Origin of the sequence: Pseudoalteromonas sp. SCSIO 43201, from assembly GCF_023716725.1 — a bacterium.
Taxonomy (GTDB): Bacteria; Pseudomonadota; Gammaproteobacteria; order Enterobacterales; family Alteromonadaceae; genus Pseudoalteromonas; species Pseudoalteromonas peptidolytica.
On sequence record NZ_CP072683.1, the window covers coordinates 3,039,885 to 3,155,227 of the forward strand.

90 protein-coding genes, 9 tRNA genes, 1 other RNA gene and 2 pseudogenes (2 of these 102 cut by a window edge) are annotated in these 115,343 nt (G+C 42.2%); 65 read left to right on the plus strand and 37 right to left on the minus strand.

Annotation, left to right across the window (positions count from 1 at the left end; genetic code table 11):
- The 3 genes from J8Z24_RS13090 to J8Z24_RS13100 all read right to left on the minus strand — a co-directional run.
- Window positions 1-2,706, minus strand: partial view of a hybrid sensor histidine kinase/response regulator gene (locus J8Z24_RS13090; RefSeq protein WP_176031987.1) — the 5' portion only. It extends 990 nt beyond the left edge of the window; 2,706 of the gene's 3,696 nt are visible here — the first part of the coding sequence; its start codon is at window positions 2,704-2,706; its stop codon lies off the left edge, out of view.
- A gap of 69 nt (window positions 2,707-2,775) precedes the next feature.
- Window positions 2,776-4,176: a PhoH family protein gene (locus J8Z24_RS13095; RefSeq protein ID WP_125251634.1), complete on the minus strand. Its 1,401-nt coding sequence runs from the start codon at window positions 4,174-4,176 to the stop codon at window positions 2,776-2,778.
- Window positions 4,177-4,331: 155 nt separating this feature from the next.
- Entirely contained in the window at window positions 4,332-4,472 is a 141-nt protein-coding gene (locus J8Z24_RS13100; RefSeq protein ID WP_167508290.1) for a hypothetical protein, read from the minus strand.
- Between J8Z24_RS13100 and rapA the strand changes: the two genes are divergently transcribed.
- The 5 genes from rapA to yacG all read left to right on the plus strand — a co-directional run bounded on the left by rapA (window position 4,471) and on the right by yacG (window position 10,547).
- Window positions 4,471-7,368: an RNA polymerase-associated protein RapA gene (rapA, locus tag J8Z24_RS13105; RefSeq protein WP_125251633.1), complete on the plus strand. Its 2,898-nt coding sequence runs from the start codon at window positions 4,471-4,473 to the stop codon at window positions 7,366-7,368. The two genes, J8Z24_RS13100 and rapA, sit on opposite strands and share 2 nt — an antisense overlap.
- Window positions 7,369-7,469: 101 nt before the next feature.
- Window positions 7,470-8,123 carry a bifunctional tRNA pseudouridine(32) synthase/23S rRNA pseudouridine(746) synthase RluA gene (rluA, locus tag J8Z24_RS13110; protein WP_176031988.1) on the plus strand — a complete coding sequence of 218 codons (654 nt, stop codon included), beginning with the start codon at window positions 7,470-7,472 and terminating at the stop codon, window positions 8,121-8,123.
- 174 nt (window positions 8,124-8,297) lie between these two features.
- A non-coding RNA gene (gene ssrS, locus J8Z24_RS13115) (6S RNA) lies at window positions 8,298-8,480 on the plus strand.
- 298 nt (window positions 8,481-8,778) lie between these two features.
- The gene (locus J8Z24_RS13120) at window positions 8,779-10,137 is read left to right on the plus strand and encodes an L-cystine transporter (RefSeq protein WP_176031989.1); all 1,359 of its coding nucleotides are present in this window, start codon (window positions 8,779-8,781) and stop codon (window positions 10,135-10,137) included.
- 167 nt (window positions 10,138-10,304) lie between these two features.
- Window positions 10,305-10,547 carry a DNA gyrase inhibitor YacG gene (yacG, locus tag J8Z24_RS13125; protein WP_125251631.1) on the plus strand — a complete coding sequence of 81 codons (243 nt, stop codon included), beginning with the start codon at window positions 10,305-10,307 and terminating at the stop codon, window positions 10,545-10,547.
- A 117-nt stretch (window positions 10,548-10,664) separates the two neighbouring features.
- On the opposite strand, the gene J8Z24_RS13130 is transcribed toward yacG, so the two are convergent.
- Together J8Z24_RS13130 and J8Z24_RS13135 are read right to left on the minus strand one after the other, a co-directional pair.
- Window positions 10,665-10,973 (minus strand): helix-turn-helix domain-containing protein, encoded by a 309-nt coding sequence (locus J8Z24_RS13130; RefSeq protein WP_128732380.1) that lies wholly within the window; start codon window positions 10,971-10,973, stop codon window positions 10,665-10,667.
- A gap of 361 nt (window positions 10,974-11,334) precedes the next feature.
- Entirely contained in the window at window positions 11,335-11,796 is a 462-nt protein-coding gene (locus J8Z24_RS13135; protein ID WP_176031990.1) for a Spy/CpxP family protein refolding chaperone, read from the minus strand.
- Between the two features lie 200 nt (window positions 11,797-11,996).
- Between J8Z24_RS13135 and J8Z24_RS13140 the strand changes: the two genes are divergently transcribed.
- From J8Z24_RS13140 to J8Z24_RS13150, 3 genes are read left to right on the plus strand one after another with little or no spacing between them, the layout of a single operon-like run.
- Entirely contained in the window at window positions 11,997-12,689 is a 693-nt protein-coding gene (locus tag J8Z24_RS13140) for a response regulator transcription factor (RefSeq protein ID WP_176031991.1), read from the plus strand.
- 3 nt (window positions 12,690-12,692) lie between these two features.
- Window positions 12,693-14,054, plus strand: coding sequence for an ATP-binding protein (locus J8Z24_RS13145; RefSeq protein ID WP_252094814.1), 1,362 nt, complete (start codon window positions 12,693-12,695; stop codon window positions 14,052-14,054).
- Between the two features lie 2 nt (window positions 14,055-14,056).
- The gene (locus J8Z24_RS13150; RefSeq protein WP_252094815.1) at window positions 14,057-15,019 is read left to right on the plus strand and encodes an alpha/beta fold hydrolase; all 963 of its coding nucleotides are present in this window, start codon (window positions 14,057-14,059) and stop codon (window positions 15,017-15,019) included.
- On the opposite strand, the gene J8Z24_RS13155 is transcribed toward J8Z24_RS13150, so the two are convergent.
- Window positions 14,971-15,870, minus strand: a complete 900-nt coding sequence (locus J8Z24_RS13155) for a cation diffusion facilitator family transporter (protein WP_128732376.1) — start codon at window positions 15,868-15,870, stop codon at window positions 14,971-14,973. The two genes, J8Z24_RS13150 and J8Z24_RS13155, sit on opposite strands and share 49 nt — an antisense overlap.
- A 289-nt stretch (window positions 15,871-16,159) precedes the next feature.
- Here J8Z24_RS13155 and trmL point away from each other — a divergent pair, with 289 nt between their 5' ends.
- Entirely contained in the window at window positions 16,160-16,624 is a 465-nt protein-coding gene (gene trmL / locus J8Z24_RS13160) for a tRNA (uridine(34)/cytosine(34)/5-carboxymethylaminomethyluridine(34)-2'-O)-methyltransferase TrmL (protein WP_125251625.1), read from the plus strand.
- Between the two features lie 141 nt (window positions 16,625-16,765).
- Here the strand turns inward: trmL and J8Z24_RS13165 are convergent, their stop codons facing one another.
- Both J8Z24_RS13165 and J8Z24_RS13170 read right to left on the minus strand, forming a co-directional pair.
- Window positions 16,766-17,359, minus strand: a complete 594-nt coding sequence (locus tag J8Z24_RS13165; protein WP_128732375.1) for a CBS domain-containing protein — start codon at window positions 17,357-17,359, stop codon at window positions 16,766-16,768.
- Between the two features lie 46 nt (window positions 17,360-17,405).
- Window positions 17,406-17,681 carry a hypothetical protein gene (locus J8Z24_RS13170; RefSeq protein WP_147391206.1) on the minus strand — a complete coding sequence of 92 codons (276 nt, stop codon included), beginning with the start codon at window positions 17,679-17,681 and terminating at the stop codon, window positions 17,406-17,408.
- Window positions 17,682-18,095: 414 nt separating this feature from the next.
- Here J8Z24_RS13170 and cysZ point away from each other — a divergent pair, with 414 nt between their 5' ends.
- Window positions 18,096-18,824, plus strand: a complete 729-nt coding sequence (gene cysZ / locus J8Z24_RS13175) for a sulfate transporter CysZ (RefSeq protein WP_128732852.1) — start codon at window positions 18,096-18,098, stop codon at window positions 18,822-18,824.
- Between the two features lie 773 nt (window positions 18,825-19,597).
- Here cysZ and J8Z24_RS13180 read toward each other — a convergent pair.
- The 6 genes from J8Z24_RS13180 to J8Z24_RS13205 form a co-directional block, all read right to left on the minus strand.
- A tRNA-Phe gene (locus tag J8Z24_RS13180) sits at window positions 19,598-19,673 on the minus strand.
- Between the two features lie 140 nt (window positions 19,674-19,813).
- Window positions 19,814-19,889: transfer RNA gene (locus tag J8Z24_RS13185), tRNA-Thr, on the minus strand.
- A 12-nt stretch (window positions 19,890-19,901) separates the two neighbouring features.
- Window positions 19,902-19,977 (minus strand) — tRNA-Phe (locus J8Z24_RS13190).
- 69 nt (window positions 19,978-20,046) lie between these two features.
- A tRNA-Thr gene (locus tag J8Z24_RS13195) sits at window positions 20,047-20,122 on the minus strand.
- Between the two features lie 64 nt (window positions 20,123-20,186).
- Window positions 20,187-20,262: transfer RNA gene (locus tag J8Z24_RS13200), tRNA-Phe, on the minus strand.
- A gap of 253 nt (window positions 20,263-20,515) precedes the next feature.
- Window positions 20,516-21,727, minus strand: coding sequence for a serine hydrolase domain-containing protein (locus J8Z24_RS13205; RefSeq protein ID WP_252094816.1), 1,212 nt, complete (start codon window positions 21,725-21,727; stop codon window positions 20,516-20,518).
- A gap of 265 nt (window positions 21,728-21,992) precedes the next feature.
- Here J8Z24_RS13205 and J8Z24_RS13210 point away from each other — a divergent pair, with 265 nt between their 5' ends.
- The 6 genes from J8Z24_RS13210 (at window position 21,993) to J8Z24_RS13235 (ending at window position 31,398) form a co-directional block, all read left to right on the plus strand.
- Window positions 21,993-24,857, plus strand: coding sequence for a hybrid sensor histidine kinase/response regulator (locus J8Z24_RS13210; protein ID WP_252094817.1), 2,865 nt, complete (start codon window positions 21,993-21,995; stop codon window positions 24,855-24,857).
- Window positions 24,858-25,358: 501 nt separating this feature from the next.
- Window positions 25,359-26,795, plus strand: a complete 1,437-nt coding sequence (locus J8Z24_RS13215; RefSeq protein ID WP_176031997.1) for a peptide MFS transporter — start codon at window positions 25,359-25,361, stop codon at window positions 26,793-26,795.
- 416 nt (window positions 26,796-27,211) lie between these two features.
- Window positions 27,212-28,258 carry a 4-hydroxyphenylpyruvate dioxygenase gene (gene hppD / locus J8Z24_RS13220; protein ID WP_125251618.1) on the plus strand — a complete coding sequence of 349 codons (1,047 nt, stop codon included), beginning with the start codon at window positions 27,212-27,214 and terminating at the stop codon, window positions 28,256-28,258.
- A gap of 132 nt (window positions 28,259-28,390) precedes the next feature.
- Complete coding sequence (fahA, locus tag J8Z24_RS13225) at window positions 28,391-29,704, plus strand: fumarylacetoacetase (protein WP_252094818.1); 1,314 nt, start codon at window positions 28,391-28,393, stop codon at window positions 29,702-29,704.
- A gap of 142 nt (window positions 29,705-29,846) precedes the next feature.
- Window positions 29,847-30,914: a M23 family metallopeptidase gene (locus J8Z24_RS13230; protein ID WP_128731038.1), complete on the plus strand. Its 1,068-nt coding sequence runs from the start codon at window positions 29,847-29,849 to the stop codon at window positions 30,912-30,914.
- Window positions 30,915-31,002: 88 nt separating this feature from the next.
- Window positions 31,003-31,398 (plus strand): bactofilin family protein, encoded by a 396-nt coding sequence (locus J8Z24_RS13235; RefSeq protein WP_176032000.1) that lies wholly within the window; start codon window positions 31,003-31,005, stop codon window positions 31,396-31,398.
- 56 nt (window positions 31,399-31,454) lie between these two features.
- Here the strand turns inward: J8Z24_RS13235 and J8Z24_RS13240 are convergent, their stop codons facing one another.
- Window positions 31,455-31,925 carry a hotdog fold domain-containing protein gene (locus J8Z24_RS13240; RefSeq protein WP_128731040.1) on the minus strand — a complete coding sequence of 157 codons (471 nt, stop codon included), beginning with the start codon at window positions 31,923-31,925 and terminating at the stop codon, window positions 31,455-31,457.
- A gap of 164 nt (window positions 31,926-32,089) precedes the next feature.
- On the opposite strand from J8Z24_RS13240, the gene J8Z24_RS13245 reads away from it, so the two are divergent.
- From J8Z24_RS13245 to efpL, 4 genes are all read left to right on the plus strand, one after another.
- Window positions 32,090-33,268 (plus strand): multidrug effflux MFS transporter, encoded by a 1,179-nt coding sequence (locus tag J8Z24_RS13245; protein WP_252094819.1) that lies wholly within the window; start codon window positions 32,090-32,092, stop codon window positions 33,266-33,268.
- 770 nt (window positions 33,269-34,038) lie between these two features.
- Entirely contained in the window at window positions 34,039-34,911 is an 873-nt protein-coding gene (yghU, locus tag J8Z24_RS13250; protein WP_252094820.1) for a glutathione-dependent disulfide-bond oxidoreductase, read from the plus strand.
- A 455-nt stretch (window positions 34,912-35,366) separates the two neighbouring features.
- Window positions 35,367-36,698, plus strand: coding sequence for a tetratricopeptide repeat protein (locus J8Z24_RS13255; protein WP_252094821.1), 1,332 nt, complete (start codon window positions 35,367-35,369; stop codon window positions 36,696-36,698).
- 83 nt (window positions 36,699-36,781) lie between these two features.
- Window positions 36,782-37,351, plus strand: a complete 570-nt coding sequence (gene efpL / locus J8Z24_RS13260; RefSeq protein ID WP_099641735.1) for an elongation factor P-like protein EfpL — start codon at window positions 36,782-36,784, stop codon at window positions 37,349-37,351.
- Between the two features lie 83 nt (window positions 37,352-37,434).
- Here efpL and J8Z24_RS13265 read toward each other — a convergent pair whose 3' ends face one another.
- From J8Z24_RS13265 to sixA, 5 genes are all read right to left on the minus strand, one after another.
- Complete coding sequence (locus J8Z24_RS13265) at window positions 37,435-38,280, minus strand: DNA ligase (protein ID WP_176032004.1); 846 nt, start codon at window positions 38,278-38,280, stop codon at window positions 37,435-37,437.
- A gap of 266 nt (window positions 38,281-38,546) precedes the next feature.
- A complete protein-coding gene (locus J8Z24_RS13270; RefSeq protein WP_176032005.1) occupies window positions 38,547-39,200 on the minus strand; it encodes an HAD family hydrolase in 654 nt (217 codons plus the stop codon).
- A gap of 22 nt (window positions 39,201-39,222) precedes the next feature.
- On the minus strand, window positions 39,223-39,522 hold the full coding sequence (locus J8Z24_RS13275; RefSeq protein WP_125251605.1) for a hypothetical protein: 300 nt from the start codon (window positions 39,520-39,522) through the stop codon (window positions 39,223-39,225).
- A gap of 84 nt (window positions 39,523-39,606) precedes the next feature.
- The gene (locus J8Z24_RS13280) at window positions 39,607-41,916 is read right to left on the minus strand and encodes a TonB-dependent receptor (protein ID WP_128731636.1); all 2,310 of its coding nucleotides are present in this window, start codon (window positions 41,914-41,916) and stop codon (window positions 39,607-39,609) included.
- A 544-nt stretch (window positions 41,917-42,460) separates the two neighbouring features.
- On the minus strand, window positions 42,461-42,922 hold the full coding sequence (gene sixA / locus J8Z24_RS13285) for a phosphohistidine phosphatase SixA (RefSeq protein WP_128731635.1): 462 nt from the start codon (window positions 42,920-42,922) through the stop codon (window positions 42,461-42,463).
- Window positions 42,923-43,265: 343 nt separating this feature from the next.
- Between sixA and J8Z24_RS13290 the strand changes: the two genes are divergently transcribed.
- Window positions 43,266-45,935 (plus strand): insulinase family protein, encoded by a 2,670-nt coding sequence (locus J8Z24_RS13290; RefSeq protein WP_252094822.1) that lies wholly within the window; start codon window positions 43,266-43,268, stop codon window positions 45,933-45,935.
- Between the two features lie 237 nt (window positions 45,936-46,172).
- Entirely contained in the window at window positions 46,173-48,410 is a 2,238-nt protein-coding gene (locus J8Z24_RS13295) for a putative bifunctional diguanylate cyclase/phosphodiesterase (protein ID WP_128731633.1), read from the plus strand.
- Window positions 48,411-48,634: 224 nt separating this feature from the next.
- On the opposite strand, the gene J8Z24_RS13300 is transcribed toward J8Z24_RS13295, so the two are convergent.
- Window positions 48,635-48,826: a hypothetical protein gene (locus tag J8Z24_RS13300; RefSeq protein WP_125251600.1), complete on the minus strand. Its 192-nt coding sequence runs from the start codon at window positions 48,824-48,826 to the stop codon at window positions 48,635-48,637.
- A gap of 604 nt (window positions 48,827-49,430) precedes the next feature.
- On the opposite strand from J8Z24_RS13300, the gene J8Z24_RS13305 reads away from it, so the two are divergent.
- Window positions 49,431-49,826 carry an MmcQ/YjbR family DNA-binding protein gene (locus J8Z24_RS13305; protein WP_125251599.1) on the plus strand — a complete coding sequence of 132 codons (396 nt, stop codon included), beginning with the start codon at window positions 49,431-49,433 and terminating at the stop codon, window positions 49,824-49,826.
- Between the two features lie 132 nt (window positions 49,827-49,958).
- Complete coding sequence (locus J8Z24_RS13310) at window positions 49,959-50,978, plus strand: 6-phosphofructokinase (RefSeq protein WP_252094823.1); 1,020 nt, start codon at window positions 49,959-49,961, stop codon at window positions 50,976-50,978.
- 237 nt (window positions 50,979-51,215) lie between these two features.
- On the opposite strand, the gene nhaD is transcribed toward J8Z24_RS13310, so the two are convergent.
- Window positions 51,216-52,664 carry a sodium:proton antiporter NhaD gene (gene nhaD / locus J8Z24_RS13315; RefSeq protein WP_147390813.1) on the minus strand — a complete coding sequence of 483 codons (1,449 nt, stop codon included), beginning with the start codon at window positions 52,662-52,664 and terminating at the stop codon, window positions 51,216-51,218.
- 141 nt (window positions 52,665-52,805) lie between these two features.
- Here nhaD and J8Z24_RS13320 point away from each other — a divergent pair, with 141 nt between their 5' ends.
- Window positions 52,806-53,492 carry a 2OG-Fe(II) oxygenase gene (locus tag J8Z24_RS13320; RefSeq protein WP_176032009.1) on the plus strand — a complete coding sequence of 229 codons (687 nt, stop codon included), beginning with the start codon at window positions 52,806-52,808 and terminating at the stop codon, window positions 53,490-53,492.
- 1 nt (window position 53,493) lies between these two features.
- On the opposite strand, the gene J8Z24_RS13325 is transcribed toward J8Z24_RS13320, so the two are convergent.
- The gene (locus tag J8Z24_RS13325) at window positions 53,494-54,429 is read right to left on the minus strand and encodes a polyprenyl-phosphate transporter (protein ID WP_176032010.1); all 936 of its coding nucleotides are present in this window, start codon (window positions 54,427-54,429) and stop codon (window positions 53,494-53,496) included.
- A 121-nt stretch (window positions 54,430-54,550) separates the two neighbouring features.
- On the opposite strand from J8Z24_RS13325, the gene J8Z24_RS13330 reads away from it, so the two are divergent.
- Entirely contained in the window at window positions 54,551-55,393 is an 843-nt protein-coding gene (locus tag J8Z24_RS13330; RefSeq protein WP_176032011.1) for a DUF3530 family protein, read from the plus strand.
- Here the strand turns inward: J8Z24_RS13330 and djlA are convergent.
- Genes djlA through J8Z24_RS13345 form a run of 3 tightly spaced genes read right to left on the minus strand, consistent with a single transcriptional unit; the run spans window position 55,390 to window position 57,920 of the window.
- Window positions 55,390-56,232 carry a co-chaperone DjlA gene (djlA, locus tag J8Z24_RS13335; RefSeq protein ID WP_176032012.1) on the minus strand — a complete coding sequence of 281 codons (843 nt, stop codon included), beginning with the start codon at window positions 56,230-56,232 and terminating at the stop codon, window positions 55,390-55,392. The genes J8Z24_RS13330 and djlA overlap by 4 nt on opposite strands.
- Window positions 56,222-56,914: an N-acetylmuramate alpha-1-phosphate uridylyltransferase MurU gene (murU, locus tag J8Z24_RS13340; protein ID WP_252094824.1), complete on the minus strand. Its 693-nt coding sequence runs from the start codon at window positions 56,912-56,914 to the stop codon at window positions 56,222-56,224. The genes djlA and murU overlap by 11 nt, the downstream gene beginning before the upstream one ends.
- 7 nt (window positions 56,915-56,921) lie before the next feature.
- Window positions 56,922-57,920 carry an aminoglycoside phosphotransferase family protein gene (locus tag J8Z24_RS13345; protein ID WP_252094825.1) on the minus strand — a complete coding sequence of 333 codons (999 nt, stop codon included), beginning with the start codon at window positions 57,918-57,920 and terminating at the stop codon, window positions 56,922-56,924.
- 112 nt (window positions 57,921-58,032) lie between these two features.
- Here J8Z24_RS13345 and lptD point away from each other — a divergent pair, with 112 nt between their 5' ends.
- The 7 genes from lptD (at window position 58,033) to J8Z24_RS13380 (ending at window position 67,358) form a co-directional block, all read left to right on the plus strand.
- Window positions 58,033-60,279 (plus strand): LPS assembly protein LptD, encoded by a 2,247-nt coding sequence (lptD, locus tag J8Z24_RS13350; protein ID WP_252094826.1) that lies wholly within the window; start codon window positions 58,033-58,035, stop codon window positions 60,277-60,279.
- A 15-nt stretch (window positions 60,280-60,294) separates the two neighbouring features.
- Window positions 60,295-61,587, plus strand: a complete 1,293-nt coding sequence (gene surA, locus J8Z24_RS13355; protein WP_128730366.1) for a peptidylprolyl isomerase SurA — start codon at window positions 60,295-60,297, stop codon at window positions 61,585-61,587.
- 5 nt (window positions 61,588-61,592) lie between these two features.
- A complete protein-coding gene (pdxA, locus tag J8Z24_RS13360; protein WP_252094827.1) occupies window positions 61,593-62,585 on the plus strand; it encodes a 4-hydroxythreonine-4-phosphate dehydrogenase PdxA in 993 nt (330 codons plus the stop codon).
- Window positions 62,582-63,388 (plus strand): 16S rRNA (adenine(1518)-N(6)/adenine(1519)-N(6))-dimethyltransferase RsmA, encoded by an 807-nt coding sequence (rsmA, locus tag J8Z24_RS13365; RefSeq protein ID WP_125251587.1) that lies wholly within the window; start codon window positions 62,582-62,584, stop codon window positions 63,386-63,388. Before pdxA ends, rsmA begins: the two co-directional genes overlap by 4 nt.
- Window positions 63,372-63,761, plus strand: a complete 390-nt coding sequence (apaG, locus tag J8Z24_RS13370) for a Co2+/Mg2+ efflux facilitator ApaG/CorD (protein WP_125251586.1) — start codon at window positions 63,372-63,374, stop codon at window positions 63,759-63,761. The genes rsmA and apaG overlap by 17 nt, the downstream gene beginning before the upstream one ends.
- A gap of 327 nt (window positions 63,762-64,088) precedes the next feature.
- Window positions 64,089-64,886 carry a symmetrical bis(5'-nucleosyl)-tetraphosphatase gene (locus J8Z24_RS13375; protein ID WP_252094828.1) on the plus strand — a complete coding sequence of 266 codons (798 nt, stop codon included), beginning with the start codon at window positions 64,089-64,091 and terminating at the stop codon, window positions 64,884-64,886.
- Between the two features lie 456 nt (window positions 64,887-65,342).
- Complete coding sequence (locus J8Z24_RS13380) at window positions 65,343-67,358, plus strand: methyl-accepting chemotaxis protein (RefSeq protein ID WP_125251584.1); 2,016 nt, start codon at window positions 65,343-65,345, stop codon at window positions 67,356-67,358.
- 250 nt (window positions 67,359-67,608) lie between these two features.
- On the opposite strand, the gene tkt is transcribed toward J8Z24_RS13380, so the two are convergent.
- On the minus strand, window positions 67,609-69,603 hold the full coding sequence (gene tkt, locus J8Z24_RS13385) for a transketolase (RefSeq protein WP_252094829.1): 1,995 nt from the start codon (window positions 69,601-69,603) through the stop codon (window positions 67,609-67,611).
- 259 nt (window positions 69,604-69,862) lie between these two features.
- Here tkt and metK point away from each other — a divergent pair, with 259 nt between their 5' ends.
- Complete coding sequence (gene metK, locus J8Z24_RS13390; protein ID WP_125251582.1) at window positions 69,863-71,014, plus strand: methionine adenosyltransferase; 1,152 nt, start codon at window positions 69,863-69,865, stop codon at window positions 71,012-71,014.
- 61 nt (window positions 71,015-71,075) lie between these two features.
- Here the strand turns inward: metK and J8Z24_RS13395 are convergent, their stop codons facing one another.
- Window positions 71,076-71,924, minus strand: a complete 849-nt coding sequence (locus J8Z24_RS13395) for an HDOD domain-containing protein (RefSeq protein WP_125251581.1) — start codon at window positions 71,922-71,924, stop codon at window positions 71,076-71,078.
- 144 nt (window positions 71,925-72,068) lie between these two features.
- Between J8Z24_RS13395 and J8Z24_RS13400 the strand changes: the two genes are divergently transcribed.
- The gene (locus J8Z24_RS13400) at window positions 72,069-72,722 is read left to right on the plus strand and encodes a hypothetical protein (protein WP_252094830.1); all 654 of its coding nucleotides are present in this window, start codon (window positions 72,069-72,071) and stop codon (window positions 72,720-72,722) included.
- 4 nt (window positions 72,723-72,726) lie between these two features.
- Here J8Z24_RS13400 and J8Z24_RS13405 read toward each other — a convergent pair whose 3' ends face one another.
- Together J8Z24_RS13405 and J8Z24_RS13410 are read right to left on the minus strand one after the other, a co-directional pair.
- Window positions 72,727-73,440 (minus strand): SIR2 family NAD-dependent protein deacylase, encoded by a 714-nt coding sequence (locus tag J8Z24_RS13405; RefSeq protein WP_252094831.1) that lies wholly within the window; start codon window positions 73,438-73,440, stop codon window positions 72,727-72,729.
- Between the two features lie 56 nt (window positions 73,441-73,496).
- Window positions 73,497-74,000 carry a winged helix-turn-helix domain-containing protein gene (locus J8Z24_RS13410; protein ID WP_252094832.1) on the minus strand — a complete coding sequence of 168 codons (504 nt, stop codon included), beginning with the start codon at window positions 73,998-74,000 and terminating at the stop codon, window positions 73,497-73,499.
- 261 nt (window positions 74,001-74,261) lie between these two features.
- On the opposite strand from J8Z24_RS13410, the gene J8Z24_RS13415 reads away from it, so the two are divergent.
- Together J8Z24_RS13415 and J8Z24_RS13420 are read left to right on the plus strand one after the other, a co-directional pair.
- On the plus strand, window positions 74,262-74,624 hold the full coding sequence (locus J8Z24_RS13415; RefSeq protein ID WP_252094833.1) for a hypothetical protein: 363 nt from the start codon (window positions 74,262-74,264) through the stop codon (window positions 74,622-74,624).
- A gap of 138 nt (window positions 74,625-74,762) precedes the next feature.
- On the plus strand, window positions 74,763-75,356 hold the full coding sequence (locus J8Z24_RS13420) for a porin family protein (RefSeq protein WP_252094834.1): 594 nt from the start codon (window positions 74,763-74,765) through the stop codon (window positions 75,354-75,356).
- Between the two features lie 69 nt (window positions 75,357-75,425).
- Here the strand turns inward: J8Z24_RS13420 and uvrB are convergent, their stop codons facing one another.
- Together uvrB and J8Z24_RS13430 are read right to left on the minus strand one after the other, a co-directional pair.
- Window positions 75,426-77,432, minus strand: coding sequence for an excinuclease ABC subunit UvrB (gene uvrB, locus J8Z24_RS13425; protein ID WP_252094835.1), 2,007 nt, complete (start codon window positions 77,430-77,432; stop codon window positions 75,426-75,428).
- Entirely contained in the window at window positions 77,432-78,808 is a 1,377-nt protein-coding gene (locus tag J8Z24_RS13430; RefSeq protein ID WP_128732452.1) for an MATE family efflux transporter, read from the minus strand. Before J8Z24_RS13430 ends, uvrB begins: the two co-directional genes overlap by 1 nt.
- A gap of 1,160 nt (window positions 78,809-79,968) precedes the next feature.
- Here J8Z24_RS13430 and J8Z24_RS13435 point away from each other — a divergent pair.
- The 21 genes and pseudogenes from J8Z24_RS13435 to J8Z24_RS13535 all read left to right on the plus strand — a co-directional run bounded on the left by J8Z24_RS13435 (window position 79,969) and on the right by J8Z24_RS13535 (window position 100,750).
- Window positions 79,969-80,045, plus strand: a tRNA-Asn gene (locus J8Z24_RS13435).
- Window positions 80,046-80,066: 21 nt separating this feature from the next.
- Window positions 80,067-80,143, plus strand: a tRNA-Asn gene (locus J8Z24_RS13440).
- A gap of 29 nt (window positions 80,144-80,172) precedes the next feature.
- Window positions 80,173-80,249: transfer RNA gene (locus tag J8Z24_RS13445), tRNA-Asn, on the plus strand.
- 23 nt (window positions 80,250-80,272) lie between these two features.
- A tRNA-Asn gene (locus J8Z24_RS13450) sits at window positions 80,273-80,349 on the plus strand.
- A gap of 187 nt (window positions 80,350-80,536) precedes the next feature.
- On the plus strand, window positions 80,537-82,480 hold the full coding sequence (locus J8Z24_RS13455; RefSeq protein WP_252094836.1) for an EAL domain-containing protein: 1,944 nt from the start codon (window positions 80,537-80,539) through the stop codon (window positions 82,478-82,480).
- Window positions 82,481-83,121: 641 nt separating this feature from the next.
- Entirely contained in the window at window positions 83,122-83,703 is a 582-nt protein-coding gene (rsxA, locus tag J8Z24_RS13460; RefSeq protein ID WP_128730139.1) for an electron transport complex subunit RsxA, read from the plus strand.
- Window positions 83,704-83,706: 3 nt separating this feature from the next.
- Window positions 83,707-84,261, plus strand: coding sequence for an electron transport complex subunit RsxB (gene rsxB / locus J8Z24_RS13465; protein WP_252094838.1), 555 nt, complete (start codon window positions 83,707-83,709; stop codon window positions 84,259-84,261).
- Between the two features lie 9 nt (window positions 84,262-84,270).
- Window positions 84,271-87,081 carry an electron transport complex subunit RsxC gene (rsxC, locus tag J8Z24_RS13470; RefSeq protein WP_252094839.1) on the plus strand — a complete coding sequence of 937 codons (2,811 nt, stop codon included), beginning with the start codon at window positions 84,271-84,273 and terminating at the stop codon, window positions 87,079-87,081.
- Window positions 87,078-88,139, plus strand: coding sequence for an electron transport complex subunit RsxD (gene rsxD / locus J8Z24_RS13475; RefSeq protein ID WP_252094840.1), 1,062 nt, complete (start codon window positions 87,078-87,080; stop codon window positions 88,137-88,139). Before rsxC ends, rsxD begins: the two co-directional genes overlap by 4 nt.
- The gene (rsxG, locus tag J8Z24_RS13480; RefSeq protein ID WP_125251568.1) at window positions 88,136-88,771 is read left to right on the plus strand and encodes an electron transport complex subunit RsxG; all 636 of its coding nucleotides are present in this window, start codon (window positions 88,136-88,138) and stop codon (window positions 88,769-88,771) included. The genes rsxD and rsxG overlap by 4 nt, the downstream gene beginning before the upstream one ends.
- Complete coding sequence (locus J8Z24_RS13485) at window positions 88,768-89,469, plus strand: electron transport complex subunit E (RefSeq protein WP_125251567.1); 702 nt, start codon at window positions 88,768-88,770, stop codon at window positions 89,467-89,469. The genes rsxG and J8Z24_RS13485 overlap by 4 nt, the downstream gene beginning before the upstream one ends.
- A gap of 71 nt (window positions 89,470-89,540) precedes the next feature.
- Complete coding sequence (gene nth, locus J8Z24_RS13490) at window positions 89,541-90,173, plus strand: endonuclease III (RefSeq protein ID WP_252094841.1); 633 nt, start codon at window positions 89,541-89,543, stop codon at window positions 90,171-90,173.
- Between the two features lie 242 nt (window positions 90,174-90,415).
- Window positions 90,416-91,354 carry a LysR family transcriptional regulator gene (locus J8Z24_RS13495; RefSeq protein WP_252094847.1) on the plus strand — a complete coding sequence of 313 codons (939 nt, stop codon included), beginning with the start codon at window positions 90,416-90,418 and terminating at the stop codon, window positions 91,352-91,354.
- Between the two features lie 124 nt (window positions 91,355-91,478).
- A complete protein-coding gene (locus J8Z24_RS13500) occupies window positions 91,479-93,431 on the plus strand; it encodes a TonB-dependent receptor domain-containing protein (RefSeq protein WP_252094849.1) in 1,953 nt (650 codons plus the stop codon).
- 26 nt (window positions 93,432-93,457) lie between these two features.
- The gene (locus J8Z24_RS13505; RefSeq protein WP_252094850.1) at window positions 93,458-94,477 is read left to right on the plus strand and encodes an MBL fold metallo-hydrolase; all 1,020 of its coding nucleotides are present in this window, start codon (window positions 93,458-93,460) and stop codon (window positions 94,475-94,477) included.
- Between the two features lie 45 nt (window positions 94,478-94,522).
- On the plus strand, window positions 94,523-95,440 hold the full coding sequence (locus tag J8Z24_RS13510; RefSeq protein ID WP_252094852.1) for a siderophore ABC transporter substrate-binding protein: 918 nt from the start codon (window positions 94,523-94,525) through the stop codon (window positions 95,438-95,440).
- 113 nt (window positions 95,441-95,553) lie between these two features.
- Window positions 95,554-96,513, plus strand: coding sequence for an ABC transporter permease (locus tag J8Z24_RS13515; protein ID WP_252094853.1), 960 nt, complete (start codon window positions 95,554-95,556; stop codon window positions 96,511-96,513).
- On the plus strand, window positions 96,506-97,456 hold the full coding sequence (locus J8Z24_RS13520; protein WP_252094854.1) for an iron chelate uptake ABC transporter family permease subunit: 951 nt from the start codon (window positions 96,506-96,508) through the stop codon (window positions 97,454-97,456). The genes J8Z24_RS13515 and J8Z24_RS13520 overlap by 8 nt, the downstream gene beginning before the upstream one ends.
- Window positions 97,457-97,470: 14 nt before the next feature.
- The gene (locus J8Z24_RS13525; RefSeq protein WP_252094855.1) at window positions 97,471-98,232 is read left to right on the plus strand and encodes an iron ABC transporter ATP-binding protein; all 762 of its coding nucleotides are present in this window, start codon (window positions 97,471-97,473) and stop codon (window positions 98,230-98,232) included.
- Between the two features lie 59 nt (window positions 98,233-98,291).
- Window positions 98,292-98,549: pseudogene (locus J8Z24_RS13530) on the plus strand (iron-sulfur binding domain-containing protein); the annotation flags it as partial.
- Window positions 98,550-98,846: 297 nt separating this feature from the next.
- Window positions 98,847-100,750 (plus strand): annotated as a pseudogene (locus J8Z24_RS13535) (aminotransferase class V-fold PLP-dependent enzyme).
- Between the two features lie 247 nt (window positions 100,751-100,997).
- Here J8Z24_RS13535 and J8Z24_RS13540 read toward each other — a convergent pair.
- Window positions 100,998-101,972, minus strand: a complete 975-nt coding sequence (locus tag J8Z24_RS13540; protein WP_252094856.1) for a hypothetical protein — start codon at window positions 101,970-101,972, stop codon at window positions 100,998-101,000.
- 420 nt (window positions 101,973-102,392) lie between these two features.
- Here J8Z24_RS13540 and J8Z24_RS13545 point away from each other — a divergent pair, with 420 nt between their 5' ends.
- The 3 genes from J8Z24_RS13545 to J8Z24_RS13555 all read left to right on the plus strand — a co-directional run bounded on the left by J8Z24_RS13545 (window position 102,393) and on the right by J8Z24_RS13555 (window position 104,754).
- Window positions 102,393-102,983 (plus strand): DUF2726 domain-containing protein, encoded by a 591-nt coding sequence (locus J8Z24_RS13545; protein WP_125251563.1) that lies wholly within the window; start codon window positions 102,393-102,395, stop codon window positions 102,981-102,983.
- Between the two features lie 107 nt (window positions 102,984-103,090).
- Complete coding sequence (gene mtnN / locus J8Z24_RS13550; RefSeq protein ID WP_125251562.1) at window positions 103,091-103,798, plus strand: 5'-methylthioadenosine/S-adenosylhomocysteine nucleosidase; 708 nt, start codon at window positions 103,091-103,093, stop codon at window positions 103,796-103,798.
- A complete protein-coding gene (locus J8Z24_RS13555) occupies window positions 103,798-104,754 on the plus strand; it encodes a cobalamin biosynthesis protein CobD/CbiB (protein WP_252094857.1) in 957 nt (318 codons plus the stop codon). The genes mtnN and J8Z24_RS13555 overlap by 1 nt, the downstream gene beginning before the upstream one ends.
- A gap of 69 nt (window positions 104,755-104,823) precedes the next feature.
- Here the strand turns inward: J8Z24_RS13555 and tyrS are convergent, their stop codons facing one another.
- Window positions 104,824-106,023 (minus strand): tyrosine--tRNA ligase, encoded by a 1,200-nt coding sequence (gene tyrS, locus J8Z24_RS13560; RefSeq protein ID WP_252094858.1) that lies wholly within the window; start codon window positions 106,021-106,023, stop codon window positions 104,824-104,826.
- Between the two features lie 151 nt (window positions 106,024-106,174).
- On the opposite strand from tyrS, the gene J8Z24_RS13565 reads away from it, so the two are divergent.
- On the plus strand, window positions 106,175-107,515 hold the full coding sequence (locus J8Z24_RS13565) for a peptidoglycan DD-metalloendopeptidase family protein (RefSeq protein WP_147390414.1): 1,341 nt from the start codon (window positions 106,175-106,177) through the stop codon (window positions 107,513-107,515).
- Between the two features lie 109 nt (window positions 107,516-107,624).
- Here J8Z24_RS13565 and J8Z24_RS13570 read toward each other — a convergent pair whose 3' ends face one another.
- A complete protein-coding gene (locus tag J8Z24_RS13570; protein ID WP_252094859.1) occupies window positions 107,625-108,938 on the minus strand; it encodes a M20 metallopeptidase family protein in 1,314 nt (437 codons plus the stop codon).
- Between the two features lie 127 nt (window positions 108,939-109,065).
- Between J8Z24_RS13570 and J8Z24_RS13575 the strand changes: the two genes are divergently transcribed.
- Window positions 109,066-110,277: a cyclic di-GMP phosphodiesterase gene (locus J8Z24_RS13575; protein WP_252094860.1), complete on the plus strand. Its 1,212-nt coding sequence runs from the start codon at window positions 109,066-109,068 to the stop codon at window positions 110,275-110,277.
- Between the two features lie 2 nt (window positions 110,278-110,279).
- Here J8Z24_RS13575 and J8Z24_RS13580 read toward each other — a convergent pair whose 3' ends face one another.
- Together J8Z24_RS13580 and J8Z24_RS13585 are read right to left on the minus strand one after the other, a co-directional pair.
- Window positions 110,280-111,257 carry a general secretion pathway protein GspB gene (locus J8Z24_RS13580; RefSeq protein ID WP_252094861.1) on the minus strand — a complete coding sequence of 326 codons (978 nt, stop codon included), beginning with the start codon at window positions 111,255-111,257 and terminating at the stop codon, window positions 110,280-110,282.
- Window positions 111,258-111,265: 8 nt separating this feature from the next.
- Window positions 111,266-112,180, minus strand: a complete 915-nt coding sequence (locus J8Z24_RS13585; RefSeq protein ID WP_125253242.1) for an ExeA family protein — start codon at window positions 112,178-112,180, stop codon at window positions 111,266-111,268.
- A 90-nt stretch (window positions 112,181-112,270) separates the two neighbouring features.
- Here J8Z24_RS13585 and J8Z24_RS13590 point away from each other — a divergent pair, with 90 nt between their 5' ends.
- The gene (locus J8Z24_RS13590) at window positions 112,271-113,371 is read left to right on the plus strand and encodes a tRNA nucleotidyltransferase/poly(A) polymerase-related protein (protein ID WP_252094862.1); all 1,101 of its coding nucleotides are present in this window, start codon (window positions 112,271-112,273) and stop codon (window positions 113,369-113,371) included.
- A 463-nt stretch (window positions 113,372-113,834) separates the two neighbouring features.
- Window positions 113,835-115,343 carry the 5' portion of a TonB-dependent receptor domain-containing protein gene (locus J8Z24_RS13595; protein ID WP_176033520.1) on the plus strand. Its footprint extends 1,419 nt past the window's final position, so only the first 1,509 of its 2,928 coding nucleotides appear in the window; its start codon is at window positions 113,835-113,837; the stop codon falls past the right edge of the window.

Sequence of the window (115,343 nt, forward strand, 5' to 3'; positions counted from 1 at the left end):
CAATTGCTCCTGTGTGTCAACAAGACAGTAAACGGCCTTATGGCTCTCGACAATGGGGCAAGCTCCTTTATCCACAACCAATTCAAAAAAGAAGCAACTACCTTGGTTGGGCGTCGAGTCAACGGTAATATTTCCTCCCAGTAATGCCACTTCTTGTTTTACGATCGCAAGTCCAAGACCAATCCCTTCATGTCGTCGAGTAAAGCTCTCGTCCCCTTGAGTAAAGGCGTCAAAGAGATGTTCCACTTGTTGTGCTTTAATCCCAACACCAGTATCCCACACTGCAAACTTTATTGTTTGCTTAGCCGTTGTATCCGCTGTGACATCAACTTTTAAGCCAATTTGGCCTTGATTGGTGTACTTAACTGCATTACTTAATAAGTTAACTAGTATTTGTTTGATCTTGTCTTCATCGCTATACAGATAGGGCCAAACTAAGGCGTCAATTTGCAACTCAAATGATAAGCCTTTTTGCACACACAAAGGCTTTATCAACGACTCTATGGCCGTAAATGCCTGACAAGCTTGAAAGGTCTCGTACTGGATAGTGCCTTGGTGACTCTCTACTTTTGCAAATTCCAAAATGCTATTGAGCATTGCCAATAGTTCGTTTGCAGCACCAGAAAGCTGTTGCAATTTTTTACTTTGCAGTCGTGTTAGCGACTCACTATTTATCATGTCCGCAAGACCTAAAATAGCATTGATTGGCGTTCTAATTTCATGGCTAATATTTGCGATAAAGCGGCTTTTAGCAAGTGTTGCACGTTCAGCGTCCTGCTTCGCAAGCAGCAGGCCTGTAATATTTTGAATATGAATAACATAGTATTTTGGGCGTTTGTCCTTATCCCAAACCAAAGAGATGCTAAGTTGAAGCCACCTGTGCTTACCTGCCTGCGAAACCGTGTGTTCTACTACTTTTTTTTGCTGCTTTAATAACCCAGCTAACACACTTTGAAGCGACTGCCAGTTTTGTTCATCAAACAACCGCTCCAGCTGCTTTTCTCCGGTGTTTTTATCTAAGGATAAAAAGCGCTTTGCAGCTTTGTTCATTTCCAGTATTTTGCCATCTATTGCTGATAAAATAACCCCATTGGGGGCAAACTCAGTTGCCGCTCTAAAGTTTTCTTCAGAATCTCTTAAAGCGTTGTAAGCTTCTTGAGCTGCTGTAATATCACGTGCAACGCCCAAGCACCCAATCAACTTTCCAGTGTCTGATTTAAGTGGTGTGATAGTTAAAAAGTAGGTATTTTTACCCAATACAAAGTTGGTAGACACTTGTTCTTGTGAGTGTTCCATTAATGCCTCTTGCTCAAGTAAAATAGTGAGGCCTGAGGTAACTTCTCGTTGAGTTTTCGCCACCAATAAAGACTTATCCACCCCCATAAACTCCTCAAACGCTCGGTTACAGCCAATGAAAGAGCCATCAATATTTTTGAAGTAAATGATGTCTGGTACCGAGTCTAATACGGCATTTAATAATGCAGCTTGGCGCTCCTTAGCTTCAAAACTCTGCTTTAGTGCTTGCTGCTTACGCTTTATTTCGTCATCAAGCTCTTGGTTATGCTGCTTTAGCGTATGCATTAAGCGCGATTTTTGCTCTACGACTTGTTTGATTTGAGCAAACCATGGTTGCCATTCTGAGGGAATAGGATAATTTAACGTCGTTTCAGGTGAGTGTTCCTGTAACGAGAGATAGTTGACAAAGTGCGTTAATGGCCGCACAAAAATCTGCCGACTAAGCCACACAATGGTGGTAAACGTAAATAATATAAAAAAGAGCAATAGCGCAAGCTCTAGCAATATTTCTCGTTGCAGGGGCGCGGCAAATTGTGCATAGCTTTCATGATAATTTAAGCTAATAGGTTCTTTAGCTGGCTCTGCAATAAAGTGTAATCCGTACTGCCAAGGCGCAGCAGACTTTGCAAGCCCGGCATGCTCATAGTCAAAACGCTCCCCCGCAATGATTTCATTACTTTGGTTTTTAAACTCCATGGTTCCATCCAAAGAGCCTATGTTTTGCAGCCAACGATCAATAATATGACTATCGTAAATCATTAAAATATGGGTATTGTCGACTGTCGAGAGCTTTTTACCAAGAGCGAACATTTGCCTATCAAAAAATTTAACTGGAGAGCCAACGACAATATTACCAAGGCTAAAGTCGGGCTGAAATTTACCGCGCACTAGCTGAGTAATAAAGTGGCTGCTCGTGGCCTCCCTACGTTTAATAAAGGCAAAGCCATCATCTTCGATATAAGCAACTGCATATAGCCCACCTTGCAGTGCCAAAGCTGCATCAAAAGCGGTATTAAGTGACAACACGGTCTGCCAACGCTTAGTTGCAAATAAGGCCTCGTTTACCTGCCCTCTGCCAACAATTTCGCCGCCGCTATTTGGCAGTGCATGATAATAATGCTCAGGGTGCTGTTCTATGTCTTCCAACCATTCTGGTGGTTTCTGAAAAGAGATTGGCTGCGCGAGATTAACTGCAATACTGTCTAACACAACATGTGCAGCATAAAACTCTTGTTTGAGCTGTTGAGAAACGTATTCATACTGACCAAAACGCACTTTATATTGGCGTTCGAGTTTAATTTGATACAGGTGGTAAGCTAAAATGAGTACCAACAAGATAGGAATAACCACTGCAACTAAAATTCCCTTTCGATAGCTTCTTAGTGGTAAAAATTCTTTAGTTGCATCCATTTACTGGCTCATTCCCGTTTGCACACATACGTATTCAAAAGAGTAACGAGCCAGCCGATTCAAGGCAAGTTATAAATTTTCTTCCGCAAAACTGGCTAAGCGACTCCTTACAACGCCATTTAAATTGATGGTAGCACTGCCTTCAAAGTCTTTAAATCGCTCCACAATATAAGTCAATCCAGATGTAACTGGGGTTAGATAATTACTGTCTATCTGTGCCAAGTTGCCGGTACAAATAAGCTTAGTGCCCTCGCCACAGCGAGTAATAATGGTTTTTAATTGCGAGGCGGTTAAGTTTTGGCTCTCATCCAAAATAACAACCGCATTTTGAATACTGCGGCCACGCATAAAGTTCACCGACTTAAATTGGATATTTGCTTTCTCCATGATGTAGTTTCGGCTCGTGACAGGGCTCTCATCATGTTTATGAAGCACCTCTAAAGTATCGGTGATGGCTGCAAGCCAAGGCGCCATTTTTTCTTCCTCGGTGCCGGGTAAAAATCCGATGCTCTCTGCGATTTCAGGTGTGTTACGCGTCACAATGACTTTGTCGTAAATACCTTTTTCAATAATCATCTCTAGTGCGCTCGCAAGCGCTAGTAATGTCTTACCGCAACCCGCAGGCCCTGTTAGTATCACCAGTTCAATATCAGTATCAAGTAACGCATCCAATGCCATACCTTGGTTTATATTCTTTGGTTTTACCCCCCATGCTTGACGGTGCATAAGGCGCTCAACACCAAGGTCTTTTAATCTGATGTGCTCATCATCATACCCCACCACTCGCGCTGCAAAATGATTTGTATCATCAATAAGATACTCGTTGCAAAACACATCAGGCACCAATGATTTTGGTACCTCATGGATAGTATAACGGCCATTTTGCTGCGTTTGACACTCCCCAACATCTTGCCAAAAATCGCCATCAACCTTTTTAAACCCACTGGTAAGTAATGCAATATCATCTATCAGCTGATCAGTGCGATAGTCTTCTACATATTTAAGCCCAGCCCCCTTCGCTTTTAGCCGCATGTTAATGTCTTTGGTAACCAATAAGACTTTTTTGTCACTATATTGCGTTTGTAAATGTACCGCACAGTTGATGATCCTATGGTCATTTTCATTACCAGGTAACCCTGATATAGAGTCAGGAAATAAATGATCATTAACAATTATCAACTTTCCAGAACTTGGCGTTCTGTGGTTTTCAAGTTTTAATGTTGGTAGCGCTACCCCCTCTAGCATTTGCTCTGGCGTTGCATCGCGCAGTACATCATCTAATCCGCGAATTGCAACTCTCGCATCTCTACTTACATCACTCTTTCTATCTTTGATGTGGTCAAGTTCTTCTAAAACTGTCATGGGAACGACAACGTCATGCTCTTGGAAAGAAAGGTAAGCGAGTGGTTCGTGGAGAAGTACGTTGGTGTCTAGTACGTATACTTTATGGTCTTTATCTTGTTTTACCATAGCGCATTCCTGTTGTTTACAGATTATTATGCTATACCCAATACACGGTGAGTGTGACAAATTATGCTTTGGGTATAGGTCAAGTTTAGTCTATTTGTCATAAAAGTCGCTTTTATGACAAAAGAAAATACAACTTGCGTTTTGTTAAAAAACAACTAGTTGGCTAATGGCATGCCAATTTCGTCCAGCTCCTTGTCAAGCTTGATTTGTAAAGCAGTGTACAGACTTTCATATTGAACAAATGGGCGTGAATAGGTAACATAGCCGCCTTTTTTCTGCATAGACGAGATAACCATGAATTTTTCCTTAGGTCAGCGCTGGATCAGCGATACGGAATCAGATTTAGGATTGGGCACGATAGTGGCACTTGAGGGGCGTCAAGTGACTATTTTATTTCCTGCTAGCGGAGAAAACCGTGTTTACTCAGTACAGGAAGCACCTGTAACTCGAGTGGTATTCAACCCAGGCGATGTGATCCGCCATGTTGAAGAGTGGGAACTGCGTGTTGACAGCGTGGAAGAGCAAAATGGACTATTTTGCTATCATGGTACTCGAGTTGACAATGAAGAAGAGACTTCATTTAAAGAGACCTTTCTTGATCACTTCCTTAAATTCAATAAACCTCAAGACCGTCTATTCGCAGGCCAGATCGATCGTTTTGACCGTTATACGCTACGTTATCAAACTTGGCAGCATCAGTTTGATAAAGAACAGTCTCATCTCAAAGGGTTGATAGGTCAGCGTGCAAGCCTTATTCCGCACCAGCTTTACATTGCCGATGAAGTCGGTAAGCGTTTTGCACCTCGCGTACTTCTGTCTGATGAAGTAGGCCTAGGTAAAACCATTGAAGCAGGTATGATTTTACACCAGCAAATCTTATCTGGCCGTGCCAACCGTGTGTTGATTGTAGTTCCTGAAAACTTGCAACATCAATGGTTAGTCGAGATGCTACGCCGCTTTAACCTGCACTTTTCTATTTTTGACGAAGAGCGTTGTAGTGAAGCGTATGCAGATGCACCGAATGTATTCGAAACAGAACAACTGGTACTGGTTAGTCTAGAATTTATTACCAAAAAGCGCCGCTGGTTTGAGCAAGCTACACTCGCCGATTGGGATCTACTGATTGTCGATGAAGCGCACCACCTGACAGTCACTAAGGAAAAGCCAAGCACTGAGTATCAACGTATTGCAGAACTTGCTCAAGACATTCCTGGATTGATCTTGCTAACTGCAACACCAGATCAGCTTGGCCACCGCAGTCACTTTGCGCGTTTGCAGCTGCTAGACCCTGACCGTTTCTATGATTACGACGTGTTTGTAGAAGAGGAAAGCCATTATAAAGAAGTTGCAGAAGCCGCGAACAACTTACTGCAAGATAAAAAGCTAGATGCAAAAGAAGAGCAAACACTTTGTACATTGCTAAAAGAAACCGATATTTCAGAGCTGCTAGCAAAGGCACAAAATGGCGATAGCGACGCCAAAGCTGAAATCTTGTCTATGCTATTAGACCGCCATGGTACTGGCCGTATTCTATTTAGAAATAGCCGTAGTGGCATTGATGGCTACCCAAGTCGTTTATTACATCAATACCCAGTACCTTTACCCAAGCAATACAAAACAGCCATGTCGGTAATGGGTAACATTGGCGGCATTCAAAGCCCTGAATTTAACGCGATGCGTGCATTATTCCCTGAAAAAATCTTCCAAGAATTTGAAGGTGAAGGAAGCGGCTGGGCACAGTTCGACCCCCGCGTTGAGTGGTTAATTGCTAAATTAAAAGAGCTAAAGCATGAAAAAGTACTCCTTATTTGTGCCAAAGCAGAAACCGCGATTAGCCTTGAGCAGGTGTTACGTGAACGTGAAGCCATTAAAGCGGCAGTATTCCACGAAGGCATGTCGATTATCGAGCGTGACCGTGCGGCGGCATTTTTTGCCGATGAATACGATAGTGCGCAAGTATTGCTCTGTTCAGAAATTGGCTCTGAAGGTCGAAACTTCCAGTTCTCACATCACTTAGTGCTATTTGATCTGCCGCTTAACCCTGACTTGCTTGAGCAACGTATTGGTCGCCTTGACCGTATTGGTCAAAAACATGATATCAATATTCATGTGCCTTACTTTGAAAACACCGCACAAGAAGTATTACTACGTTGGTATCACGAAGGCTTAGATGCGTTTGAAACCACCAGCACAACAGGACAAATGCTGTATAAATCTTTCTCTGATGATTTGCTGGCGCTAATTGCTGAACATAATTGTGACGAAGACGAGCTAGATCCATTATTAGAGCAAGCCGCAAAAGAAAATGCTCAGCTGCGCACAAAGATGGAGCAAGGCCGAGACCGTCTACTTGAGCTTCACTCTAGTGGTCAAGGTAAGACAGATAACATCGTTGCTGAAATCGAAGCGCTTGATAACGACGTAATCTTGCCTGCATTCATGATTAATGTGTTTGATACTTTTGGTGTTAATCAAGAGGACAAAGGCGAGAATACCATTATCCTGAAGCCTACTGAGCACATGCTAAACCCATCGTTTCCATGCTTAAAAGACGACGGGATCACGGTAACCTTTGATCGCGACACAGCATTATCGCAAGAAGATGCGCATTTTATTAGCTGGGATCACCCTATGGTCAGTGGCGTCATGGATATGATTTGCAACGACGACTTTGGCTGTGCATCCGTTGCGCTGTTGAAAAACAACAAGTTACCTGTAGGCACTTTCTTTGTTGAATTGATCTTTGTGGCTGAGTCTTCGGCACCTAAGTCACTGCAATTAGGTCGCTTTTTACCTCCCACGCCAATTCGCGTGCTAATGGACAAAGGCGGGAACGACTTAGCACAAAATGTTGCATTTGATGCTTTCAATCAGCAACTTTCTGCCGTTGGCAGACAAACAGGTAGTAAACTTGTAAATGCACTACAAAGCGCAATCCATCCACTTATCACACAAGCAAGTGATATCGCCCAAACTCAGCTTGAAAGTATTCAAGCCAGTGCGATGGATAAAATGCAAAAGCAACTCGGTGATGAGCAAGGTCGTCTGCAAGCACTAAAAGCCATCAATCCTAATATTCGCGATGAAGAGATAAAGGTTTTTGATAAACAAAGAGCGGAGCTGAGCACACACATTGAAAAAGCACAGCTCAAGTTAGACGCTATTCGTTTGATTGTGGTTGCGAACCAGTAACTCCCTAGCATGAAGAGAGCTGCGGCTCTCTTCATGCTACCGCTTAATAAGCAACTCATATATAATACCCGGCTTGGTTCTTGTTCGTACAGAGGCAGCTGGTGTTATTAAATTACGCTCCCCCCCTTTCTCCCTATCTTGACATTTTGTACCAAGATGAAGATATGTTAGTGATCAATAAGCCCAGTGGTTTACTTACTGTACCAGGCAAAGATCCAAAACACTGGGACAGCGCTATCGCCAGAGTAAATTTTGTTTACCCCACAGCAAGAATTGTACACCGCCTTGATATGGCAACATCGGGCGTATTATGCCTTGCCATGCACAAAGCAGCGCATCGACACCTGAGCATCCAATTTCAAGACCGCTTAACCCACAAATACTACATCGCTCGAGTTCATGGCAAATTACAGCAACAAACGGGCTCTGTTGATTTACCACTTGTGTGTGATTGGCCAAATCGCCCAAAACAAATGGTTTGCCATGAAACAGGAAAGCCTTCATTAACGCATTTTGAAGTCATCGAATATGAAGCGCAGGCCACCCGAGTTAAATTGACTCCCATCACTGGGCGCTCTCATCAACTCAGAGTCCATATGCTTTCACTTGGACATGTCATTCTTGGCGATCGACTATATGCCAAAGATGAAGCATTAGCAGCAGCGAAGCGGCTGCAATTACATGCACAGATGTTGCAAATTTCACATCCCACAACCAATGAGATGATGACCTTTACTGCCCCCACACCTTTTTAACTTAAGATGTAGATAAGGAATAAACTAATAATAATGGAGTAAATATTGAGCCGAAGTTAACGCCCAGATTAACGCTTGGTCAGTCACTAAGCAAACTGGGGAAAAACCATGCGGTTGACACAAAAATTGCAATACTATGGTTTCGTGATCGGCAGATGTTTTATATACTGTAGTTGTTCCCTAGCTCGTCGGACAGCTGATTAAGTCCCTGAGCCGATAAATTTCGTTTAGGATAGCAGTTTGTCTACTATTGAGCATGCTCGGCATGTACCGAGAAGCCTACGGTAGGCTGTTGCTCTCCGCCTTGAACCTCAGGGTTCAAGGGCTGACATTGGCATCCACGAAGCCGGGGAACAATCTCCTCTTTCTTTATTCAATTGCTTTTTATCTATACATTTGCAACAACAAACATCTCTTCAACCTCACTAACTTTTATCAAGTTCAACATTTAAAGCTCTGTGAATGTAAGTATCCTGAACTTGGGTTAAGTAATCTGAGCTTCGGTTAAGTAAGGATCTACAATTAGTATCTCCTAGAAAACTTTTACCTGTTTTGATAACCTTTTGTTCTATTCCATAGTGAAAGAATATTTTAGCAAAATCACTAAAACCGCTATAGTTTCGCGTTATTTTTTAATGTTTCGAAAGGTATCATGATGTCTTTTGCTGTTATCGCCGCATTGGTGGTGTTTGTTGCCATACTTTTCGGTCTTTATCGCTTTCAACAGCGCGCTGAAACGCTCTCTCGCACTGTATTACTCGGCTTAGTTGTCGGTAGTGTATTTGGGCTCGCACTACAATTTGTTTTCGCTAATGATCTCTCGACAAAACAAACAGTATTAGATTGGGTCGCTATTGTTGGCAGTGGCTATGTAAACTTGCTTAAAATGGTGATCATGCCTCTGGTATTAGTGTCTATGATTGCAGCAGTGGTCAAGCTCGACAATCAAGGCTCTCTCGGTAAGATTTCTTTTGTCACTATCGCTATATTAGTATTTACCACGGCGATTGCTGCCCTGATTGGTATTTTTATCACTCAAGCATTTGGGCTAAGTGCAGCGGGCTTGGTGGAAGGCGCGCGCGAAACTGCACGAATTGCTGTACTTGAACAAAGAGCAACAACAGTCGCTGATTTAACCATCCCACAAATGTTGCTCAGCTTTGTACCAACTAATCCATTTGCAGACTTAACAGGCGAACGTTCTACCTCTATTATCGCTGTGGTAATTTTTGGCGTATTAACTGGTATTGCCGCCCGTAGAGCCATCATGGAAGAGTCAAACTTAAGCAGCCCAATAAAGAATGCGGTTGAGGGCGCACAAGCCGTTGTACTTCGTCTTGTACGTATGATCATCGCCCTTACACCTTATGGTGTTGCAGGCTTGATGGCAAAAGTAATAGCAACATCAAGTATGGCCGATATAGTTAGTCTATTAGGCTTTATCATCGCGTCTTATGTGGCAATTTTACTGATGTTTGTTGTCCATGGCTTGTTAGTTACTTTGGTTGGAGAGAATCCAAAACAGTTTTTCCAAAAGATTTGGCCTGTTTTAACGTTTGCCTTCACCTCTCGTAGCTCTGCGGCAACCATTCCACTTAATGTTGAAGCGCAGATCCACAAGCTCAATGTACCTCCCGCCATCGCAAATTTATCCGCTTCATTTGGTGCGACAATCGGACAAAATGGTTGTGCTGGTATCTATCCAGCGATGTTGGCGGTCATGGTTGCGCCAACGGTTGGCGTTGACCCTTTTGCTATCGACTTCATCGTATCCTTAGTCGCAATGGTCGCAATTAGCTCATTTGGCATTGCAGGAGTTGGCGGTGGCGCCACCTTCGCAGCTCTAGTTGTGTTACCTGCTATGGGACTTCCCGTGACAATTGCTGCACTGCTAATTTCAATTGAGCCATTAATTGATATGGCAAGAACGGCACTCAATGTATCAGGCTCAATGACTGCAGGTACTGTAACAAGCAGACTATTGAAACAAAAAAATATGGATGAAGCGGCCTAATTAAATCTGTTCAGAGGTAGTGTTGTATCACTACTTCTGAACTAGGCTCTCTTAAACCCAGAGTTTTTAGTCGGTAAAACAAAGTACTAAGGCACTTAGTTCACAAACCCTCTAAATACCATTAGACTTACAGCATCAGAAAATGAAGTTATGAGTTGTAACACGTTATGCCGACGATAGTAAAATGCCCAACCTGCCAAAAAGATGTTGAGTGGGCTGATAAGAGTCAATTTCGCCCATTTTGCTCTAAGCGCTGTCAGCTTATTGATTTGGGTGACTGGTCAGATGAATCTAACAAGATTTCTTCCCCGATGAAAACCGGCGAACTTACTCAGCAAGATACACAAAGCTTAATTGAAGACATCGAAGCTGCTTTAGCAAAAAATGAAGACAGTTTTTTCAAAGAGTAGTAGAGGCCGTTATCGGCCTTTCATTACTTTTTATTTCCAAAAAATACCGCTTGTACAAGCGTTTTAGTAGGTTATTACAGCACTAAATAAGTAAAAAATACTGACGGCTAACAATCGTTAATTTGATTCTCTTTGTTCATTACTTTCTGTATCAGGCTCAATCTTTTTTGTACCTTGTTCATAGCTTTTTGCTATGTGCCCCGCTCCTTCCAAGATATCGCTTAGTTGAATGCGGCAGATTTCTGATAATTTTATCAATGTACCTAAACGAAATGAGCTGGTTCCATTTAGGTAATCATCTAACGTGGTTAGACCGATCCCAAGCTTTTGACTCACTGTTTTTTTAGTGTAGCCCTTACGCTTTTTAAGCTCTTTAAGCAACTCTCGGATCCTAAGTGTCACCTCATATTCTTCAGGTGTCTGCATGTTTTCCTCAGTGATACCTAGTAACCAGCAATCAACAGCGTGCGTAAAACGACTTTACTTATAGACAAAAGTTACCGGTAAGGTTGTGTGCGTAAATTAATAACCATTTCAATTAAACACTATTGCAAAGAGTTATCAGCAGACTTGCCATATGTACTCTTAATCGAAAAATATCACAACATCCACATGTTATCAACATGTAACTCTAGGCGATACTATTCGTGGGCTTTACGCACACACCAATATTTTAATGGTAATTAAGTAAACACTTTGGTGAGGTAGGTATTATTGTGGAAATAGAGATAAGATAAGCCCTTAGCAAAGACGACCAAGGGCGAGATATTTTAAGAAAAAGGATCATTTACTCGGCTTTATTTGCTCTTTTGTGCTTACGGTGTGATTTAAGCGTTTTGATTTTTTCACGTTGTGTTTCATTTAATACGTGAAAAACTTTGTGTCGAGTCTCCATTGCCAGTAATGCCCAAGCTTGTTTTTTGTCTTGACCCTTTTCAAGCAACAGCTGTGCCTGTACCTTGTCAAACACCTCTGCGTCCATTAATGCTTTCAACTCTTCACGATGTGATTTACGTACGTCTTTGCCTTTTTCTTTCAGTGCTCTTTTTGCCGCTTTGAAATCAGCATAGATGGTTGCTAATTGTGATTGCTGCGAATCGCTCAATTCCAACAATTTTTGGCCTTTATCTGATAGTAATAATCGTGCTGAATGCTCTAACTGCCGACCCATAGATCCCGCATCTGCATTGAAGCTAACTGCTGATAAGCTCAGTACTGTTGCTAATGCTAAAGTTGATAGTAATCTCATTATTTTGGCTCCTTGTTTGCCGTTGCTTTGTCACCTCCTAATCTAGCAATAGACAAGAAAAGGAACGTCAAATCAGGGTAAAGTTTTGTCAGTGCTTTGCAAAAAAACGCAAAGGCAATTTACATACCGCAATAAAGTAAGGTGTAATACATCATGGGATAGACACTGTAATTATCTTTTCAATCGCCGCCGGATAAAGTATGACCATAAGACATAGCATTTTACTTATAGATGATGACCAAGCACTTTGTGATCTTTTGCACGAGTATTTTAGTGCTGAAGGTTTTGAAGTCGACATGGAGCATACAGGTACTGAAGGGCTCCAGCGCGCGTTAAAGCAAAACTTTGACCTTATATTGTTAGATGTCATGCTCCCTGAGATGGATGGCTTTGAAGTGTTAAAATCGTTGCGTTTACAAAAAATGACGCCAATTATTATGCTCACCGCAAAAGGGGACGATTTTGATCGTATTTTTGGTCTTGAGTTGGGAGCAGATGATTATATACCCAAGCCATTTAATCACAGAGAGCTACTTGCACGGGTTAAAGCGATCACCCGCAGAGTGGATCATTATAAGCACCACAGCCCTCAAGACACCTTTACTATTCATCAGCTTAGCTTAGACATCGGCGCAAGGAGCGCCTCTGTGAGTGGAGAGTTCTTATCACTGACGGGAACTGAATATGAAGTGCTGCAATTATTGGTGAGATCTGCCGGTGAGGTTGTTGATAAACAAACTATATCTCGTCAAGTCTTAGGCAGGCCACTGGTGCCCTATGACCGCTCAATTGACATGCATGTATCCAACGTTAGGAAGAAAATAGCAGCTTTGAGCGACCATACTTATATCAAAACGATACGTGGTTCTGGTTATATATTTTTGAAGGCATAATGAATGAAGCGGTACTTATTAGTTAAGGTATTTGCATGGTTTTGGCTAACCATCATAGCTACCCTTCTACTTTTGCTTGGGATAAGCCTGTTACAGCCAGACGTTGTGGAAACTAAAAAGATCTCAAGGTCGATGCTGCATAATTTACAGCAATTAGAGCAAGTCTTAACCCAAGTCAGCCGACGCCCCAACTTTGAGTTAAGTAATATCGCAAAATTACGCAAAAGAAAGGCGAGAAATATCTACCTAAGTCACCGCGTTCGTGAAAAGAGTATTGCCGCAAATCCAAGGTTCAAAGCACTTGACCTCGATTTACTTAGCTTTACAGAAGATACCAAACCACTGGCCATTTACACACCTGAATATAAAGCATTCGGGCCGCTTGAAGTCACACTGAATAATGATAACTATCGCCTTTATTTGATATTTGAAAATCACACGCCAGGTGCAATTATTAAGCTTAGAGCATTGCCGCTGTGGGCTAAAATTGCGGTGGTATTAGGCGCGAGTTTATTGCTGTGTTTTTGGTTTACCAGAAACTTGCTTACACCAATTAAGGCACTGCAAATAAGCGCAGCCAAGCTATCTCAAGGTGACTTAAGCAGCCGTGCAAACATAGACAAAAAGCGTCAAGACGAACTTGGTCAACTAGGCCATGACTTCAACCTGATGGCTGATAAGTTAGAGTCTTTGGTCAATAATCAAAAGCGCCTGCTTGCAGATATTTCTCATGAGCTTCGCTCTCCGCTTACCCGCTTGCAAATGGCGACGGGATTGGCCGCAGGCCACGCAACGAAAGACAACCAAGGTTACTTTGAGCGCATAGAGCGTGAAGCACAATTAGTGGAGAACATGCTCGGTGATATTTTGCATTTGTCAAAACTAGAAGCCGACCAAATACCAATAGAAAAACAGCCGATCCCCCTCAATGAGCTACTCGACCCAATTATCGAAGATGCTCTGTTTGAGGCGCAACAATTAAGCAAGCAATTTTTCGCCAGCACAATACCTGAAGTAACGCTGAATGGCGATGCTATGCTGCTAAATCGCGCCTTTGAAAACATCATTCGTAACGCCATTAAATACGCAAATAGCACGATTAACCTCGATATTCAGAGTACCAACGAGCAGCTCCTTTGTATCATAAAAGATGATGGCAAGGGGGTGAGTGAAGATATGTTAGACAAGCTTTGTATCCCATTTTTTCGAGTTTCAGCTGCACGCACACCAGAGCATAATCAAAAAGGAGGGTTTGGTTTAGGGCTTGCCATTGCCCAACATGCACTAAAAGTGCATGATGCCCATATTGAATTTACTAACAATGTTGGCCTTCAGGTCAGCATTCGTATTCCGTTATATAGGTAGTCATGTTTTATAGCTGCAGCGAGCAATTAGAATCTCACCTTCCTGAAATAGATAAACACTGGCAACAGTGTCAACGAGGCTTTTTTGATACTCCTCACGGCAAGCTTTTTTATGTTTATCATATACCAAAAAGACCACGGTTTGCTTTGGTATTGGTTAATGGGCGTATTGAATCCGCGCATAAATATAGGGAGTTGTTATGGGAACTGGCACAAAATAATATCGCTGTATATACCTATGATCACCCAGGGCAAGGGTATTCTCCTCGCTTGTTAAAAAACAAACACATTGGCTACGTAAAACGATTTGATGATTACGCAGCGACTCTCCACTGTTTTATGCAGCAAGTTGTCAATCCACACAACACTCTGCCTCTGTTTATACTGGCGCATTCTATGGGAGGAGCGATCACCTGTAACTACTTAGCGCTGTATAACCCTAGCAATATTAAAGGCGTGTATTTATCAGCACCAATGCTTGGGATCAACACCGCTCCCTACCCTGCTTGGGTTGCTGAAGCCATTGCTGGATTGGCATGTCTAGTAGGACTAGGCAAACAATATGCTATTGGTCAGCAACAATACCAAAGTAAACCGTTTCAAGATAATGATCTGACAGATTGCCCTATACGTTACGCTTTATTTAGAGGGTTATACGATCAATATCCTGAACTACGACTTGGAGGAGTTAGCTTCGCCTGGCTTTATACTGCACTGCAAAAATGTCGAGCACTGACCAAAATCGAGCTAAATATTCCAGTCCACGTCGCTTGTGCAACTCACGATAGTATCGTCGACAACAAGGCACAGATCCGCTTTGCCGCGCACCATGATAAGGTGACACGTACCGAGTTTGCAGGAAAACATGAGCTGCTTTGCGAGCAAGACATAACTCGCAGAGCCGTGCTTAGAGATTTTTACGAATTTACAGGGGTATTACCGAGCGCAAGCGATACAGGGTCCTGATGGATAAGAATATCCATCTCACACTCAAACTCTTCTTTAATACTGGCTACCACTTCATCTGCAACATTATGTGCTCGCATCAACGGCATATCATCATCTAACTCTAAATGGAGCTGGATAAACTTTATTTTTCCGCCTTGCCTTGTACGTAAATCATGTACACCATAAACATCTTCATGGCTTGAAGCAATAAGCACAATTTGCGCCTTTTCATCGTCTGGTAACTCTTTATCCATCAAGTGCGCAGCGCTTTCTTTGGCAATGTCCCAGCTGTTGTAAAGTAAGTACATTGCAACAGCGATAGCAAAAATAGGATCCGCGTAGCCAATGCCATAAAAGTTCAGCAATACCGCGACCAATACAGCTAGGTTAAGTAAAATATCACCTTTATAGTGCAATGAATCGGCTTTAATTGCGATAGATTGAGTACGTTTGACAACTTGATACTGCACCGCAACAACTAACAACGTGCAGACAATAGCAAATAAACTCACCCATACCCCAAATAAAGAATGGGGAATTTGTGTAGGGTTAATGATCCGCTCTACACCATGAAATGCTAGTAAACTGGCCGACCCTGCAATAAATGCCGCTTGCCCGAGCCCAGCTAGCGCTTCAGCCTTACCGTGACCAAACCTATGATCATCATCAGCCGGTCGCAATGCGTAACTTAACACAAACAAGTTCATCAACGACGCACTAATATCAAGTAATGAGTCGGTTAAAGAGCCGAGCATTGCTGCGCTTCCAGAAGACAGCCAAGCCCAACACTTCGCTGCTATCATCACCCCTACAATAGCAATCGTGAATATACTGGAAAATCTCACCCAAAACTCGTAGCTACGACTCACATTTACCCCTTAGAAATACCCAACTGACTAACGAACCACCCACGAAAGTATGGCGATATACTTATATTACAGGGTAATGGTTTGAAATGAAAAACAGATTACGAATGTCAATTTTTTTGCAATAGTCTCATGTTCAGTTGCTGCACGCTCCTATCTGTGTTCATTACTTTGATAAGTTAAAGAGATGCAAAGCTCTATACTTGCTGTGCTTTTCTTTTACCCCGGTCACACGTGTAATTCTGATTGGAGATGGGCTATACTGCCGTGCAAATTTTTATTGAGGCTTATCATGTTAGACATCGTTTTATATCAACCCGAGATCCCACCTAATACTGGTAATATTATTCGTTTGTGTGCCAATACTGGATATTCGCTGCACTTAATTGAACCTTTGGGATTTGAATGGGATGATAAACGAGTAAGGCGTGCAGGCTTGGATTATCATGAATTTAGCGAAGTCGAGCGTCATCCCAATTTTGAGGCTTACCTTGCTAAACGTAACCCAAAAAGAGTATTTGCTTGCACAACAAAAGGTACTAAATATCATCACGAGGTGGCCTACGAAGAAGGTGACTGCTTGCTGTTTGGTCCTGAAACTCGCGGTCTACCAGAAGAGATAATTTTCTCATTACCAGAGCCACAACGCGTGCGTATTCCAATGCGCCCAGATAGCCGTAGTATGAACCTGTCCAATGCTGTCTCAGTATTTGTATATGAGTCTTGGCGACAACTTGACTTTAACGGTGCAAAATAACCAGCTCTATATCAAGCGCTCCTAGCATACCGCAACCTTATCCATTGCAAGCAGGAGCAGTAACAGTACAGTCATCCACGAAAAAGGCGCCTCGCGACGCCTTGCTAACTTTAATTTACATTAACTTTAGGGATTCAGTATTTAAATTTCGGCGTGGTGTAAAATAGTACCAACAATATCACTAAATTTATTCGCTGGTTTAATTGAATTTACCGCTCGTCCACAGGCTTTCAGCAAATCAATAAGATCAAAATAACCCACTGGGTAAAGCGTTGAGTCATCTATCACTAATAAGAACTCGTGACCTGCCTCTTCCATGGTTTTTAATACTTTGCCAACGACAGCCTGACTTGTTTGTTTAAGTGTAATTTGACGCAGCTCTGAAAGTGGGATCATGACATCATTTACAGTCAAATCTCGTCTAGTACAGCCACGTTTTTCGGCCATACTCAATACATAACGGCTGCCAAGCCTAGCGTTCGATATCATACCTACCAGCTTTTCTTGGCTATCAACAACGAAACTTGCTCTGCGGTGCGTTTTAGTCAACACTAGTGCGGCTTCATCAATACTACTATTTTCATCAATATGCTGCATTGGTGACAAATGCAAAGTGTGCATAAGACAATGCGCTGGAGCCTGTTCAAGATTATCAGTACCGCACGCAGGAAAATGATTTTCAGCAAGTTCATAGGCAAACACAGGCTGTGTTTTTATAACGGTGTTAGTGTTCATAGATCACCTCTATCTTTAAATTAATTAAGCACGGAAAAGGACTAAATTAATCTACAACAGGTGGTGCTCTTATTGATTCATATAAAGCATTGGAAAAACAATAGGTAAGCTTTGGGTGTTCAATAACAAAATCGCTAGTGGCGACTAAACTGCGGGGGGCAGAGACAGCACAAGTGTCAACGTCAGGATTTACGTTCGAGTTGTCTAAATCAACAATAATAGGCGTAACAGCCAGTGTAGAGTCACATTTAGCAGCATCGGCCGTTGACATAGTCAACAGACTCAACATACAAAATGTAATAACCCAACGAACTAATTGCATCACGCTCTCACTTCCACTGCCATAATCTGAGTGTATGGGCTGTTTCTTGCGTTTACAAGTATTATTTCTGATCTATTCACTAAACCACTAAATGTATTCAGGTTAATTTTTACACGCTAATATTGCCATAATATAGGCTGAGATAAATTGTTACTAATCTCCTGTTAGCCGCTCCAAGTTTAGCGCTATACTAGGGGCAACATTTTTGATATCTGTCTAAAATTAAAGCGTAAAGTCATACCTGTTGGCGTTATAAATAGTCTATTTTGGAATAAGCACCTTTACCGCTAACAAGCTTAAAATTTTATGATTTAGTGTTGTTAAATAAGGTATTCTTACGAAGTTAGCGCCCACTTTATCCTCTTAGTTTATTCAGGTATTCAGTCATATTGGTATCACAACACGAGGTGTAATGTGCAACTATCACGCGGTATCGAGTACTTTATTGCCGGCTTTTCTTTGATCACCCAAAAAGGGCTTAAACGCTTTGTGTTTATCCCTCTCACCATAAATGTATTGCTATTTGGTGCATCGCTATTTTTTCTTTACGACTGGCTGACTCAAGGGTTTGATTACCTGAATGGATTATTACCAGAGTGGCTAAGTTGGCTAGAGTGGTTAATGTGGCCCATAGCTATTTTAGTGATACTTTTTAGCTATAGTATGATTTTCACGGTTATAACCAACTTTATTGCCGCTCCCTTCAATGGACTGTTATCTGAAAAAGTGGAACTTCACCTTACCAACCAGAAAATCAATGATGACAAGCTCTTTGATATTGTAAAAGATGTACCACGGATGCTAGGACGAGAGTGGACAAAGCTGTGTTACTACCTGCCACGCGCCCTTGGCTTTTTTATATTGCTTTGGGTACTACCTATTGTCGGTCAAATTTTATGGGTTATGTTCACATGTTGGATGTACAGTGTTCAATATAATGACTACCCATTTGATAACCATAAAATTCACTTCAAAAGAATGAAGGACGATTTAAAAAGTAAGCAAGGGCTGTCTTACGGTTTTGGCTTTGCGGTGTTCGTGTTGACCTCAATTCCATTTGTGAATCTAATAGTAATGCCAGTGGCAGTTTGTGGGGCTACTAAACTTTGGGTAGAAAACTACCGACAGCAGTATCGTCACTAATAGTGAACATATCCTATTACACAGATTTGTTCGGGTAAGTAGCACTTCTGAAACAAGTCAACGGTAGCAGCATCGCTTTTCGCGCCCTGCTACTTGTTGAGTGCCTAATCTACGCTTGGTTTTCTACCAGCTGTTATCCCTCACTACTGCGTAAAATTTATTGACAATAGGCTAGAAAGAATAGCAATAGGCTTCCTATTTAACCCGAGGTTTGAATAAGGCGTGCTCCAACTCATTGTTGCTAAAGTACAACTTTGTTTTTTCCTTATCTAGCCAAAGAGTTTTAGGGAAAACACCGCTTCGCGTCTCGCTCCCACTAAGTCCTGTAGCAAGGCAAAGGTTTTGCTATTTATACCAATTTTCTGAATTAAGTGGTCTATTTTGAGGCGAGAAAATCTTGTCGATAACTCCGCTACCGCGTCCTGCTATCGCTAAGGTACCTACATCCATATAGGCAAGGCAAAAATTTTGCTATTTAGTTGTTCTAAATAAGAAATTTTTAACGCCGTTAGCGTCAGATTGACTCCTTCAAATTGCGCAAGTATTAAGTCAAATTGGTATTAGTTGTTCTAAATAAGAAACTTTTAACGTAGTTAGCGTCAGATTTACGCTTCCAACTTGAGTAAGTACTGAGGTTAATTGGTATTAATGTTTTACTACGCAACTAAAATAAAGTGATGTTTATCAGAACAACAAGGAGTCAATAAGCTAGATATGTCAATTTAGACTGTATAAAAGCAAAAAGCCTCGCTATTGCGAGGCTTTTTAAATGATGGTGCCCAGAGGCGGAATCGAACCACCGACACGAGGATTTTCAATCCTCTGCTCTACCGACTGAGCTATCTGGGCAAATCTTTTTAGTATCTTAATCCTTAAAGGGATTTTCAATACAACTCCAATTAGCTCTACCAAATGAGCTATCTGGGTAAATCTTGTATTTTCTAAATAACTTAGTTATCTAGAAAATATAGGCTAACGCCTAAATTAAATGGTGCCGACTATCCGAGTCGAACGGATGACCTACTGATTACAAGTCAGTTGCTCTACCAACTGAGCTAAGTCGGCACACTAAATTAGTGGTGCCCAGAGGCGGAATCGAACCACCGACACGAGGATTTTCAATCCTCTGCTCTACCGACTGAGCTATCTGGGCAAATCTTTTTTATCTAAAAAACTCAATCTACTAAGTTATCTAGAAATATAGGCTAGCGCCTAAATTAAATGGTGCCGACTATCCGAGTCGAACGGATGACCTACTGATTACAAGTCAGTTGCTCTACCAACTGAGCTAAGTCGGCACACTAATTCGTGTACCATGCAGTTTCTGCATGCACCACATTGCTAATGCAATGATTTTTAATTTGGTGCCCAGAGGCGGAATCGAACCACCGACACGAGGATTTTCAATCCTCTGCTCTACCGACTGAGCTATCTGGGCGTGCGGCGTATTAAACGGGTTTTGCGGTTCTAAGTCAACCCTTTTTTTAAATACATTTATCGTTTGCACAGTTTTCAGGCAAAGCGGTCAAAATACCGCATTTTCGATGAAAAAACACGCAAGGCAGGCTAATTTCCAGTTTTAAACGCTTTTATCTGACTATCCCTGTACATATAGCATGAAGGCTAGCCACCTTTATATAGCAGTAAGCTCCCCCTCAAGTAATAGTCACCACTGTGTTGTTCTGGTTCTTTTACTTGCCGCTATAATGTTGCTTTGCATCCAGCCGCTTCAGTAAGATATCAATTACCTTCTCCACGGCTAATTTAGCATTAACCGTGTCGCCATTTGTGACTGCAAGAATCGCAACATTTCTTTCAGGTAATACAAGGTTGTCTAAATAGAATGTCCCGGTAAAGCCGTTATGATGAAACCGACTGTCATTAGATGTAAGGATCCAACCTAATCCATATTCAGGCGTGACTGGCGTTAATAGTCGTGCATATGAACTGGCACTAATCAGATTATCATTACCCCTAGCACCGGCTAAATACGCCCCCAAGTAAATAGATAAGTCATGTAGTGTCGTATTGATTAACCCCGCAGGTCCAATCACTTTTGGTAAATCCACTCTATCTGTTGGCGTAATTGGGTGCCATTTACCTTCTCTCATTTGATGACCACTGGGCTGTCCATCTGGGTCATCATCACTAGCAGATCCAAAACCAACATCCGCCATCCCTAGTGGCTCGAATAGCTCTTGAGCAATAAGGCTTTCCCATGCTTGCCCGGTGACACGCTCTAACATATGGCCGGCAACAACATAACCGGCATTACTATATAGATAAGTCCCTTGCGGCACGGATCTTTGTGCATTTAATAGTTCGATAGTCCAATCATATCGTTGGCTCGTCATGTCTCTATTATCACGGTGCCACTTCCCCGAATACATAGACGCTAAATCCCGTTGCAACCCTGAAGTCATTGAAAGCAAGCTATTTAAGGTAACAGACTCAAGTTCTGGATTAATCTTACCTATGAGCTCTGGAAATATGTCGGCCACTTGACTATCAAACTCTATGACTCCTTGTTCAACAAGGCGTGCAGCCAATGTGGCAGTCATGGATTTGCTAAATGAACCGATAGACCACCTATCAAAGGCAGATACAGGGACTTGCCCAGTACTGCTTCGCACTCCAGTAACATCCAGTTCGATTAATTCGTCCCCAGAAATGATAAAACCTCCCAATGCAGGCATGCTAAACTCGGCACGGATCAGCTCTAACTGATGAAAGAGTTGATCATCTCCGGCAACACCATATGGGGAAGTAAAGCCGACGCTGGGCTCGGTGGGAGTTTTAAGAGTAATGATTGATTTATCATTGTTATTACAGGCGCTGAACAGCAACACACATAATATGGCACAGAACCACGCTGGTACCCGTCGAGATTGATGTGAAAACATTAAGATATCCTTATAAGCGGGGAAGTTAACCAATATTACTTTATAAAAACGTTACTTAATATTTAATATTTATTAAAAAGCCATGATAACCATACTAATAAAAGACCACAGCTTTACTTTCAACACCCTGATTATTTTGATATTTTCAATACTCTTTTCTTTACCTCGATTTTAGTCACTGGTTGAAAAACGAGAGGTAAAAAGCTGTCGAAGGTGTTACGATTGCAACAGATGATACGTATAAATAATTCTTGCGAGATAAAGCATGCCAAATAGCGCAAACACTAACGGACAAGTACTCTTTCTTTTTGTCGCAATTCTTATAGTTGGAATGTGTAGCGCCACTGGGGCCTATTTACTTCCCAAGCAAACAAAAGCGCCAACCACAGCGACGGCTAACCTTAAACAGCAATCAACGACCATCTCTGAACCTTTAGCAAAAGTAATTACTCAACATGGCTTTGATAATGCTAAACAAGTAGTACAGGCGCTACTTAGTGGGAATACCAACCTTGGGGCTTACCTTTATATCAATACAGGCATGGGGCAACCAAATTTGGTACTTCAACAAAGCCTTGGGGAGCCAATTAATGCGTTAAATCGTGAGGAGTTTTATAACAAAGGCGACATGCAAGTCTACCATATGCCACTACAGTTAGACGGGCAAAATGTTGGCGAGCTTATCCTTACCTATACGCCAACACCAAGTACAACAGCCGAAGAAAACTCGATACTCGCATACGCGCTACTATTTATGAGTTTACTGGCTGCTATCTTTATTTTTGTATTTACACAACGAAAGCTGTCTGCGACATCCAACAATGGCAGTCAAGCGCTCGTAGAAGAGATAGAGCAACTCACCGCAGATAAAAATTATAAAGCGACAGTCGGTACCTACTACCGCGGTGGATTGTCTGACATTGCTTCATCTATTAATACGCTATTAAAGCAAGTTCAAACTTCGATTGAGTCTGATCAGGCCACTCAACACGAATTGAAACAGTTACAAGAAAGCCTAGAGACAGAAGTCCAGGCGCGAACATTGGCACTGGAGAAAGCCATTTTAAATGCTGAGCGTGCCAGCGATGCGAAAACAACTTTCTTAGCAACCATGAGCCATGAGATCCGCACTCCGATGAATGGCGTCATTGGGACTATCGATCTACTGCGACAAACCGATCTCGACGGTGCGCAGCACCGCTTAACCACCATCATTCGAGATTCTGCATTTTCATTACTTGGTATTCTTGATGACATTCTTGATTTTTCAAAAATCGAGGCAGGTAAGTTAAGAATTGATAACAGTCCTTTTTCAGTTGCTGAAACCACAGAAGAGGTTGCTCGAGTGCTCTCCTCTGTTGCCAAAAAACGTAAGCTAGATTTACAACTAGTGATAGCACCTGATATTCCAACTAACTTGGTGGGTGACACGGTTCGTGTAAGGCAAGTTCTATACAATCTATGTAGTAATGCCATTAAATTTACAACGACCGATGAGTCAACTCAAGGGTATGTCAAAATCGCAGTTGAAGTTTCACAAAATACCTCTGAGCATTATACCTTACGCTTTACCGTAACCGACAACGGTAAAGGTATGACTAAAGCACAATTAAGGGAAATCTTTAACCCATTCATCCAAGCCGAAGGCTCAATTACAAGAGAATTTGGTGGAACCGGGCTTGGACTATCTATTTGTAAAAGTTTAATTGAGTTGATGCTTGGCAGTATTCAAGTTAATTCAGATATTGGCATGGGTAGTGAGTTCATCGTTGAGTTGCCATTTAGCGTTGACGGTAAAGTAAATTATGCAAATAAACAGCTTCTAAATGCCCGAAGCGTTGCTTTACTGACGCCAAACAAAGAAAGGCAGAATATCTTAAACCGCTATCTTTCGTTCATGGGAGCGAATGTAATGGTAATTGACGATTCAGAAATTCCAGACCACCAACATGAGGATAAGCTGATCTGGGTATTGGATGGTCTTGATGGTATGAATAGGGTTAATGAAGAATTAAGAAGTATTGTTTATTCATTAGAGAAAAACGCACAACAGGTTGTTGTTTTGAGCAAAATGGACGAAGCGGCGCTGAATCACAAGCACATCTTCTACCTCAATGCCTCGCCTTTATGTAAGTCGAGCTTCATGACGTCTATTCTTGTGGCCGCTGGACTTCATAAACCCAAAGAGATCAAACCTACACGCACAATCAATGATTTTTTAAGTGTTGATGAAGCAAGAGCCACAAATAAGCTCGTATTACTCGTTGAAGACAACGTATTAAACCAACAAGTGCTTACTGACCAATTGCACTTACTTGGGTATGGTGTAGAGGTGGCCGAAAATGGTGAGGAAGGACTTGAGCTTTGGAAAAAAGAACACTTCCCGATTGTTCTAACCGATCTACACATGCCAAAAATGTCAGGCTACGACATGGTGAAAAACATCAGAGATTATGTTGAGACTGCGCCCGAAAACCTTGATCAGCCTTACATAATTGCGGTGACTGCAAATGCCTTAAAAGGTGAACGGGAGCGCTGCGAAACTGCAGGAATGAATGACTACATCACCAAACCTGTGGAGTTAAATGTATTAGAAACCACTTTAAACAAATGTATTGAGCAGCTGCCTCAAGCAAAACAGCCGCAGCAGAGCACGGCATCCCCCGAAGTCGAAGGAGCGTCACATACTGCATCTATTGACCCACTTGCGGTTCAAAGTACTGGATCCGCTTTACCTGAAGTAGTTGATAGTCCAAGTGTTGACTCAGAACCTTTACCGACTCCAGCGATCAACATGGAGATGCTAAATAAGTATGTCAATCATGACGATGCCAAACGTAATCGTTTCTTTAGGATGTACTTAGAACAAAGTAGCCAATTGACCCGTGATATAAATGGCGCGGTTATCACTATGAACCAAGAAGAGATCATAGAAGCGTGTCATCAGTTAAAATCCATTTCAAAAACAATTGGTGCGCAAAGCGTCGCAGAAACCGCTACTGAGTTTGAAACTCTATGTAAAGAAAACACCTTAACTGGCGATCAGCTGATCCAAATGCGCGATAAATTAGAGCAAGATTTCTTGGCTGCAACTGAGTTTATCCAAGCATATTTAAGTCAAGAGGCATAACACTTTTGTTATAAGTAGCTGCTATCACATCAAATACCGTTTGCATCCACAATTGTGATGCTCACTCAAACTCACGGTAGATAGCAGCGCCTTTATATATCCGCACAAAACTAGCATCAAATGCTCTCTAATGATCTCTTCGTTGTAGTGCTGAACGCATTTTATTCGCTTTCTGCCTACAAATGCTTCCCCTATTAATTCTCTGTGAGTATACTGACGCGCTTTTTTAAATTAGTTAGTCGTTACATACAACAAACACTAATTAAAATAGGTACTGGCCACCCGTTCAAAAAAAGTACAGGCATGCCATGACAGTTTACCACCATGCTTAATCAGAGCATGCAGTATTGATTGTCGCGCATCGCTAATCTGCATTGAAAAGTGTTCTGTTTACTGCGTCTCGTTTTTTAACGTCGTATTTAAAGTAAGTTGCTCATTATTCAGTGTTGATTGAAATAACAATGGCCAGATACAACACATTGATTAAATTAGGAAGTACATATGAATTCAGTTCCGAAGGCCGGAGAATTTTTGGGTCACCCTAAAGGCCTCTTCTTATTATTTGGTACCGAAATGTGGGAGCGATTTGGCTACTACGGTATGCGTGCCATATTAGTTCTTTACCTTGTTGCTCAAGTACAAAATGGTGGGTTTGGTTGGAATAATGCCGATGCGCTTAGCCTATACGGTACTTTTACCATGGCAGTTTATCTTACTCCTCTATTTGGTGGTTGGCTTGCCGACAACGTACTAGGTCAGCGTAAAGCCATCATCATTGGTGGTATTCTAATGGCTGCTGGCCACTTCATTATGGGTATTCCACACAGTATTGTTGCAGGACAAGAAGTAAATGTGTTTTACCTTGGCTTGGCACTACTTTGTATAGGTAACGGCCTATTTAAACCTAATATTTCCACTATGGTTGGCGATCTATACCAAGAAGGTGACAAGCGTCGTGACGGTGCATTTACTATTTTCTATATGGGTATCAACTTAGGTGGTGCACTGGGTCCACTTGTTGCGGGCTATGTTGCTGCGGTAATTAACTGGCAGGCTGGCTTTATCGCCGCAGGTGTTGGTATGGTTATTTCAGTGGTTATGCAGCTGATCTTAAGCCAAAAATATTTAGGCGATATAGGTAAAATACCCTCAGCAAAGCTATCTCAGCAAATGTCTGATTCAGCCACAAAAGCACCATTAACAAAGCAAGAAAAAGACCGTATACGTGTAATTTTCACGATGAGTGTATTCTCTATTATCTTCTGGATGGGTTTTGAGCAAGCCGGTGGTCTGATGAACTTGTTCGCTAATGACTATACTAACCGCATGCTGATGGGCTTTGAGATCCCTGCTTCTTGGTTCCAATCTCTAAACTCTATTTTTATTATTATTTTCGCACCTTTAGTTGCAATGATATGGCTAAAACTGGATAAGAAAGAGCCAAACTCTCCGGTAAAGTTTGCCATTGGCCTCGTTTTCCTTGCGTTAGGCTTCTTGACTATGATGTTAGCACTGGCAACTGAAGGTGCAGAAGCAGGCGGCACACTGCAGATCAGCATGATCTGGTTGGTATTGTTCTACCTATTCCATACCTTAGGTGAGCTGTGTTTATCACCAATTGGCTTATCAATGGTAAGTAAACTTGCGCCACTACGTTTAGCGTCATTGCTCATGGGTATTTGGTTCCTATGTACAGCGGTTGCGAACAAGCTAGCTGGTCTTGTGGGCTCATTCATCGGTGAAGGCCAAGAAGCCATGAACAATGCAATGAGCATTTTCATTGGCTTAGGCGGTGTAGCTCTACTATCAGCAGTTCTCATGTATCTACTAAGCAATAAGCTCGTTGACTGGATGCACGGTGCAGAGAGCAATCATGAGCCGCACACTCAGGAGCACTATTTAGCTGAAGAGCTAGAAGTATCCGCTGAGAAGCAATAATATTTACCGTAAACCACGCTGTTCAGGCGTGGTTTACCCCCTCTCGCAGCATTAAGTGTAAAGATTTAAATACAGCCTTTCCTATTTCGCCTTTCCAATTAGTCTTATGTTCAGAACACTTCACCTCACACTCTTGATCTAGAAAAACAATAAAAGCCAGTAAAATCAAAATATAAGAAAAACCATACTTAACACCTCGTATTTTTCCTTTGGTATTTTCACTCAAAATTTAAACAAAAATAAGTTTGACTTCGTCTGTGTCGATTTTGTGTCTTTTGCATGGCAATTGTGCAACTAAATTTACAAAGTGCGCTATGGCTATTTACGCCCTTTAACTTCCCCTTTGCAGTAATTTGATTAATTATCCAGTCATAAATTCTAACAAGTCACCCAGTGCTTAATACGGGAGTAAAACAATGAGTGAAGTAAATAATCCACTAGGCCTAGTCGGCATCGAGTTCACAGAGTATGCAACACCAGACGCTGATTATATGGATAAGGTATTCACTGACTTTGGATTTTCAAAGCTAAAGAAATTTAAAGATAAAGATATCGTGTACTACAACCAACACGATATTCACTTCCTGTTGAATAACGAGCGTGAAGGCTTCTCAGCAGAGTTTGCAAAAAGCCATGGTCCTGCAATTTGCTCAATGGGCTGGCGTGTTGAAAACGCGCAAAAAGCGTTTGAAACTGCTGTAGAGCGTGGTGCAAAACCGGCGACTGATTCAACACACAAAGACTTACCATACCCTGCGATTTACGGTATTGGTGACAGCCTTATCTATTTCATTGAAAACTTTGGTGACAAAGGCTCAATCTACGAGCAAGACTTTGTAGACCTAGAAGAGCAAAGCATTGTTGCTGATAAGGGCTTTAAGCGCATCGACCACCTCACAAACAATGTTTATAAAGGGACGATGGAAACCTGGGCTAACTTCTATAAAGACGTATTTGGCTTTACCGAAGTCCGTTATTTTGATATCAAAGGTCAAAAAACCGCGCTACTTTCATATGCACTTAAGTCACCATGTGGCACCTTCTCTATTCCAATCAACGAAGGTAAAGACGACAACAATAACCAAATTGATGAGTACCTAGATGAGTACAATGGTCCAGGTGTACAGCATTTAGCGTTCTTAACTGACGATTTAGTTGGCTCATTAGATAAACTAGACAAGAGCACAATTGCAACTCTCGATATTGTTGATCATTACTACGACACTATCTTTGATCGTGTACCATGGGTTAAAGAAGACAAAGAAAAAATCAAGCAACACCAAATCTTAGTCGATAGCCAAAGCGAAGACTGCTATCTACTACAGATCTTTACTAAGAATCTGTTCGGCCCAATCTTCATCGAAATGATCCAACGTGTTGATGATGGTGGTTTTGGTGAAGGTAACTTCCAAGCGTTATTCGAGTCGATTGAACGTGACCAAGAACGCCGTGGCGTGATCTAAACACACCTATCAAATTAATTAAAAAGCAGCTAGCGATAGCTGCTTTTTGTGGTTTATCAAATTGCTATTACAACTTGAGTTTTTCATTTTTGACCATAACTCAAGTTGAAAGCCAAAATTAAAGGAAAGGCAATGTCTCAAATTAATGAAACACACGACATCCAGTTAAAGAGTTGGGTAGCTAGTGCAAATGCAACTGGAACTGATTTCCCCATTCAAAACTTACCTTTTGCAGTATTTCGTCGTAAGAATAGTAATGAAGAGTTTCGTGGCGGTGTTGCGATTGGCGATCAAGTACTAGATCTTGGCGCTGTTGTTGACGCTAACCTGCTTTCAGGTGATGCAGCACAGGCTGCAGAAGCGGCAAATGCCCCAGCATTAAACGAGTTTATGGGCATGGGTCAACAGTACTGGTCAGCATTAAGACTTGCGCTTTCTCGTGCATTACGTGAAGGCTCTGAGCTGCAATCAAGCCTTGAAGGCGCATTGGTTGCTCAAGATGACGTGGAATACGCTCTACCTTGCCACATTGGCGATTACACCGACTTTTATACCTCTATCTATCACGCAACGGCAGTAGGTAGCCTATTCCGTCCTGATAACCCACTGCTTCCGAACTATAAATGGGTACCAATCGGTTATCATGGCCGTTCTTCATCTATTGGTGTTTCAGGTCAAGCCTTCCCTCGCCCTAAAGGCCAAACCAAAGCACCTGACGCGGATACGCCATCTTTTGGTCCTTGTAAGCGCCTAGACTACGAGCTAGAGCTAGGTATTTACCTTGGTAAGGGTAATGAACTTGGCGACTCTATCGCAATTAAAGACGCTGAAGATCACGTTTTTGGTTTTTGTTTGTTCAATGACTGGTCTGCACGTGACTTGCAAGCCTGGGAATATCAACCATTAGGTCCATTCCTTGCGAAAAACTTTGCCTCAACTGTTTCTCCTTGGGTTGTAACCACAGAGGCTCTGGCACCATACCGTACTAACTGGCATCGTGATGAAAACGACCCACAGCCGCTGGAATACTTAGAGTCAACGCAAAACCGCGAGTCTGGTGCAATTGATATTCGTATGGATGTACTACTCGAGACTGAACAAATGCGTAGCGAAGGGGCTAAGCCAAGCAAATTGTCTGAATCCAGCTTTAAGCATAGTTACTGGACGGTTGCACAAATGGTTACTCACCACACGGTGAATGGCTGTAACTTTTTACCGGGCGATATGCTAGGTTCGGGTACGCAATCAGGCCCAGAGCACGAAGAGGCAGGCTCATTACTTGAACTATCACGTGGTGGTAAAGAAACCATCACTCTAGAAAATGGTGAAGAGCGTAAGTTCTTAGAAGATGGTGATAAAGTAATTATGCGCGGCTGGTGTGAAGCTGATGGCTATAATCGTATTGGCTTCGGCTCTGTTGAAGGCACCATACTTCCAGCCAAATAATCGCAATTAACCGTGAGTTAATCGCAAATTTATTTACTTTTAAATCAAAGGCATGATTATTTCATGCCTTTTTTTAGTTCTAAAAACTGGAAATTTGACTAAAAATTGTTAGAGTGTAGCGCTGAATTTAATTTGAGGTTGAATGTTGCAAGTACTCAAGCGCCTATATCTGAAGCTGTTTAAGCCCACTCAATTGATTGTCCGTCAAGACGCCAATGTAAAGATGATCGTACTACCATCTTGGCTTCAAGTATGTTTGTTGATGATTTTCGCTGCAATTGCACTGTGGTCTGTAAACGCCGCAATCCAACTTCATAACAACAATATTCAGCTCTCTCAAGGACAGCAAAATCTCACTCAGTTGCAAGCAAAGTGGCAGCATGAAAAGGCACAATTAGAGCAGACCATTACCCAGCAGCAAAACACTTTAGCGCAGTTATCACAGCAACATAATGTGCTCGAGTCGTTAATAGATGCAACCGAACTTGCGGCCAGCAATAGCAAGACAGATGAACACTCAACGGACAAAGAAGCATCACCAGACAATGACAATACTTTCGCACCTCAAGCTGCCAAATTACTGTTGCAACAACAAACCTTGAACCGCGCTCTTGGTCAAAAATACGCAACTGACATAGCACAAATAAAAGCTTCAATCGATAGTGTAGGTTTGCAACTTGCAGACTCTTCAGATGCGCAAGGTGGTCCCTACTTTCAAGCTGATTTAGCCTTAGTCGAAGCCAGCTTTATCAATACTATCGATTACTATACAAGCTATGCACAGTTATCCACCATGATAGGACAGTTGCCTGACACCCTCCCAGTTGAGCAAGAGAAGTATTACGTGTCCAGTGCATTTGGTTTTCGTAAAGATCCGATAACTGGGCGTCGTGCTTTTCATAAAGGTATTGATTTAGCTGGGTGGCATAAAACAGATATTGTTGCCCCTGCCGCAGGTGTTGTAAAAAGAGCTGGAAAAAACGGTGGTTATGGCAAGTTTATTGAAATTGAACATGCTAATGAGATCACAACTAGATATGGACACCTACATACCATCAAAGTAAAAAAAGGTCAGCAAGTAGACAAGGGTGACGTTATTGCTTTGATGGGAAGTACAGGAAGAAGTACCTCTACTCACTTGCACTATGAGGTGATCCAAGGTAAAAAACACTTAAACCCAATTAAAATCGCTCGCGCTTTCAATAAATAAACTGAAATTTAAATAAGTGATCAGCAAACTCACTACTTATTCAGGTTTCATCACATCTATTGTTTTGACGCTGCGACAGTGAGGACTCGTGTTTAACTCATTTAAAAGTCAGCCAAGTGGCATCCCAGCTATCATCACCCACACCACCCAAATTTCTGGCGATATTACCTGTGAAACAGAATTGCAACTAGATGGCTCCGTACAAGGTAACTTAAACGTCAACAAGCTCACCATAGGTTCAACCGGTCTCGTAACGGGCAACATTCACTCTTCAGATTTGACCATACATGGAAAAGTCGAGGGGGATATTCACGCCAAGCAAGTAACTCTGCGTCCAAGTGCACAAGTATTTGGCAATATCGAGCATGAAACACTGACAATTGAAGCTGGCGCGCATGTGGAAGGTAAGCTCACTCACCACAGCGAAAGAGCCAATAATGTGACATTAATTGACTCTTCAGCTACGCAAACCACCAATAATTAAACTGAGCTGGGGATAATGAATCTGAGCTGGGGATAATGAATCTGAGGCTTGGTTAATTAGGATTTCTTCGCACTGATATACATATTTATATCAGCGTGAAATACCTTTTCTCCAGAGTTACTGAACACTTCGACAGGCACAATTAACTCTTCTTTGTCTTCCCATGTCCGAGGGTATTCAATTTTGGCGATCGCATGCAGATCAGTTTCCGCTTTTGCCAAATATTGTACTGTCATCCCCTTTGGGATCCAACGATGTGACTTGTGATTGATTGTGGCATCGGTCATCACACCTGCGCACAACTCGGCAAGATTGCATTGCGCTATCGCATGTACCGTTCCAATGTGATTGTGGATGGCTTTTCGGTTCTTAATTGTCGCTTTACATATTCCAGGTTGTAACAGTGTTATTTTTGGTTTGATGGTGCCAAAGTAAGGTGCTTTACGACAAACAGCTTTGCTAAACATCCATTTGCCAAATGGCAACCAACTCATTCTTTTATAAATTTTTAGAAGTGGTGCAGACATAAGTAGAATCAAAATATTAATTTGCTTAAAATTAACACATCTGACCAGTTTATCAACTACCGAAAATGCACAAAGAATCAAATATCTTAAAAATTTGCTAAATCGGCGCTTTGTCCTGTCTTTTCAAATTTTCCGCAATACAATGGCGGCCAAAAGGAGACATCATGACCGCAACCAACTCAAAAGCCCTAATTTTTATTCTTGCTCTACTCGTGATTTTTTGCCCATTAGGTATCGACCTGTACCTCCCTGCTTTTGTTGATATGCAAGCTAGCCTTGAAGTATCTGAAAATAAGATCCAGCAAACTGTTAGTATTTATATGTTAGCGGTTGGTTTAGGACAACTCATCGCGGGTCCATTAGCAGACAAATATGGTCGTAAACCAATTTCACTTATTGGAATAAGCTTGTTTGCCATTGGTGCAGTCATGGCAAGCTCAGTATCAACGTGGTCATTAATGATGGTCGCACGTGTTTTGCAGGGCTTAGGCGCGTGCGCCACTTTCGTCAGCGCTTTTGCGATTGTCAGAGATAGCTTTGGTCATAAAGGTAGCGGCCAGATGATCACTTACTTAAATGGTATTGTGTGCTTTATCCCTGCCCTCGCGCCAATTCTTGGTGCATGGCTTACAGTTGAATTTGGCTGGCAAAGTAATTTTAGTTTTTTGGCTGGATTTGCTTTAGTTGGATTGTTGCTCATCATCTTGCTTTATAAAGAAACTCGTCCAGAGGACACGCATTACAGTGGTCATATTCTAGACCTAAGACGCTTTACACCTATGCTAAATAGCAGCACCTTTGTTTACAACGCAATGCTCACTATGCTTGGTATGGCCGCAATGCTGGTCTTCGTGATTTCAGCACCGGGCTGGATCATGGCAAAAATGGGGGGCAGTGTGTCTGACTTTACCTTTTGGTTTACTGGTAACGCAATATTTAGTATTGCTGCAAGCTTTATCGCCCCACACTTTATTAAACGTAACAGTCAGAAATCCCTCACTTTTGGATTAAGCATTTCTTGCACCAGTGGCGTTGTCCTATTGTTGTTACCACAAACTGACATTATGCATTTTGTATTACCAATGTACTTAGCATCTATCGGCTTTGCTTTTACCATAGGTGCTGCGGCTGGCAAAGCTCTATCAGGGTTTGCAAAGCAAGCAGGTACAGCTTCTGCTCTTATTGGCGTATTACAAATGAGTGGCGGGGGGTTACTCGCAACAATGAGTCAGCCTTTAGCACTAAAGGCACCAACTCAACTAGCAATGCACCTTCTACTCGCGTTGCCTTTCTTAGCGCTATTGGTAACTAAACACCGCCACCAGCTTCATAGCGCCACTTAATAGTAATTACTCAGTGGCGCCCCTGTGAGCTTATTAGGACGTTGATAGTTGAGAAGGTTATACCAATTATTTTGATTAAGTGTTCTATTTTCAAGCGAGAAAATTTTGTCGATAGCACCGCTACCGCGTCCTGTTAGCGTCAGATTTACTCCTTCAAATTGAGCAAATATTATGGCTAATTGGTATTATTACTTTCGGTTACAAGCCATGTAGACCTAAATTGGAGTGGTGTAGGTACGTCAAAAGCCGATATTTATCGCGATGGTAGTAAAATTGTCACAACTAGCAACGATAATAGCTACACAGACAGCATCAGTGTTAAAGGTAGCGGTATCATAGCTACTCAATATGTGAGCAAAGTAGTAAAACAACCTGCTCGACGACCCAAACTGTGGTGTTTTAACTCCCAACCAATTCGACAATGCCGATCATAGATCGGCATTTTTTTGTCTTTTAATCTTGTTATTTCTTTAAATTATACCAATTATCTTAGTTAAGTGGTCTATTTTGAGGCGAGAAAACCTTATCGATAGCTCCGCTACCGCGTCCTGCTATCGCTAAGGTACCTACATCCATATAGGCAAGGTAAAAATTTTGCTATTTAGTTGTTCTAAATAAGAAATTTGTAACGCGGTTAGCGTCAGATTTACTCCTTCAAATATTAAGTCAAATTGGTATTACTCAAGCATTTTACAAAAAGAGCTTGTTCATTTTCATTTCACTTCTAAGCTCTATAATCAATAAGGACAGTCACAGAAGGAGTTCATCAAATGAGTAAAACGGGTTATACCCCACCAAAGGTTTGGCAATGGCCATGGCAAAGTGGTGATGGCAGTAAATTTGCTAATATTAACCGCCCCACTGCAGGCGCGAGATTTGAAAAGTCCCTCCCGCAAGGTAAACATCCTCTACAGCTCTACTCTCTTGCCACACCAAATGGCGTAAAAGTGACAGTTTTACTTGAAGAATTACTTGCCGCAGGCGTAGAAGAAGCTGAATACGATGCTTTTTTAATTGATATAATGGAAGGCGAGCAGTTTAGCTCAGGATTCGTTGCACTTAACCCTAACTCTAAGATCCCAGCTTTACTCGATATCAGCACAGGTGAACCAACCAAGGTATTTGAGTCGGGCTCAATCTTGCTTTACTTAGCTGAAAAGTTCCAAAAATTCATACCTCAAGACGCAGCCAAAAGAACAGAATGCTTAAATTGGTTATTTTGGCAAATGGGAGCTGCCCCTTTACTTGGAGGTGGGTTTGGCCATTTTTATGCTTATGCGCCAGAACATTACGAATACCCGATTAACCGCTATACCATGGAGGTCAAGCGCCAACTAGACTTACTCAATCAGCACCTAGCGACTAGGCGGTATATCTGCGGTGATGAATATACCATAGCGGATATAGCAATTTGGCCGTGGTACGGTGTACTCGCTCAAGGCCACCTTTATGATGCCGCTGAATTTCTAGACGTCAATGGCTATGAGCACGTGATCCGCTGGGCAGGTGAAATCGCATCAAGAGAAGCTGTGAAGCGTGGAAAGATGGTCAACCGAACGTGGGGAGAGCCTCATGAACAACTGCATGAAAGGCATGACGCCAGCGACTTTGATACCAAAACCCAAGATAAGTTAACTCGGTAACCTTATCTTGGTTTAACAAGAGTTAGCTTTACCTTTCGGGTTTGATTAATCAGATTTAATCAAACCCGATTGTCTGTGTATCAAAAATGTTTCTTTTTCTACCTTTTCTTTGGGCAAACAAAGAAAAGGTAGTCGTAACCCATGGATGGGCGTCGAAACCAGTCAAAAGGACAACAAACCAACACCATAAGACTTCAAAGATTACTACCCCTTCTCTGCTTTTCGTTTCGGCTATATGTTAACAACTAGCGACCTTTGTCGATTGAGGTTATTTTGACCACAAAAAAACGTTGCGACAAAACAAAATCTTAACAATTCAATGATGTAGATTTCGCCAGAACCCTGTATTATTAAGTGGTAATAAGTTGGGAGCAGGCAGTCTGTATACCGACTCAGTAGATACCAAAATAAACAACTGTGCTTAATGGAACTTTTTGCGTGAATGGAATGATATTATGATCAAGAAAACCGCCATCATCATTGCGATATTAGCAGCTATCAGCGGCTGTAAATCGCTGGTTTATAAAGGCAATAAACTTTACGAAGCGGGAATGTACCGCCAAGCGGCGGAGTACTATTCACAAGCTCTAGCAGAAGATCCTGAAGATCTTGAAGCAAAGCAAGGTTTAACACTCGCGAGAGATAAGCTGATAGACAAAGGATTGATTGATGTTCGCATGCTACGTTTGGCGAATAATTATACTGCCGCAGCTACCAGACTAGAAGAAATTGTGAGAAATCAAGCAGAGTGGCAAATGAAGCCAAATGGTGCAATGGCAAATACCCAAAGAGAAGAACTTGATTACGCCAGGCAATGGCTACTTGACGAAGCCGGTTCATTGTCTAACACGCCCTACCCAGATAGGTTTAAGTTATTTGAACACAACCACCGTCATTTGATCAGTAACGCGCAATTAGCAAGCGCCATGAGCAGCTATTATGACACGCTAAGCACCCAAGCAAAAAAGAAGTGCAATACGCTCGCAAAGCAGGTCAGCGGACAGCGCTTCTATTTAAAAAGCTTCACTGAAAAGTACTGTTTAGCATGGCAAACCCCAAAACGTTTAACGGTAGATAAGCAAGACACCAGTCGTTATTTTGCAATGAATATACGTGAACGTATTGATATTGGTCTACGGTTTGGCAATTCCATTAAAGGGCAATATGGCGCTTTTATTTCTGACCTTAATGCGACTTTCAATAATAGCCTGTGGTTTTACAATCAAGGTGCTCAACAACTCTCGTTAACATTGTATGCTGACGCCGATTATTATCGTGTCAGTAATCAACATATTCAACGAAAACATTATCAGCAGGAAGTTGAGCGCACAGATCCTAATAATCCCGATAAAACCCACACCACCGAAGTCACTAGAGAGTTTGCATACCCAGTCACTGTCTATGATGAGAAATTTGACATTAATATTAGCTATGAAGCCAATTTAGCTAGTCGTTATATCAAAGGGAATGCCAGCGATAGCAAACAAAACAAAACTCGCTCACATCAGGCTGATTTTGAGCAGCTTGATATTACACCGCTATCTCCGGATTTTCTTAACCTTGCTCACATCACTGAAAAGACTTTAGATGGATTAATTGAGCAGTTTTCTCAAGATTTAACTTTAACTTGGAAGCAAAACTACTGTGGTCAAGCACTTGGTACCAATAAGGGTGAAAATATTTTACGATGCGCAAAATTAGAACCAAAACACGACTATATTAACCGCTGGTTTGATCAGCACTTTGGCGTAAAGTACGCGGACATGAAAACTTTATACGGTATTTAAGGTTTTCAGATCGCTTTGAACCTCGCCAAAATGTCGAAAAATGATTATATTGTGCCAACTTTATTTGTATTAGGAAGCAAGCTATGCCAAAGGCAAGTGAAATAAAAAAACATGCCGCGATCGAGTACAATGGTCGTGTAATGATTGTTCGTGATATTGAACGTTCAGTACCACAAGGTCGTGCTGGTGGAAGCCTGTACCGCATGCGTATGTACGATGTTGTAGATAACTCAAAAGTCGATGAAACCTTCAAAGCGGAAGAAATGCTAACTTTAGCCGACCTAAATCGCCGTCCTGCAATGCTATCGTACGTTGATGGTGACGAATACGTATTTATGGACGAAGAAGACTACACCCCTTACCACTTAAACAAAGACTCGATTGCAGAGCAACTGTTGTTTATTGATGAGTCAACCAAAGGTTTGTCTGTTGTTGTGGTGCAAGGGATGCCAGTTTCTATCGACTTACCTTCAAGTGTAGAGCTTGTAATTGAAGATACTTCTCCTTCAATCAAAGGTGCCTCTGCGAGTGCAAGAACAAAGCCCGCAACACTGACTACAGGTCTTGTTGTTCAGGTTCCTGAGCACATTTCTAGTGGTGACAAGATTAAGATCAATACTGCTGAGTCTAAATTTATGGGCCGCGCAGAATAAGCCAACTTCTTTGATAGCGAGCTACCCTCGCTATCTTCCCTACTATTTTCTACTATCTGTTATGCCACAAATGCCACCATATTTCATGGTGTTATAACTGGTCTCACTCTTAAAAAACGTGCAAAACGGGGCTTACCAAACTTTGTAAAGCCTTGATATCGATACGTCACTTGACTGCCTATTGGAGGCGGCGATGCCCTTTGCTCGTCACTAAAGCCTGACCCTATTCTAAATTCATTTCCATGAGCATCTCTCACTAACAAAGCCCCCATCATCCCTCGATATTTTCCCTTACCAGGTAGGTGTTTAATCACTATCGCCTCATCATCCAAGTGAGGTTTGTATTTCAATAGATTTTTCGTTCGCCCATCTTCATGTTTTGCTGTTTTCGAGTGTAATATAACCCCTTCACCACCGCGTTTTAACACGCCATGATAATAGTCATTAAGCATTTCAACAGAGGTAAACACATTTTGTTCAACTGGCTTAACATGTGCCACTTGAATAACGTTTATTAGCTTAACATAGCGCTCGTACCGCTTTTGAAATTCCTCTTTAGGATCTGGCGCATCAAACACATAATAGGTAACTTGACGCCAATGCTCCTCATTTGGAGCGTGTCGCCTAGCCACTGCACTGACAAATGCAAAGTTGTTATACCCTGCCCACAACTCACCATCTAACCAAACGCTCGGTAACTTTTGGGTAAACCACTTTGGCGCATTAATAGCATGACCACCACGAGTAAGTAGTTGATGACCATTCCAAATGGCTCGAACTCCATCAAACTTTTCACTTACCAGATATGCAGATATATCCTCATCACCTTGATATATCGAAGCAAGTTGGATTTTTTTATGGACTTCACTTCCATGTATATATTGAGAAAAACAAAGTAGGAAAAATAGTACGTACAGGTAACATCTCATAGCACATTCCTTTGCAGTGGATATTAAGTTAAGCTCACTTACTACAGTAAACACATAATTCTAGACGAAAAAGCTCAAAAGTAGCCCCTTATACCAATTAGCCGTGATTCTTACCCAATCTGAAGGAGCACACCTGACGCCAACTGGTACTTTACACCCTTAATTTACTTTATGGTGTTGGCATTTCTAATTTAAAGATTACATATAACTTGGCGTTTGTAAAACCGAGTCAGAGTAAATTTAGACTCACAACCTATTGAGCCGGTTTATTCGCTAGCACTGAGCCATTTAAATACCGCTTCTAAGTCGGTAAACAAATGATCAGCATGAATAAAATCTTGCTTACGTGAATGTACGTTTGGTACCACGACCGCAGTTACACCTGCTTCTTTGGCTGACGTAAGCCCAGTATAAGTGTCCTCGATTGCAACAGCCTGATGCGGCGCTATATTTAATGCACTAAGTGCCTTGTTATATGGCTCTGGGTGGGGCTTTGGCTGCGTAACATCATCTTTGCAAATTATCACTGAAAACAGCCCTAAGAGTTGATAGTGATCCAGCACAGGAAGTGCTTCGGCTTTGCTGCTTCCTGTCACAAGTGCAATAGGCACCCGTTTAGCGGTAAGTTCAAGTATTTGTTTCGCATAAGGCATCAACTTGGGGAAAACAGTTGCTGCCCGAGCCACAAATATACGATTTTTATGATCGCACAAAGCTTGAGGTGATGGCTGAAGTTCATGCCGTAATTTCAGCGTCTGAGCTGCTTTTAATGTTGGTACACCTGAGAACTCATCACAAAACTCCAACTCAGTATAATGAATATTGTCCTGAGCAAGTACTGTCATCCAACTTTGATAATGGAGTGCTTCTGAGTCAACCAGTGTGCCGTCAAAATCAAATAAAACTGCCTGATAGCGCATCACAACACTCCTAATAGATTATTTAGCTGTTTAGACCCGCAGGTGGCTCAGCAGTGGCTTCTTCGCCTGTTTCAACTTCTACTAAGGTATACCCACGTGGCTGTCGAATTACTTTTAGAATTGGTTTATCAAATGCTGACTTGAGTCGCTCTGCATCTGCTTGTAGCTCTTCTAATGTGCGCCCAAAAGGTGCTGCGCCTGTTTCAGACCAGTTCGTAACTTTACCGTTGAGATTATATTCTACCTCATGGATCTGATATAAAGCTGCCTCTTCTTTGGTCGCTTCACAATATATCACTCGATAGTTCCAAAAACCTGACATATCCACTCCTATCATAAAAATTTCATTAAAAAAGCCCGCTTAATGCGGGCTTTAGTTATTCTATTATAATCACTGTAGCATGAATTAGAAGAATTTCACTTTGAATTCAGCTCCAATGAAGCGCGCTTCATTCAGCATACCCGTGTTATTGTTAAAATCTACACCACCAATAACAACTTGCTCGTCAAATAAGTTACGAACAAACGCTGATACTTCGTATTCATTATCACCAGAGAACCACAGATAGCCTGTACGTAAACCAGTTTCAAATAGAGCTTCACCTTCAAACTCTACCGATTTGTACAAGAAGAAATCGATCTCGCTACGGTAAGACATATCACCATATACAAAGAACTCACCACCTTCTAACTCTTTCGTGTAGCGAAGGGTCGCGTTAGCAATCCACTCTGGTGCATGAGGTAAGCTGTTACCATCCAAAATAGCACGAGCTTCAGGGCCGTTCGCTCCATTTACCATATAAGTTGGATCAGTTACCGTACATTGTGCACAAACTGCAACAGCTAAACTATCATCCTCTAGCTCGGTATTATTGTAGCTCAAGTTAAAGGTAGCATTTAGTTCGTCAGTTAGTACCCACTCAGTATCCAACTCAAAGCCGTATCCTGTGGTTTTGTCAGTGTTGATAAGGCGGTTAAAGTTAGCGCCACCACCCACAGCGGTAAGCTGCTGGTCATCCATTTGATAGTAGAAAACCGTCGCGTTTACACGGCCTTGACCATCTAACACGTCAGATTTAATACCCGCTTCGATTGAATTAGTTGTTTCTGATTCAGCAACTGTTACTTCATCACCAAATAAGATACGACCCTGAACACTTGGTGCACGGAAGCCATTTGCAATGCGGCCAAATAAGTTAACGTCGTCAGTCAGTTTATATGTCGCACTTAAATCCCAACTCACATGACTATCACTTGGGTTGGCAGTATCGTCAAGTACGTCTGGTGAACCATTCCAAGGCGTTGGGTTTTTAGTACGCTTAGCGTAAAACTCTTTTTCATCATCAGAGTAACGTAGGCCAGCTGTTACTTTTAAATCATCCGAAACCGTGTAGTCGAATGAACCAAATATCGCCCATGCTGACGTGTCTTGATCTTGATAGGCGTAGCCATTTTGCGCGCCATACTGGCCTAAGCCTTGATCATACGCGAATGTATCAAAGCTGTAACTTTCAATAGTGAGATCTTCTTCATATAGGAAAAGACCAACTTGATAGTTATAGTCACCAGAGAAGTTACTTGATAAGCGAAGCTCTTGTGTATACTGATTATGATCTGGAATAACATCAGCAGTTTCAGAAGCAAACGGTATTAAGCCTGGCCCTTGGTATCCAACGAAATCAAGATTGGCACCATAGCCACCATCAACATCTGCACGAGAGTAGATTTCTGCACTTTCCCATGCTGTGATCGAAGTCACTGTGTGCTCCGGGAGATCCCACTCAAGTTTTAAACTTAGACCTTGTGTTTCAACTTGTTGTGTCGAACGAGATGCAGCATCATGATAAACAACGTCATTGTCGTAAAGCGGGTTAATATTATTTGAGCCTGCTTCGATTAAGTTAGCACGAAATGCAATTGGACGACCATCAAGGTCTCGGTAGTGGTAGTTTAGGAGGCCGGTGAAATCATCACCTTCATATAAAAACTGTAAACGTACCGCTTGCTCACTATATCCACCTAGGACGTCATTTTGTTCAAAGCCAGGTGCTTTAACATCGATATAATCTTCTTGCTCCTGCCATAATGCAGAAATACGAGTAGATAAGCGGTCAGTTACCGAGCCACCAACAGCACCTTCAAAGTCAACAGCACCACGGCTGCCATACGAAAGCGCTGCATAGCCATCAAATTCTTGGCTTGGTTTTACTGTATCAAACTTCACTAGACCCGCAGGTGTGTTACGACCAAACAAGGTACCTTGTGGGCCACGTAATACTTCGATACGAGCAATATCAAATACAGGGAAACCTTTTAAGATTGGGTTTTCTTGAACAACTTCATCGACAACCAAAGACACAGGTTGTGAAGCATTCAGATCGAAATCTGTATTTCCTAAACCACGGACATAAAATCGTGGGAAAGTACGGCCAAATGAAGATTCTACCGATAAGCTCGGGATCTTGGCGTTCATAAAGCGAATGTCCATACCCGCGGAGCTGTAAGCATTCAAATTATCTCCTTGCAGCGCAGATACTGACACAGGAACTTCCTGTGCATTTTCTACACGTTTACGAGCAGTAATTTGGATAACTTCTAATTGATTAGACTTGGCTTGCTCTTCTTCAGCAAGTGCAGAGAATGAAGTACCTGCCACAGCAGAGAACAACGTAGCATTAATAAGCGTAGCTAACGTGGATCTTTTCATTGCTTTCATGTTGGTTTTCGACCTTTTAGTGCACTCTTTGTTCAACGGTTTAAATTTGGGCGCCGTTTCACTTTGGCGTGAACGTTCAATTTTTCGCGATTCGAATAAGATAACGCGGACCTTGCAGTTGAGAGTGCGATACAACTTTGCAAGGCTGAACGAGACGGCGGTAATTATAGCAGGTAAATTTTACTTTGCTTGTTAAACCGGACTAAAAAATCAATTTTTTTGCAACTTTTAGCGATGTTAGCTGACAGTTTACAACATTTAGCAACAAAAAACCAAAAAATGAGGACATTTGTCCTTTTAAATTAAAGCAATGCTAGTTCTAAAAAAACAACTTTACCGATAACAGAACCATAACATAGCGGTCGAGACTATGCAGATTACTTGTACAATATAGTTTGCGCCCAAACAAAATATATTGACCAAACGGGTGCTTTGCAGTGCCAATACTACGACACTGCCGTTATGATAAGGTTCAATAAAAATTAAAAAGAGGACATTAGACCGATTATTGCTAACTTTTCTGCGTCAGTGACAAATCGCCTTGCTATGGCAACTGCATGGAAATGAATTCTGCTCGACCTGTTTCTTCGCTATACTCCAGCACAGCGACCGCTGCGGTAGAAAAGATAGGCATAGTGTCAGGACACAAACAGTCAACAAGGTAGCTGACTATCGGCATATGTGCGACCAACAGCCAAGTCTGATGTTCTGGGTGCATGGATATGAGTGTTTCGAGATAATCTGTAGCTGTGTTTGCAGAACCACTGGGAACAATATCTGCACAGGTTTCAACAAATTGCGGCGACTGGAAGGAAAATACCTGCTCGGCCGTTTGCTGGGCTCGTGTATATGGACTAACCAAGGCCGCATCAATCTTAAAGTGTTGTTCCAGCCATTGCCCCATGTCTTTTGCTTGTTTTAAACCTAGCTGTGTCAGCGCCCTACTGGCATCATCAGCCTGCATAGCTTGCGCTTCACCATGACGCATAATCAAGATAGTCTTCATACTATTTAGCACCTTTTCTGCACTACTCTACATTTATACGTATTAACACTTGCACCATACCCGTTTCAGTTTCGGCGTCTTTTAACACAAAGCATGCTCTTCTTTCGCTTTTGTGTTAGTTAATACAGCTAGGCCTGATGACTCTGTAAAATATATTTCTCTAGACCACTACTTAAACCTTGGTCTAAACAATGCCAACGTTAGGATGGCTAACATTATTTTCTTGAAACCAGTAGCTATCTAGCCAGTTTGTTCGCTATATTAAAACAAATGAAGGATTAACATGAAATGAAATTTGCATCACCTTCACCTTTCTTTTAACTAATTTATCGGCAGCAGCATATTGAAACTGAGTAATAATGATAGTCGGCAGTACCAATTCTTAACACTGGACAATGGTCTTAGAGTTTTGTTGATTAATGATGAGTCAACAGCCAAGAGTGCCGTATCGTTAACAGTTAATGTTGGCCATTTTGATGACCCAGAAGACCGTCAAGGTATGGCTCACTTTTTAGAGCATATGCTATTTCTCGGAACTATTGAGCACCCTGACTCGGGTGGCTTTTCTCAGTTTATTAGCCAATATGGCGGTCAGAGCAATGCCTGGACAGGAACCGAGCACTCTAGCTATTATTTCGATTGCGATGCGGAGCGATTAGAAGAAGCCTTAGAGCGCTTTAGTCAGTTTTTTGTGTCTCCTTTATTAAGTGAAGGTGATACAGAAAAGGAACGTGAAGCCATTGACGCTGAATTCAAAATGAAAATCAAAGACGATGGCCGCCGTATTTACCAGGTACATAAAGAAACCATCAATCCAGCCCACCCTTTCGCTAAGTTTTCAGTAGGTACCCGAGATACGCTAGCTGACCGAGGGGATAATATCGCATCCGAACTCAGGGCATTTTTTAATGCGCACTATCAAGCACAATGGATGACGCTTGTTATTGCTGCCCCTCAACCATTAGCAACCTTAAAACAATATAGCCTTCCTTTTGGTAATATTGTTGGCTCACAGGAGCAAAAACAAGCCATACAAGTACCAATGTACCGTCAGAGTGACTTACAACTCGAGTTACAAATAAAGCCGCGAAAGCACATGCAGAAGCTTATTGTGAGTTTTGCAATGCCAAACCCTGAAGATCTATACAAACACAAAAGCGTTAGCTTTCTGGCACACTTATTGGGTTACGAGGGAAAGGGATCGTTATATTCCATTTTAAAATCCCAAGGGTGGATCAACGCCTTGTCTGCGGGCGGTGGGATCACAGGTAGTAATTTTCGTGATTTCAACATCAGCTTTGCACTCACCGATGAGGGAATAGAGTACTATGAAGACATCGTTGAAATGCTGTTCGAGTATTTGGCATTAATCAAACAAAACACCGCTGCACTACCACGCCTTTACCAGGATAAAAGTACATTATTAGATATTGCATTCGATAACCAAGAAGTAGGACGCATGCTAGATTGGGTTAACTCAATTAGCGTTAACATGCATCATTACTCTGAAGCGGACTTCTTATACGGTGATTATCGTATGGACGGCTTCAGTCAAGCGCATCATGAAAAGCTACTCTCGTATTTGTGTCCAACAAACATGCGGTTAGTGCTGATCCACCCTGATGTTGAAGTCAGTCACAAGGCAAAGTGGTACAACACACCGTACAGCGTCACCACGATTGCGAAAGAATGGATTGAATCACTATATAATGTGCATATGCCATTGCCTCAAATGTCACTGCCTTCGATTAATCCATACCTCAGTGCTAAAAACCCACTTCATGCTGTGGAATACGAGCAAGACAAACCCGTTCGATTAGCCGACCAACCAGGATTTGAGTTTTGGTTTAAACAAGATACCACCTTTAGGGTTACAAAAGGACATTTCTATCTCGAAATAGACTCTGCACCGTCAGTGACCTGCCACAAGCATATGGCGCTTTCGAGACTATTTGCAGACCTTTTTATGGATGCCGTCGCTGAACGATTTTACAGTGCTGAACTCGCTGGGCTCAGTTATCACATCAACTCTCATCAAGGTGGGTTAACATTACACACTGCGGGGCTAACAGGTAATCAGATCACGTTAGTGCTTGAGTTAGTTGAAGCTTTGCTTCATCAACCTATCCATGCAGCCCGCTTTGCCGAGTACAAAAAGCAGCTTATTCGGCACTGGAAAAATCATAATAAAAACAAACCTGTGAGTGAACTCTTCAGCTGCCTTGGAGCACATTTAATGCCATGGAATCCAAGCCCTGAAGACCTAGCCATCGCTTTAAAAAGTGCAAGCTTCAATGAGTTTCAATTGTTTCGAAAGCAGTTTTTCTCTGCCATTCACGTAAAAGCGTTTATGCATGGCAACTGGCAACGTCGCCATGCAGAAAAACTAAAAACTTCTGTTCATGGGCTATTTTCCAATAGTGAAATTCTGGATGACTTAAAACGTCCGCTTAATGAGATTAACCGTGTTGAGGGTATACAAATTCAACGTGAAGGCAACGATCATGCCTTCATTGAATATTTTCAATCACAAACTAATTCCGTAGAAGAAAAAGTAACCTTGATGGCGATCAACAACTTACTAAATCAAGATTACTTTGAGCAATTAAGAACAAAAGAACAACTTGGTTACTTAGTTGGTGCAGGCTATGCCCCCTTTAATACCCGTGCAGGTGTGGCGTTTTATATTCAATCACCAAACTTCAATAGTGAGCACCTACTTACTAGACATAGCGCGTTTTTAAAAACGTTTGCTAAACAGCTGCGAGAGTGTGACGAAGCTAGCTGGCAACGTTCAAAAGAGAGCTTACTATTACAAATCTCTGAAAAAGATAAAAACCTACGATTAAGGGCACAGCGATTGTGGATCTCGATCACTAATGACTTCCACCAATTTGATATGCAATGCCGGTTAATTGCAGCTTTAGACAAATTGGAGCGCTCAGATGTGGTTGCTTATGTTGATAATATGCTCAAACCAGACTCTCCAAGGTTAGTTTTACAATGTAACTAGAGCTTTGTTGCCATACTTACTGTGACTTTTCTCATTTATTTGGTACCTCAAAGCGTACATTTTATGCAATAAAGTGTGCGCATTAATCCTCTATCGTAATGAATTTCATCCAAAGTTTTGTTTATCTAATGTTAAAAAGCAGAATCAACCTGAATTTTACCTTAATCAACGTTTTCTTTTTGACTACTACGCGGGCTTGATTTAGATTAGAGATCGCAATGATGAGTTACGCATTTTATGAGCAAACAAATAAAAACAATAATAATCAGTACAATACTATTCACTCTTACACCGTTTACTGCGGTCGCCAGTGACATTAGTGTATTGACGTATGCTCAACTTGCTTGGCTCATCCCTTTTATTCTTGCACTGCTCAGTATCCCTTATTTAGTCTGGTCTAATCATCAACTAAAAAAGTCCACCATTGAACTAAAACATACCGAACAACGATTTAAAAGTACCATAGAAGGTAGCGGTGATACTCTATGGGATTGGAATATCCAATCTGGTGAGATTGTTCGGATAAATGACAAATATGGGATGAACTCAGCAAAACCAGGTAACATCATTCCCAATCAGCATCGGATCCATCCTCAAGATCTGTTAATTGTTGAAAAGTTAATGAAGCAACATTTCGCAGAAAAAACCCCATTTTTTGAAGCCAGCTATCGTATTAAGGATGAGTTAGGACAATATCATTGGGTTTTAGATAGAGGTAAAATTATTGAAAAAGACACGAACCTAAATCCACTTAGAATGACAGGTACGGTTCGAGATATTGGCCACTTTAAGAGCACCGAAGAAAGGCTTAATTTATTCGCTAAGTGCGTTGAATCCCTTACGGATGCCATTGCAATATATGACAAAGACTATAACTTAGTTGATCTCAACCCAAGCTATCTAAAATTATTTGGGGGACAACGTGAGCACTATATCAATAAGCCTTTTAACTTACCTGGCTATGACAATAAATTTGTTACGCAAGTAAAATCGCAACTTAGTCAAACGGAACACTGGCAAGAAGAATTAAAGCTTCGAAACGCGGCTGATGTGCTACTTCCCATTGAAATTACCATAGATGAAATTAAAAATAATCATGGCCAAATTAGTAACTATGTGGTGGTGTATTCAGATTTAACAGAGCGCAAAAAAGCTGAATCACAGCTTCATAATTTATCTAACCGCGATCGCACCACAGGTTTACCCAACCGGAATCTATTTTTTACTAACCTACAAAAACTTTCACAGCAAGGCACGCACCACGCCCTTTTGGTTTTTGATTTAGACAACTTCAAAAAAATCAACGATTCTCTTGGACACCAGCTTGGTGATACCCTGCTTGCAAAACTCGCTATGCGCTTAAACAAACTAGCGCGTCAACAAGATACATTTTATCGCCTTGGCGGTGATGAGTTTGCTTTGGTCATATCTGGTACCAACGATATTCATACTATTACACGTACTGCTAAGCAGTTTTTAGCAGCGATTGCGACCCCGTTTAAAATTGCTAACCACGAGTTAGTTATCACCTCTTCTGTGGGTATTGTACTGTGCCCCGAGGATGGCAAGTCGCCAGAAAGCTTGTTGAAAAACGCAGATACCGCGATGTATCACGCCAAGCAAAAAGGTAATCATTATTTGTTCTTCAACGATTCTATGAACGAACAAGCGGTAAAACGCTTACAAATAGAAAACCTAATGCGCTACGGCCTAAAAGAAGATCACTTTGTCGTCTACTATCAACCGAAAATGAATATCAAAACAGGTGAGCTAGTTGGAATGGAAGCACTAGTACGCTTTATTACCCCAAAGAAAGGGGTTATCAGCCCCGGTGTATTTATCCCTATCGCGGAAGAAACAGGACAAATAATTGAGATTGGTGAAGTCGTTTTAGACAAAGCGTGCCAAGATGTGAAACGCTGGATTGATAAGGGGCTTTTCAACGGCAGAGTCGCGGTTAACTTATCAGCAAAACAGTTTAGCTTGCCAGATCTCACTACTCGCATCGATATTATCTTGCAAAAAAATCAACTTCCTTCTTATTTTTTGGAATTAGAAATCACAGAAGGTACGGTGATGGATGATCCAAAAGAAGCAATTTCAATAATGCGTTCATTAAGTGCAAGAGGCATACACCTGGCGATGGATGACTTTGGCACAGGCTATTCTTCACTGGCATATCTCAAACAATTTCCACTCAATACACTCAAAGTGGATAAGGCGTTTATTGACGACATGGGCAACGAACGCGGAAAAAATATGGTTGATTCTATTGTCACCATAGCCCACAACCTCGATTTACATGTTGTAGCCGAAGGCGTAGAAAATGAAGTGCAACTGAGTATTTTAGAAGAGCTAAACTGCCAAACAGTGCAAGGTTATTATTACTCAAAGCCGTTATCTAGTAGCGAGTTTGAGCAGTTTTTGAAGCAACATATTCCCAGCGACAAGCCCAACCTACAGCTTGTTCAGTAGTATCGCTTGCAGTTATACCACTGCGCTTACTCAAGCTTGCTATTTTGAGGCAAGAGAATCTTGTTGGTAACTTCGCTAACGCGTCCTGCTATCGCTAAGGTACCTACCCCCATGTAAGCTAGGCAAAAATTTTGCCATTTAGTTGTTCTAAATAAGAAATTTTTAACGCAGTTAGGCGTCAGATTTACTCCTTCAAATTAAGCAAGTATTAAGTCTAATTGGTATTACGCCTTCCACATCACTAGATTGGCACAGCGACGCATCCAAGCTCGACGGTAGTGCACTCGAAATAGTACCAAGGCAGCGGGTCCTGTAAATAATGCCAAGCCCAACCAGCGCTTAATTGGCATGCCCGTAGAGAGGGCTTGAAGATACACAGCAAACATACACAAGATTGAAATAACTACAAAAGCCACTGATACTCCTAAAGTTTTTATCCTACCAAAAAAATAGCCGGGCACATGATGTTGAAGAAACATGGCATTGTTATACCATTTACTAAAGCGGTCATGGAGTCTACACAACGTCCATTATTTGATCAACATGGAAATTATTGTTGCATATTTTTGTATTATTTAATTTAATAGCGGACTCTTTACAGGCATGGCGTTATTTAATGTCGCTGTGTCATAACTTTTCCTAGCAATAGGAAACAGTGACAAGTGGGAAATTTTTAACGCTCAAATAGCAATGATTTCCTAGCTTAGTCCACCTAGGTTATGGAGGAATACTTAGCACAACTTGTAAAGCCAGCTTGATCCTCAATTGGATTTTGAAAGTTAGCTTTTCTAATATTGTAGATGACTGAAATTGTAGTGCTTTTAAACACTGTACTTATTTTAATCGTCAACTGTGAGTGAAACCGATATAAAACTCTCAGTTATTCAATAATTGTCTGCGTTATAACGCCATGGTATAGACTTTCTGATAGTTTTTACTGATAGACGATTACAGTATTATCACAAGAGCTGCTAAACTTACCTTCATGTTGTATTAACTGTTACTTCAAGGACACGGGCTATGGATCAGAAAAGCGTACATGAATATTTGCAGGCCAAGCCTGCAACCTTTATCACCAAACCTTTTGCGCAAGATGTCGATGTGTATAAAGTTCAGCATAAGATGTTTGCCACTCTTACCGAAGGGAAAGAAGGGCAAGTAGACGAAAATGGTGAGCCTGTTTGGTGGTTGAATGTAAAATGCGACCCTGACGAAGCGTTATTGCTTCGAGACAAGTACTCGTCTGTTGTACCTGGTTATCATATGAATAAGCGCCTCTGGAATACGGTTATTTTAGACGGCACTATTCCAGAAGACGAAATAAAGAAAATGATCGATGATTCGTATCAAATTGTTGTCGATAACCTACCTACAGCACAACGTGAAGAACTTGCTAGCAAGATCTCACAGCAATAAAAAGAACGGCATTTGGTTACACTAAATGCCGTTTTTCCTTCCTGATCTCGCTTTTTTTAATATCGATCAACTTGCTAGCAACCCGCACTGATAGTATACATTCAGTAACCAAACTATCGTTCAAGTGATCTTATGACCAAAAGGATAGCAATTCTCACAAGTGGCGGTGACGCACCCGGAATGAACTCTGCAATCAGAGCAATAACCTTAACTTCCGCTAAGCTAGGACTGCAATGTGTTGGTTTTTTGCATGGCTATAATGGCCTTATCAATCAAGAATATATTGAACTCACACCAGATTGTGTGATTGACATTACACAGCGCGGGGGCACTTTGCTTAAAAGTGCACGCTGCGATGCCATGTTAGAAGATACAGGTGTTCAGCAAGCAGCAAATGCGCTTCGCAAACTCCATATAGATGCCCTTATCGTGATAGGTGGTGATGGCTCTTTTCGCGGCATTCATGCGTTATCGGCACACTGGCACGGCCAACTTATTGGGCTTCCTGGCACCATAGACAATGATTTAGCGGGGTGCGATCACACCATCGGTTTTTCTAGCGCAGTGAATACAGCAACTGTCGCAATTGATAAAATTCGTGATACCGCAAATGCGTTTGAACGTGTTTTTATTACTGAAGTAATGGGTCGCCATAGCGGTCATATCGCTTATAACGTAGGTATCGCCACCGGTGCTGAAGCCATACTTTCATTTGAAAACTACACCAAAAGCGACACCGCAAAATTAGTACAACAATTGCAGCGTGCCATTACTGAGCAGCAGCATAAACATGGTAGCTTTTTGATTATACTTGCTGAGAATTTATGGCCAGGTGGAGCCCATGCGCTAAGAGACGCACTTAATGAGCAAAGTAATATTAATTGTGCGTTATGCGTATTAGGACACATTCAGCGCGGTGGCGCCCCTTCAGCAGAGGATAGAATGTTAGCTACAGAGTTAGGCGTAGCAGCTGTTGAAACTGTGTACCAAGCAATACAGCATGACACCTTTCGAGCAGCCACGTTCATGCTAGGTAAAATCAATGGCGTATTAACATCTACCCCAATTTCGACAGTGTTAACACGACAGAAACCGGTTCCTGACTCTTGGGTAAAACGCTATCGAGATTTTTTAGCCGAAGCAGAGTCGTAAGGGGAGACTAGCTCCCCTTATACCAATTTTCTTAATTGAGTGGTCTATTTGAGGCGAGAAAATCGTGTCGATAACTCCGCTACCGCGTCCTGCCATCGCTAAGGTACCTACATCCATATAGGCAAGGCAAAAATTTTGCTATTTAGTTGTTCTAAATAAGAAATTTTTAACGCGGTTAGCGTCAGATCCACTCCTTCAAATTGAGCAAGTATTAAGTCAAATTGGTATTATTACTCACTAGCCAAAAACATCAAATGCTGACTTATTGAGCCACAGGTGACATAAAATACTTGCAATGTATCCAATTAAAATAACAGGCGCCCACTTTAAATGCCCCATGAAGGTATAATAGCCCCTAGCCTGCCCCATCAAAGCGACACCGGCAGCTGAGCCGATAGACAGTAAGCTTCCACCGACACCAGCTGTAAGCGTGATAAGTAGCCAGTGGCCATGTGACATCTCAGGTTGCATGGACAAAACTGCAAACATAACTGGAATATTATCGATAACTGCAGAGATCACCCCAAGTAGAACATTGGCATACGTCGCTGACCATTCACCATACAGCACTTCTGACATCAAACTAAGGTAGCCCAGAAAACCTAACCCCCCCACACACATAACGATGCCATAGAAAAACAGTAAGGTATCCCACTCTGCCCGAGAAACCTTGCTAAAAACGTCAAACGGAACAACACTACCGAGTTTTTCGAGACGCTCTTTGTCTCCTTCTCGCTGCGCCATCGCGCGTTTTCTTGCCAATGAACCTGGTAGTGTCATCCTTAAAAAGTAGCCAAAAAATTGCAGGTAACCTAATCCCATCATCATACCAAGCACAGGGGGTAGGTGTAATAAGCTATGAGCCAGTACGGCAGTTGCAACGGTTAATAAAAATAAGGTTAAGATCCTTAATGCACCACGCTTTAGTTCAACCCGCTCATAGACAGCACTCGGCTTTTTATCTGCCACAAAATAACTCATCACTAAAGCAGGAACGACGTAATTTACGAGTGAAGGAACAAACAGTACCAAAAATTCACTAAAGTGCACCATGCCTGCTTGCCATACCATGAGCGTGGTTATATCTCCAAAAGGGCTAAATGCGCCACCAGCATTGGCTGCAACTACAATGTTGATACAACTTAAGTTGATAAATTCTTTATCTCCTTCCGCTACTTTCATGACAACAGCGCACATCAACAGTGCCGTCGTTAGGTTGTCAGCAATAGGCGAGATAAAAAATGATAAAAACCCAGTGATCCAAAATAGGTTTTTATAACTAAAACCCTTTTGAATCATCCACGCGCGTAACGCATCAAAAAGACGCCGCTCCTCCAACGCATTAATATAAGTCATAGCAACGAGCAAAAAGAGCATTAGCTCAGCAAACTCAAGTAGATTATGTCGAAACGCATGCTCAGTCACGTCTGTCTGGCCTTGGTTTACATAGTATGCACCAATTAACAGCCAGATAACCCCCGCCGCAACCAACACAGGTTTAGACTTTCGCATATGGATTTTTTCTTCCAGCATGACCAAAGTGTAAGCCATGACAAAAATCACAATACAGACGAAACCCAAAGTAGAATTTGTGAGATCTAAGGAGCCTTGAGCAGCCAAGGATGGATACGGGATCAACAACATGACCCATGCGCAACAGAGTAAAAGTAATCCATTGATTTTCATTTTTTTGCCTATTGATGAGTGCAGAGGGATGGCATTTCAACCAAACTCACTTTAGCATAGGTAAAAAATAATCAGCATTGGACAGAAGTCTAAGGCATGCCATGAACACACTAAATGGCTATACATCAGCGGCAGGAATTTATGCTTCAACTTTCAACGCAACAACAACATAGATTACAGCAGGATTTGTGCGAGAAGGGATTTGCCCGAATTGAAAACATTCTCGAACAAACAGCAGCACAGCAATTACACCAATGCTTATCTGAGCTGGACTATCAACTGGCACTTTTCCACAATGGTGCAGCCAAATCAGTTAAAGACAGCGATATTTTAGCCTTGACGCCACAAGAACAACAGGCGCTACTTGAAGACATTCATCACTACGCGTCGCGCGGCGTAGGTTTTATGTATGGCCGTCACTCGGTCGATGCACATAGCCCTGAGTTACTGCAAAGTCTGTATAAAGATTTAAATAGCGAGGTGGTGCAATCCTGCTTTTCACATATCTCAGAACAACAAATCGTGCGTACCTCGGCTCAAGCAACTCGATTTATCGCAGGTCAGTACTTAACACGCCACAATGACGTTGTAGAGGCCGAAGGACGAGTATATGCCTACGTCCTCAGCTTAAGCAAAAATTGGCACCCCGACTGGGGTGGGCTACTACAGTTTTTTGAAGCAGATGGCACACCAACTCATAGTTACGCCCCCAAGTTTAATTCTTTGGTGGTGTTTGATGTCAACAAAATTCACTCAGTAACTTACGTTGCACCATTTGCAAAGTCTCCGCGCCTTTCTGTCACTGGGTGGTTTAGAACGATAGCCTGAGCTAATATTTTTCACTCAGTTTTTCAATTGCTAAAATCAGGGCAAGTCCGGCAATGGCAAGTAACACACAGGCCAAAGTATTTGGATCTTGCCCGTACAGCGTACTGTACTGCTGCGGCAAAATATTTGCTTGCGTCAAGGGCTTTTCAATACCGCTAGAATTAACATAAGTGGTCAGCACTTGCTTCCAAGGCCATAGTAAATTCAGTGATCCGAGTAAAAATCCTGCCAATACCGAAAATGTGACTTGTTGATAATGGCTTAATAACCAACTCAACAGCCTCGAAAATGACATCAACCCAACAACACATCCCAGTAAAAAAAGGCCAACGAGTGTTATTTCAAGTTGATTTACAGCACTCAGTACATGTCCATACATGCCCAGCAATAACAAGATAAAACTACCCGAAATTCCAGGTAAAATCATTGCACAAATGGCGATGGCACCGGAAATAAAAAACATCCAGTGAGATGCTTGCGCTTCCGCTGGCGACAATGACGTAATGACAAAAGCAACCACAGCGCCAGTTACACAGGCCGCAATATTTTTACCGTTCCAGCTCGAGACCTGTTTGGCTACGTAAATAAAAGAAGCGACAATAAGGCCAAAGAAAAATGACCATACCAGTATTTGGTGGTGCGCAAGCAAGTAAGTAATAACTTTAGCCAAAGATGCAGCACTGATAAGTAGCCCTGAAAACACCGCGACTAAAAAGCTACCATCGATATATTGCCATGTAGTTTTTATACCTTCACGGCGCAACAACCCTAATGCTTGCAAATTAACACTTTTTATTGCATTTAAAAAACGCGCATAGATACCAGTGATAAAGGCAATAGTACCACCTGATACTCCGGGTACAACATCAGCAGCACCCATCCCAGCCCCTTTTAAAAACATAAAGAGATAGTCTCGTTTGCTATCTTTGTATTGCACGCATACTCTCCATTTATTTTCTCTATGTGGCAGTTTACCTTAAAACCATAAATAAAGGCGACTGCTAAAGCTTTTGCCAAGTAGGCCGATACTAAACCATGGAAAATCATGTACACGTATTATGCTAAGCAGAGCACTTTTTACATTATTAATTTCAATATCAGTAAGTTGCTTCGCAGCCGAACATATAGCCCCAGCACCGCTAACAGCGCTTTTTCAACAAGATGCACAGCGTTTTTATGAACCAGCGGGGTTACTGGAGCTAAACAGTGAAGAGGAAGTATTTTACGTTTTTCATCAAGAACACATGGCTTCGATGCGGGCAGGTATTGTCATTTTCCTGCCTGATATGCAAATGCCGCCACTTAATAACAGCGGGATCAGTTTCCTTGCTAAGCGCTTGAGTGATGATGGATATGATACGTATACCATCACGCCACCTGATTTGTCCTATGCTGCAAGTCTCTTAGATCAAGATATTGAAACACCAGAAGCTGAGCCAAAGCCGAAATCCGTTGAGCCTGTTTCAGAGATGAACCTAGACAACTATAAAGCCGCGTTAGTCAGTCGTTTTGAAGTGCTCTACAATACGTTATCAATGACACAAACAGAGAAGCTTGTCGTTGTTGCATTTGGCAATAGTGCTGGTGTGTTCGCAGAACATTTAGCAACCTTACCCAACCTTCGTATTGATGCTTACACCGTCGTCAGCCCCCAGCTGCCTAATGCAATGCGACAAAAACACCTAGCATCAAACCTGTCTTTGATAAGCCCCGCTCTTTTGGATATTTACTACAGCTTTGATAACCCAATGGTAATCGATAGCACCGCTGACAGAGTAAGGTGGGCAAGAAAAAATAGTAAGCTAGATTACCGCCAAAGAGAGCTATTTGGGGAAAAAACCGATCCGCTCCAGCACCAGCGCTTACGCAAGGAACTACTCGGTTTTTTACGGATACTTTAGCTTTTTTTAAGGTACTCGTAGGCAGACTGAATATCTTGGCTTTTCCGCTTAGCTACTTCCATCATATGTGTCGGCAGCCCCTGCGATACCAACTTATCCGGATGATGTTGTGACATCAGTTTGCGATACGCCTTTTTAATTTCACCCGCGCTTGCGCTTTCACCTAAGCCAAGCACAGCCAAGGCTTTTGAGCGTGTAAGCCCACTCGGTTGCGGTGCTCCTTGGTGTCCATGATGCTGATGCTGTTGTTGTGACTTTCCAGCTTGTTGGGCACGACGAAACTCAAACTCAGCCTGGTAACGCTTTAGCAAAAACAAAAAATGCGTTTCAGCGAAACCTAAATATTTGCTGACTTGCTTTAGTAACGCTTTTTCAGCGTCTGATACATGACCATCACAAAATGCCATTTGGATTTGAATTTCTAAGAATAATTGCCTTAGATCATAGCGCCGAGCAAACGCTTCTTTAAAATCTGTTACGGCTTCTTTGATTGAAAAGTCACTGCTTTTTCCTGCGGTAAAAGCATGCTGCGCTTCTTTTCGGTCTTCTCCTTGCAACCCCATTTCGGTCATAAATGCTGATGCGGCTTGAATATGAATCTCACTGACACGGCCATTAGACTTAGCAATATGCCCCATAACAGCAAAACAGCTTGAAAAGAACAGAGCTTGTCGTTCGTGCAGCTCATCTCCTTTAATAAAGCCCTGAAAACCACCGACCTTATCAAAATCTTGACGTAAGCTTTTGTCAAACAAATGTCCGAGGTAAAAGCCTAGAATCGCGCCCAACCACCGACCAAACAAAAAACCAAACATGGTTCCTAATAATTTACCCCACATCGCTATATCCTAACTTTTTATTTATTGTGCTTAGTCGCTCAGGAGTACCAATATCGTCCCATTGACCAAGATACAGTTCTGTTGACACTCTATGCTCTGCAAGTGCACTGCGAAGTAGTGGCCCTAACTTAACAAAGCCACGCTCTAGCCCAGCAAAAAAACATTGATGGTAGATACCTATCCCAGAAAATGTATATTGCTCTTGGTTCAAAGGCTGGTGAGCGAGACAAAAGTCACCATTGGGGTTATGTACTGGATTTTCCACTAACACAATATGTGCTTCACAATGTCCAGCGGCTGCTTTTCCAAGTTGTAGCTGAATAAGGCTACGCACATCATAATCGGTAAAAATATCGCCATTTATAACCACAAAGCGGTCGCTATCCTGGCACAGTAACGGTAGTGCTTGAATAATTCCTCCTGCGGTTTCAAGCCCTCCTTCTGGTTCATCACTGTAGGTAATATTTACCCCAAAGTGGCTACCATCACCAAAGTAGTGTTTAATCACCTCACCGTGCCATGCAAGGTTGATTACAACCTCGGTGATACCAGCTAACTTTAGTCGTTCAATGTGATGTTCAATGAGTGGCTTACCCGCTACTTTCAACATCGGTTTGGGCTGTGTCGCTGTAAGTGGCATCATCCGCTTACCACGACCTGCTGATAAAATAATTGCTTTCATATTCGCTTTATTTGGCGCTAAGTTTGACTTTTGCTTTAGGCATTATGTCATGCCTAATCCAGCTTGCAAGCCACTGAAATTCATCATACTTCTGAGCAGCTTCAAGAATGTAATCGAGCGTTGGCAAAATATTATCTAGATACCCGCCTTTCCCATCTCGTTGCAATAGTCGCGTAAATATTCCCGCAGCCTTGAGGTGTCGCTGCAACCCAGTAAGATCAAAGTAATATTGATATCGACTAAAATCCATATCAGCTAACAGACCTGCGGCATGTAATTTATCAAAACTATATCGCTGCAACATTGCAAACTCATCAGTAGGCAATCGCGTGTAACAGTCTCTTAGTAAAGACACACTGTCATACGTAACAGGCCCTTGCACGGCATCTTGATAATCAATCAAATACCACTGTGACAGATGAAAAATAACATTACGACTGTGGAAGTCTCGGTGCATCGTCACTTGTGGCTGTTCGAGCATAACCTCGACCAACCTTGACTTGACGTTTTGCCATTGTATTTGTTGCTGCTCTGTCAGCGAACTTTTTAGCCACTTTGTCACCAGCCACTCATGAAATATTTCCAGCTCCATGGCAATAAAGTCAGCATCATAGGGTTTCATCCACTCACTGGTCGGCGTCTGAGCAATATTTGGTAGCAAATCTAGCAACGCTTGATAGTCATGCAATCGGGCGTGTGTATCTAGCCTGTCAGCAAGGTGAGTAGAGCCCAAGTCCTGTAGCAATACCAAACCGCACTGCTCATCCTGTGCAATAATACTTGGCAGATTTAGCCCTTGCTGTGTGAATACACTGTTTAATGCTACAAATGGGGTGTTATCCACTTTATCCACCGGACTTTCCATCAGCACCCATGACGCTTCTGTACCTTTTGCTACACGGTAATAGCGGCGAAAGCTAGCATCTGAGGTAATGGGTTCACAGCTGAATTGATGGGTTTGCAATGCTCGCTGTATAAATTCTACACGCTGATTTTGACTACTCATGGATTAACTATTACACCTTCTACTTGTAAATATTTAAATGCTACTGTATTTCCGACAGTTTTCATTTATCATGATGAGCTTATTATTAAATGCTCAGCTAATAGGTTATTAAATGCGCAAAATTTTGGGCTTAGCTGTATTGTCTGCTATTCACTCTACTGCTTTTGCTAATACGAACATTGTCGCGGCACAATGTAAAGACTATATGCAGCCAGAAAGCTGGAAGCCAATAGCCTCGCTGCCCAAAAACGCCATTGATATTGTTGCTGATGACTTGGAACTACAAGGTGCTGACAGCGCAGAGTTTTCAGGCAATGTCATTATTAATACCGAAACCATGAGCTTAGCAGCCAGACGTGCACTGATTGATAAAAAAGAAGGGCTACTAAGTGCTTCAGGCCCGCTCCTTTATCGCGATCAATTTACCAAAGTACATAGTAATGGTCTCTTCGCTGATTTAAATGCTAACACGGTCAGCTTGCTTGGTGCTGAATATGAGCTTACTGAGCAGCTAGGTCGTGGTGGTGCTGAAAAGTTACACGCGTCTGGAAATCAAATATCACTCGATAACTCTAGCTTCACTACCTGTCCAAGCGATGATCCCTTTTGGAAAATAGAAGCAAGTAGTATCGTGCTTTCTCGTGAGGATGGCTGGGGAGAAACATATAATACGGTGTTCAAAATTTTGAATACGCCGGTGATTTACCTCCCCTATTTTACCTTTCCAATCGACAGTAGGCGCAAGTCAGGGCTGCTCACACCAACCATCTCTAGCTCAAATAAGTTTGGTTTGGAGTTAATCACTCCTTATTACTTGAACTTAGCACCAAATTACGATGCTACCTTAACGCCACGATATATGGCCAATAAAGGCTTCCAGCTTAACACTGAGTTCAGATATTTGACTGAGCAACACCAAGGTAAAGTTGCTGTTGAATATTTAAGTAAAGATGACTCAGATCCACAGCTAGATGACCGATATTTAGTGCATTGGCAGCAAAAAAGTTACTTGAGCGATAACTGGCGTGCGTTCGTTGATATTACCAATGTCAGCGATGATAACTACCTGACTGACTTAACCTCAGAATACGCCAATGAAACAGATACTCAACTGTATCGCACTGGTAATGTTAGCTACTTAGGCGAGGACTGGTTGGTCGACATTAAACTGCAAGACTTTGAAGTCCTTGGCGACCACAGAGAGTCCTATACCACGTTACCGCAAATTAGCTTCCGTACCCGTGAAAGTTACGAGTTTGCCAACGTTGATTGGGATTTTGAGGGTGAATTTGCTTATTTTCAAAATGATTCATTAGCGATCACTGAAGCGTCAAGACTACATTTAGAACCCAGAGTCTCATTCTCTCGCAGTGATTATGCTTGGTCTTTTACCTCAGAGGCTCGCTTACTTCATACTCGCTATGATCAGAACATCAAAGAACTCAATTCGGACTATGCAGAGTCTGTCAGCCGGACGTTACCAAGTGTCCGTATGCACGGCCAGCTCAACTTTGAACGCAGTACAGAGTTTTTCTTCGAGCAAGGGGTACAGACATTAGAACCACAGCTACAGTACTTATACACTCCACATAGAGAACAAAGTCAAATTGGTTGGTATGATACTGCTAAGTTACAAGATGACTTCATTGGTCTCTTTCGCGCCCGCAGATATTCAGGTTACGACCGTATCGCAGAAGCAAACCAATTCACTATTGGTGCAACCACACGAATTTTTGATAGTAGCAATGTCGAGCGCTTTAACTTTAGTGCCGGTCAAATCATCTATCTAGAGTCCTCTGTAAAGCCATCTGCACAACGCTTCAGCGACGATACAAATTATAATTCGCTGTTTGCAGCTGAATCCATGCTACATTGGCATAAACGCTGGTATCTATCTGGTGGTATTCAATACGATGTCGATAGCAAAGATTTGGTACAATCTCACTTTACTTTAGACTACAAAGGTGACGACAAGCAGCTTGTGCAATTGAACCATCGCTATGTAAATGATGTCTCAGACTATGAAATAGACCAAGTCGGTTTATTCACGAGTTTACCAATTGACGATAACTGGCAGTTTGTAGCAAGCTATCACCGTGATATGACAGCAAACAGAAGCGTTGAATCCTTTGTCGGCGTTCAATACCAGTCTTGTTGTTGGGCGATTCAAGTGACAGCAAACCGACAAATTGAAACAAACTTAAACCAAACACTCACTCATGATGAGGCAGTGTTTGACTCTGGCTTTAGCCTGAAATTTGTTCTTTCAGGACTTGGAAGTCAACGCAGTGGTGATGCAAGTAAGCTCCTTCAACAGGGTATTTTTGGTTACCGTAGACCGTATTTTTTGAATAAATAGAATTTAGAAAGCCGTATGAATTTAAAAAAGTTGTTATTAGTGGCCTCCTTGAGTGCAGGCCTATTTACTCAAGCACATGCTGAGCGTGTAAAACTTGATACTGTTGTTGCCACCGTCAACGACGGCGTTATTTTACAAAGTGAAGTTGACCAAATAATTAACCGCGTAAAGGAACAAGCCGACCAGCAAGGGACCGAGCTTCCAAGTGACAGGACACTTCGCTTACAAGCGATTGATAAGCTCATTGAGCAATCGCTGATGCTACAACTAGGTGAGCGCATGGGTATGCAAATATCTGATGCACAACTTGACCAAACCATTGCCAATATCGCGCAAGACCAAGGTGGTACTATTGCTGATCTACGTCGCTCGGTAGAAGCGAGCGGAGAAAGTTTCCAAGCATACCGTGAAGAGATCCGCAAAGAAATCACCACAAGCCAGGTACGCCGAGCCAGTGTCGACCGCCGTATTTATATCAGCCCTCAAGAAGTGACGAATTTACAAAAAATTCTCAGCGAGCAAACTGGCAACTCCGAGGAATATGACATTGGCCACATTTTGATCAAGATACCAACGAAAGCGACGCCCGAAGAAATTGAGGATGCCCGTCAGCGTGCTGATAACGTAATCAAATTCTTGAACGAAGGCAAAGAATTTAAGCGTATTGCTATCGCCTCTTCAAGTGGTTCAAAGGCGCTAGATGGTGGCCAATTAGGCTGGATGGGTATCAACGAAATGCCAACTTTGTTTGCAGAAGCAATAAAGGGAGCGAAAAAAGACGACATCGTCGGTCCACTGCGCTCAGGCGCGGGTTTCCACATTCTGAAAGTACAAGATATTCGCGGCCGTGAAGTGGTGGAGACAGTCGAAGTACGCTCTCGTCATATCTTAATCAAACCTTCTATCATTTTAAGTGAAGAAAAAGCACGCTCAATGCTTACTGGCTTTGTTAAGGACCTACGAGCTGGCACCGCAGACTTTGCAGCACTAGCGAAAGAGCACTCTGAAGATCCAGGCTCTGCCCTTAAAGGCGGTGAGTACGACTGGACAGATCCAACAACTTACGTACCAGCATTTAGAGATACTTTGTTATCTCTAGAAAAAGATCAAATCAGTGAGCCGTTTAGAAGTACTTTTGGCTGGCACATAGTGCAACTGCTTGATAAGCGCGTTGCAGACAAAACAGAGCAGGCTAAATTAAACCGCGCTCATCGCCTACTATTTAATCGTAAATTTAAAGAAGAAAGCTTTAAATGGATTAAAGAAATGCGTGATCAAGCACATATTGAAATAATGGAAACGGAATAACGACCATGACCCTCAGAGTCGCAATTACACCGGGTGAGCCTGCTGGCATAGGTCCAGATCTTGTTATCAAATTGGCTCAGCATGCTTGGCCCGCTCAGTTAGTTGCGGTAGTTGATAAAAGTATCCTAGAAAAACGCGCTAAAGAGCTCAACGAGCAAATCGTACTATTGCCATTTGACAGCACTCAAGCACCACAGCCTGCCCCCGCAGGCGCTATCTACTATTTACAAGTAGATAAAGGTGCTGAGGTGGTTGCCGGTCAACTAGATGAAGCCAATGGCCACTATGTGCTCGAGACGCTTCGTATTGCCTCAGAAAAAAATATGGATGGTACTTTTGCTGCAGTTGTTACCGGCCCTGTGCATAAAGGCATTATCAACCAAGCGGGTATTTCATTTAGTGGCCACACTGAATATTTTGCGCAGCAGTCTGATACTGCCGATGTGGTTATGCTACTTGCAACGGAAGGACTTCGCGTTGCTTTAGTAACCACTCATATTCCGTTGGCTTATGTATCAAAAGCGATAACCCCTGAGCGTTTGAGCAAAGTGATACATATACTCAACCACGACTTGCAGACAAAGTTTGGTATTGAACAACCACGAGTACTGGTATGTGGGCTCAATCCACATGCCGGTGAAGGTGGTCACCTTGGCCGAGAAGAAATAGACACGATTGAGCCAACTCTAGAAATACTCAATCAGCAAGGCATGAACTTAGTCGGCCCACTGCCTGCTGATACGCTTTTTCAAGCAAAATATTTAGATAATGCTGATGCAGTGCTTGCAATGTATCACGATCAGGGCTTACCTGTGTTAAAATATAAAGGTTTTGGAAATTCAGTAAACATCACCTTGGGATTACCTTTTGTTCGTACATCGGTTGACCACGGCACTGCTCTTGATTTAGCAGGCTCGGGCGATGTTGAAGTAGGTAGTTTTGAATTAGCGATCCGCGAGGCAATTAAGCTCGCAACCAAAAAAGCACAGAATGCATGACAGATAAAGTACATCTTGGACACAGAGCCCGTAAGCGCTTTGGTCAAAACTTCTTAAATGACAACAGTATTATCGACAAGATAGTAACAGCCATCGACCCAAAACCAGAGGATAACCTGGTTGAGATTGGTCCTGGTTTAGGTGCTATCACTGAGCCTGTGTGTGATTTAAGTGGCCATTTAACCGTTGTAGAGCTTGATAAAGATCTTGCTGAGCGCTTGATCCATCATCCGTTTTTAGGACCTAAATTAACGGTTAATCAAGGCGATGCAATGAAGTTTGACTTTTCTTCTTTAATCAAAGAAGGAGAGAAGCTGAAGATTTTTGGTAACTTACCTTATAACGTTTCAACCCCTTTGTTATTTCACCTGTTTGAATTTGCAGATCAGGTTGAACACATGCACTTTATGCTTCAAAAAGAAGTCGTTAATCGCATGGTTGCAGGCCCTGGGAGTAAGGCTTTTGGTCGTTTAAGTGTAATGACGCAGTATTACTGCCATGCCATTCCCGTCATTGAGGTACCACCGCATTGCTTTAAGCCTGCACCAAAAGTTGACTCAGCAGTCGTCAGATTGATCCCCAAAGAGGCTTCTCAACGTACAGCCAAAAGTACTAAGCTACTGAATACTGTATGTCTTGAAGCATTCAACCAACGTCGTAAGACGCTGAGAAATAGTTTATCTAACCTGTTAAGTGAAGCGCAGTTACAAGCGTTGGGTATAGATCCTACACTTCGTGCTGAAAATCTGTCGCTGAACCAGTTTATCGAAATTGCAAATTGGCTATATGACAACTCAAACTAAAATTGGCTCACCGATAAAAGTGTCGGTAGAAACCTTTTATGTTGAAGCGCAATCACAGCCTGAAAAGGAAAAATATGTGTTTGCCTATACTATAACTATCAAAAACCATAGCTTGTGTAATGCCAAGCTAGAGAGCCGCTATTGGCTAATTACCGACGCCAACGGCAAAGAAACGGAAGTGGAAGGTGATGGAGTCGTAGGTGAACAACCTACCATCCGTCCCGGTGAAAGCTATCAGTATACCAGTGGCGCAGTTCTCGATACCCCTTTAGGTACAATGGAAGGCTACTACGTTATGCGTAATGAGTTTGGCACCGAGTTTAAAGCACCAATTAATGTATTTCGACTCTCCTGCCCAAATATTTTGCATTAATGCCAATGTGTTTTAATACTTGCTCAATATAAGTGGGCAAGTATGACGCTGGCCTTGTCAACGGTTTATCTAAAGCAACTAGGTAACCAGAGCTCGGCAATAGACCACAGGTGAAGTAGCAACATTTTTGCCTCGCCGAGACGGGTGTAGTTACCTTGATGATAAGCTCACATCAGGGTAGTACAAGCTCCTCAAAATAGGCAGCTGAGTTAAGTAAATTGGGATAAGGACGCTGTTATTCAATGCAAGCGGGCTAGCCTGCTTGCCTCATTGAGGCTCAGCATTAGAATAAACACATTGAGTTATAAAATAGGCTATAGGCAAAGCATGGCAAAATACGCAATTGGAGATTTACAAGGCTGCTTCACCCCACTCATAGCGCTACTTGATCAAGTCGACTTTAATCCAAGCCAAGACCATTTGTACTTTGTCGGCGACATCATCGCCCGAGGCCCTGATCCGCTTGCTTGCCTAGAGTTTCTATATCAACATGCAGACTCCATTAGCGTTACACTTGGCAATCACGACCTCCACTTTTTAGCCTGTCTAGCATTAGGGATGGCACCCAACCCAAAAGACAAATTAGACGCGGTGTTTAACAGCCCTAAATGCCAAAAGTATGCTGACTTATTGCGTGCACAGCCACTGGCTATCTGGCTAGAACAGCAGCAAACTTTGATTTCTCATGCAGGTATTCATCCAAGCTGGAGCATAGAACAAGCGCTAGACTATGCACGCTTTGCCGAAACTATTTATCAATCTACAAAAGCCCCTGAGTTTTACGCCAATATGTATGGCGCTCACCCAGGACTTAAGCTTGATAAGCTCAGTGAACAAGATAAGTTCAAAGCCATTGTTAACGTCTTCACTAGAATGCGCTTTCTTAAGCAAAATGGTGAACTAGACCTAAAAAATAAATCAGGGTTAAAAGATAACGATGGTCTTATCCCTTGGTTTGAATATAGACAAATACCACCAAATGCGACATTACTTTTTGGCCACTGGGCGGCATTAGAGGGTGAAACACACCAAAAAAATGTGATTGCACTCGACACAGGATGCGTTTGGGGAGGGGCAATGACCATGATTAACATCGATACCGGTGAAAAGTACCAACAAGCATAGCCTACCAAAACACCTGCAATGCAATTAAATCGAGATATTGTCCGGTAAAGGTGTCAACTCAAAGCCCAGAGAACTCGACTAACCAGATGTTACTAGCAGAACAAAGCGGCTTATACGCATAACCCATATAATGCTTTACTCTTAATCTGCTCAAGCATAGTGAAAACACCGACTTGAGCGGCCCCTTTTCAGGTTCTCCAAGATACAAATTTGTGTGTACAGTGCCAGCCTGAACACCAAAGGCCATCAAGTTACAAACATAAACGCCTCTATCTTTATTCTATTGACTAACCTATATTCGATAAACAGACCTCCCTTGTGGCAAAATAGTCGCTATTTTTTGTAATCCGACCTTTTTTGCTGAATTTTTTCGTCACATCTGCTATAAAATACTTAACTTATCCGCAATAAATCCGATAAGTATCCGTATTGCATTGTAAATTTTGTAGGACAGCTATGAATTTGACTGTTAGCCAACGTATTTGGGGTGGGTTTATTACCATCACCTTGTTGCTTCTTCTTATCGGGGGTAATTCTTTAATTAGGATTGCAAACATTGACAACTCAACTCAGCAGGTAAACAGCCTCTCCTTACCTGCACTATCAAAAAGCTCTGAACTCAAAGTTGAGTTCACATTAATGAGCAAGATGGCGCAAGGTAGTTTTTATGCGCGCTCAGAAACAGAGCTTGCGACGCTGAGACAAATGTTTTCTGAGCGTCAGAAGATTTTTGATAAAACATACTCTGAACTCCAACAGGTGGTCGCTTCTAACAACAAACTTGCTTCAAGCAGCAGCGATGTTGGCAAAAGTTACGACGCATTTGTAAAAGCCATGAATAGCCTAGTCACTGAGAAGTCGTCAGAGCTTTCTTTGCGCGATAAGCTCAAAGAACAGTTATCTGATCTTGATATGGCTGCCGAGGATGCCACCATGGTAACGGTAGACATCATCGATTTAGATGGATTAGAAGATAGCGACAAACGCGCTTTTCAAGCAGCAAATAGTCTTGAGAACAACTTTTCTTCTGTGGTTACTAGTGCAAACGATTTAGTCACTGTTGAAGACACCAACACGCTAGAAATCGTTAGAAATGAGCAAAAGTATTTAGTTGAAGAGCTAGGACGAAATATCGACTTGATCCGTGGTCCAGTGACTGCACTTGATAGCGGACTATTCGCAGATCTTGAGGGATATTATACGGCTCTAAAAGATACAGTAACTGGTAGTAACAGTATTGCAGAAAACCAAAAGCGCCTGATACTCGCCCTTGCTGAAACCCAAAAAGAACTTGCAGACGCTGAAAAAACAACACAAGCGGCGCTTTCTCAGCTTGACGATTTGTTGTCAGAAGCAAGCCAAGTCGCGTTCAATTTGCAACAAGGTGTGCGCAGTGACGTCGGTAAAGCTAATTTATGGACTTGGATAGGTATGATGGTGGCGACTATTATGGCTGTCGGTGTTGCATACATTACAGTGAGTCGCATTACCAAGCCTCTTTCTGAAGTAAATCGAGTATTGAATATCGTAGCCAGTGGCGATATGACGCAGCGCTTAGATGATACCGCCAAAGACGAGTTTGGAGAACTTTCGAAAAGCTGTAATACGTTAATCTCGAGTTTACGTGAACTGATCACAGGTATTATTTCTCGTTCAACACAACTGGCAGCGGCCTCTGAAGAAACATCGACGATTACCACTGAATCGAGTCAAGCGATTAAAAATCAGCAAGCACAAGTTGAGCAAGCAGCTACAGCAACAACCGAGATGAGTAGCACTTCTCATGGTGTAAGCAACAGCGCACACCAAGCGTTGCAAGAAATCAAAAATGCTGACAAAGAAGCTGAGCGCGTTAAAGGTATCTCACACGAAAATAAACACACCATTGAGCAACTCGCCAAAGAAGTCGACGAGGCATCGCGTGTTATCAATAAACTACATCAAGATAGTGCTTCTATCGGAAGTATTTTGGATGTTATACGAGGCATCGCCGAGCAAACTAACTTACTTGCGCTTAATGCTGCAATTGAAGCAGCTCGAGCTGGAGAACAAGGTCGAGGGTTTGCGGTAGTTGCTGACGAAGTACGCTCTTTAGCAAGTAAAACTCAAGAGTCTACACAAGAAATTCAGGCGATGATCGAGTCTTTACAAGCAGGTGCGGAAGAAGCCGTAAGTGCAATGTCGAAAGGTAAACAACAGGCTGAGTCTTGTGTGAACCAAAGCGACCTTGCCAACGAAGCATTGAACTCTATTACCGCAGCCGTTTCACAAGCGCATGATGTAAGTGAAGAAATCGCTAATGCAGCAAACGAGCAGCAGCAAGTAGCGCAAGAAATTAGTGAACGTTTAGAGTCTATTGTTACGATTGCTGAGCAAACGGCTGAAGGTGCAAGCCAGACGTCAATTTCAAGCTCTGAAGTGGCGAAACTCGCAGAAGAGCTGCGCTTGTCAGTCGATCAGTTTAAAGTTTAATACCAATTTGAGTTAATACTTGCTCAATTTGAAGGAGTAAATCTGACGCTAACAGCGTTAAAAATTTCTTATTTAGAACAACTAAATAGCAAAATTTTTGCCTCGTTATCGACAAGATTTTCTCGCCTCAAAATAGACCACTTAATTAAGAAAATTGGTACAATTGAGCACACGACTTACTGAATAGAATTGCTATAACAATAAAAAAAACCCATGCAGAGCATGGGTTTTTTTATTTCTTTTTAATCGCTTATGCAAATAATGCGTTTGCTTTCTCAACGATGTTTTCGACAGTAAAGCCAAATAGTTTAAACAGCTCACCTGCTGGTGCTGACTCACCAAAGGTAGTCATACCAACGATTGCCCCATTTAACCCGACATACTTGTACCAGAAGTCTTCAATACCTGCTTCAATTGCAACACGGCGTGTTACTGAGCTTGGTAGAACGCTTTCTTTATACTCTGCAGATTGTGCATCGAAAATATCCGTTGAAGGCATAGACACAACGCGTACTTTTTTGCCATCTGCACGTAGTTTATCAGCAGATTCAACCGCAAGTTGTACTTCTGAACCCGTTGCAATCAGGATGATTTCCGGCTCACCATCACAAGACAGTACATAACCACCCTGCTTAATAGCAGCTACTTGCTCAGCAGTACGAGGTTGCTGCTCTAGCCCTTGACGGGTAAACACTAGGGCAGATGGACCATCGGCACGCTCTATTGCTTGCTGCCAAGCTACTGCAGACTCAACTTGGTCACATGGACGCCAGCTTGCAAGATTTGGGGTGGTACGTAAGTTTGCCATTTGCTCAACAGGCTGGTGCGTTGGACCATCTTCACCAAGACCAATTGAGTCATGAGTGTAGACAAAAATACTTCTTTGCTTCATTAATGCAGCCATACGTACCGCGTTACGTGCGTATTCCATAAACATTAAGAATGTTGCACCATAAGGGATAAAGCCTTTGTGTAGCGCAATACCATTCATAATGGCAGACATACCAAATTCACGTACACCATAGAAGATATAGTTACCCGCTGCGTCTTCGGCTGTTAAACCTTTTGACTGATCCCAAAGCGTTAAGTTAGAACCCGCTAAGTCAGCAGAGCCGCCCATAAACTCAGGAAGAATTGGGCCGTAAGCGTTTAAGGCATTTTGTGATGCTTTACGCGTTGCAGGATTTGCCGGATTCGCTTGAAGTTCAGCGATATACGCTTCTGTTTTTTCTGACCAATCTGCTGGCAAATCACCTTTCATACGGCGTTCAAATTCAGCGGCAAGCTCTGGGTAGTGCATTTGATACTCAGTAAACTTGATTAGCCATTCACTTTGTTGGTTCTGACCACGCGCTGTTGCATCCCATTTCGCGTAGATATCTTCAGGAATGTCGAATGCACCGTGCTCCCAACCAAGGAACTCACGAGCAGCTTTGATTTCATCGTCACCAAGCGGTGCACCGTGGCAATCGTGGCTGCCAGATTTATTTGGTGAGCCATAGCCAATAACGGTTTTACAACAAATAAGCGTTGGTTTGTCAGATTCAGCTTGAGCCGCTTCAATTGCGGATTTAATCGCGTCGCTATCATGACCATCAACATCAGCAATAACATGCCAGCCGTACGATTCAAAACGCTTCGGTGTGTCGTCGCTAAACCAACCTTCAACTTCACCATCGATTGAAATACCGTTGTCATCCCAAAATGCAATGAGTTTGCCAAGTCCAAGTGTACCTGCCAACGAACATGCTTCGTGTGAGATCCCTTCCATCAAACAACCATCACCTAAGAAGGTGTAGGTATAATGGTTTACGATGTCATAATCTTCGCGGTTAAACTGCGCAGCTAAGGCTTTTTCAGCAATCGCCATACCTACCGCATTAGTGATACCCTGACCAAGTGGGCCAGTAGTCGTCTCTATTCCTGGTGCATAGCCATACTCTGGGTGACCTGGCGTTTTGGAATGTAACTGACGAAAGTTTTTAATGTCATCGATTGATAAATCATAACCCGATAAATGTAGCAATGAATAAATAAGCATTGAGCCGTGACCGTTTGATAATACAAAACGATCTCTATCTGCCCATTCAGGGTTACTTGGGTTGTGTTTTAGAAAGTCGCGCCAAAGTACTTCTGCGATGTCCGCCATGCCCATAGGGGCTCCTGGGTGGCCAGACTTGGCCTTTTGTACAGCGTCCATGGAAAGAACGCGAATTGCATTAGCAAGTTCTTTGCGAGATGGCATGAATTCTCCTACCTTTAAATGTGTTTCGCGGGGGTTGAGCCCATTCTTACTTATTTATATGGCCTACTGCAACGGCAAAGACCATAAAAAAACAGGTACAGACTGACTTTTTCTGACCATTAAAAAAGATTGAACAATTTTGGACGTCTAGGCGTAAAATAACTAGTCAATGGGTAGGTTTTTTGGTTAGAATACGCCCCTTAATTTTTCGCGCTGTTCCTGATGTTTGTGAAGCGCAATATTTGTGAGCATAAATACAATGGCTAAACATTTATTTACTTCTGAATCTGTTTCTGAGGGTCATCCGGATAAAATCGCCGATCAGATCTCTGATGCGGTTCTAGATGCCATCCTTGAGCAAGATCCAAAAGCACGTGTTGCGTGTGAAACTTACGTTAAAACCGGTATGGTTATGGTTGGTGGTGAAATCACGACTAGCGCTTGGGTTGATATCGAGGAATTAACTCGTAAAACTGTGCGTGAAATTGGTTATACCCACTCTGACATGGGTTTTGATGCGGATTCATGTGCAATCCTAAATACCATTGGTAAGCAATCACCAGACATCAACCAAGGTGTTGATCGTACTCGCCCTGAAGAGCAAGGTGCTGGTGACCAAGGTCTAATGTTTGGTTACGCGTGTAACGAGACTGACGTACTTATGCCTGCGCCAATTACGTACTCACACCGTTTAGTGCAACGCCAAGCACAAGTTCGTAAAGACGGTACATTACCTTGGCTACGCCCTGACGCTAAGTCTCAGGTAACATTTGCGTACGAAAATGGTAAAGCGGTTGGTATCGACGCTGTGGTTTTATCTACTCAACATTGTGATTCAGTATCGCAAGACGACCTAGTAGAAGCAGTGATGGAAACTATTATCAAGCCGACTTTACCAGCTGAGCTTATCACTGAAGCGACTAAGTTCTTCATCAACCCAACAGGCCGTTTCGTTATCGGTGGTCCTATGGGTGACTGTGGTCTAACTGGTCGTAAAATCATCGTAGATACTTACGGCGGCATGGCTCGTCACGGTGGTGGTGCATTCTCTGGTAAAGATCCATCAAAAGTTGACCGCTCTGCAGCGTACGCGGCACGTTATGTTGCGAAGAACATTGTTGCAGCCGGCCTTGCAGACAAGTGTGAAATCCAAGTGTCTTACGCAATCGGTGTGGCAGAGCCTACATCTATCAGCGTTGAAACATTCGGTACAGCTAAGCTTGAGGAATCTCGTCTAATCGAGCTTATCCGTGAACACTTCGACCTACGTCCTTATGGTCTGATCACAATGCTTGACCTAGAACGTCCAATTTATCAACCTACTGCTGCTTACGGCCACTTTGGTCGTGAAGAGTTCCCATGGGAAGCAACAGATAAGGCTGACGCACTACGTGCAGCAGCAGGTCTATAAGCCCTGCTATTCAAAGAAAAGGCGCTATATGCGCCTTTTTTGTTGCCCAGACAAAATATACTCACCCGATAAATACCTCATCAACATCATCTTTTAAGTTTTGATATTCGTCTTCATGAATATTAAGTTCAATCATGACTTTGTCTTTAAACAAGTGCCAATCTGCTGAACTTCTAAAGTGCTTTGCCTCAAAACATAGGTTTTCAGCGAGCTTTAAAGCAGCAAATGTTTGTGCATGCTGTGGGTTTTTTTCTGATTCTTCAAGGTAACTGACATCATGATGACGCAAAATCATTTGGCATATTTCTCTGGGTAAGTGCCATGAGGTTGCTAAAAAATACCCAACCACTGTATGTGGCACTGGATATTTCTGCTGCTCATAATCAATCAGTGTTCGTTCTGGCCTTTCTATTGATAGCTTTATCACCTCAGCGTAGTCAGGATATTTTACCGCCATTGCAGGGATCCCAGCATCATGAAATAGCCCCAGTAATTGTAAATTCTCTAAAGGTAATGAAGACTTTAAGTAGTGACCGACGACAAGTGCAGCCTTTGATATATCAGCTGCATTGTCCCAAAATTGCTGCAGCGAAATGCAGCACTTTGATTGCTCAAATGCGTTTTTAAGCAAATACCCTGTTACCAACTGCGTAATACAAGTTACTCCCAAAAACATCACCGCTTGTCGTATATCTGTAATAGTACGAGCAAGGCCATAGGCAGGTGAATTTATCACTTTTAATACCGCAGCAGACGCACCGACATCTGCAGCAATTATGTTTGCAACAGCAAATAATTCAGGTTCTGATTTTGATAATTCATTTTGAAGTGCTTGCAGAATTTCAGGTTTAGCAGGTAGGTTAAATCCACCACGTAAATCATTTAGCACTTTGTCGTCTATATCGATCATTGGGCTACCTCAGCTTAGATATTCCAAAGTTTAGTTCATCAAGAAATATTTGCAGTATCTCTGTACAAATCACTAGGCTTTGGCGCAAACTAGACAGCTGCTAAACTATGATATGACGAAAATAATGATACAAGGTTACAATTGATGTCGAAAAACAGCCTAACGCCGTTTTTACTGGCTTTGAAAAGCGCAGATATCACCAAAATACAAGCGATGTATTGTCAGTCCACTACTGAGGTAAAAGTAGAAGTACTCAAATTTCTATTTCAAAGCGCACAAAATAATGCCGCCTTGTACGGCCATTACCAAGATATCACAACGCTTTGTCTCCAAGCTGGCGAATTTCCAACGCCGCTACTAGGTGCAATCAATTCGTTGGAAAAGTTCTCTTTTTTCTCGTCTCCTCTTATCCTATCGTCGCAAATTATGTGCAGCAACCAACAGGGAAATACTATTTTGCATATATTCTTATCAACCGTTGCGGCATCGGAAAATGGCCTTAACTATCTAAAAACACTACTACTGTTCGAAAGTCGAGAAATCTTACAAAGCGCCATTAGTCATAGAAATGACAAGCAGTTGACCCCGTTAGAGTGTTATTTAGCCTTTAATGCCAATATTGATGCACTCGCAATCCAAGAGCTAAGTGCGCTACTAGGGTTAATTGAAGTGGAGCGCAGACAAACTGACATTCAAGCTAGTAATGCCAAGGTCATTGAGTCACATTTACGACAGCAAAATCGATTAAGTGACTATAAACAGTTTCTCTTGGCGACATACTATAAATCAAACCATTAACAGATTAGCCTGAGATATACTCCGTTGCTGTCATACGGTGATAAGTAACGTTGTTGTGAAATAGATGAACGGGGTTAGGATCAACCACTTCAATTGGAATGTTGTTTTGTCTAGCAATGTCTAATGCCATTTGCGTAATGTTCACACTAAACGAAGTGCCCATAAATATTATCCGTTCTGCGCTATACATTCTGCGTTGTGCTTCGCTGATCTGATAAAGGTCAGTGTAATATTCGTCAAATAACAACACATAAGGCTTTAGTGAGTGACCTTTTTGCGGGCCATTCTTAGGGATCTTAAACACCGCTAACAATGACTCAGCTAACTGACTTTCATCAACGTCATCCCAAGGTGCAGAATAACGCTCAACCAACTCACCTTGAGTATGAAACAACGTTACTTGATCTACTCGACCATGCACAGCGATATACTGTTTGTTTCCTGCCTTACCATCAAGACCATCAATGTTTTGCGTGATAACATTTTTATCACTCAGCCACTGATGTACAGGGTTTGGTCCATGGTTGCGATAGCTAACAAAACGATGGTAATACCACTTTAGAAATTCTCCGGGATTGGATTTATACATCGCGCGAGTAGCCATTTCTTGAGGTGTATAGTTAGCAGAACCTATTGTCCAAAAGCCATCTTCACCTCGAAATGTTGGAATACCGCTTTGCGCGCTGACCCCTGCTCCGGTGATATATAACGTTTTCATTGGTTTACCATCTGTAAAAATCGACTCAACCTAAACACGAGTTATCACAAACTTGATTAGATTAAAACAAAGTATGCAACCAGCGCAACGATTGCAACCGTCGCTGCAACATACAATGGTAACTTATTGCTAGGCTTCGCTGCTGTTATCGTGTCAACTTGACTATCATGTTGATTTTTTGGTGTGTCAGCAGATTCAGAAACATCCGAAGCTGGCTCACTTGTTTCCGTTGTTTTTGGTTGTGATTCTGGCTCAACGGTTCCATCGAAAGCGCTACAAGGGATTTGCCACTGATACCCTTTACGCGAAAAAGTCTTGATCGCATCATCACCAAACAGCGCTCTTAAATGGCCTATATTTTGAAAAACAACCTGATCAGTCACCTTTCTATCTGGCCATACTTTTTCTAGTATGTCTTCTTTGCTGTGAATGGTTTGTGGAGCAGATAAAAATAGCTCTAAAATCTGAGCGGGTTTTTGTTTTAGGTTTAGCTTTCGATCATCTTTATAAAGCTTAAGTTCTTTGCTATCAAACAAAAAATCCTTAAAAGCGAATTTCATTTCCCTAGTCCCAACTTGGTCTTAATAACTGTAATAATTATTGTTTTATTTGTGTGTGCTACAACATAGCATTGCATTTATAGCTAAACAGACAACTAAAATATATAGCAATGTTACATCGGTTTACAAACTATTGATAAAATCGAGGGTTAGTATAGAGTGATCATTCAGAAAATCACTACCAAATCCTTAGAATAAATCGAATAGACTATAAACCTAACTGCATATAAGCTTACCACTCAATAACTTGTGAGCTTAGTTATGCTGGTTGCTTTCGCTTTTTCTATCGTGTTAATTAAGACTTCATTACTGGGGCTAAGTGGCTTAACAATAGTGCTTGCAGCTTGCTTTTTGTTACTTATTAAGCGCAATATTATTGAGCTGCGCTCAGCGGTTAAGAGCAAGTTTTGTCAACTCTATCAAATCGCGCTCATCACCCAGCTATTCGGGTACCTTATCTTGCTCGCCAAATTACTACTTATTGACGGTTGGCACGACCTTCCTTTATTTATAGCCAGCCATATCGTGATCCATCACGTATGGAGTGCATTTATAGCAGCAACATTAACAGTTATGACGATAGTGAATTATCTCCAGTTAAAAGCCCAACAAAATGCCATTTAGCCAACTAAGACTGTCGCTATTTGTAAAATAAAGGCCATAAAAACAGACGTCTTCTTACATTTTATGACAGCCCTACAACAGACCTTGACAACCGCCCTGCTTATACTGTCCTCAAGTTAACTACAACGGACATTGATTATGAAATTTAACGCGCTCTTATCTGTTGCATTGCTAGCAACAAGCTTATCTTCGTTTGCTGAACAAAGTAATGAAACTCATCGCATTGGTTTGGATATTTCTGGTGGCTCAGCTACTTATAAAAGTTCCAATCAAGACGGTGATGGTGTTGGTCAAGCCTATTTATATTATAACTATCACTTCACCCCAATTTTCGCTTTAGAGGTAGGATACAACAGTGGAGAAGATCTTGATGACTGGAAATGTAAGGATGAAAACGACCGCAAATTCATCTGCACCCAAAACAATAAAACCTTGTTCGGTTTAGGTGCAAACAACCTCGACTTTGACAACTTTGTCGTTGCCGCGAAAGGCTATTATCAAGTCTCGGACAATAGCTACTTCTACGGTAAATTAGGTGCCAACTATTATGACTACGAGATCACTCAAGGTAATACCAAATTGGTCAGCGATGATGGGATAGGATTTGTTGCAGAAGCGGGCTGGCAATATGACTGGGACAATGGCATGGCAGTTAACCTTGGCTACAAATACCTTGATATGGGTGATTTAGATACCTCTAACTTAGCGTTAGGTATAAGCTATCGATTCTAAAGTAACTCCCCGACCAATAAAAAAGCATGTGACTCTCACATGCTTTTTATGCTCTGTAGCAGCAACCCCTCACAACGCTTTAATCAAACGTTTTTGTAGAATTTGCACCTGATCTCGTGCTTGAGCCGCTTTTTCGAATTCAAGCTCTTTGGCAAACTTCATCATCTGGGCTTCTAGCCTATCGATTTCTTTTGCTATTTCTTTTGCATCCATGGCTGGCATGCCAGGCTTGAACTTAACGTCAATATCTACAACCTGATCGTCTGCAACCTCTTCGCCTAAATCCATCACATCAGTGATCTTTTTGTTCAACGCCGTCGGTATGATGCCATTCGCTTCATTATAGGCTTGTTGCTTCTCTCTGCGCCTTTGAGTTTCATCAATGGCCTGACGCATTGAATTGGTGATTCTGTCTCCATATAAGATGGCTTTGCCATGAAGATGACGTGCTGCGCGGCCTATGGTTTGGATCAATGAACGTGTTGAACGCAAAAACCCTTCTTTATCCGCATCCAAAATTGCGACTAAGGAAACCTCAGGCATATCCAAGCCTTCCCGTAGCAAGTTTATACCTACCAACACATCAAACACGCCTTTGCGCAGATCTCGAATGATCTCCATTCGCTCCACCGTATCGATATCTGAATGTAAATAACGTACCTTAACATCATGATCGTTCAAATAATCGGTGAGATCTTCAGCCATTCTTTTGGTCAATGTTGTGACCAGTACTCGCTCATTAACACCTACACGCTGATAGATTTCTGACAAAAGATCATCGACTTGGGTTGCAACTGGTCGCACTTCCACTTCAGGGTCCAGCAAACCAGTAGGACGGATCACTTGTTCCGCAACATCCCCTCTGGATTTGTCCAGTTCATAATCTCCAGGCGTTGCTGACACATATATCGTTTGTGGTGAAATCGCCTCGAATTCTTCAAACTTTAATGGTCTATTATCTAGTGCTGAAGGTAATCGAAAGCCATATTCGACTAAGTTTTCCTTTCTACTTCTGTCGCCTTTATACATAGCCCCAACTTGCGAGACGGTAACATGAGATTCATCAATTATCATCAACGCATCGTCCGGCAAATAATCTAGAAGTGTCGGTGGTGGTTCACCCGGAGCTCGTCCCGATAAATAACGACTGTAGTTTTCAATACCAGAACAATAGCCAAGCTCGGTCATCATTTCAATATCGTACTGAGTACGCTGAGCAACTCTCTGCTCTTCTACTAAGCGATTTTTATCCAGTAGTTGCGCTCGACGTTCTTTTAACTCAAGCTTGATCCGTTCAATAGCATCAAGGATCTTTTCTCTCGGTGTCACATAGTGTGTTTTCGGGTAAATAGTTGCTCGAACCAAATGCTTTTCAACAGCACCTGTTAACGGGTCAAATAGACTGATCCGCTCAATTTCATCATCAAACATTTCCACTCTAACGGCAATGGTTTCTGATTCAGCAGGGAAAATATCAATGACCTCTCCACGAACACGATATGTGCCTCGACTAAAATCCATATCATTTCGTGTGTACTGTAGTTCAGCAAGCCTTCTGAGCATATCACGCTGATCAATCGTCTCCCCGACTTTGAGTAACAACATCATCTTCATATATGAGTCGGGGTCGCCAAGGCCGTAAATAGCTGAAACAGACGCCACTATAATAGTATCTCTGCGCTCAAGTAGTGCCTTCGTTGCCGAAAGTCGCATTTGCTCAATATGTTCATTAATCGAAGCATCTTTCTCAATAAACGTATCACTCGCAACCACATAGGCTTCTGGCTGGTAGTAGTCATAATAAGAGACAAAGTATTCAACGGCATTATGAGGAAAAAACTCTTTCATTTCGCCATATAACTGTGCAGCCAAAGTTTTGTTATGCGCCATTATAATCGTCGGGCGATTGAGATTATTAATCACATTAGCCATGGTAAACGTTTTACCAGTTCCTGTGGCACCTAGCAGAGTTTGATGCGCAAGCCCACTCTCTAGACCATCGCAAAGCTGAACTATCGCCGTTGGTTGGTCGCCGTTTGGCTTAAACTCAGAAACCAGCTGAAATTTATCTTCCATTACGCCTCCTTTTGAAGCTCACTTTGCACAATCTCATCAATTGCTTTTTTAAACCAGTTATAAGCTATCACTGCCGTAAACAGATTACCTAAAGCAGCCCCTGCAAATAGCCCAGGTAAGCCTGCGAGCTGGGAGCCGAGATAGGCAATAGGTACATAAAACACAAACAATCGAATAATACTAAGCATGAGTGCATTCATTGGTTTGTGCAAAGCATTAAACGATGAGTTGGTTAAAATGATCACCCCTTGTAAGCCATATCCTAATGGCATGATGTAGATGAATAACTGGATAGTTTCAACGACAGCGGGCTCATTACCAAAAGTATGGCTAATATAGTAGGCGCTCAATACCAATAAGATATACACAAAAAATTGAAAACCGAGTACGAATTTAAGCGTGTGTGTATACGCATCGCGAACACGTTGATAGTGCTTAGCGCCAAAGTTCTGGCTGATAAAAGGGGGTAACGTCATTGATAGCGCTAACACTACAAGGCTTGCTATCGACTCGATACGACTGCCCACACCAAAAGCTGCTACCGCTTCAGGCCCATAACTGGCTATCACCGCCGTCATCACCGCCATCGCTAATGGCGTTAACATGTTCGCCCCCGCTGCTGGTAATCCTATTTTTAGAATTTTTTGCGCCACAGCAAAAAAACTCGCGTATTTTGCAGATAAAGAAATCAAGCGCTTTTTAACAATCAGTAAGTATAGAATAATACTAACGCCCAAGCTCCACGACAACACACTTGCAACCGCAGCCCCCTTAACCCCCATCGGCTCAATAGGCCCAAGGCCAAAGATTAATATCGGGTCCAGCACTGCATTTACTAAGCCGCCAAGAGCCATGATGAGGCTCGGTGTCTTGGTATCGCCACTGGCACGTAAAACCGAATTACCAATCATTGGCGTAATTAGCAAAATAGAGCCGATAAACCACACCGACATGTAATCATGAATAAAAGGCATGACGACCGGACTTGCACCTAGCAAGATAAATATTTCGTCAACAAAGGTGAAACCCAACAGTGAAAGCATCGAAACAAAACACGCCGAAATGATGATTGCAACGGCAGCGTCAAACTTAGCCTCCTCGAGCAAGTTGCTACCCAGCGCTTTAGCAATAACAGCGGAAGTGCCTATCCCTAATCCGATGGCCAAACTAATTACGGTAAAAGTGACCGGAAACGTAAAACTAATAGCGGCTAGCGGCTCGGTGCCGAGCATACTAATGAAAAAGGTATCAACAAGATTGAAGGTCATTAAGGTGATCATGCCGAATATCATTGGGATCGTCATGCGCTTTAACGTTGCCCCAATATCACCATGAAGGATATCATTACCATTGAAATTAGACTTAGCTTGAGTCATAACAACCTATTTCTGATATGTTAAGCGGCTCATTGTATGCTATTCAACACGTTGACGCTATGCAGGATACGTCAACATGGTTCTACAAAATAAAAATAGCGAATATTTGCCATTAAAACCTAAATAAATATTAAGGGAGTGATGTTTCTTGCTAAGAATTACGAATCCACTAGTTTTGACAAAAAAGTTACAATACCAGCGCTAAAGCAGCATGTTTTTTGCACAGCCCTATGGCTTGAAAGTTCATAAAAGCTTCATACTGAACAACAAATAAACAAAAACTTCCAAATAAATATAACCCGTTGATATTTAAAACATTAAATATTTTTCAAAATTTACTTGCAACCTCTATAGCGCCCTAATTTCATAGTCTTGCAATACTTCTCAAATAATAATAAACAATGTTATCCACAGATTCCGTGGATAAGTCTCGCCAAGCCAATAGAATAAAGGCATCCAGCCTATCCAAAATGCGATCCTACCACCCCCCCAAATGATCGCATTTAGAATCGTAACTGGATCAAATTGGATCTCTATACTAACCTTGACTCAACATTATTGAATATTCAGCAAAAACTTGAAGGGAAATCCATACAAAACATTGTTTTTTATAGGATTAAATGTAACCCTTTGATTTTTAATCTCACAAGGTGGGGATAACAAACTACATATGGTTGCATTCATTACCTGGCCAATACCGAGCCTCACATAGATTATTATGATCACAACTTTGGCTTCCTGACTACAAACCACAGATCGTAAGTAAACATCATAAAATAAGCTGTTAAGCGTATTATTCAAGCAAAACGCTCAAAAAATACATAAAACCCCACTCAACACTGTATATACATACAACACCATTGAGATATGTTAATTTTCTTCACTCATAAATTCTATCGTAAAATTGAAGTCACAGAACAAGAAATGACCTAATAGATAGGAAGAGCTAAAATACGGGCGCGTGATAATTTAACAGTTTCACTGCTAATAGCGTTAAACTCATAGCGCAAATTTGTACACTGCAATGTCATAAAGTCACAAAAAGACCTCAAATAGTGCATAAATTCATCGCTTAATAGAGTTTTTTACGTTTCTGTGATTTTAGTAGTTGACACCTTGCAATGTCGTCATTAATATTTCGCCCCGTTGAGAGACACGCTTCCCCCTTAGCTCAGTTGGTTAGAGCGACGGACTGTTAATCCGCAGGTCCCCCGTTCGAGTCGGGGAGGGGGAGCCAATTTCTCGCATTTTTGACTATTCCCCCTTAGCTCAGTTGGTTAGAGCGACGGACTGTTAATCCGCAGGTCCCCCGTTCGAGTCGGGGAGGGGGAGCCAAATTAAACTTGGTTAGTCTGTATTGTATTTCCCCCTTAGCTCAGTTGGTTAGAGCGACGGACTGTTAATCCGCAGGTCCCCCGTTCGAGTCGGGGAGGGGGAGCCATACAATAATTATCTACTTAAGATTCCCCCTTAGCTCAGTTGGTTAGAGCGACGGACTGTTAATCCGCAGGTCCCCCGTTCGAGTCGGGGAGGGGGAGCCACTTCCAAGAAATTATTAGACTTTTCTGCCTAATTACACTACCCTACAATCATTATTTTCAGTGCTTTATCTTATATAACAATAACTCTCTAAACACATCAAAAATATATAATTAAATTGATGAATTTGATAAAGAATTTGGCACTACACCCGATACTATCAGAATAATCCTCTTTAAGAAGCGTACTATGGCTGGTTTTAGAAAACTCATCATACTCCAAGTCACCTCATGGTTATTACTCTCTTTGATTAGTAGCTTTTTTTTCGCCACTAGTTTCGACTCAGCAATTAGTAAAGCACAACAAAGTGCACATGCTATGGTGACAGAATACATAAAAGACAAAAAGCTATCAGAAGTAACACCAGAGCACATTAACCAGGCTCTAAACAGCGGCGAGGTATTTTCAACCTTCATTGTACGAGATTTTGATGGTAATACCGTTCTACAAGTTAATACACCGACGAACCTTCCTTTCGTTGCTGACTTTATAGAAACCTACATCAATGCGATCCGTCCACAATTTGCAGTCAATGATAGTAAAGACATTAAGATTGAGTTTTTAATAAATGCACAGAGCCAGGCGCAGTTATTGCAACAAGCACTTTTGCTGCTTCTCGTTATTTCAGCTTTGCTTGCTTTTATTCCTGTCTTTTTCATGCAAGGTGTGTACAAAAAGCTCAACCGTAATGTCAGTATGACTGTAGCGAGTGCTGTTGACTCATATATCACGCAAAACCAAGCCACTGACAACATAGAGTTTGATTTTAATGATGGCAAAGTAGCAGAACTTGGCCAAGAGCTAACCCCTTCTTTTAAGCGTCTGGCGAGCTTTTTAAAGTCGAAACAAGAAGACATCAAAAATGCAGCACATTCAATCAAGCAAGAAGCTTATAAAGATGTGGTTACAGAGCTTGGTAACCGTAACATGTTTGTTGAGTATTATGAGCAATATATAGAGTCTTCATCCAAAAAAGCGTTTGGATCGTTAGCAATGATACGCTGCTCCGAATTACAAGTCATAAACCAAACTCGTGGCTATCAAAAAGGCGATGAATACATTAAGTCAGTCTCGGATATTATCAAGCATGTCACTGGTACTTATGCTGGCAGCCAAGTCTTTCGACTAAATAGCTCTGACTTTGCCGTTATCTTACCCAATGTGCCAAGTAAAGAAGCAGAAGAGTTTGGCGACACGTTACAATCACGATTCACTCAATTCCAACAAAATCAAGAACTGTCTTCGGTTGCAAATACAGGAATTGTTCCATACGAAAACGGTAAACCATTAGGTGAACTTCTGTCTGTTGTTGATAACGCCATGAGTATGGCACAAAGCAAGCAAGCCAACGCGTGGCATATACAACGAGAGTCGGATCTGGTGAATAATGTTAGCGCTGGATTTGGCAACCAAAACTGGCGCCGTGTGATCCGTGATGTAATAGCCAGCAAACGTGTCAGTTTGATGATGCAGAACATTATGCCAATTGGCAAAAATTCAAAAGCTTATGCTGAAATACAATCTCGCTTTAAAACGGAGGAAGGTCAAATGCTACCGACGGCCTCCTTTCTTGCCATGGCAGAAAAACTAGAAATGGCTATCGAGATTGATCAGTTGATCATTGATACCTCTTTGGAAACGATAAAGACCCGAAACTTCAATGAAAAATACTTTGGTATCAATGTAACGGCATCAAGCGCCCATAACGATCAATTTGTGATCTGGTTAGAGCGTCGTCTCCTTAAAGAAACAAATCTTGCTTCCAAATTGGTATTTGAGGTCAGTGAATTTGGTTTGCAACAAAATATCAAAGCCAGTAAGCGCTTCATTGATATGGTACATCGAGCAGGCGCTCGGATCACAGTCGAACGCTTTGGTGTCGGTTTGACATCATTTAAATTCTTCAGAGACTTGAAACCTGATTATATAAAAATGGATGCTAGCTATACTCGAGGACTTGAAGAAGATAAAAACAACCAATACTTTATGCGCCTGATGGTCGATCTTGCCCACCGAATTGGTGTTAATGTGTTCGCGGAAGGTATTGAAAGTCAAGAAGAAAAGCATATTGTTGAAACATTGTGTCTCGATGGTGTGCAAGGCTATTATATAGAAAAGCCAAAAGAAATTTAGACTCTACTGTCTTCAAATTATGAGGGCAACATTTGCCCTCCCCTCTAATGAGCGACAATTTGCCAAAGCAGATACATTCTGTGTTATTATTGGCAAGGATTATCATTTCAATTTATCCTCGCATGTTTTTAAATCAACAAGATAAACATGGAAGATAAAGCAATGTGTTTAATACTGGATTGTCAGCAAGTGCAGAAAATAACACCATGATTTTAATAGCTTTTAACTTTTAGCTACACTTTTTAAAACTAGGTCTTACCACAGCTTTGGTAAACCAGCTAAACCCAAGGGTGGCAATAGACTAAGATATGGTGCTGTAGTGCGAACTGGCAGCGATAAACACAGTAATGATATTGAGTAGAGATGGTATTGTTCTAAGGAATATACCTAAAACACTAACAGAGTCTGCACTTATACCAATTCGCTTGATTAAGTGACTATTTTGAGGCGAGAAAAACTTCTTATTTAGTTGTTTTAGATAAGAAACTTTTAACGCAATTAGCGTCAGATTTACTCCTTCAAATTGAGCAAGTATTAAGACTCATTGGTATTACATCAAGCTGGTTCTTTTTATGATTAACTATCACGGCAATATCATAGTGCAAAAAGCTATGAATCGTGAGTAAGTTATAGAGGCAAGAATGACCGAGTACATTTTGTTGCTCATTGGCACCGTGCTAGTGAATAACTTCGTTTTAGTTCAATTTTTGGGATTGTGCCCATTTATGGGGGTCTCTGGTAAGTTAGATACTGCTGTGGGTATGTCTTTGGCGACAACCTTTGTGCTTACACTTGCCTCAGTTACCAGCTACCTTGTAAATCAATATATTTTGCTACCGCTCGATTTAACTTTTTTAAGAACCATGAGTTTTATTCTTGTTATCGCCGTAGTGGTGCAGTTTACTGAAATGGTTGTGAGAAAAACTAGCCCAACTTTGTACCGTTTACTCGGGATCTTCTTACCTCTTATCACCACAAACTGTGCCGTGCTTGGTGTTGCCTTACTCAACATCAAACGAGATCATACCTTTTTGGAATCAGCAGTGTATGGCTTTGGTGCGGCGGTTGGTTTCTCTATGGTGTTAGTATTATTTGCCGCTTTACGTGAACGTTTAGCGGTGGCTGACGTACCAAGTCCATTTAAGGGCGCATCTATTGCGATGATCACCGCAGGTTTGATGTCTCTTGCATTTATGGGATTCTCTGGATTAGTTAAGTTTTAAAATATGACGTTAATGTATGCATTACTTGCGCTAGGGGCGCTAGCATTGGTATTTGGGATCGTGCTGGGCTACGCCGCGGTAAAATATAGAGTTGAAAGCAACCCAATTGTAGAACAAATCGATGCGATTTTACCGCAAACACAATGTGGACAATGCGGTTATCCAGGGTGTCGCCCCTATGCTGAGGCGATTGCGAATGGCGATGAGGTGAATAAATGTCCTCCAGGCGGCGAGGCAACCGTCAAGAAACTTGCAGACTTAATGGGTGTCGAAGCTAAACCACTGGCCGGTGGCGAAGAAGCTGAACCGGTTAAGAAAGTAGCATATATTCGCGAAGATGAATGTATTGGCTGCACCAAGTGTATTCAGGCCTGCCCTGTCGATGCAATCGTTGGTGCAACAAGGCAAATGCACACAGTACTAATTGACGAGTGCACAGGGTGTGATCTGTGTGTTGAACCCTGCCCAGTAGATTGTATCGACATGGTACCGGTTGAACAGACCAAACAAACGTGGAAGTGGCAACTTGATGCCATTCCTGTGACACAGATTGATTAAGAGGTTTAAGTGGAAACATTACTTGAACAAATAGAAAGCGGAAAACTGTGGCAGTTCCCAGGCGGCATTCATCCACCAGAGCAAAAAGCGCAATCTAACCAACACCCTATTTCGCGCTTGCCCCTGCCTGAAAAACTCATTTTGCCATTAAAGCAACATATAGGGGCAAATGGCAGCTTGCTGGTAAATGTCGGTGATCACGTATTAAAAGGACAAGCGCTAACTGCTCCAGGCACCAATTGGTCTTTGCCGGTTCATGCGCCGACGTCGGGCGTGGTTGAAGCCATTACGCCGATGCCATCTGCGCACCCTTCAGCTATACCTGAATTAAGTATTATTTTACGTCCAGACGGTGCGGATAAATGGATAGAATTAACACCTATCCGTGATATTTCCTCTCTCGATAACGCCCAGCTTATTGAAATAATTCACCAAGCCGGTATTGCAGGAATGGGCGGTGCAGGCTTTCCAACCTATGTAAAAGCCGATAGCCCCAAGCCAATCGAGTTTTTGGTTATTAATGGTGTTGAGTGTGAGCCTTATATTACCGCTGACGATCGCCTGATGCGTGACCATGCGCAACAAATTGTGTCAGGGATAGAGGTTTTACAACAGATCCTAAAGCCTCAAAAAATATTATTTGGTATTGAAGATAATAAACCTGAAGCCATTGCAGCCGTATCAGCCGCAGCGAAGCACAATCAGGATATTTTAGTTCGTAGCATTCCAACAAAGTATCCATCTGGCGGTGAAAAACAGCTGGTAAAACTACTCACATCAAAAGAAGTGCCAAGTACAGGGATCCCAGCTGATATAGGGGTACTGGTGCAGAATGTAGGGACACTATTTGCTATTTGGCAAGCCGTTTTTGAAGGGAAACCTTTAATTGAGCGTGTTGTTACTGTCACAGGCAATACTATCAACCAGCCAAATAATGTCTGGGCTTTACTCGGAACAGAAATAAAACATCTTCTAGACTCACAAGGCTTCTCTCCTGTTGACGCACAACGTGTAGTTATGGGCGGTCCCATGATGGGCTTTACCCTCCCCTCGGTTAGGATCCCTGTCGTAAAAACAACAAACTGTATTCTTGCACCAGACAATAAAGAGTTGGCCATTCCTGGGGAAGAAAAAGCTTGTATTCGTTGCAGTGCTTGTGCCGATGCCTGCCCGCAGAGCCTGCTACCTCAGCAACTACAATGGTTTGCCAAAGGTAAAGAATATGAAAAGTTAGAAGAGTATAACCTGTTTGATTGTATTGAATGCGGAGCTTGCTCTTACGTTTGTCCAAGCGAAATCCCCTTGGTGCAATATTACCGAGTAGCGAAAGCTGATATTCGCGAACAAAAACTTGAGCAGGTTAAAGCTGAGCGTGCTAAAGAGCGCTTTGAAGCTAGAAAAGCGCGACTAGAGCGAGAACAAGAAGAGCGACAGAATAAACATAAACGCCGCTCACCCAGCTCACCAGCAAAAGCAGCAGAGCAAGAGAAAGTGCAAGAAGCACTGGCTCGTGTAAAAGATAAACAATCAGACAAGTCTGCAGTACAAGCTGCCATAGCGCGTGCTAAAGCCAAACGTGGGGAAAACGGCGAACTTGAGCCTGATAACAGCGCTATCATGCAGGAGCGAGAGAAACGTAAAGCACAGGCACGTAAATATAAAGAAGCGAAAACCGAGCAAGTAAGTAGTATTGACCAAAAGGATGCTGTAGCCGCCGCTATCGCTCGTGCCAAAGCGAAAAAAGCAGCCGCTCAAGAACAGGTTTCTTCTGATCAAGCACCTGAAGACAAAAAGACCGCTGTGGCCGCCGCCATTGCCCGTGCTAAAGCGAAAAAAGCAGCTAAACAAGCAGAAGACGCAAACGACAACACAGCTGAACCGAGCGAGGATGTGCAAAGTACTGGTGACGTAGCTGACCCTCGTAAAGCCGCTGTGGCCTCCGCCATTGCACGTGCTAAAGCGAAAAAAGCCGCTAAACAGGCAGAAGACACAAACGACAAGACGCTTGAACCGAGCGAGGCTGTGCAAAGTACTGATGACGTAGCTGACCCTCGTAAAGCCGCTGTGGCCGCCGCCATTGCCCGTGCTAAAGCGAAAAAAGCTGCTAAACAGGCAGAAGACACAAACGACAAGACGCTTGAACCGAGCGAGGCTGTGCAAAGTACTGATGACGTAGCTGACCTTCGTAAAGCCGCTGTGGCCGCCGCCATTGCCCGTGCTAAAGCGAAAAAAGCAGCTAAACAAGCTGAAGAAGCAAACGACACAACTGAGCAGAGCGAGGCTGTGCAAAGTACTGATGACGTAGCTGACCCTCGTAAAGCCGCTGTGGCCGCCGCCATTGCCCGTGCTAAAGCGAAAAAAGCAGCTAAACAAGCTGAAGAAGCAAACGACAACACAGCTGAGCAGAGTGAGGCTGTGCAAAGTACTGATGACGTAGCTGACCCTCGTAAAGCCGCTGTGGCCGCCGCCATTGCCCGTGCTAAAGCGAAAAAAGCAGCTAAACAAGCTGAAGAAGCAAGCGACAACACAGCTGAGCAGAGCGAGGCTGTGCAAAGTACTGGTGACGTAGCTGACCCTCGTAAAGCCGCTGTGGACGCCGCCATTGCCCGTGCTAAAGCGAAAAAAGCTGCTAAACAAGCTGAAGAAGCAAACGACAGCACAGTTGAACCGTTAGAGGAGCAACAAAGCACGGACACAGAGCAGGCGCAGCTTGATACCCAAACTCCCGAGGCCCGTAAAAAAGCCGCAGTTAAAGCCGCAATTGCAAAAGCAAAAGCGAAAAAGCAAGCCAAAGAACAAGAAGGAAATGAACCGTCATGAAATTAACCATGGCTTCATCCCCGCATAACCATAGCCACAAGTCAGTCAGCAAAATTATGATGACGGTTATGGCTGCCTGTATTCCTGGGATCCTAGTGCAAACCTACTTTTTTGGTTTTGGCGTATTAATCCAGCTAGCGTTAGCCCTAATTACTGTGAGTCTTACCGAGGCTGCCGTACTGAAACTAAGAGGCCGTGAAATATGGCCAAGTTTGAGTGATGGTAGCGCTTGGCTGACAGCACTACTACTTGCCATCAGCGTACCACCACTGGCACCTTGGTGGGTAACAGTAATAGGTGCATTCTTTGCTATCGCCATCGTAAAACAATTATACGGTGGACTCGGGTTTAACCTATTTAACCCAGCCATGGCTGCCTACGTACTATTGCTAATTTCTTTTCCTGTACAAATGACCTCTTGGTCTCCGATTCAAGAAATAACAACCCAAACACTAAGCTTGGCTGATCAGTTTGCGATGATATTCACTGAAGCAACTTCTCAAGGCGTGACTTTAGATAAGTGGAGCACAAGCGTCATTGATGGCGCGACCAGTGCCACACCGCTAGATTCGGTAAAAACTTCTGTGTCGCAAGGGTATACGGTAACAGAAGCAATGAGCTACATCGGTTTTGGTGAAATCGCAGGGTTGGGCTGGCAATATGTTAACTTCGCCTTTTTACTTGGTGGGCTTTATCTTTTAAAGGCCAAAGTGATCAATTGGCACATCCCAGTATCTTTTATCGTTAGCCTTGGCCTTGCCAGCGGGGTTGGCTATATTATTGCACCACAATCAGAACCCGGTACTCTCTTCCACCTGTTTAGCGGTGCAACTATGCTAGGCGCATTTTTTATTGCAACCGATCCTGTTTCAGCCTCAACAACTAACCTTGGGCGCTTAATTTATGGCGCAGCGATTGGCTTAACTGTTTATGTGATCCGTCAATTTGGTGGTTATCCAGACGCAGTTGCTTTTGCCGTCGTGATAATGAATATGGCTGTGCCACTGATTGATCATTATACTCAACCACGTACCTATGGCCACGGAGCAGATTCATGATAATTCAATCGATGCAGAAAAACGGTTTGATCTTAGCTGCATTTGCGTTGGCAACCACAGGCGCAGTAGCACTGATCAACGACATCACCAAAGATAAAATAGCAAATCAAGAACAGCAACACCTTATGCAGTTACTTTCGCAAGTGATTGACAAAGATCAATATGACAATACGCTTTATCTTGATTGCACCACCAGCAACGCTCCAGAATTAGGGCCGCAAGGGCCGCATACAATTTATCGCGCTAGACTTGATGGTGCGCCTTCAGCGTTGCTGGTACGGCATATCACGCCAAGAGGCTATAGTGGTAATATCGATATTCTAACCGCTGTTAACAGAGCAGGTGTGATCTCTGGTGTGCGTATAACACGTCATGAGGAAACCCCTGGGCTAGGTGATAAGGTTGAGCTGGCAAAGTCTGCCTGGGTAACAACTTTTAATGGTGTCAACGTTACCAGTGAAGCTGATCCACACTTGAATGTGAAAAAAGATGGTGGTCAGTTTGATGCCTTCACTGGCGCAACCATTACCCCTCGAGCTGTGGTTACGTCAGTAAATCAAGCGGCTTGGTTCGCCAAAACACACTTTGACGCCCTATTTGATGCAAAAAATACTTGTGAGGTATCACAGTGAGCCAATTCAAATCACTGTACCTGGAAGGTACATGGAAAAATAACCCTGCATTAGTGCAGCTATTAGGGCTATGTCCGCTGCTTGCCGTCACTTCAACTGTGACTAACGCACTCGGGCTTGGTATTGCCACATTGTTGGTTCTAGTCGGTTCTAACTTAACGGTTTCTGTTGTCAGAAACTGGGTACCCAAAGACATTCGGATCCCAGTTTTTGTTATGATAATTGCAGCGTTTGTCACCGTGATCCAACTCCTGATGAATGCTTATACCTTTGGTCTGTATCAGTCCCTTGGGATATTTATTCCCTTAATTGTTACTAACTGTGCAATCATTGGCCGAGCGGAAGCTTTTGCTTCAAAAAATACACCGCTATTGTCAGTATGGGATGGTTTAATGATGGGCTTAGGCTTTGCATTGGTATTGTTTGTGCTCGGCGCCATGCGTGAACTTTTAGGCCAAGGTACCTTATTTGACGGTGCAGAGCTTTTGCTTGGTGACTGGGCAAGTGTGCTACGTATCGAAGTATTCTCTTTTGATCACCAGTTTTTAGTTGCAATTTTACCACCAGGCGCCTTCTTAGGTCTGGGGTTGCTTATCGCCGCTAAAAATGTCATCGACCACCAAATCAAAACCAAAAACGCGGTGCCAGCTCCTGAGCAAGTTAAAGGGCCGAGAGCACGAGTTACAAACCTAAATTAGCCCTAGGTTCGCAGCGACACCGTCACTGTCGCTGTTAGCAAAACCGTTATTGAGCTTAGCAAGTAAATCTTATGAATAAACAAAAACGCATAGAAATACTCACGCGACTACGGGACGAGAACCCGCATCCTGAAACTGAGTTAGAGTACTCATCACCATTTGAGCTACTCGTGGCCGTTACCCTCTCAGCGCAGGCTACAGATGTTGGGGTGAATAAAGCCACTCGCAAGCTTTTTCCTGTTGCCAACACGCCTGAACAAATCTTGGAACTGGGCCTTGAGGGCTTACGAGACTATATCAAAACCATTGGTTTATTTAATTCAAAAGCCAATAACGTCTATAAGATGTGTCAAATTCTTGTCGACAAACACGGTTCCGAAGTCCCTGAAAATCGAGAAGCCTTAGAGGCATTGCCAGGGGTGGGCCGAAAAACCGCAAACGTAGTATTAAACTGCGCTTTTGGCTGGCCAACTATTGCCGTAGACACCCATATCTTCCGCGTCTCCAACCGCACCAAGTTCGCAATGGGTAAAGATGTCGTTGCTGTAGAGCAAAAGCTGGAGAAGGTCGTTCCCAAAGAGTTTAAAGTCGATGTCCACCACTGGTTGATTCTCCATGGCCGATATGTGTGTACAGCAAGAAAGCCCAAATGCGGCAGCTGTATTATTGAAGATCTTTGTGAATTCAAAGAAAAAACCGAATAGCAAATGGTTCAAATGAGCTGTGAGGTCAACAGACGGTCATAGTCATTTAGCGTCACAGGCTCTGCTCTATAAAACGGACATTCCGCAAACTCATTTTTGTCCCTAAATGACTTAAAGTAATTACTATAACTGAGGTTTCTGAGCTAGGACCAGACATTGACCTTCACCCAACTTGTTCTTTACCTTTTAGGATTCGGTCAATGTAGTTTACAATTCATTCCAAATTAACCTTGGGTTATTCGATGAACTTAACGCAACTAGATTTAAATTCGTTACAAATATTGAAGCAACTGATAGAAGAGAAGCACGTGTCTAATACGGCTTTATCTTTGAATATTAGTCAGTCTTCTGTGAGTCGTGCGCTGCAAAAAATGCGTAGCTTTTTTGACGATGAACTACTTGTGCGTTCGAATTATGGGTATGAGTTGACACCTAAAGCAGAAAGCCTTAAAGAAGATCTCACAGAGGTGATAACAAGCCTTGAGCGATTAGTGCATAAACAGCAATTTTCTCCAGACACAATAGCAAGTACGGTTAAGTTTTATGGGCTACAACCTCAAATAGATGCGTTAATGCCTGCCTTTATTGAGAAAGTCAGGTGTGAAGCGCCTAACTTGGTCGTCAGTATAGACACGACGCCTAAACGTCACTTTAATGCATTGATTGCAGGTGATATACATTTTGTGATGTCTTCGCATGAACCCCCAACAGGTGAACAAAATATTCATAGAATGATATTAGCCAAGCGTGATTTTAGATTACTGATGAGTAAGTCTCACCCTCTAGCAGATAAAGCGCTAACGACTGAAAACCTTATGCAAAGCCAATTTGGACAAATATCATTGCAAGGTGAGAAGAATATTTCTTTTGAAGCTAAATTTCGTGAATTGGGCTACTTGAAAGGCAAAGAGAGTTTAAATGTTCCCGTGCAGCTATCTAACTTTAACTCTGCACCCAATATTGCCGCTGGCACTGATATCATTTTTCATCTACCGACACCGTTTGCCCTTGCAGCATGTAAAGATGACAGGTTATGTGTCAAAGAAATCCCTAAAGAGCTGCAACTAGATTTTCAATATGTTTATTTATATTGGCATAAGCGCTTTCACGATGATCCAATGTGTGAGTGGGTGAGAGGCACTCTTAAATCACTTTTCTCTGAAGAAAAATCCCTTGCATAACATGATTATGCAGTTCTTGCATAGTCGTAATCTGGTTGTCGAATGAGTAATTTGTTGAAAAAGCAGTGCATCGAAGATTAAATGCGAATAATTCGTAATAACAATCAAGTTAAAGCTTCTCCAAATGACACAGACCAAACCTTTTTCTTTAAGCAAATTGGCTAGCACACTTGCAACGCTTAGCCTTTGCTCTGCATTTACACTTCACGCGAATGCTCAGGCAGATGATACAAACACAGCTAACACTGACGAAATGGAAACTATCGTTGTTACTGCTGCTGGTCGTGAACAATATTTGTCTCAAGCGGCCGCGTCAATTAGCGTAATTGATCGAACTGATATTGAAAAAGGCTTTTATAAAGATCTAACCGATGCTTTGCGCGATGTTCCTGGTGTTACTCTTACTCGCGGTGGCGCGAGTGAAGACGTTTCATTACGTGGCATGAACGGACAGTACACAGCTATTTTAGTTGATGGCAAAAAGCAATCAGGCCGAGAAACGCAGCCAAGTGGCAGTGGTGCTGGCTGGGAGCAAGATTGGTTGCCACCACTTGACGCTATAGAGCGTATCGAAGTTGTGCGTGGACCAATGGCCACACTTTATGGTTCTGGTGCCATTGGTGGTGTAATTAACATTATCACCCGTAAAGACTTTGAAAAATTTCAAGGAAGTGTTCGTTTAGAAACGATTGTTCAAGAAGACAGTGATGCAGGCGATGAAAAACAAGCACAAGTATATCTTGCTATGCCTATCGTAAAAGACCTGCTATCGGGATCATTTACAGCAATGACACAAGAGCGTGATGAAGATAAAATTATTGACGGCTATGGTGGTAAAGAAATGGAAAACTACCGCGCTGAATTACACTTTATGCCAACTAAGTCAGATCGTTTCACCCTTGATTACGCAAAGCAAGATCAGAAACGTTATACAACAGAAAGTAAGTCTGTAGAGTCTGCTCGTAGAGAGTCCGAAAGAAACAGTAACCGAGAGTCCTTCTCACTTTCTCACAATGGTAATTACGAGTGGGCGACAGGTACAAGCTTTGTTCAACAAGAAACTGTTGAAAACGTAGGCCGTGAAATTACGATTGAAAATTTAGTGTTTAACTCACAGTGGTCTACTACGTTTGACCAAAATGCCATAGTTGCGGGTGTTTCGTACGAAAGTGAAGACTTAGAAGATTTTGGTAACGGCGCAGAAGCGACTCAAATTTCTAATTACCAATGGGCATTATTTGCTGACAATGAGTGGCAAGCCAAAGACGATTTAGCTATTACTTTTGGTCTTCGCTATGACGATAACGAAATCTTTGATTCACACGTTAGCTATCGTCTATACGGTGTTTGGTCACTTTCGGATAACTGGGTGTTAAAAGGTGGTGTATCAACGGGCTACAGTGCACCGAAAATTCGCGCGATGACACCTGAGTGGGTGCAAGAGAGCCGTGGTGGTGATATTTATGGTAACCCAGATTTAAAGCCAGAAACCTCATCAAACAACGAACTTGGTATTTATTACACTGGCGACAATAATTTAGTTGCGCAAGTAACCGCGTTCTATAACGACTTTGAAGACAAAACTAACTTAACAACATGTCCTGTAGAAAAATGTGGCGGCCCAACGGGCCGTCAATATGAGAACCTTGATGAAGCGACAGTATCGGGTGTAGAGGCGTCGATTAATACTGATATCACAGATTCGCTATCTCTTAATGCTGCCTATACTTACAGTGACTCAGAACAAAAGTCGGGTGACAATAAAGGTCAGCCATTAACACAAGTCCCAATGCACTTGACAAACGCAGGAGCAAACTGGCAGGTAAGTGAGTCATTCAGTACCTGGGCAAAAGTGACTTACCGTGGTAAAGACAGTCAACCAATTACAATCGGTTCACGTTCAACCGTTGCGAAGTCATTAACTTATATGGATATCGGCGTAAACTGGCAAATAAACGACATGTTCACACTATCTACAGGCGTTTATAACTTATTTGATAAGGAAGTTACTGCGGAAGAATACGGTTATAAAGAAGATGGCCGCCGCCTATGGTTATCAGTTGTGGCATCATTTTAGTCAGCCAGAGGTTAAATTAGATTAACATGAAAAACATATTGTTCTTGTTTCTCTCTCTAGCTAGCGCAACCGCGCTACCTCTTGACGTTCAAGCAGAAGAGAAAACAGCTAAGTCAGCTCAGTACTTTGCAAAAAAAGGTATGGCACATGCGGAGCTATTTCCAGGTTTAACCAATTTGTGTGACATCGAATCTGAAATTCGCGATTTATCAAAGCGTAAACGCAATAGCACTTCAGCTAAAAAGAAAAAAAGTGGCAAGTCACGCTCGTCAGGGATCCCTGCTACTAAGGTGTTTGATAATCTTTACTACGTCGGTACTGGTGGTGTTTCTAGCTGGGTAATTGAAACTAGTGACGGTTTAATTCTGATCGATGCACTTAATACGGTAAGGCAAGCCAAAGAGTACATTGAAAAAGGTATGCTTGCATTAGGCCTTAATCCAGCAGATACCAAGTATTTAATCATCAGCCATGAGCACGGCGATCACTATGGCGGTCAAGCACACTTTGTAGGCAATTATAAAACCAAAGTAGTGATGAGTGATGTTGCGTGGTCACGCATGGAAAACAATAAATTAACCGTTTTTAGCCCGCGTTGGGGGCCTATGCCTAAGCGCGATATTACCGTAAAAGATGGTGAAACAATTTCACTTGGTGATACTCAAGTGCAGGTTTATGAAACACCAGGTCATACACCAGGCACCATTTCGCTTATTTTCCCAGTATTTGATAATGGTAAAAAACACATGATCAGCCTTTGGGGAGGTACAGGACTAAACTACGGCCCAGATTTGGCACGTATTCAATCTTACACTGATGCAGCCTCCCGTTTTGGTAACATAACCAAGGCGCAAGGAGTCGATGTCTTTTTGTCAAATCACCCAACTAGAGATGGCTCCAGAGAAAAACTCAAGCTAATGGCTGAGCGTAGCAAAGATCAACCGCACCCTTTTGTTCAAGGTAGTGACGTTGTGGCTAAAGCCTATGAAATGCTCGCAAGCTGTACCCAAGCACAAGTGTTAAGAATTCAGCAACAAGAGAAGTAAACTGACCAACACCGATGTGAAATTTTATTTATGAAAACAGTATTTATGAAAAATTTTCTCCAATTATTTTTATCTTTTTTAGCGGTTGTCGCACTTTCCACAAATATAGTGTCTGCCAAAGAAATTACGGTTAAACACTTAAAAGGTACCGCTACATTTAACGATATTCCTAAACGCGTAGTTGTATTGGGTAATGCTAGCTTAGATGTACTAGACCGATTAGGAATAAAACCTGTAGGTGCGCCACACTCACTGCTACCGAAGTATTTAGCCGACTACGAATACTATACTCAAAATACGGGGACAACTGCGGAGCCTGACTTTGAGGCAATTTTCACGCTAAAACCAGATGTGATTATTGCAGAAAATCGTATGCTTAAAATTTATGACGATATTAAACAAATCGCACCAACGGTAATGTTTTATATCGACAGCGGTAACTATTGGCAAGACGCACAAAAAAATTGGCGAATGTTAGGTAAGCTGTTTGATAAAGAAGCTGAAATTGAACGTTTGATACACCAAGTTCAAGTAAAGATTGATAAGCTAGGAAAACAAGTTACAGAGCAACAACTTAACGCACTGATGATAATGAATAATGGTAATAACCTTGCGATGTTCAATAAAGGTAGTCGTTTTTCTCTGATATTTGATGAATTTAGCTTCGCACAATCAACCAGTGAAAATATCGCACCGATTAAAGGTAATCACGGCAGTTTGATTTCATTTGAGTACATTGCCGATGCAAAACCCGATGTTATGTTTGTTATGGATAGAGAGCAAGCTATTGGCAGAAGCTCAGGAAAGGCGCAAACACTGTTTAATAACCCGCTAGTTAATGGTACGCCTGCGGCGAAAAACAGCCGACTTATATTTATCGACTCTAACGCTTGGTATATTTCAACAGGTGGTATTACGGCTACTGAGTTGATGGTGGCAGATGCTGAAAAGGCACTACTCTAGTTGGGTAGAGTCCTTAACTAAATTTGTTTTTTAATGACAAATTAACCGTTCAACAAAGCCCTTCACTGCATAAAAAACAGTGGAGGGGTCGTGTTTACAGAGTATCTCATTTTATGATCACTAAACAGCAGCTAGTTGCTGCCAGTTTATTTTTTACCTTAGCGCTTACATCACTCCTGTTAGGTGCTGCTGATGTGTCATTTACAGGTTTGTTTTCTGGTGACGAGCACGCTTATGATATTTATGTGATTTCACGCTTACCAAGGCTTATTGCCATTGTGCTAGCAGGTGCTGGCTTAAGTATCGCGGGCTTAGTGATGCAGCAAATCATGCAAAACCGTTTTGCATCCCCTTCAACAACGGGCACCATCGATTGTGCACTGCTAGGTTATGTTGTTGGTTTAATTCTTTTACAGCAAGCATCTCAGTGGTCATATCTAGCGGTTATTTTTGGCTTTGCTGTTTTTGGCACTTTGCTATTTGTACGTTTTTTACAGCAAATTCAATTCAAAAATGTTGTACTCGTACCGCTTATCGGCATTATGTACGGCAATGTTATCTCTGCTCTAACCACTTTTCTTGCTTATAAACACGACCTTGTACAAACCATGTCTTCATGGAGTGTTGCTAACTTTGCCAGTGTTTTACAGGGTAACTATGAAATTTTGTTTTTAGCTGTGCCTGCCTGTATTTTGGCTTATTACTACGCTAGTCAGTTTAGCGCCGCGAGCATCGGCCATAGCTTTGCTAAAAATATTGGTCTCGATTATCAAAAGGTTGTGTTTATCGGTGTTGTGCTTATCGCGATTAGCACGGCAAGTGTTGTGATGATTGTCGGTGTTATTCCCTTTTTAGGGCTGATCGTACCAAATATTGTTTCGCTATTTATGGGCGATAACATGAAAAAAATCCTGCCTTGGACTGCCTATTGGGGCGTCATTTTAGTATTGAGTTGCGACATTCTAGGCAGACTGATCATTTTTCCGTATGAAATGCCAATTTCGATGATCATTAGTATCTTTGGTGGCGTGGTATTTATTTATCTGGTTGTTAAGGATAAAGCCAATGCGTGATTGGATAAAAGTCGCCATTTTACTATTGGCATGTTTTACAAGTATTGCTTGGTTTATTGGGCAAGGACTAAACGCTGACAATTATCAATTTTTCTTAACACTTCGTTTACCGAAAGTGCTGGCAATTGTGTTAGCTGCTATGGCAATTTCGGCTTCATCTTTGGTGTTCCAAACCATTACCAATAACAGAATTCTTACCCCTTCAATTTTAGGCTTTGATAGCTTGTATTTATTGGTGCAAGTCATAATTGTTGTGATATTTGGTGTGGCGAGTGTATTGGTGATAGAAGCCATACCAAATTTCTTACTATCAACAGCCGTAATGATTGGATTCTCACTCACTTTATTTCATTTTTACTTTAAGCGTGGTAGTAGCAATATATTCACTTTGTTATTAATAGGCGTAGTCTGTGGCAGCTTATTTAACAGCCTGACAGGATTTTTAACCATGTTAGTTGATCCAAACGAGTTTGCAGTTATTCAACGCGCCATGTTCGCCAGCTTTAATAATATCAATGCAGAGTTGGTCTACTGGAGTACGATTCCACTGATACTTTGTTTTGCCTACCTGTTTTTTTCAGCGAGGAAACTCGATGTATTATGGCTAGGGCAAGACAATGCAACAAGCCTTGGCATAAATACAAAACGACTCACCAAGCAGATAATGATAGTCATCACCGTTATGGTGGCAATAGCGACAGCCCTTGTTGGCCCTGTGCTGTTTTTTGGCTTAATCACGGTAAGTTTGACCCGTGAGCTATTTAAGCGCTTTGAGCACAGTTTTCTAATTGTTGCGAGTAGTTTATTGGCGGTATTACTTTTAGTATCTGGGCAATGGTTTGTTGAAAAGGTGCTGACCTTCCAAACTACGATTAGCGTTATTATCAATTTGGTGGGTGGTAGTTATTTTATGTGGTTACTCCTTCGCAATAAGATTAATTAAATTCCGAGACAGTTGTGATTAAGTTAACAGGATTATCAAAAAAATACGGTGATACTTTTGTTGTAAATAACGCAGATGCGTTATTTCCTAAAGGTGAAGTAACCGCCATTATTGGGCCTAACGGTGCGGGAAAAAGCACCTTATTGTCGATGGCTAGTCGTTTAACAGAAAGTGACGCTGGTGAAGTGCTGATTGGTGATAAACTACTAGCCCAATGGGGTAGTAAAGAGCTTGCCAAGCACTTAGCGGTATTAAGGCAATCTAATAATATCAATATGCGCTTTACGGTGAGAGAGCTTGTCTCCTTTGGCCGTTTTCCACATTCACAAGGTCGTTTAACCGACAGTGACAATACTATCATTGATAACGCGTTAAACGAGTTAGATATCACCTACATCAAAGACAGATATCTAGATGAACTCAGTGGCGGTCAACGCCAAATGGCATTTATTGCGATGGTTGTGGCGCAAGACACTGACTATATATTTTTAGATGAGCCGTTAAACAACCTAGATATCAAACACTCTGTTGAAATAATGCAGACATTACACCGTTTAGCCGCAGAGCTTGATAAAGCTGTTGTTATCGTTATCCATGATATTAACTTTGCCGCAAGCTATTCCGACAATATTGTCGCGATGAAAAAAGGTGAAGTGGTAAGTGCAGGCAAAGTAGATGACGTTGTCAAAGCAGATATTATGGAATCTATCTATGAGATACCGTTTACCATCAAAGATATTGACGGCAAAAAGGTCTGTTTATACTTCAAAAACTAGTATATAGAAGTCTGCTATTGGCACACATGAGCCACTTGAAGCGGTATGTCTACCACTACCATACGGTAATCGGCTGGCCAACTATTGCCGTAGACACCCATATCTTCCGCGTCTCCAACCGCACCAAGTTCGCAATGGGTAAAGATGTCGTTGCTGTAGAGCAAAAGCTAGAGAAGGTCGTTCCCAAAGAGTTTAAAGTCGATGTCCACCATTGGCTTATTCTTCACGGTCGATACGTATGTACCGCCCGTAAACCCAAGTGTGGCAGCTGTATTATTGAAGACTTATGTGAGTTCAAAGAAAAGACTGATAATTAACCTTTGTTTTGGCATAAGCACAACTTTTATTTATGGTGGTTACCGTGAATTTGTTGTTTCGTAAAATTATCCAAGGGATCAGGAAACACAGATCGCTGCGTAAAGTATCTCCTAGACGCGATACATGACCTCTGGTGGGATCCTCTTTACGCAGAGAGCTTTTACTAAATCGCGATGTAACATCGCCCCCTACATCCGCTTTACAATTTCTAAAACATTTGCAAAGTATTAATTTCACAAATCTTTGCGCTTTCTTTATGCTTATGGCAACTTCTAAACTTGAATGTGGATCTCACTATGTCACCTGTCCTTCGTATCTTATTGATAGAGCATGAGCCTGCTGTATTGCAAGCGCTTTCAACTAATCTATCAAAAACTATCCCTAACTTTGAGCGTGAGGATGTGCATATTGATATTATTGAATGCCTCGAGCTTGCAAAAGCCTTAGAACACGTGACGGAAGATGGAGATATTCAGGCCGTGGTGCTCAGTTGGGATGCCAACAATAAAAATGGCGAACAAGTTTATAGTCATTTTATCGAGCAACTGAAAAGCATTCGACTCGAGCTACCGGTATACGTTATTGGCGATGACACCAAAGGATTAGAGATAGTAAACGGAACTGAAGATATAGAATCTTTCTTTTTCAAAGATGAAGTAATCTCAGATCCAGAAGCCATTCTAGGCTACATGATCAACGACTTTGATGACAGAGCTGAGACCCCATTCTGGACGGCATATCGAAGTTATGTCGGCGAAGCAAACGACTCATGGCACACCCCGGGACATAGCGGAGGTTCCAGCTTTAGAAACTCCCCATATATCAAAGATTTTTATCAATTTTATGGCCGCAATGTATTTGTTGGTGATTTATCAGTATCGGTAGATTCATTGGGTTCATTATCCGATAGCACCAACACCATTGGCCGTGCTCAAGAGTCGGCTGCTGCAACGTTCGAAGTCAAACGCACTTACTTTGTGACCAAGGCTCTTCTACTTCAAATAAAATTATCTTACAAACCCTGCTTCGCAAAGGCGATAAAGTGATAATAGATCGCAACTGCCATAAGTCAGTGCATTATGGCATTTTGCAATCTGCTAGTTACCCTATTTATTTATCGAGTATTTTAAACCCAAAATATGGCATATTCGCACCGCCCTCTTTGACCGATATTAAACAGGCAATTGAACACAATACCGATGCAAAACTATTGGTGCTCACAGGCTGTACCTATGATGGTTTGCTCAGTGATTTAAAACAAGTTGTAGAATTTGCGCACCAGCATGATATTAAAGTATTTATTGATGAAGCTTGGTTCGCTTATTCTTTGTTTCATCCGAGCTTGCGTCAGTATTCCGCCATTCATGCTGGTGCTGACTATGTCACTCATTCAGCACATAAAGTGGTATCTGCATTTTCTCAGGCATCTTATATTCATATTAACGATCCTGATTTTGATGCTGACTTTTTCCGCGAGATTTACAGTATTTACGCAAGTACCTCACCCAAATATCAGCTTATTGCATCGCTTGATGTATGCCAAAAGCAATTAGAAATGGAAGGCTACAAGTTACTCAATGCACTATTAAACCATGTTGCAGAATTCAAGCAGCAGATGGCCTCTCTTAAGCACATCAAAGTACTCGATAAAGCAGACTTTATGAATATATTCCCACATTTTAGTGGTGATAACATGGGCCATGATCCACTAAAAATTCTTATTGATATCAGTGAGCTTCCTTACTCTCTAAAAGATATTCATAAATTTTTGTTAGATGAAATTGGGCTGGAGATTGAGAAATACACCCACAGTACCATTTTAGTGTTGCTCACCTTGGGAGGCACACGCTCGAAGATCATTCGACTGTATAATGCTTTGAAGAAACTAGACAGCGGTAAGGTAAAATTGTCTAAATCAACTCGACGCGCCCGCTTACCTGAAAACTTACCAGCTATAGACTTAGCTTGTATTCCAAGTGATGCCTTCTACGGTGAGCGTGAATCGGTGCCCATTAGCAAAAGCAATAATCGCATTTGTGCTGGGTTAGTCACGCCCTACCCTCCCGGTATTCCACTTTTAGTACCAGGTCAACATATCACCCAAGACCATATCGAATATTTAAAAGAGCTTGCGGAGCAAGGGTTAACCATTCAAGGCAGTTTTGATGGTGAGATCTACGTACTTAAAGAAGACAAATAATGCGAGCCAATACCGCTACCGCGTCCTGCTGTCGCTGAAGTCCCTAAATCCCTGTCGGCAAGTCAAAAACTTCTTATTTAGTTGTTCTAAAATAAGAAATTTTTAACGCTGTTAGCGTCAGATTCGCTCCTTCAAGTTGAGCAAGTATCGAGGCGAGTTGGTATAATGGTGCTAGGCAGCGCAGTTCTAAGACACGGCAGCCTAGCGCTTGTAGCGCTTAGCATTTTCCTGCAATTGCGCTAACAAATTAGCCTTTCTCGCGAAGGTATTGGTTTAACTCAGTTATATCAACGCTATAAATATTCATAAGGCCATTATGGATCCTTCCCTGTCGCTGAAGCAATTCATCATAATTGTTTACAGCTTTCACATCTGGGTTTTTATCACTTGAGAAAAACAAAGTATTACCATCAGCTGATAGAATCGGATCTGAGTCCATACGGCGCGAATTGATTTTATCGCCTAGATTTATCGGTTTTCCCCACTTACCCTCTTTTTGTTTAACCGATACATGTAAATCGTAGTGACCAAAGCCCCCCGGTCTCATTGACGTGAAAAATAGTAGTTTTCCGTCCGTTGAAACCTCAGGGTCAGCATCACTTGCTGTGGAATTGAGCTCTGAAATCTCAATTGGCGCTTGATATCCATCGGGGTGGTACTTAGAAAGGAAAAGGTCTACGCTGCCCGTTGTTCCTTTTATAATAGATGAGAAGTAGATATCTTTATTAGTGTGTACAGTTGGGTAGATCACAGTATGATCTCCGTTAATTTTGCCAGGCACTAACTCGGGTTGGCCAAATTTATCACCATCATAGCTGACTTGCCACATCTGAAAGGTGCCATTTTCCACATTATCTACCGGCCTTCTGGAAGTAAAATAAAATGTGTTACTGTCTTTGGAGAAGTACGGATTAGTATCGTGAAATTCGCCACTAAAAGGAAGTAATGTTGGGGTTTGCCAAGCCCCCCCTTGTTTATGAGAAATGACTAGAGCACTGTGTGAAAATTGGGCTAACGCTCTAACAAACGCAAACTTTTTACCATCTGGAGACAAACTAGAGCCGTACTCAAATTGATTCGTCGATACTATGCTTGGCGCAAATAAACTTGGCTCTAGGTTGTTTAAAATCATAGCTAACTTGTCATCAGCTTGTACTGACCAATGCACAGAAATTGCGGAAATCAATAACCCTATTTTAGCAACTGCTTTACGCTTTATCATATAAATATCCTTTCTTATTATCGTACACTTTATTTACTTTTTGATAATTGTATGTATGTTGAATCGAACTTCTTGAAAAGTAACTTTGTCGCCAAATAATATTCTCAAAACATAACTGAAAAAAACGACAACCCTACATGACTTAGCGATGTACAGAAACTTAATAAAAAACACCTAATTAAGGTACGTTAATTTTTAAAAGTCGGGTTGGTTTTACAGTAATTTATCATGTATTTGAGCGACATAGCGCTAATACAATGTATGTTATGCCACATAAATCAGCAGAAAGACACCATACCGGCTTATCCTCAGTGACTTGCTCACCGCCCAAATATTTATCACCTACGAATTTCGACTCTTTTCTGGCACAGCTATTGCTTATAAAAACACAGATGTCATTTTTTTGATTTGGAGTTTTTTATGGAATTTGCGTTACTTGCTATCTTGGCTCTAGTGGTCGTTGCTTCCATTGTCGCTTCTAAGTACACCGATGTGGGTGGCAATCCTTATCCGTTCAACCGCAAAGAGTCTGTTTTTACTACTGTCGAAGCGTCGTTTCTGCATTTACTAGAACGTGCTGTTGGCGATAAGTATAAAATTGTAAGTCGGATAAAGCTAATTGATGTAATTGAATGTAAACCTGGTATTTCACAAAAAGCACGCCGTGCCGCAGTGACTAAAGCAAAAAACAAGCAGCTTGATTACGTGCTTGTAGATAAAGAAACACTGAAAATTGTTGCCGCTGTTGACTTGGTTAATAACGCCAATAAAAACGGCCACAAAGCGCAAAAGGATTGGTTTGTCAGTGGCGCGTTAGAGTCAGCTGGTATTCCGCACATTCGTATGAAGATCAAAAGCGGCTACCAAAGCGCAGAAGTCAGAGCTGCTATCTTGTTCAAGTTAGGACAAAAAGTGGAAATGCCGAAGAAAACCAGAAACCGCACATACAAACCCGCGGTATTATCTCCTTCACAAGCAAAGGCACAATCCACCCAATTGGCTGAAATTTAGCAAAACGGGCACTAGCCCGTTTTTTGTTTTACCTATCTTCCCCCCTTTCGTATAATAAAAATAACGTTGAAATTGGGGTTTCCCCACTACAAATTAGGAATCTTTTCATGAAAGTAGGCATTATTGGCGCAATGGAGCAAGAAGTTACCATTTTGCGTAACACTATGGAAAACCCGCAAACATTGACCAAAGGTGGCTTTACTTTTTATACCGGTAAACTGGCAGGACACGATGTGACGCTGGTACAGTCAGGTATTGGTAAAGTAGCAGCAACGGTTGCAACAACTCTGCTTATCGATAACTTTACACCAGATTGCGTAATTAATACGGGATCTGCTGGGGGCTTTGAACCCTCACTCAACGTAGGGGATGTCGTCATTTCAAGCGAAGTTCGCCACCATGACGTTGACGTAACGGCATTCGGTTACGAAATAGGCCAAGTACCACAAATGCCTGCTGCTTTCACTTCACATGCTAAGCTAGTTGAAGCTGCGAAGCAGAGCGTTAGTGAACTTGAAGGTATTCAAACTATGGTTGGCCTTATCTGTACTGGTGACTCATTTATGTGCGATCCTGTTCGTATTGATAAAGCTCGTGCAGACTTCCCAACGATGCTTGCTGTAGAAATGGAAGGGGCAGCTATTGCACAGGCTTGCCATTCTTTAGATACACCATTTGTAGTGATCCGCTCGTTATCGGATATAGCCGGCAAAGAATCACCGCAGTCATTCGAAGAATATTTAGAAGTCGCTTCTGTGAACTCTTCAAAAATGGTGATGGCACTACTTACCAAGCTAGATAAGGTTACGCTTTAGTGCTAGAGAACTTGCTTCAGGTCCATGAGGGCCTGATCATTTTTTTAGTTGCTGTTTTTGCCAGCCTCGGGATCAGGCTATCCACTATTTATCATCCAAACCTTATTCTCAGCCTTATTTTTAAGGCGGTTGCCAACAAAGTATACCGCGCTAAAGCACCGCCGAGTTATCAACTGTTGTCCGGTACACTCGGAGCTTTACTCCCTACATTAACTATCACTGTATTGACTTATGCCATCGTGAGTTTTGCTTTTTATCCCAACTGGCTTGGTGGCCTCGTGTTATTTTTATGTTTGGATATTAGCCATGAAAACCGCGCTAAACGTATTGCTGCGCTCATTAAATCAAAACAAAAGGTGACAGCACGAGCGGTGTTACAAGGGATAGTAGCACGGGATGTCGAGAGACTGACGGATCTGGGAATTTGTAAAGCGGCTATCGATAGCACGGCTTTGAATACTCTGCGCCATTTTTTTGTTGTTGCACTGCTTTATCTAATTGCAGGCCCATACGTCACACTTTTTTATAAGCTGCTTTTGCTATGTGATCATGCCTGGCGTCAGATTATGCAGCCGACAAACCGCTTTATGGCAAATCTTAGCCGCGCAATATGGCTGATTGAATTTGTGCCTATCCGATTATTAGTGGTCTGCTTTTCGTTGTTGCGCAGGCCAAAACAAACTTGGCACTATATTAAATACTATGGTCGCCACTTTAATCAAACTAACTCAGGTTGGGCACTGAGCTTTTTTGCGGCAAATTTACAAACTCAGCTTGCGGGGCCACGCTTTTATTTTGGTGCTCGCGTTGAGGTAATGCGTATAGGTGCCAAATCGCAACCGACAGCTGATCATATTCAGCACCTACTCGGACTGCTCAATCAAATGCGCTGGCTATTTATTGCGACGACGACACTGCTATACGTAATGACTAACTTTGCCAGCTTGATGCTGTAGAGCTAAAAACAAATACAAAAAAGGCCAGTAATATACTGACCTTTTCTCTTCGCAAATGGATAAACTATTTTAGTTCACAGTTACTTTAGCAAACTTACGCTTACCAACTTGGTAGATCTCGCAAGAACCTTTAGCAACTTCTAATTTCGTATCCGTTATTTTGTCTTCACCATTTAACTTCACCGCGCCTTGCTTAATCATTCGCATTGCCTCTGAAGTACTTGCGACTAAACCAGCCTCTTTCAATAAGTTAGTGATAAACGTGCTTTCACCTTCAATGGTAATTGTGACCTCTGGGATCTCATCAGGTAAGGCATTTTTTTGGAAACGCTTGATAAAATCTTGATGTGCCGCTTCAGCGTCTGCTTCACTATGGAATCGCGCAATCATTTCTTTTGCAAATTCAATTTTAATGTCACGAGGGTTACGACCACCAGCCACTTCTTCTTTCAGTGCAGTAATTTCATCCAACGTCTTAGCGCTTAGCAACTCATAGTAACGCCACATTAAGTCATCAGAAATCGACATTACTTTACCAAACATATCATTTGGCGCATCCGTAATACCGATGTAATTACCCAATGACTTCGACATTTTCTGAACGCCATCAGTCCCTTCCAATAACGGCATCATGAGTACTGTTTGTGGCTTTTGACCTTCATCTTTTTGTAACTCACGACCCATAAGTAGATTGAAGCGCTGATCGGTGCCGCCAAGCTCAACATCTGCTTCTAACGCAACAGAATCCCAACCTTGTACCAGTGGATACAAAAACTCATGAATTGCGATTGCTTGACCATTTGCATAACGCTTTTTGAAGTCATCACGTTCAAGCATACGAGCGACTGTTTGACGCGCAGCTAGTTTGATCATACCCGCGGTACCCAGCTTCTCCATCCATTCAGAGTTGAATGCTACTGTGGTTTTCGCAGGGTCAAGGATCTTGAATACCTGCTCTTTGTAAGTTTCTGCATTTGCCAATACATCTTCGCGTGTTAGTGGTTTTCGAGTGACATTTTTGCCAGTTGGGTCGCCAATCATCCCCGTAAAATCACCAATCAAGAAAATAACCTCATGACCTAAGTCTTGAAAGGTTTTCATTTTATTAATTAGCACTGTGTGACCCAAGTGCAAATCAGGTGCCGTTGGATCGAAACCTGCTTTGATACGCAGTTTTTTACCTGACTTCAACTTTTCCTTTAATTCATCTTGTAGCAGAATTTCTTCTGCACCACGGCTAATCTCTGCAAATGCAGTTTCTAAATCCACAATTCTCACTCCAACAGCTATAACTTGTAATCGACCGATTCTAGCCTATATTTATCCGAGTTTAAATGCACAAAACGCTGGTATTACGGGTTTATTACGTATATCCTGCAATATTATCAACAATAATTCTTGACAGCAGAAAAGGCGCATTATGGTTCACGTTGTTCATAAGCTCCCCAAAAAGCACAAAGTGCTCATCATCGGCTTCCTATCTGCGATGGTCGGAATTGCCCTGATCCCTTCTGAAAAAGCAACCGCTTCTAAAGATAATGACGAAAAAGCCTTAGAAGTTGGAAAACGTTATGAGTTACCGGTAAAAATATCTGAAAAAACAGAGCAACTTACTGAATTAGATGCAGCACCAGCCGTCGCACCTGAATCTGTATCTCAACAGCCTGAATTTGAATTTAAAGATCACAAAGTAAAGACTGGTGACAGTCTCGCTGTTATTTTTAAACGTGCTGGTTATTCGGCTCAAACGTTACATAATCTGGTCAATACCAACGCCGAAACTCGAAAGCTGACTAAAATACACCCAGGTGAAGTGCTTAGCTTTGCCAGCAATGAAAGTGGTGAATTAGCGCAATTAAAATACATTTTATCTAAAACTGATACCTTGCTGGTTACGCTAAACGGCGAGGGGAGCTACGAAACAAAAATCGAAAGCAAAGAAATTGAAACACGTGAAAAATCAGCGGGTGGTAAAATCAATTCTAGTTTTTGGAGCGCGGGTATCTCAGCGGGGCTTAGCGAACGCCAGATAATGAACTTCGCTGATATTTTTGGTTGGGATGTCGATTTTGCAAACGACATTCGCAAGGGCGATTCTTTCGCTCTGGTATTTGAAAAACACTATGTGGATGGTGAAGAGATAGGTAACGGTAAAATAATTGCCGCGGAGTTTATCAATCAGGGCGAACGCTATAGTGCTGTTCGCCATACTGATGACGAATTCTATACCGCTGAAGGGCGCAGCATGAAAAAAGCCTTCTTAAGAGCGCCTGTAAACTTCAAGTACATTAGCTCGAGCTTCAATCCTCGCCGCCTCCACCCTGTAACAGGCAGAGTATCTTCTCATAATGGCATAGACTACGCTGCACGTGTTGGTACACCGGTTGTCTCAGCGGGTAATGGTAAGGTACTAAAGTCTGGTTATAATAGACTCAATGGTAACTACGTATTCATTCAACACGGTAGTAAATACGTAACAAAATACCTCCACCTGAATAAGCGCGCAGTAAAAACAGGCCAGAAAGTAAAGCAAGGCCAAAAAATTGGTACTGTAGGCGCAACAGGACGAGTCACCGGACCACATTTGCATTATGAATTCTTGGTAAATGGTGTTCACCGTAATCCTAGGACTGTGAAATTACCAAAATCAGAGCCTCTCCCGCAAGTTGAGCTAGCTAAATTCAAGCCTGTAGCTGAAATGATGTTAGCCAAGCTTGAACGTAATCGAGAGCTAATGCTTGCAGCGACAAGCAACGACTAACTACAGCTTGTTCTCTAGCAGCTGTTATCCCTTGCTGCAGTGTTTAAGTTGTTTGCAATAGACCAAAAAAGGTAGCTAAGGCTACCTTTTTAGTATGCAGGAAGTAGTTTTATTTTTGCGAAAACAAAGCCAGTGCACTATTGGTCATTGCCCGAACGCCTGTGGCAATGGCGATAGGATAGTCTGGAGCAAATTTACTAGAGTGCAAAGAAGGTAAAGGCTCACCACTTTTTTGCGCAGCATCGAATACCGCTTGATTCACACCGCCTAGCCAAAAAATGGTGATGGGTATATTCTCATCTGTACGGCCAAACAATCCAAAGTCCTCGCCTGCCATTACCGGCTGAGATAAATCGACATTTTCTGCACCAATTTCCTGCTTAATCGCCGCCGTCACAAATTTCGCTAACTCCGGGTTATTATACGTAGACGGAATACTTTCGCTGTCATGTACAATCACTTCAGGTAACAATTCGTCAGTTAAACCAGCGCTGTGAGCCACACCAGCCGTAAGACGTTTTATTGCAGCTATTTGCTGGTTACGAACATCTGGATTATAAGAGCGTAATGTAAGCTGTAACTTAACTTCATTTGAAATGATATTATGTTTGGCACCACCGTGAATAGAGCCTACTGTGATCACAGAAGGCTCTAGAGGAGATACTTCCCGAGAGGTAATGGTTTGCAAACCCAGTACAATGCGAGAAGCTAACACAATAGGATCCACTGTTGTATGCGGATAGGCACCATGCCCTCCTTTTCCTTTAACAATAATGTCAACCGAGTCCACATTTGCTAATGCGTATCCTGGTGCAATGGCCACTTTGCCCGCGGCAAGACTGGCACTCACATGCAATGCTAAGACATGATCTGGAGTGGCAAAATCATCATATAAGCCTGCTTTTAACATGGCTTTTGCTCCGCCTCCGACCTCTTCTGCGGGCTGAGCGACTAACATCAGCGTCCCTTGCCACTTATCTCTATTGAGCATGAGCTGCTGCGCTGTGCCTATCAAGCTTGTCATATGAATATCATGGCCACAGCCATGCATCACCCCAACCGTTTGACCAGCCTCATCTTTTACTTTTATTTTTGATGCGTATGCTTTTCCAGTCTCTTCAACTATTGGCAAAGCATCGGTGTCAGCTCGTATCATTACCGTTGGCCCTTCACCGTTACTCAATAAACCAACAACCCCAAAACCACCGATATTTTCTGTCACATCAAAGCCTAAGGCACGCATCTCTTTAGCAAGGCGGTACGCTGTTTTTTCTTCTTTGTAAGACAGCTCTGGGTGTTGATGCAAATGCAAATATAAGGATTCAAGTGTCGGCATTGCCTCAGCAACTTGCTGCTTTAAGCTAGCATCAGCATGCCAAGACAACGTCGTCATAAGACTCAAAGCCAGAGTGGATAAGCGCATAAAGTAAGCTCCATATTGTTTTTTTAAGGATGCGATTTTGCTGGGCGAAAATCAATCACATTTATCTTTTTCTCTTCCTATTTGGATAAGTTTTGCTACCTTTAAAGAGTAGACCATAGGAATCACCATGCCAGAGATAAATATTAATATCAATGAGTTAGAGCCAGGCATGTTTGTTGTCGACGTGACTAAACAGACAGGCTCTGTGGCAATCAAAACAAAAGGTTGGGTGAAAACCCAAACCAGCATTGATAAACTGCAAAGAAGTGGCGTTTTGGAAGTGTCTGTTGATCCCAGTAAACGACTAAGTGACCATGCGCCTCATGACGAACCTGCACAAGATAACCGTATTATCGCTCCTCAAGTATGTTCACATGATCCTTGGCATACAAAATGTAGCGTTGAAGCTGAAATGAAACAAGCTGTGAAATTGTATGACGAAGCCAAAGCGATACAAAGCAAAGCATTTGAAGATATCAGAGCAGGAAGGGCGATTGAAGTAGACGCCTTTAAAGCGACCGCCAATCACTTTATCGATTCAGTGTTCCGTAATCAGGATGCCTTAGCGTGTATTGCTCGGATCAGGGAAAAAGATGCGTATCTGTTAGAACACTCTATAAACGTTTCTATTTTGATGGCTATATTTTGTAAGCATTTGGGATACTCTCGTTCACAAACCGAAGAAATGACAACTGGTGCCCTTTTGCATGATATTGGCAAAATTGAAGTGCCAGATGAAATATTAAACAAGCCAGATAAGCTGAGTTTGGATGAATATCACATCATGAAATCTCACGCAAAGTACAGCTTTGACATCCTACTTAACGCAGGGCTTGGCAAAATCGCCTGCGAAATTGCAGGGTATCACCATGAACGCTTGGACGGCTCGGGATACCCATACGGTAAAGCCGCTGATGAATTGCCTCAACATGTTAGAATGGCAGCCATCATAGATGTGTATGATGCCTTGACTGCTGAACGAGTTTATAAGGAAGGGATGACCCCTATCCGCGCTTTTAAATTGATGCGAGAAGGATGCCCGCACCACTTTGACGAGGTTTTACTCAACCGTTTCATAGGTTGTGTTGGTGTGTACCCTGTTGGTACTTTAGTTAAGCTAACCAGTGGTAAAGTTGGGGTTATTGCTCAAAGTAACCCTAATGCTCCTTTAAAGCCTACTGTTAAGGTGTTCTATCATGCTAAGTACATGCATTACATCGAAGTACAGGATATCGACTTAAATGCCAAAAAAGTCAGTGATGAGTTAGAGTCGGCCGTCAAACCAGAAGAATTTAAACTTGATCTCATCAGGTTTTTTCGGCACTCAATGCTGCCTTAACACTAAGGCAGCCAATCTTCCATCGCCTCCAAGCTAAACTCGATACCATCGAAATCAAAGCGAGTTTGCTCTGGGGTTATTTCCAAAACGGTCAACGCCCCCAAACTATCTCCCTCATAAAGCGGCCTGTTATTTATTTTAATCCACCTTTCTTGTACGTCAGTCGCATAAATATGCGCTTGATAACGAAGGCTTGGAATACTATTTTGCAATTGTGTGGGCAATAAGCTTATGGGGGTCACTGATGCAGATTCTTTGGTTGTCGACAGCACAGCAGCTTCATCCCGAAGCTCAGTCTCTTTGACAGCCTGTGCGAACGCTTTTTTAAGCTCTTCAGACACACCTGCTAAGTCAGCGCTTTGCGCCTTGGGCTCTGAGCCGAATACTCGATAACCTGCATATTCGCCTTCAGTTTGTATCTCACCAGGGGCGTCGTCTTGCCTGACAGTTTCAAGAGCTTTGGGTTGAACTATTTGCGGTGCAGCCGTTAGCGCATCTACAGGGACTAGTTGCTGCTGATATACCGGTTGGCCTTGATTATCGACGCCAATTTGCACTGACACCCACTGAAAATGCTTATCAGAAGTTATGCTTGGAGAAACTTGAGTAGGGGCTGGCGCGACCTCAGCCGAGGCTGCGTCTGCGACCACGTCTAAAGCAACCTCAGTACGATTAACTTGTATCGTATCACTGTCTTGTGCTTGCTCTGCTAACACTGGTTTATCTGACAACGTAGCCATATTGTTGGTTTGTGGCTGAGCGTTGCTAGAAGCAATATTCTCTGGCATGTTTGCACTATTGGTTGTCTGACCAACAAAGTAGCCCGCACCAAGTGACGCTAATGATAAAAGACTAAACCCAGCGTATGTGACAAGGCGCTTATACAACATCAGCTGCGCTCCTTGTTTTTGGTTTAAATAATCTTGCTCGACATCGCTGCCTTGTTGCGATTGCTTCATTGCGCTCGTTAAATAAGACATACTTCCCTCTATACCAATTTTGCCAAACCAAAACCTGCAACAAACAACATACCTAACCATGCTGTAAACAATAACGGGGCTCGGTTGGTTACTTTATCCGTTGATGGCACTAGGTTAGTTGGCAATGCTTCTTTTGCGGCTTGAATTGTAATTGCTTTGGTGACTTGAGTTTGTGAAGCGGAGTAAGCACCTAACAGGCACCTATCAGCTAATAAATTAATCAGCCTTGGGATCCCCGCTGTTACTTGGTGCATATAGGCAACCGCATCGTGGTGAAATAACGCCTGTTGACATCCTGCTTTTTGCAAGCGGTGCTGAATATAAGCAAACACTTGAGACTCGGTTAATGGCAGTAGATGATAACGAGCCGTGATCCGCTGTGCCAACTGCCTTAATTCATTACGTTGTAGTAACTGCTGCAATTCAGGCTGACCAACAAGTACAATCTGTAATAGCTTTTTGTGGTCAGTTTCTAGATTTGTTAATAACCTAAGCTGCTCGAGTACTTCTGGTGCAAGGTGCTGAGCTTCGTCGATAATCAGCATAGTATGACCACCGCTTTGATGGTTTTGTAGCAATCTGTGCTTGATGACATCTGTCAGTGACTTTAAGGTCGCATTATTTGCTTCATACTCAATATCAAGTTCATCACAAATAGTAGCCAGCAGTTCAAGTTCTGATAATGAAGGGTTCAAAATGAAAGCCACTTGCGTAGACTCAGGTAGCTGGGCAAGCATACTGCGGGTAACGGTCGTTTTGCCTGTTCCTACCTCTCCAGTTAACAGTACAAATCCACCGGCATCACCCAACCCATAAGTTAAATGGGCAAGTGCTTCCTTGTGACGTTCGCTCAAAAATAAAAATTCAGGATTTGGTGCGATCGAGAAGGGTTTTTCTGTTAACCCAAAATAGCGTAAATACACGACTTGTCTCTTTATTGTTATGATGGTGTCTATAATGGCAAAATCCGATTCAAGATAAAACCTCGAATCACAGAAAATGGTGTATAACAAATGAAAACCTACCTTGTTGGTGGTGCGGTCAGAGATGAGTTGCTTGGTCGACCAATAAAAGAAAGAGATTACGTTGTTGTTGGTAGCACTATCGCTGAAATGAATAAGCTGGGATACCAACAAGTTGGGAGTGACTTTCCCGTATTCTTACACCCTGTCTCAAAAGATGAACATGCACTCGCACGAACCGAGCGAAAAAGTGGACAAGGTTACACTGGATTTATATGTGACTTTGGCCCGCAAACTACCTTGGAAGAAGACTTGCTCCGTCGTGACCTTACGGTCAATGCTATCGCAAAAGATACAGATGGTACGCTTATCGACCCATTTGGCGGCCAGCAAGATATCACAAACAGAGTTTTGCGCCATGTTAGTGCGGCATTTAGCGAAGATCCTTTACGAGTGCTACGTGTTGCTCGGTTTGCAGCTAGATATCAAGATTATGGCTTCACCATTGCTGATGAGACGTGGCAACTTATGAAGCGTATGGTAATAGAAGGCGAGTTACAGACCTTAACCAAAGAGCGGATTTGGCTAGAAATAGAAAAAACGTTAGATGACCGTGGGTTTGGCCACTTTTTATCCACCATTGCAACATTGGGGGCGTTAGCTAATGTTGCGCCTTATATACCAAAATGGAACAACTCGATACACGAGCAATATCAGGCAGCGCTTACACAATTCAAGGGTGACAAAACACAAGATCAGTTGGCGCAATTTTGTCTTGCTCTGCACTTTTCAGGAACTAGCATTGCGCAATTAGCCGATGCAAAGTCGCTCAAAGTACCCAATAACTATATTGAAAGCACCAAAGAGCTACTCCTAAATCTCCCCAAAATCGAGAAAAAAAATAAAAAACCTGATGACTGGCTAGAAATTTTACAAAATTTAGATGCTTGGCGTAGACCGGAGAAACTAACACGCTTTTGTTATATTTGTAGCAAGGTAAGTGATAATTTACAGGCGCTTTGTGACAAACTTAGATTGAATTTTTTAGCAACTAGCAACATAGATGTGCAACAGATCATCCACGAAGGGTATCAGGGTAAAGAGATTCAAGCGCAGCTTAAACAGCGCCGTTTAAAAGCTATACAAAATTAGTATGTACACATCAAGAGATAGGCTAAGTTTTAGCCTATCTGAAAAAGTTCCGTCAAAAATGCCCTCCCAAAAACTGTTTGGCTATTTTTAAAACAGCACGAATTACACTTGAGTTACAAATCAGACTACAAAACCGAGTAAATTCCCCCCAAAAACTTGTACCTTTTTCATCAAATTTAAATAAATTGTTTTCAAAATAATAATGACATTTGTAAGCACACACTTACCGTAAAAAAAGCATTACACATAGAAAACCTGTAACATAATGATTAATATAACAAAAACCAAAATAGGAACACTAAAATCACAGATTAAACCTTTTATAAACACCTGACACATACACACAAACCCCATGTTTAACAAATATTTATGGTAAAAACGCAGCACCTATATTGTGACATTGCCTCTTTGCAAATGAGAAAGAGTGCAGCGTTCGCTATAAACAAAGTAAATAAGGGTCAAAATGTTGAAGAAGTTAAATCTAGTTACTGCTAGCATCCAAACGGCACTGGTTGCCGGTGCACTAAGCAGTTCAGTAGCTGTTGCTAACGAGCAAACAGAAGCTAAATCTGTTGAGCGTATTCAAGTTACAGGTTCTCGTATTAAGCGTGTAAACCTGACTTCCCCAACTCCAGTTACTGTGATCGGTGGCGTAGAGCTTGAAAACCAAGGTATTACTAACGTAAACGATCTGCTAGCTGAGATGCCTCAAGCAACTGTTGGCTTGTCACCAGAAAATACAACCAGCTATATCTACGCATCAGGCTTAAACACGACTGACTTACGTGGTTTAGGTTCAGAGCGTACCCTAGTGCTTGTTAACGGTCGCCGTTTTGTACCGGGTTCTGTTGGTGATACTGCGGTAGATTTAAACAACATCCCTACTTCAATCATCGAGCGTGTTGAAATTGCAACGGGTGGCGCAGCTGCAGTATACGGTGCAGATGCCGTTGCCGGTGTAGTAAACATTATTACTAAAAAATCATTTGATGGCCTGGAGATCGATGTATCAACAGTTAAGCCAGAACAAAGCGGTGGTGAAGAGTACTTTTTCTCAATTACTGGTGGTCAAGAGCTAGACAAACTATCGTTCATTACCTCATTAAACTATACCAAGAATGAAAGTTACGCGAAAATGGACCGTGACTTCTTCAAACGCGGCATGAGATCTATCTCTAACCCAGCAAATACTGGCGGTCGTGATGGCGTTCCTGCGGATATTCAGTTTAACCACCCAACCGCGTTAGGTTACTACTCAGAGCGTGGTGACTTCTTTGCATGGACCGGTACAAAGACGCGTGAAGCGTTTGAAAACAATCACTACACCTTCGATGCTGATGGCACAATGCGTCCATTCGATTACGGTCTAGGTTTGATTGATGATCCTAACCCTCTTATCTCTGAGCGCGCTGCAGGCCGTTATACGTTTGACGAAGCTAACCCAGGTGATGCTGTATTCAGACACGGTTATAAAGACTACTTCCGCACACCACTTGAGCGTGTAATTGGTACTCTATACGGTACTTACGAACTAAACGATGAACATGCGCTTACGTTTGATGCAACTTACTCAAAAACCGAAGCAACGACAGAAAGTAGCCCTGCATTCTTCTCACACACTATTCGTCGTGACAGTGCATTTGTAAATGATGCTATGGGTAAGGTAATGGATGATGCTGGCCTTGATTCAGTCACACTTTACCAAGCCAACGAGCACTTGTGGGGTGATCGTGAATATAACCAAGAGCGTGAAGTATTCCGTTCGTCTATCGGTGCCGAAGGTATTATTAATGACGATTGGGGCTATAGCACGTACTTCCAGTTTGGTCGTATTGAGCAAGATACTTTATGGACTGGTGAAGTTTACAAAAATAACCTTGCTTACGCGATTGACTCTGTAGTAGATAGCTCAGGCCAAGTTGTATGTGCACTTCGCGATGCTGATGGCAACGTAACAGGCGCACGTGAAGGC

Excerpts from the sequence above, each read along its gene's own strand:
- J8Z24_RS13345 (WP_252094825.1), bottom strand. The coding sequence starts at position 57,920 with ATGAGTAGTCAAAATCAGCGTGTAGAATTTATACAGCGAGCATTGCAA.
- rsxD (WP_252094840.1), top strand. The coding sequence starts at position 87,078 with ATGAAATTAACCATGGCTTCATCCCCGCATAACCATAGCCACAAGTCA.
- efpL (WP_099641735.1), top strand. The coding sequence starts at position 36,782 with ATGCCAAAGGCAAGTGAAATAAAAAAACATGCCGCGATCGAGTACAAT.
- trmL (WP_125251625.1), top strand. The coding sequence starts at position 16,160 with ATGTTAGACATCGTTTTATATCAACCCGAGATCCCACCTAATACTGGT.
- J8Z24_RS13570 (WP_252094859.1), bottom strand. The coding sequence starts at position 108,938 with ATGCGCTTATCCACTCTGGCTTTGAGTCTTATGACGACGTTGTCTTGG.
- J8Z24_RS13380 (WP_125251584.1), top strand. The coding sequence starts at position 65,343 with ATGAATTTGACTGTTAGCCAACGTATTTGGGGTGGGTTTATTACCATC.
- apaG (WP_125251586.1), top strand. The coding sequence starts at position 63,372 with ATGACAACTCAAACTAAAATTGGCTCACCGATAAAAGTGTCGGTAGAA.
- J8Z24_RS13210 (WP_252094817.1), top strand. The coding sequence starts at position 21,993 with ATGCCAAATAGCGCAAACACTAACGGACAAGTACTCTTTCTTTTTGTC.
- J8Z24_RS13145 (WP_252094814.1), top strand. The coding sequence starts at position 12,693 with ATGAAGCGGTACTTATTAGTTAAGGTATTTGCATGGTTTTGGCTAACC.
- J8Z24_RS13240 (WP_128731040.1), bottom strand. The coding sequence starts at position 31,925 with ATGTCTGCACCACTTCTAAAAATTTATAAAAGAATGAGTTGGTTGCCA.
- J8Z24_RS13420 (WP_252094834.1), top strand. The coding sequence starts at position 74,763 with ATGAAATTTAACGCGCTCTTATCTGTTGCATTGCTAGCAACAAGCTTA.
- nhaD (WP_147390813.1), bottom strand. The coding sequence starts at position 52,664 with ATGAAAATCAATGGATTACTTTTACTCTGTTGCGCATGGGTCATGTTG.
- J8Z24_RS13330 (WP_176032011.1), top strand. The coding sequence starts at position 54,551 with ATGCTAAGCAGAGCACTTTTTACATTATTAATTTCAATATCAGTAAGT.
- J8Z24_RS13545 (WP_125251563.1), top strand. The coding sequence starts at position 102,393 with ATGGAATTTGCGTTACTTGCTATCTTGGCTCTAGTGGTCGTTGCTTCC.
- tkt (WP_252094829.1), bottom strand. The coding sequence starts at position 69,603 with ATGCCATCTCGCAAAGAACTTGCTAATGCAATTCGCGTTCTTTCCATG.
- J8Z24_RS13455 (WP_252094836.1), top strand. The coding sequence starts at position 80,537 with ATGGCTGGTTTTAGAAAACTCATCATACTCCAAGTCACCTCATGGTTA.
- djlA (WP_176032012.1), bottom strand. The coding sequence starts at position 56,232 with ATGTGGGGTAAATTATTAGGAACCATGTTTGGTTTTTTGTTTGGTCGG.
- rsmA (WP_125251587.1), top strand. The coding sequence starts at position 62,582 with ATGACAGATAAAGTACATCTTGGACACAGAGCCCGTAAGCGCTTTGGT.
- J8Z24_RS13515 (WP_252094853.1), top strand. The coding sequence starts at position 95,554 with ATGATCACTAAACAGCAGCTAGTTGCTGCCAGTTTATTTTTTACCTTA.
- sixA (WP_128731635.1), bottom strand. The coding sequence starts at position 42,922 with ATGAAGACTATCTTGATTATGCGTCATGGTGAAGCGCAAGCTATGCAG.
- J8Z24_RS13100 (WP_167508290.1), bottom strand. The coding sequence starts at position 4,472 with ATGGTTATCTCGTCTATGCAGAAAAAAGGCGGCTATGTTACCTATTCA.
- J8Z24_RS13395 (WP_125251581.1), bottom strand. The coding sequence starts at position 71,924 with ATGATCGATATAGACGACAAAGTGCTAAATGATTTACGTGGTGGATTT.
- J8Z24_RS13495 (WP_252094847.1), top strand. The coding sequence starts at position 90,416 with ATGAACTTAACGCAACTAGATTTAAATTCGTTACAAATATTGAAGCAA.
- J8Z24_RS13120 (WP_176031989.1), top strand. The coding sequence starts at position 8,779 with ATGTCTTTTGCTGTTATCGCCGCATTGGTGGTGTTTGTTGCCATACTT.
- yacG (WP_125251631.1), top strand. The coding sequence starts at position 10,305 with ATGCCGACGATAGTAAAATGCCCAACCTGCCAAAAAGATGTTGAGTGG.
- J8Z24_RS13205 (WP_252094816.1), bottom strand. The coding sequence starts at position 21,727 with ATGTTTTCACATCAATCTCGACGGGTACCAGCGTGGTTCTGTGCCATA.
- J8Z24_RS13510 (WP_252094852.1), top strand. The coding sequence starts at position 94,523 with ATGAAAAATTTTCTCCAATTATTTTTATCTTTTTTAGCGGTTGTCGCA.
- lptD (WP_252094826.1), top strand. The coding sequence starts at position 58,033 with ATGCGCAAAATTTTGGGCTTAGCTGTATTGTCTGCTATTCACTCTACT.
- nth (WP_252094841.1), top strand. The coding sequence starts at position 89,541 with ATGAATAAACAAAAACGCATAGAAATACTCACGCGACTACGGGACGAG.
- J8Z24_RS13275 (WP_125251605.1), bottom strand. The coding sequence starts at position 39,522 with ATGTCAGGTTTTTGGAACTATCGAGTGATATATTGTGAAGCGACCAAA.
- J8Z24_RS13310 (WP_252094823.1), top strand. The coding sequence starts at position 49,959 with ATGACCAAAAGGATAGCAATTCTCACAAGTGGCGGTGACGCACCCGGA.
- uvrB (WP_252094835.1), bottom strand. The coding sequence starts at position 77,432 with ATGGAAGATAAATTTCAGCTGGTTTCTGAGTTTAAGCCAAACGGCGAC.
- J8Z24_RS13130 (WP_128732380.1), bottom strand. The coding sequence starts at position 10,973 with ATGCAGACACCTGAAGAATATGAGGTGACACTTAGGATCCGAGAGTTG.
- J8Z24_RS13575 (WP_252094860.1), top strand. The coding sequence starts at position 109,066 with ATGCCAGAGATAAATATTAATATCAATGAGTTAGAGCCAGGCATGTTT.
- J8Z24_RS13400 (WP_252094830.1), top strand. The coding sequence starts at position 72,069 with ATGTCGAAAAACAGCCTAACGCCGTTTTTACTGGCTTTGAAAAGCGCA.
- murU (WP_252094824.1), bottom strand. The coding sequence starts at position 56,914 with ATGAAAGCAATTATTTTATCAGCAGGTCGTGGTAAGCGGATGATGCCA.
- J8Z24_RS13505 (WP_252094850.1), top strand. The coding sequence starts at position 93,458 with ATGAAAAACATATTGTTCTTGTTTCTCTCTCTAGCTAGCGCAACCGCG.
- J8Z24_RS13170 (WP_147391206.1), bottom strand. The coding sequence starts at position 17,681 with ATGCAATTAGTTCGTTGGGTTATTACATTTTGTATGTTGAGTCTGTTG.
- J8Z24_RS13520 (WP_252094854.1), top strand. The coding sequence starts at position 96,506 with ATGCGTGATTGGATAAAAGTCGCCATTTTACTATTGGCATGTTTTACA.
- rapA (WP_125251633.1), top strand. The coding sequence starts at position 4,471 with ATGAATTTTTCCTTAGGTCAGCGCTGGATCAGCGATACGGAATCAGAT.
- J8Z24_RS13295 (WP_128731633.1), top strand. The coding sequence starts at position 46,173 with ATGAGCAAACAAATAAAAACAATAATAATCAGTACAATACTATTCACT.
- J8Z24_RS13415 (WP_252094833.1), top strand. The coding sequence starts at position 74,262 with ATGCTGGTTGCTTTCGCTTTTTCTATCGTGTTAATTAAGACTTCATTA.
- rsxB (WP_252094838.1), top strand. The coding sequence starts at position 83,707 with ATGACGTTAATGTATGCATTACTTGCGCTAGGGGCGCTAGCATTGGTA.
- J8Z24_RS13540 (WP_252094856.1), bottom strand. The coding sequence starts at position 101,972 with ATGATAAAGCGTAAAGCAGTTGCTAAAATAGGGTTATTGATTTCCGCA.
- mtnN (WP_125251562.1), top strand. The coding sequence starts at position 103,091 with ATGAAAGTAGGCATTATTGGCGCAATGGAGCAAGAAGTTACCATTTTG.
- J8Z24_RS13375 (WP_252094828.1), top strand. The coding sequence starts at position 64,089 with ATGGCAAAATACGCAATTGGAGATTTACAAGGCTGCTTCACCCCACTC.
- hppD (WP_125251618.1), top strand. The coding sequence starts at position 27,212 with ATGAGTGAAGTAAATAATCCACTAGGCCTAGTCGGCATCGAGTTCACA.
- J8Z24_RS13565 (WP_147390414.1), top strand. The coding sequence starts at position 106,175 with ATGGTTCACGTTGTTCATAAGCTCCCCAAAAAGCACAAAGTGCTCATC.
- J8Z24_RS13410 (WP_252094832.1), bottom strand. The coding sequence starts at position 74,000 with ATGAAATTCGCTTTTAAGGATTTTTTGTTTGATAGCAAAGAACTTAAG.
- J8Z24_RS13150 (WP_252094815.1), top strand. The coding sequence starts at position 14,057 with ATGTTTTATAGCTGCAGCGAGCAATTAGAATCTCACCTTCCTGAAATA.
- J8Z24_RS13580 (WP_252094861.1), bottom strand. The coding sequence starts at position 111,257 with ATGTCTTATTTAACGAGCGCAATGAAGCAATCGCAACAAGGCAGCGAT.
- rsxG (WP_125251568.1), top strand. The coding sequence starts at position 88,136 with ATGATAATTCAATCGATGCAGAAAAACGGTTTGATCTTAGCTGCATTT.
- metK (WP_125251582.1), top strand. The coding sequence starts at position 69,863 with ATGGCTAAACATTTATTTACTTCTGAATCTGTTTCTGAGGGTCATCCG.
- J8Z24_RS13320 (WP_176032009.1), top strand. The coding sequence starts at position 52,806 with ATGCTTCAACTTTCAACGCAACAACAACATAGATTACAGCAGGATTTG.
- pdxA (WP_252094827.1), top strand. The coding sequence starts at position 61,593 with ATGACCCTCAGAGTCGCAATTACACCGGGTGAGCCTGCTGGCATAGGT.
- J8Z24_RS13245 (WP_252094819.1), top strand. The coding sequence starts at position 32,090 with ATGACCGCAACCAACTCAAAAGCCCTAATTTTTATTCTTGCTCTACTC.
- rsxA (WP_128730139.1), top strand. The coding sequence starts at position 83,122 with ATGACCGAGTACATTTTGTTGCTCATTGGCACCGTGCTAGTGAATAAC.
- J8Z24_RS13095 (WP_125251634.1), bottom strand. The coding sequence starts at position 4,176 with ATGGTAAAACAAGATAAAGACCATAAAGTATACGTACTAGACACCAAC.
- J8Z24_RS13590 (WP_252094862.1), top strand. The coding sequence starts at position 112,271 with ATGAAAACCTACCTTGTTGGTGGTGCGGTCAGAGATGAGTTGCTTGGT.
- J8Z24_RS13215 (WP_176031997.1), top strand. The coding sequence starts at position 25,359 with ATGAATTCAGTTCCGAAGGCCGGAGAATTTTTGGGTCACCCTAAAGGC.
- J8Z24_RS13265 (WP_176032004.1), bottom strand. The coding sequence starts at position 38,280 with ATGAGATGTTACCTGTACGTACTATTTTTCCTACTTTGTTTTTCTCAA.
- J8Z24_RS13255 (WP_252094821.1), top strand. The coding sequence starts at position 35,367 with ATGATCAAGAAAACCGCCATCATCATTGCGATATTAGCAGCTATCAGC.
- J8Z24_RS13140 (WP_176031991.1), top strand. The coding sequence starts at position 11,997 with ATGACCATAAGACATAGCATTTTACTTATAGATGATGACCAAGCACTT.
- J8Z24_RS13430 (WP_128732452.1), bottom strand. The coding sequence starts at position 78,808 with ATGACTCAAGCTAAGTCTAATTTCAATGGTAATGATATCCTTCATGGT.
- J8Z24_RS13270 (WP_176032005.1), bottom strand. The coding sequence starts at position 39,200 with ATGCGCTATCAGGCAGTTTTATTTGATTTTGACGGCACACTGGTTGAC.
- J8Z24_RS13305 (WP_125251599.1), top strand. The coding sequence starts at position 49,431 with ATGGATCAGAAAAGCGTACATGAATATTTGCAGGCCAAGCCTGCAACC.
- J8Z24_RS13280 (WP_128731636.1), bottom strand. The coding sequence starts at position 41,916 with ATGAAAGCAATGAAAAGATCCACGTTAGCTACGCTTATTAATGCTACG.
- J8Z24_RS13165 (WP_128732375.1), bottom strand. The coding sequence starts at position 17,359 with ATGAACACTAACACCGTTATAAAAACACAGCCTGTGTTTGCCTATGAA.
- J8Z24_RS13230 (WP_128731038.1), top strand. The coding sequence starts at position 29,847 with ATGTTGCAAGTACTCAAGCGCCTATATCTGAAGCTGTTTAAGCCCACT.
- J8Z24_RS13405 (WP_252094831.1), bottom strand. The coding sequence starts at position 73,440 with ATGAAAACGTTATATATCACCGGAGCAGGGGTCAGCGCGCAAAGCGGT.
- surA (WP_128730366.1), top strand. The coding sequence starts at position 60,295 with ATGAATTTAAAAAAGTTGTTATTAGTGGCCTCCTTGAGTGCAGGCCTA.
- J8Z24_RS13500 (WP_252094849.1), top strand. The coding sequence starts at position 91,479 with ATGACACAGACCAAACCTTTTTCTTTAAGCAAATTGGCTAGCACACTT.
- yghU (WP_252094820.1), top strand. The coding sequence starts at position 34,039 with ATGAGTAAAACGGGTTATACCCCACCAAAGGTTTGGCAATGGCCATGG.
- fahA (WP_252094818.1), top strand. The coding sequence starts at position 28,391 with ATGTCTCAAATTAATGAAACACACGACATCCAGTTAAAGAGTTGGGTA.
- J8Z24_RS13135 (WP_176031990.1), bottom strand. The coding sequence starts at position 11,796 with ATGAGATTACTATCAACTTTAGCATTAGCAACAGTACTGAGCTTATCA.